General features: G+C 68.4%; 110 protein-coding genes (1 of these 110 only partly in view). 57 read left to right on the forward strand and 53 right to left on the reverse strand.

Annotated elements, in window-relative coordinates; all coding sequences use genetic code 11:
* The 4 genes from EV138_RS24745 to EV138_RS24760 form a co-directional block, all read left to right on the forward strand.
* Nucleotides 1–305 carry the 3' portion of an SDR family oxidoreductase gene (locus EV138_RS24745; RefSeq protein ID WP_133981163.1) on the forward strand. 454 nt of this gene lie to the left of the window's left edge, so the window shows 305 of its 759 coding nt (coding positions 455–759); its start codon lies beyond the left edge, outside the window; the stop codon is at nt 303–305.
* 204 nt (nt 306–509) lie between these two features.
* Entirely contained in the window at nt 510–1,457 is a 948-nt protein-coding gene (locus EV138_RS24750) for an ABC transporter ATP-binding protein (protein ID WP_133981164.1), read from the forward strand.
* The gene (locus EV138_RS24755) at nt 1,457–2,242 is read left to right on the forward strand and encodes an ABC transporter permease (RefSeq protein ID WP_133981165.1); all 786 of its coding nucleotides are present in this window, start codon (nt 1,457–1,459) and stop codon (nt 2,240–2,242) included. Before EV138_RS24750 ends, EV138_RS24755 begins: the two co-directional genes overlap by 1 nt.
* Entirely contained in the window at nt 2,242–3,045 is an 804-nt protein-coding gene (locus EV138_RS24760; protein WP_133981166.1) for an ABC transporter permease, read from the forward strand. The genes EV138_RS24755 and EV138_RS24760 overlap by 1 nt, the downstream gene beginning before the upstream one ends.
* On the opposite strand, the gene EV138_RS24765 is transcribed toward EV138_RS24760, so the two are convergent.
* Nucleotides 3,046–4,326, reverse strand: a complete 1,281-nt coding sequence (locus tag EV138_RS24765) for an aminoglycoside phosphotransferase family protein (RefSeq protein WP_133981167.1) — start codon at nt 4,324–4,326, stop codon at nt 3,046–3,048.
* A 231-nt stretch (nt 4,327–4,557) separates the two neighbouring features.
* Here EV138_RS24765 and EV138_RS24770 point away from each other — a divergent pair, with 231 nt between their 5' ends.
* Nucleotides 4,558–5,481: an RNA polymerase sigma-70 factor gene (locus EV138_RS24770; RefSeq protein WP_133981168.1), complete on the forward strand. Its 924-nt coding sequence runs from the start codon at nt 4,558–4,560 to the stop codon at nt 5,479–5,481.
* A 63-nt stretch (nt 5,482–5,544) separates the two neighbouring features.
* On the opposite strand, the gene EV138_RS24775 is transcribed toward EV138_RS24770, so the two are convergent.
* Nucleotides 5,545–6,288: an SDR family NAD(P)-dependent oxidoreductase gene (locus EV138_RS24775; RefSeq protein WP_133981169.1), complete on the reverse strand. Its 744-nt coding sequence runs from the start codon at nt 6,286–6,288 to the stop codon at nt 5,545–5,547.
* Nucleotides 6,289–6,338: 50 nt separating this feature from the next.
* Nucleotides 6,339–7,433: a hypothetical protein gene (locus EV138_RS24780; protein WP_133981170.1), complete on the reverse strand. Its 1,095-nt coding sequence runs from the start codon at nt 7,431–7,433 to the stop codon at nt 6,339–6,341.
* Between the two features lie 256 nt (nt 7,434–7,689).
* Between EV138_RS24780 and ilvA the strand changes: the two genes are divergently transcribed.
* Nucleotides 7,690–8,895: a threonine ammonia-lyase gene (ilvA, locus tag EV138_RS24785; protein WP_133981171.1), complete on the forward strand. Its 1,206-nt coding sequence runs from the start codon at nt 7,690–7,692 to the stop codon at nt 8,893–8,895.
* A 41-nt stretch (nt 8,896–8,936) separates the two neighbouring features.
* On the opposite strand, the gene EV138_RS24790 is transcribed toward ilvA, so the two are convergent.
* Complete coding sequence (locus EV138_RS24790) at nt 8,937–9,368, reverse strand: MarR family winged helix-turn-helix transcriptional regulator (protein WP_166678667.1); 432 nt, start codon at nt 9,366–9,368, stop codon at nt 8,937–8,939.
* Nucleotides 9,369–9,456: 88 nt separating this feature from the next.
* On the opposite strand from EV138_RS24790, the gene EV138_RS24795 reads away from it, so the two are divergent.
* From EV138_RS24795 to EV138_RS24805, 3 genes are all read left to right on the forward strand, one after another.
* Entirely contained in the window at nt 9,457–10,953 is a 1,497-nt protein-coding gene (locus EV138_RS24795) for an MFS transporter (protein WP_238158333.1), read from the forward strand.
* A 163-nt stretch (nt 10,954–11,116) separates the two neighbouring features.
* Entirely contained in the window at nt 11,117–13,330 is a 2,214-nt protein-coding gene (locus EV138_RS37370; RefSeq protein WP_166678668.1) for a serine/threonine-protein kinase, read from the forward strand.
* 117 nt (nt 13,331–13,447) lie between these two features.
* Entirely contained in the window at nt 13,448–14,530 is a 1,083-nt protein-coding gene (locus EV138_RS24805) for a hypothetical protein (protein ID WP_133981174.1), read from the forward strand.
* Between the two features lies 1 nt (nt 14,531).
* Here EV138_RS24805 and EV138_RS24810 read toward each other — a convergent pair whose 3' ends face one another.
* On the reverse strand, nt 14,532–15,776 hold the full coding sequence (locus EV138_RS24810) for an MFS transporter (RefSeq protein ID WP_133981175.1): 1,245 nt from the start codon (nt 15,774–15,776) through the stop codon (nt 14,532–14,534).
* 153 nt (nt 15,777–15,929) lie between these two features.
* On the opposite strand from EV138_RS24810, the gene EV138_RS24815 reads away from it, so the two are divergent.
* Both EV138_RS24815 and EV138_RS24820 read left to right on the forward strand, forming a co-directional pair.
* Complete coding sequence (locus EV138_RS24815) at nt 15,930–16,904, forward strand: ATP-binding cassette domain-containing protein (RefSeq protein ID WP_133981176.1); 975 nt, start codon at nt 15,930–15,932, stop codon at nt 16,902–16,904.
* Entirely contained in the window at nt 16,901–17,740 is an 840-nt protein-coding gene (locus EV138_RS24820) for an ABC transporter permease (RefSeq protein WP_133981177.1), read from the forward strand. Before EV138_RS24815 ends, EV138_RS24820 begins: the two co-directional genes overlap by 4 nt.
* Nucleotides 17,741–17,766: 26 nt before the next feature.
* Here EV138_RS24820 and EV138_RS24825 read toward each other — a convergent pair whose 3' ends face one another.
* From EV138_RS24825 to EV138_RS24835, 3 genes are all read right to left on the reverse strand, one after another.
* A complete protein-coding gene (locus tag EV138_RS24825; RefSeq protein WP_238158334.1) occupies nt 17,767–18,588 on the reverse strand; it encodes a DUF72 domain-containing protein in 822 nt (273 codons plus the stop codon).
* Between the two features lie 362 nt (nt 18,589–18,950).
* Entirely contained in the window at nt 18,951–19,463 is a 513-nt protein-coding gene (greA, locus tag EV138_RS24830; protein ID WP_112244399.1) for a transcription elongation factor GreA, read from the reverse strand.
* Nucleotides 19,464–19,750: 287 nt separating this feature from the next.
* Nucleotides 19,751–20,167 (reverse strand): DUF4307 domain-containing protein, encoded by a 417-nt coding sequence (locus tag EV138_RS24835; RefSeq protein WP_133981179.1) that lies wholly within the window; start codon nt 20,165–20,167, stop codon nt 19,751–19,753.
* Here EV138_RS24835 and mca point away from each other — a divergent pair.
* The 3 genes from mca to EV138_RS24850 all read left to right on the forward strand — a co-directional run bounded on the left by mca (nt 20,155) and on the right by EV138_RS24850 (nt 22,548).
* Nucleotides 20,155–21,066 carry a mycothiol conjugate amidase Mca gene (gene mca / locus EV138_RS24840; protein ID WP_202866813.1) on the forward strand — a complete coding sequence of 304 codons (912 nt, stop codon included), beginning with the start codon at nt 20,155–20,157 and terminating at the stop codon, nt 21,064–21,066. The two genes, EV138_RS24835 and mca, sit on opposite strands and share 13 nt — an antisense overlap.
* Nucleotides 21,067–21,106: 40 nt before the next feature.
* Nucleotides 21,107–21,427 (forward strand): hypothetical protein, encoded by a 321-nt coding sequence (locus EV138_RS24845; RefSeq protein ID WP_133981181.1) that lies wholly within the window; start codon nt 21,107–21,109, stop codon nt 21,425–21,427.
* A gap of 98 nt (nt 21,428–21,525) precedes the next feature.
* Nucleotides 21,526–22,548, forward strand: a complete 1,023-nt coding sequence (locus tag EV138_RS24850; RefSeq protein WP_133981182.1) for a CopD family protein — start codon at nt 21,526–21,528, stop codon at nt 22,546–22,548.
* Nucleotides 22,549–22,560: 12 nt separating this feature from the next.
* On the opposite strand, the gene EV138_RS24855 is transcribed toward EV138_RS24850, so the two are convergent.
* Nucleotides 22,561–23,127 (reverse strand): Uma2 family endonuclease, encoded by a 567-nt coding sequence (locus tag EV138_RS24855; protein ID WP_133981183.1) that lies wholly within the window; start codon nt 23,125–23,127, stop codon nt 22,561–22,563.
* Between the two features lie 130 nt (nt 23,128–23,257).
* Here EV138_RS24855 and EV138_RS24860 point away from each other — a divergent pair, with 130 nt between their 5' ends.
* From EV138_RS24860 to EV138_RS24875, 4 genes are all read left to right on the forward strand, one after another.
* Nucleotides 23,258–25,234, forward strand: a complete 1,977-nt coding sequence (locus EV138_RS24860; protein WP_133981184.1) for a thioredoxin domain-containing protein — start codon at nt 23,258–23,260, stop codon at nt 25,232–25,234.
* 257 nt (nt 25,235–25,491) lie between these two features.
* Nucleotides 25,492–27,567, forward strand: coding sequence for a M4 family metallopeptidase (locus EV138_RS24865; RefSeq protein WP_238158335.1), 2,076 nt, complete (start codon nt 25,492–25,494; stop codon nt 27,565–27,567).
* A 168-nt stretch (nt 27,568–27,735) separates the two neighbouring features.
* A complete protein-coding gene (locus EV138_RS24870) occupies nt 27,736–29,325 on the forward strand; it encodes a M4 family metallopeptidase (RefSeq protein ID WP_238158336.1) in 1,590 nt (529 codons plus the stop codon).
* Between the two features lie 76 nt (nt 29,326–29,401).
* Nucleotides 29,402–30,820, forward strand: coding sequence for a M28 family metallopeptidase (locus EV138_RS24875; protein WP_133981185.1), 1,419 nt, complete (start codon nt 29,402–29,404; stop codon nt 30,818–30,820).
* Here the strand turns inward: EV138_RS24875 and EV138_RS24880 are convergent.
* Together EV138_RS24880 and EV138_RS24885 are read right to left on the reverse strand one after the other, a co-directional pair.
* Nucleotides 30,817–31,341: a hypothetical protein gene (locus EV138_RS24880; protein WP_133981186.1), complete on the reverse strand. Its 525-nt coding sequence runs from the start codon at nt 31,339–31,341 to the stop codon at nt 30,817–30,819. The genes EV138_RS24875 and EV138_RS24880 overlap by 4 nt on opposite strands.
* Nucleotides 31,342–31,486: 145 nt before the next feature.
* On the reverse strand, nt 31,487–32,695 hold the full coding sequence (locus tag EV138_RS24885) for a phosphotransferase (RefSeq protein ID WP_238158337.1): 1,209 nt from the start codon (nt 32,693–32,695) through the stop codon (nt 31,487–31,489).
* A 98-nt stretch (nt 32,696–32,793) separates the two neighbouring features.
* On the opposite strand from EV138_RS24885, the gene EV138_RS24890 reads away from it, so the two are divergent.
* The gene (locus EV138_RS24890; protein ID WP_133981187.1) at nt 32,794–33,285 is read left to right on the forward strand and encodes a MarR family winged helix-turn-helix transcriptional regulator; all 492 of its coding nucleotides are present in this window, start codon (nt 32,794–32,796) and stop codon (nt 33,283–33,285) included.
* Nucleotide 33,286: 1 nt separating this feature from the next.
* Here EV138_RS24890 and trhA read toward each other — a convergent pair whose 3' ends face one another.
* On the reverse strand, nt 33,287–33,991 hold the full coding sequence (gene trhA / locus EV138_RS24895; protein ID WP_133981188.1) for a PAQR family membrane homeostasis protein TrhA: 705 nt from the start codon (nt 33,989–33,991) through the stop codon (nt 33,287–33,289).
* 228 nt (nt 33,992–34,219) lie between these two features.
* Between trhA and EV138_RS24900 the strand changes: the two genes are divergently transcribed.
* The 4 genes from EV138_RS24900 to EV138_RS24920 all read left to right on the forward strand — a co-directional run bounded on the left by EV138_RS24900 (nt 34,220) and on the right by EV138_RS24920 (nt 39,326).
* Complete coding sequence (locus EV138_RS24900; RefSeq protein WP_112244371.1) at nt 34,220–34,999, forward strand: isoprenyl transferase; 780 nt, start codon at nt 34,220–34,222, stop codon at nt 34,997–34,999.
* 1,442 nt (nt 35,000–36,441) lie between these two features.
* Nucleotides 36,442–37,779: an RNA 5'-3' helicase PhoH2 gene (gene phoH2 / locus EV138_RS24910; RefSeq protein ID WP_112244369.1), complete on the forward strand. Its 1,338-nt coding sequence runs from the start codon at nt 36,442–36,444 to the stop codon at nt 37,777–37,779.
* Nucleotides 37,780–37,941: 162 nt separating this feature from the next.
* Entirely contained in the window at nt 37,942–38,640 is a 699-nt protein-coding gene (locus EV138_RS24915; RefSeq protein ID WP_133981189.1) for an aggregation-promoting factor C-terminal-like domain-containing protein, read from the forward strand.
* A gap of 44 nt (nt 38,641–38,684) precedes the next feature.
* Entirely contained in the window at nt 38,685–39,326 is a 642-nt protein-coding gene (locus EV138_RS24920; RefSeq protein ID WP_133981190.1) for a spermidine synthase, read from the forward strand.
* Here EV138_RS24920 and EV138_RS24925 read toward each other — a convergent pair.
* A complete protein-coding gene (locus EV138_RS24925) occupies nt 39,311–39,688 on the reverse strand; it encodes a DUF3224 domain-containing protein (RefSeq protein WP_133981191.1) in 378 nt (125 codons plus the stop codon). The genes EV138_RS24920 and EV138_RS24925 overlap by 16 nt on opposite strands.
* Nucleotides 39,689–39,791: 103 nt before the next feature.
* Here EV138_RS24925 and EV138_RS24930 point away from each other — a divergent pair, with 103 nt between their 5' ends.
* The 3 genes from EV138_RS24930 (at nt 39,792) to EV138_RS37375 (ending at nt 42,105) form a co-directional block, all read left to right on the forward strand.
* Nucleotides 39,792–41,192 (forward strand): class II fumarate hydratase, encoded by a 1,401-nt coding sequence (locus EV138_RS24930; RefSeq protein ID WP_133981192.1) that lies wholly within the window; start codon nt 39,792–39,794, stop codon nt 41,190–41,192.
* Complete coding sequence (locus EV138_RS24935; protein ID WP_238158338.1) at nt 41,189–41,881, forward strand: ribonuclease FAU-1 family protein; 693 nt, start codon at nt 41,189–41,191, stop codon at nt 41,879–41,881. The genes EV138_RS24930 and EV138_RS24935 overlap by 4 nt, the downstream gene beginning before the upstream one ends.
* 62 nt (nt 41,882–41,943) lie before the next feature.
* Nucleotides 41,944–42,105 (forward strand): hypothetical protein, encoded by a 162-nt coding sequence (locus tag EV138_RS37375; protein WP_166678669.1) that lies wholly within the window; start codon nt 41,944–41,946, stop codon nt 42,103–42,105.
* Nucleotides 42,106–42,217: 112 nt separating this feature from the next.
* On the opposite strand, the gene EV138_RS24940 is transcribed toward EV138_RS37375, so the two are convergent.
* The gene (locus EV138_RS24940; RefSeq protein WP_133981193.1) at nt 42,218–43,882 is read right to left on the reverse strand and encodes a fumarate hydratase; all 1,665 of its coding nucleotides are present in this window, start codon (nt 43,880–43,882) and stop codon (nt 42,218–42,220) included.
* Between the two features lie 140 nt (nt 43,883–44,022).
* Here EV138_RS24940 and EV138_RS24945 point away from each other — a divergent pair, with 140 nt between their 5' ends.
* A complete protein-coding gene (locus EV138_RS24945; RefSeq protein WP_133981194.1) occupies nt 44,023–44,715 on the forward strand; it encodes a DUF1707 SHOCT-like domain-containing protein in 693 nt (230 codons plus the stop codon).
* A 61-nt stretch (nt 44,716–44,776) separates the two neighbouring features.
* Here EV138_RS24945 and EV138_RS24950 read toward each other — a convergent pair whose 3' ends face one another.
* The gene (locus EV138_RS24950) at nt 44,777–46,123 is read right to left on the reverse strand and encodes a 2-isopropylmalate synthase (protein ID WP_238158339.1); all 1,347 of its coding nucleotides are present in this window, start codon (nt 46,121–46,123) and stop codon (nt 44,777–44,779) included.
* A 240-nt stretch (nt 46,124–46,363) separates the two neighbouring features.
* Here EV138_RS24950 and EV138_RS24955 point away from each other — a divergent pair, with 240 nt between their 5' ends.
* Nucleotides 46,364–47,032 carry a FadR/GntR family transcriptional regulator gene (locus tag EV138_RS24955; RefSeq protein WP_238158340.1) on the forward strand — a complete coding sequence of 223 codons (669 nt, stop codon included), beginning with the start codon at nt 46,364–46,366 and terminating at the stop codon, nt 47,030–47,032.
* Here the strand turns inward: EV138_RS24955 and EV138_RS24960 are convergent.
* Genes EV138_RS24960 through glpX form a run of 3 tightly spaced genes read right to left on the reverse strand, consistent with a single transcriptional unit; the run spans nt 47,029 to nt 49,501 of the window.
* Nucleotides 47,029–47,511, reverse strand: coding sequence for a hypothetical protein (locus EV138_RS24960; RefSeq protein WP_133981196.1), 483 nt, complete (start codon nt 47,509–47,511; stop codon nt 47,029–47,031). The two genes, EV138_RS24955 and EV138_RS24960, sit on opposite strands and share 4 nt — an antisense overlap.
* Nucleotides 47,508–48,470 carry a carbohydrate kinase family protein gene (locus tag EV138_RS24965; protein ID WP_133981197.1) on the reverse strand — a complete coding sequence of 321 codons (963 nt, stop codon included), beginning with the start codon at nt 48,468–48,470 and terminating at the stop codon, nt 47,508–47,510. The genes EV138_RS24960 and EV138_RS24965 overlap by 4 nt, the downstream gene beginning before the upstream one ends.
* Nucleotides 48,467–49,501, reverse strand: a complete 1,035-nt coding sequence (gene glpX, locus EV138_RS24970; protein WP_133981198.1) for a class II fructose-bisphosphatase — start codon at nt 49,499–49,501, stop codon at nt 48,467–48,469. The genes EV138_RS24965 and glpX overlap by 4 nt, the downstream gene beginning before the upstream one ends.
* A gap of 68 nt (nt 49,502–49,569) precedes the next feature.
* Between glpX and EV138_RS24975 the strand changes: the two genes are divergently transcribed.
* Both EV138_RS24975 and EV138_RS24980 read left to right on the forward strand, forming a co-directional pair.
* The gene (locus tag EV138_RS24975) at nt 49,570–50,208 is read left to right on the forward strand and encodes a DUF4245 domain-containing protein (protein ID WP_133981199.1); all 639 of its coding nucleotides are present in this window, start codon (nt 49,570–49,572) and stop codon (nt 50,206–50,208) included.
* Nucleotides 50,209–50,328: 120 nt separating this feature from the next.
* Entirely contained in the window at nt 50,329–50,994 is a 666-nt protein-coding gene (locus EV138_RS24980) for a nucleotidyltransferase family protein (RefSeq protein WP_133981200.1), read from the forward strand.
* Between the two features lie 69 nt (nt 50,995–51,063).
* Here EV138_RS24980 and EV138_RS24985 read toward each other — a convergent pair whose 3' ends face one another.
* Nucleotides 51,064–51,384, reverse strand: a complete 321-nt coding sequence (locus tag EV138_RS24985; protein ID WP_133981201.1) for a DMT family transporter — start codon at nt 51,382–51,384, stop codon at nt 51,064–51,066.
* Nucleotides 51,384–51,983, reverse strand: a complete 600-nt coding sequence (locus EV138_RS24990; protein WP_133981202.1) for a flavodoxin family protein — start codon at nt 51,981–51,983, stop codon at nt 51,384–51,386. The genes EV138_RS24985 and EV138_RS24990 overlap by 1 nt, the downstream gene beginning before the upstream one ends.
* Before the next feature lie 41 nt (nt 51,984–52,024).
* Here EV138_RS24990 and EV138_RS24995 point away from each other — a divergent pair, with 41 nt between their 5' ends.
* The gene (locus EV138_RS24995) at nt 52,025–52,660 is read left to right on the forward strand and encodes a TetR/AcrR family transcriptional regulator (RefSeq protein ID WP_133981203.1); all 636 of its coding nucleotides are present in this window, start codon (nt 52,025–52,027) and stop codon (nt 52,658–52,660) included.
* Here the strand turns inward: EV138_RS24995 and EV138_RS25000 are convergent.
* Nucleotides 52,657–54,147, reverse strand: a complete 1,491-nt coding sequence (locus EV138_RS25000) for an FAD-dependent monooxygenase (RefSeq protein WP_133981204.1) — start codon at nt 54,145–54,147, stop codon at nt 52,657–52,659. The two genes, EV138_RS24995 and EV138_RS25000, sit on opposite strands and share 4 nt — an antisense overlap.
* A gap of 71 nt (nt 54,148–54,218) precedes the next feature.
* On the opposite strand from EV138_RS25000, the gene EV138_RS25005 reads away from it, so the two are divergent.
* Entirely contained in the window at nt 54,219–54,896 is a 678-nt protein-coding gene (locus EV138_RS25005; protein ID WP_202866814.1) for a TetR/AcrR family transcriptional regulator C-terminal domain-containing protein, read from the forward strand.
* On the opposite strand, the gene EV138_RS25010 is transcribed toward EV138_RS25005, so the two are convergent.
* Genes EV138_RS25010 through xseA form a run of 3 tightly spaced genes read right to left on the reverse strand, consistent with a single transcriptional unit; the run spans nt 54,882 to nt 56,854 of the window.
* Nucleotides 54,882–55,385, reverse strand: coding sequence for a GNAT family N-acetyltransferase (locus EV138_RS25010; protein WP_133981205.1), 504 nt, complete (start codon nt 55,383–55,385; stop codon nt 54,882–54,884). The genes EV138_RS25005 and EV138_RS25010 overlap by 15 nt on opposite strands.
* Nucleotides 55,386–55,395: 10 nt before the next feature.
* Entirely contained in the window at nt 55,396–55,647 is a 252-nt protein-coding gene (locus tag EV138_RS25015; protein ID WP_133981206.1) for an exodeoxyribonuclease VII small subunit, read from the reverse strand.
* Nucleotides 55,637–56,854 (reverse strand): exodeoxyribonuclease VII large subunit, encoded by a 1,218-nt coding sequence (xseA, locus tag EV138_RS25020; RefSeq protein WP_133981207.1) that lies wholly within the window; start codon nt 56,852–56,854, stop codon nt 55,637–55,639. Before xseA ends, EV138_RS25015 begins: the two co-directional genes overlap by 11 nt.
* A gap of 397 nt (nt 56,855–57,251) precedes the next feature.
* Here xseA and EV138_RS25025 point away from each other — a divergent pair, with 397 nt between their 5' ends.
* Genes EV138_RS25025 through EV138_RS25040 form a run of 4 tightly spaced genes read left to right on the forward strand, consistent with a single transcriptional unit; the run spans nt 57,252 to nt 60,688 of the window.
* Complete coding sequence (locus tag EV138_RS25025; RefSeq protein ID WP_133981208.1) at nt 57,252–57,668, forward strand: hypothetical protein; 417 nt, start codon at nt 57,252–57,254, stop codon at nt 57,666–57,668.
* A 36-nt stretch (nt 57,669–57,704) separates the two neighbouring features.
* Complete coding sequence (locus tag EV138_RS25030; protein ID WP_202866815.1) at nt 57,705–58,961, forward strand: sensor histidine kinase; 1,257 nt, start codon at nt 57,705–57,707, stop codon at nt 58,959–58,961.
* Nucleotides 58,958–59,608 (forward strand): response regulator, encoded by a 651-nt coding sequence (locus EV138_RS25035; RefSeq protein WP_133981209.1) that lies wholly within the window; start codon nt 58,958–58,960, stop codon nt 59,606–59,608. The genes EV138_RS25030 and EV138_RS25035 overlap by 4 nt, the downstream gene beginning before the upstream one ends.
* Before the next feature lie 48 nt (nt 59,609–59,656).
* Nucleotides 59,657–60,688: a 4-hydroxy-3-methylbut-2-enyl diphosphate reductase gene (locus EV138_RS25040; RefSeq protein ID WP_133981210.1), complete on the forward strand. Its 1,032-nt coding sequence runs from the start codon at nt 59,657–59,659 to the stop codon at nt 60,686–60,688.
* Nucleotides 60,689–60,706: 18 nt separating this feature from the next.
* Here EV138_RS25040 and EV138_RS25045 read toward each other — a convergent pair whose 3' ends face one another.
* From EV138_RS25045 to EV138_RS25075, 7 genes are all read right to left on the reverse strand, one after another.
* On the reverse strand, nt 60,707–61,522 hold the full coding sequence (locus EV138_RS25045) for a hypothetical protein (protein ID WP_133981211.1): 816 nt from the start codon (nt 61,520–61,522) through the stop codon (nt 60,707–60,709).
* Between the two features lie 3 nt (nt 61,523–61,525).
* A complete protein-coding gene (locus EV138_RS25050) occupies nt 61,526–62,053 on the reverse strand; it encodes a SigE family RNA polymerase sigma factor (protein WP_133981212.1) in 528 nt (175 codons plus the stop codon).
* An 85-nt stretch (nt 62,054–62,138) separates the two neighbouring features.
* A complete protein-coding gene (locus EV138_RS25055) occupies nt 62,139–63,254 on the reverse strand; it encodes an aromatic ring-hydroxylating oxygenase subunit alpha (RefSeq protein WP_133981213.1) in 1,116 nt (371 codons plus the stop codon).
* A gap of 7 nt (nt 63,255–63,261) precedes the next feature.
* The gene (locus tag EV138_RS25060; protein WP_238158341.1) at nt 63,262–63,639 is read right to left on the reverse strand and encodes an SRPBCC domain-containing protein; all 378 of its coding nucleotides are present in this window, start codon (nt 63,637–63,639) and stop codon (nt 63,262–63,264) included.
* Nucleotides 63,640–63,753: 114 nt separating this feature from the next.
* Nucleotides 63,754–64,944, reverse strand: coding sequence for a glycoside hydrolase family 64 protein (locus tag EV138_RS25065; RefSeq protein WP_133981214.1), 1,191 nt, complete (start codon nt 64,942–64,944; stop codon nt 63,754–63,756).
* Nucleotides 64,945–65,227: 283 nt separating this feature from the next.
* Complete coding sequence (locus tag EV138_RS25070) at nt 65,228–66,496, reverse strand: DNA recombination protein RmuC (RefSeq protein WP_238158342.1); 1,269 nt, start codon at nt 66,494–66,496, stop codon at nt 65,228–65,230.
* Between the two features lie 110 nt (nt 66,497–66,606).
* Nucleotides 66,607–67,398: a polysaccharide deacetylase family protein gene (locus EV138_RS25075; protein ID WP_133981215.1), complete on the reverse strand. Its 792-nt coding sequence runs from the start codon at nt 67,396–67,398 to the stop codon at nt 66,607–66,609.
* 246 nt (nt 67,399–67,644) lie between these two features.
* On the opposite strand from EV138_RS25075, the gene ychF reads away from it, so the two are divergent.
* From ychF to EV138_RS25090, 3 genes are all read left to right on the forward strand, one after another.
* Nucleotides 67,645–68,721: a redox-regulated ATPase YchF gene (gene ychF / locus EV138_RS25080; protein WP_133981216.1), complete on the forward strand. Its 1,077-nt coding sequence runs from the start codon at nt 67,645–67,647 to the stop codon at nt 68,719–68,721.
* Between the two features lie 82 nt (nt 68,722–68,803).
* Nucleotides 68,804–69,202: a VOC family protein gene (locus tag EV138_RS25085; protein WP_133981217.1), complete on the forward strand. Its 399-nt coding sequence runs from the start codon at nt 68,804–68,806 to the stop codon at nt 69,200–69,202.
* An 80-nt stretch (nt 69,203–69,282) separates the two neighbouring features.
* Nucleotides 69,283–70,053 carry a class I SAM-dependent methyltransferase gene (locus EV138_RS25090; protein ID WP_133981218.1) on the forward strand — a complete coding sequence of 257 codons (771 nt, stop codon included), beginning with the start codon at nt 69,283–69,285 and terminating at the stop codon, nt 70,051–70,053.
* 162 nt (nt 70,054–70,215) lie between these two features.
* Here the strand turns inward: EV138_RS25090 and EV138_RS25095 are convergent, their stop codons facing one another.
* Nucleotides 70,216–70,875 (reverse strand): LysE family translocator, encoded by a 660-nt coding sequence (locus tag EV138_RS25095; protein WP_238158343.1) that lies wholly within the window; start codon nt 70,873–70,875, stop codon nt 70,216–70,218.
* Between the two features lie 62 nt (nt 70,876–70,937).
* Complete coding sequence (locus EV138_RS25100; RefSeq protein WP_133981219.1) at nt 70,938–71,654, reverse strand: hypothetical protein; 717 nt, start codon at nt 71,652–71,654, stop codon at nt 70,938–70,940.
* Nucleotides 71,655–71,809: 155 nt separating this feature from the next.
* Here EV138_RS25100 and EV138_RS25105 point away from each other — a divergent pair, with 155 nt between their 5' ends.
* A complete protein-coding gene (locus EV138_RS25105; RefSeq protein ID WP_112244291.1) occupies nt 71,810–71,989 on the forward strand; it encodes a DUF5302 domain-containing protein in 180 nt (59 codons plus the stop codon).
* 96 nt (nt 71,990–72,085) lie between these two features.
* On the opposite strand, the gene EV138_RS25110 is transcribed toward EV138_RS25105, so the two are convergent.
* The 4 genes from EV138_RS25110 to EV138_RS25125 form a co-directional block, all read right to left on the reverse strand.
* Nucleotides 72,086–72,508, reverse strand: a complete 423-nt coding sequence (locus EV138_RS25110; RefSeq protein WP_133981220.1) for an SRPBCC family protein — start codon at nt 72,506–72,508, stop codon at nt 72,086–72,088.
* Nucleotides 72,498–72,815 carry an ArsR/SmtB family transcription factor gene (locus tag EV138_RS25115; RefSeq protein ID WP_133981221.1) on the reverse strand — a complete coding sequence of 106 codons (318 nt, stop codon included), beginning with the start codon at nt 72,813–72,815 and terminating at the stop codon, nt 72,498–72,500. The genes EV138_RS25110 and EV138_RS25115 overlap by 11 nt, the downstream gene beginning before the upstream one ends.
* A 106-nt stretch (nt 72,816–72,921) precedes the next feature.
* Entirely contained in the window at nt 72,922–75,039 is a 2,118-nt protein-coding gene (locus EV138_RS25120) for an alpha/beta fold hydrolase (protein ID WP_133981222.1), read from the reverse strand.
* 26 nt (nt 75,040–75,065) lie between these two features.
* Nucleotides 75,066–76,127, reverse strand: a complete 1,062-nt coding sequence (locus tag EV138_RS25125) for a class I SAM-dependent methyltransferase (protein ID WP_133981223.1) — start codon at nt 76,125–76,127, stop codon at nt 75,066–75,068.
* Between the two features lie 126 nt (nt 76,128–76,253).
* Here EV138_RS25125 and EV138_RS25130 point away from each other — a divergent pair, with 126 nt between their 5' ends.
* The 4 genes from EV138_RS25130 (at nt 76,254) to EV138_RS25145 (ending at nt 81,912) form a co-directional block, all read left to right on the forward strand.
* Nucleotides 76,254–78,956 carry a helix-turn-helix transcriptional regulator gene (locus tag EV138_RS25130; RefSeq protein WP_133981224.1) on the forward strand — a complete coding sequence of 901 codons (2,703 nt, stop codon included), beginning with the start codon at nt 76,254–76,256 and terminating at the stop codon, nt 78,954–78,956.
* Nucleotides 78,957–78,966: 10 nt separating this feature from the next.
* Nucleotides 78,967–79,968, forward strand: coding sequence for an aminoglycoside phosphotransferase family protein (locus EV138_RS25135; protein WP_133981225.1), 1,002 nt, complete (start codon nt 78,967–78,969; stop codon nt 79,966–79,968).
* A gap of 51 nt (nt 79,969–80,019) precedes the next feature.
* Nucleotides 80,020–80,649: a DedA family protein gene (locus tag EV138_RS25140; RefSeq protein WP_166678670.1), complete on the forward strand. Its 630-nt coding sequence runs from the start codon at nt 80,020–80,022 to the stop codon at nt 80,647–80,649.
* A gap of 78 nt (nt 80,650–80,727) precedes the next feature.
* Nucleotides 80,728–81,912: a polysaccharide deacetylase family protein gene (locus EV138_RS25145; RefSeq protein WP_133981226.1), complete on the forward strand. Its 1,185-nt coding sequence runs from the start codon at nt 80,728–80,730 to the stop codon at nt 81,910–81,912.
* 462 nt (nt 81,913–82,374) lie between these two features.
* On the opposite strand, the gene EV138_RS25150 is transcribed toward EV138_RS25145, so the two are convergent.
* Entirely contained in the window at nt 82,375–83,202 is an 828-nt protein-coding gene (locus EV138_RS25150; RefSeq protein ID WP_133981227.1) for an acyltransferase domain-containing protein, read from the reverse strand.
* 40 nt (nt 83,203–83,242) lie between these two features.
* Here EV138_RS25150 and EV138_RS25155 point away from each other — a divergent pair, with 40 nt between their 5' ends.
* Together EV138_RS25155 and EV138_RS25160 are read left to right on the forward strand one after the other, a co-directional pair.
* Nucleotides 83,243–84,091 (forward strand): helix-turn-helix domain-containing protein, encoded by an 849-nt coding sequence (locus EV138_RS25155; RefSeq protein WP_133981228.1) that lies wholly within the window; start codon nt 83,243–83,245, stop codon nt 84,089–84,091.
* Between the two features lie 25 nt (nt 84,092–84,116).
* Nucleotides 84,117–84,470 (forward strand): VOC family protein, encoded by a 354-nt coding sequence (locus tag EV138_RS25160; RefSeq protein WP_166678671.1) that lies wholly within the window; start codon nt 84,117–84,119, stop codon nt 84,468–84,470.
* A gap of 15 nt (nt 84,471–84,485) precedes the next feature.
* On the opposite strand, the gene EV138_RS25165 is transcribed toward EV138_RS25160, so the two are convergent.
* The 5 genes from EV138_RS25165 to EV138_RS25185 form a co-directional block, all read right to left on the reverse strand.
* Nucleotides 84,486–84,773, reverse strand: coding sequence for a 4a-hydroxytetrahydrobiopterin dehydratase (locus EV138_RS25165; protein WP_133981230.1), 288 nt, complete (start codon nt 84,771–84,773; stop codon nt 84,486–84,488).
* 81 nt (nt 84,774–84,854) lie between these two features.
* Nucleotides 84,855–86,243 carry an MFS transporter gene (locus tag EV138_RS25170; protein WP_133981231.1) on the reverse strand — a complete coding sequence of 463 codons (1,389 nt, stop codon included), beginning with the start codon at nt 86,241–86,243 and terminating at the stop codon, nt 84,855–84,857.
* Between the two features lie 34 nt (nt 86,244–86,277).
* The gene (locus EV138_RS25175) at nt 86,278–88,251 is read right to left on the reverse strand and encodes an ABC1 kinase family protein (protein WP_133981232.1); all 1,974 of its coding nucleotides are present in this window, start codon (nt 88,249–88,251) and stop codon (nt 86,278–86,280) included.
* Between the two features lie 71 nt (nt 88,252–88,322).
* Nucleotides 88,323–88,994 carry a response regulator gene (locus tag EV138_RS25180; protein WP_133981233.1) on the reverse strand — a complete coding sequence of 224 codons (672 nt, stop codon included), beginning with the start codon at nt 88,992–88,994 and terminating at the stop codon, nt 88,323–88,325.
* A complete protein-coding gene (locus tag EV138_RS25185) occupies nt 88,991–90,583 on the reverse strand; it encodes an ATP-binding protein (protein WP_202866816.1) in 1,593 nt (530 codons plus the stop codon). The genes EV138_RS25180 and EV138_RS25185 overlap by 4 nt, the downstream gene beginning before the upstream one ends.
* Before the next feature lie 186 nt (nt 90,584–90,769).
* Here EV138_RS25185 and EV138_RS25190 point away from each other — a divergent pair, with 186 nt between their 5' ends.
* The 3 genes from EV138_RS25190 to EV138_RS25200 are packed head-to-tail and all read left to right on the forward strand — an operon-like array spanning nt 90,770 to nt 93,471.
* Nucleotides 90,770–91,573, forward strand: a complete 804-nt coding sequence (locus tag EV138_RS25190; protein WP_133981234.1) for an ABC transporter ATP-binding protein — start codon at nt 90,770–90,772, stop codon at nt 91,571–91,573.
* On the forward strand, nt 91,563–92,405 hold the full coding sequence (locus EV138_RS25195; protein WP_202866817.1) for an ABC transporter permease: 843 nt from the start codon (nt 91,563–91,565) through the stop codon (nt 92,403–92,405). Before EV138_RS25190 ends, EV138_RS25195 begins: the two co-directional genes overlap by 11 nt.
* Nucleotides 92,406–92,424: 19 nt before the next feature.
* Nucleotides 92,425–93,471 (forward strand): ABC transporter substrate-binding protein, encoded by a 1,047-nt coding sequence (locus tag EV138_RS25200; protein ID WP_238158344.1) that lies wholly within the window; start codon nt 92,425–92,427, stop codon nt 93,469–93,471.
* Nucleotides 93,472–93,578: 107 nt separating this feature from the next.
* Here EV138_RS25200 and EV138_RS25205 read toward each other — a convergent pair whose 3' ends face one another.
* The 5 genes from EV138_RS25205 to EV138_RS25225 all read right to left on the reverse strand — a co-directional run bounded on the left by EV138_RS25205 (nt 93,579) and on the right by EV138_RS25225 (nt 98,066).
* Nucleotides 93,579–94,331, reverse strand: coding sequence for a succinate dehydrogenase/fumarate reductase iron-sulfur subunit (locus EV138_RS25205; RefSeq protein WP_133981235.1), 753 nt, complete (start codon nt 94,329–94,331; stop codon nt 93,579–93,581).
* A complete protein-coding gene (locus EV138_RS25210) occupies nt 94,328–96,220 on the reverse strand; it encodes a fumarate reductase/succinate dehydrogenase flavoprotein subunit (RefSeq protein ID WP_133981236.1) in 1,893 nt (630 codons plus the stop codon). Before EV138_RS25210 ends, EV138_RS25205 begins: the two co-directional genes overlap by 4 nt.
* A gap of 18 nt (nt 96,221–96,238) precedes the next feature.
* Nucleotides 96,239–97,039 (reverse strand): succinate dehydrogenase subunit SdhC, encoded by an 801-nt coding sequence (gene sdhC, locus EV138_RS25215; protein WP_133981237.1) that lies wholly within the window; start codon nt 97,037–97,039, stop codon nt 96,239–96,241.
* Entirely contained in the window at nt 97,039–97,332 is a 294-nt protein-coding gene (locus EV138_RS25220; protein ID WP_112244254.1) for an Rv0250c family protein, read from the reverse strand. Before EV138_RS25220 ends, sdhC begins: the two co-directional genes overlap by 1 nt.
* Nucleotides 97,333–97,424: 92 nt before the next feature.
* On the reverse strand, nt 97,425–98,066 hold the full coding sequence (locus EV138_RS25225) for a hypothetical protein (protein WP_133981238.1): 642 nt from the start codon (nt 98,064–98,066) through the stop codon (nt 97,425–97,427).
* A 50-nt stretch (nt 98,067–98,116) separates the two neighbouring features.
* On the opposite strand from EV138_RS25225, the gene EV138_RS25230 reads away from it, so the two are divergent.
* Complete coding sequence (locus EV138_RS25230; protein WP_133981239.1) at nt 98,117–98,503, forward strand: (deoxy)nucleoside triphosphate pyrophosphohydrolase; 387 nt, start codon at nt 98,117–98,119, stop codon at nt 98,501–98,503.
* On the opposite strand, the gene EV138_RS25235 is transcribed toward EV138_RS25230, so the two are convergent.
* A complete protein-coding gene (locus tag EV138_RS25235) occupies nt 98,495–100,864 on the reverse strand; it encodes an ATP-binding protein (RefSeq protein ID WP_133981240.1) in 2,370 nt (789 codons plus the stop codon). The two genes, EV138_RS25230 and EV138_RS25235, sit on opposite strands and share 9 nt — an antisense overlap.
* A 117-nt stretch (nt 100,865–100,981) precedes the next feature.
* Here EV138_RS25235 and EV138_RS25240 point away from each other — a divergent pair, with 117 nt between their 5' ends.
* From EV138_RS25240 to EV138_RS25260, 5 genes are all read left to right on the forward strand, one after another.
* Nucleotides 100,982–101,278: a response regulator transcription factor gene (locus EV138_RS25240; RefSeq protein ID WP_232828501.1), complete on the forward strand. Its 297-nt coding sequence runs from the start codon at nt 100,982–100,984 to the stop codon at nt 101,276–101,278.
* Nucleotides 101,279–101,345: 67 nt separating this feature from the next.
* Entirely contained in the window at nt 101,346–102,254 is a 909-nt protein-coding gene (gene mshB / locus EV138_RS25245; protein ID WP_133981241.1) for an N-acetyl-1-D-myo-inositol-2-amino-2-deoxy-alpha-D-glucopyranoside deacetylase, read from the forward strand.
* 20 nt (nt 102,255–102,274) lie between these two features.
* Complete coding sequence (locus tag EV138_RS25250) at nt 102,275–104,653, forward strand: ATP-binding protein (RefSeq protein ID WP_133981242.1); 2,379 nt, start codon at nt 102,275–102,277, stop codon at nt 104,651–104,653.
* 34 nt (nt 104,654–104,687) lie between these two features.
* Nucleotides 104,688–105,203, forward strand: a complete 516-nt coding sequence (locus tag EV138_RS25255; RefSeq protein ID WP_133981243.1) for a flavin reductase family protein — start codon at nt 104,688–104,690, stop codon at nt 105,201–105,203.
* Between the two features lie 87 nt (nt 105,204–105,290).
* Nucleotides 105,291–107,039 (forward strand): VanW family protein, encoded by a 1,749-nt coding sequence (locus tag EV138_RS25260; RefSeq protein WP_133981244.1) that lies wholly within the window; start codon nt 105,291–105,293, stop codon nt 107,037–107,039.
* 54 nt (nt 107,040–107,093) lie between these two features.
* On the opposite strand, the gene EV138_RS25265 is transcribed toward EV138_RS25260, so the two are convergent.
* Entirely contained in the window at nt 107,094–107,531 is a 438-nt protein-coding gene (locus EV138_RS25265) for a type II toxin-antitoxin system PemK/MazF family toxin (protein WP_133981245.1), read from the reverse strand.
* Nucleotides 107,532–107,584: 53 nt separating this feature from the next.
* Between EV138_RS25265 and EV138_RS25270 the strand changes: the two genes are divergently transcribed.
* The gene (locus EV138_RS25270) at nt 107,585–108,970 is read left to right on the forward strand and encodes an MFS transporter (protein WP_133981246.1); all 1,386 of its coding nucleotides are present in this window, start codon (nt 107,585–107,587) and stop codon (nt 108,968–108,970) included.
* Here the strand turns inward: EV138_RS25270 and EV138_RS25275 are convergent.
* Nucleotides 108,952–109,881 (reverse strand): GNAT family N-acetyltransferase, encoded by a 930-nt coding sequence (locus EV138_RS25275; protein ID WP_133981247.1) that lies wholly within the window; start codon nt 109,879–109,881, stop codon nt 108,952–108,954. The genes EV138_RS25270 and EV138_RS25275 overlap by 19 nt on opposite strands.
* A 116-nt stretch (nt 109,882–109,997) precedes the next feature.
* Here EV138_RS25275 and fdxA point away from each other — a divergent pair, with 116 nt between their 5' ends.
* Nucleotides 109,998–110,324, forward strand: coding sequence for a ferredoxin (fdxA, locus tag EV138_RS25280; protein WP_012923087.1), 327 nt, complete (start codon nt 109,998–110,000; stop codon nt 110,322–110,324).
* A gap of 731 nt (nt 110,325–111,055) precedes the next feature.
* On the opposite strand, the gene EV138_RS25285 is transcribed toward fdxA, so the two are convergent.
* Nucleotides 111,056–111,988, reverse strand: a complete 933-nt coding sequence (locus EV138_RS25285; RefSeq protein ID WP_369410817.1) for a VldE C-terminal domain-containing protein — start codon at nt 111,986–111,988, stop codon at nt 111,056–111,058.
* A 141-nt stretch (nt 111,989–112,129) separates the two neighbouring features.
* On the reverse strand, nt 112,130–113,068 hold the full coding sequence (gene dapD, locus EV138_RS25290; protein ID WP_133981249.1) for a 2,3,4,5-tetrahydropyridine-2,6-dicarboxylate N-succinyltransferase: 939 nt from the start codon (nt 113,066–113,068) through the stop codon (nt 112,130–112,132).
* Nucleotides 113,069–113,135: the final 67 nt, after the last annotated feature.

Genomic DNA, 113,135 nt, shown 5'->3' on the forward strand with positions numbered 1-113,135 from the left:
CGCAGGCGGTCGCCTACACCGCGAGCAAACACGCCATCTCAGGTCTCACCAAGGCCCTCGAACTGGAGGGCCGAACCCACGGCATCACGGCAACCCAGATCGACATCGGCAACGCAGCCACCGCGATGACCGAACGCATGGAACAAGGTGCCCTCCAACCGGACGGCTCGATCCGCGTCGAGCCGACCTTCGACCCACGCACGGTTGCGGCCTTCGTGGTCCAGATCGCCCAATTGCCTACGTCGGTGGCGGTCCCCACGCTGATGGTGATGGCAGCAGGCATGCCGTACGCCGGCCGCGGCTGAAGCTACGGCCAGGCCGGCGTCGTCGCCCTCGAGCCTTCCACTGAGTGGATACAAACCTGCAAATACGCACAACTTGTTACCACTCAACGAAAGGACCTCCGGAGTACCGCCAACTAGGTTCACCTCCGGAGTGCCCGCCAACGAGGTGCGGGCGCATTTCGTGGTACGAGCGAAGTGTCTGAGGTGGCGTCTAGGGTCGGGGGTGTGACGGGACAGGTGGAGGCGCTGGTTCGGGCGCGGGGGTTGCGGAAGTCCTATGGGGACTTCGAGGCCGTCGCGGGGATCGACCTGGATGTGTGGAAGGGCGAGGCGTTCGGGTTCCTCGGGCCGAACGGGGCCGGGAAGTCGTCGACGATGCGGATGATCGGGGCGGTGTCGCCGGTCAGTGGGGGCGAGTTGCGGATCCTGGGGATGGATCCGGCCACCGAGGGTCCCGCCATCCGGGCGCGACTCGGGGTCTGCCCGCAGGACGACACGTTGGACACCGAGCTGTCCGTCCGGGAGAACCTGACCGTCTACGGCCGGTACTTCGGGCTCAGCCGGGCCGAGTGCCGCGAGCGGGCCGACGAGTTGCTGGAGTTCGTCGCGTTGACGGAGAAGGCGAAGGTCAAGGTCGACGAACTGTCGGGCGGGATGAAGCGGCGGCTGACGATCGCGCGGTCGCTGGTGAGCAAGCCGGATCTGCTGTTGCTCGACGAGCCGACCACCGGGCTGGATCCGCAGGCGCGGCATCTGTTGTGGGACAAGCTGTTCCGGCTGAAGCAGGCGGGCGTGACGCTGATCATCACGACCCACTACATGGACGAGGCCGAGCAGTTGTGCGACCGCCTGGTGGTGATGGACGGCGGACTCATCGCGGCCGAGGGCTCCCCGGCGGAGTTGATCCGGGACTACTCGACGCGCGAGGTGACCGAGTTGCGGTTCGGGCCCGAGGTGATGTTCGCGGACCACGACGCGCTGGCCGGCAAGGTGGCCGACCTCGCGCAACGGATCGAAGTACTGCCTGATCGCCTCTTGCTGTACACCGACGACGGCGAGCGGGCAGTCGCGGCAGTGCACGAGCGCGGGTTGGAGCCGGCCGCGGTACTGGTACGCCGGTCGACGCTGGAGGACGTGTTCCTGCGGCTCACCGGCCGGACGTTGGTGGACTGATGACCGCTGTCGCGATCGAGAACGGGCAGAGACAGTTCGACTACTGGCTCACCGTCTACAAGCGGACGTGGAAGGGCAGCCTGGTCAGCAGTTTCCTGTTGCCACTGCTCTATCTGGCCGCGATGGGCATCGGCCTCGGCTCCTTCGTCGATGCCAACGGCACCGGCTCGCTCGGTGGGGTCAGCTATCTGCAGTTCATCGCGCCGGGCCTGCTCGCCTCGACGGCCCTGCAGATCGCGGTCGGCGAATCGACGTACCCGGTGATGAGTGGTCTCAAGTGGCAGAAGTTCTACTACTCGATGATCGCCACGCCGCTGCGTCCGGCGGACGTCATGTACGGGCAGCTGGCCTTCATCGCCTTCCGCGTCGCCAGCACTTGCGCGGTCTTCCTGGCGGTGATCGCCGCGTTCGGTGGGTTGAGATCGCCACTCGGACTGCTGGGGTTGCCGGTCGCGCTGCTGGTGGGGATGGCCGCGTCCGCGCCGGTCTGCGCGATCGCGACGACGCTCAAGAACGACTCCGGCTTCGCGATGATCTTCCGGTTCGGTGTGATACCGGCTTTCCTGTTCTCCGGTGCGTTCTTCCCGGTCTCGCAGTTGCCGGACTGGATCGAGTGGCTTGCCTACGTCAGCCCGCTGTGGCACGCGGTCGAGTTGTCGCGGGATCTGAGCCTGAACACGGTCGAGTTCTGGCCGGCGCTCGGCAGTCTCGCCTACCTCGCTGCCTGGTTCGTGGTCGGCACCTGGTTCGCCGTGCGCGGCCTGACGAAGAGGTTGATCAGCTGATGGCGACGCTTGCTGTCCGGGTGATCCCGGTACCGATCCGCGTCGGCAACGGCCGTCAGGTCGTCGAGCGCAACTTCCTGGTCTACCGCCGGTCCTGGGTGATGTTCGTGTCCGGCTTCTTCGAGCCGGTGTTCTACCTGTTGTCGATCGGCATCGGCGTCGCCAAGCTGGTCGGCGACTTCACCCTGGCCGACGGCACGGTGATCGGGTACGCCGCGTTCGTGGCACCCGCGATGCTCGCGAGCTCGGCGATGAACGGTGCCGTCTTCGACTCGACGTACAACATCTTCTTCCGGATGAAGTACGCGAAGCTCTACGACTCGATGCTGGCGACCCCGCTGCGGCCGTGGGACGTCGCGACCGGTGAGGTGACGTGGGCGTTGCTGCGGGGCGCCTGCTACTCGGCGATGTTCCTGCTGGTGATGCTCGTGATGGGATTGATCCAGTCCTGGTGGGCCCTGCTCGCCCTGCCGGCCTCGGTCCTGATCGGGTACGCGTTCGCCGGCGCCGGGATGGCGATGACCACGTTCATGCGGAGCTGGCAGGACTTCGAGTTCGTCCAGCTCACGACGATGCCGATGTTCTTGTTCTCGGCAACCTTCTACCCGGTCCAGACGTACCCGGGCGCGATCCGCTGGCTGGTCGAGATCACCCCGCTCTACCAGGGCGTCGCCCTCGAACGCGCCTTCACCACGGGAACCGTGAGCTGGACGCTGATCATCAACGCGCTCTACCTGATCGCGATGGGCACCCTCGGCATGTACGTCGCCTCCCGCCGCCTCGGCAAACTCCTGCTCAAGTAGCTATTGCTCGAGGAGCCGGCGGGCCCAGTAGAGGCCGCCGCGGAGCATCGACTCCTGGCTCGCTTCGCCGACGTAGTCGTGCAGATAGAGGGACGTCATCAACTGGTGCAACGCGCCCAACTGCTCTGCCAGCAGGAGCGCCTGGCGCAGGCTCTCCGGGGACGCGAACTCCGCCCACTCGGACAGGTAGGCGTCCACCACCCGCGGATCCCGGGAGAGATCGATCCGCTTGTCGAAGAACGTGACCAGATCCAGGAACGGGTGCGACAGCGCGGCATCGGTCCAGTCGAACGCCAGCACCTGCCCGTCCCGGACGGCGAGGTTGCCCGGATGCAGATCGCCGTGCAGCAACGTCTCCGGTACGCCGATGTCGGCCAGCTCGGTGATTGCCTCGCGCAACCGATCGGCCTGGGACAGCAGGTTGTCCCGCTCGGCCTGCTCCAGCTGGTCGCTGACGAGGTTCGGGCCGAAGAGCCGGTCGATCTCCTTGTCGAGGATCGTGAGCCGACGGTCGACGCAGCCGAACTCCAGCAGCCGATCCGGCGACGATGCATAGCTGCGTTGAAGCCGGGCATGCCCACGCATCGCGGCGATCCACACCTCGATGTCCGTCTCGGCGGCCAGCGGCGTACCGAGATCCGGCAGCAGCATCCAGACCCGGTCCTCGTCGATCGCCACCGGTGAGACCACCTCGCCGGGCCGCTCGTCCGAGAGATGCCGCAATAGCCGCGGCTCGTGCGCGAACAGCAAAGGCAGTGAATCCGGCCGAGCCGGCGTGATCGTGCTGGTGTGCGCAAGGGCCTTGAAATAAGCGGCTCCCGCGGCAGTCGGACACCGTAGGACGTTCGACAACCCCCACGACCGCACCTGAGTCGGTACGCCGGTCAGCGGCGACCCGGCGGCGGTCAGCCGATCGTCGATCCACGCGAGCGCCTCGTCGTACCAGCCCGGCTTGGTCCAAGCAGGCGTGACCGGATGGTCGGCGGGCAGGTCGAGGTGGAGCCGGGCTGCCTTGACCAGGGGATCGTCGACGTCAGTCACCCAATCGGCGCCGGCCGCGGAGCCGACGATCAGGTAGTCGACCCGCTGGGCTTCCCGATCGTCGTCGAGGCAGGCCAGAACGTAGCCGTCGACTCCCAGTTCGTCGTGAAGAGCACGCAACGGGGCTTCGACGTCCGGGAACCAGAAGTCGTCGGGCATCAGGACCCGACCGGACGGCGTCATCAGGATCGACTTGCCGTCCGGGTGGACCACGACTGCTCTAACCGTCGTACCTGACACATTCACACCGATCTGTGGGGGAGCCGCATCGTAGGTGACACGAGGCGCGTCCCACTACTGTGTAACGGTGAAGGCCGCCAGTACCGCGGACGCCGCCTGGTTCTGCCGGCATCCGTCGTTGCCGGCGCGGAAGGTGAAGAACCGGGTCACGGTTGGACGGCGTCGAGGTGGTCGAGGGGAATCGGCACAGCGAGCGCCGGCAGTCCGGTTCCTGACGGGGAGGTCGACGCGATGACCGTGGCAGAGGAGTTCGAGGAGCTGCGGGGGCTGCTTTTCTCGATCGCCTACCGGATCCTCGGCAGCGTCGCCGAGGCAGAGGACGCGGTCCAGGAGACCTGGCTGCGCTACGAGTCGTCCCCGACCACGCCCTCGTCGACCAAGGCGTTCCTGTCCGCCGTCGTCACCCGGGTGTCGATCGATGTGCTGCGTTCGGCGCGGGTCCGGCGGGAGCAGTACGTCGGGCAGTGGTTGCCCGAGCCGCTGCTCAACGATCCCTACGAGGATCCCGCCCGCTCGGCGGAACTGGCGGACTCGGTCTCAATGGCGGCCCTGCTGCTGCTCGAGCGGCTGTCTCCGCTGGAACGCGCGGTCTTCGTCCTGCGGGAGGTGTTCGGCTTCGGCTTCCCCGAGGTCGCGTCCGCCGTCGGGCGGTCGGAGGCAGCCTGCCGCCAGTTGGCGGTCCGGGCGCGTCGCCACATGGATGGGGGACGGCCCCGGTTCCCTGCGGATCCTCAGCAACGCGAGGAGCTGGCGGCACGGTTCTTCGACGCGCTCCGGGACGGCGATGTCGAGGGAGTGCGCGAGCTGCTCTCGGCTGACGCCGAGATGGTCGGGGACGGCGGCGGTAAGGCGCCCGCGCTGGCCAGGAGCGTGATCGGCGCAGACCATCTGGCCCGCCTGCTCGCGTCGATCTTCCCGGTGCTCGCCCGGATCGACGCGAGTGTGGAGGTGTGCGAGCTGAACGGGCAGCCCGGCGCGATCCTTCGCGACCGCGACGGCAAGGTGGTCAGCACTTTCGTGCTCGACATCCTCGACGGGCGGATCCAGACCATCCGCTCGGTGCTCAACCCCGACAAGCTCGGCCACCTGGGTCCGGTCGGCGACGCCTGGGCGATCACCCGCGAGCTGCAGCACAACCGCCGGCTTGCCGACTGACCTGGGCAGCGTGCCGGCAGCTCAGGGCGGATCCAGCCGATCCGCCCTGAGCAGGTCAGGCACTCACCACGCGACCGGACCCAGGCGGTCGACGAAGATCCCGGTCGGCCCGTCGGCGTCCAGCATCGCGAGCCTCAGGATCGAGTCGGTGCCCTCCGTGACCGTGAGCGCGCCGGTGTGGTTGTTCATGTCGGTGGCGGCGAACTTCTTGTTGGCGGTCTCGCCGGGGGTCGCGAGGTTGAACTTGATCTGCGGCAGCGCCTGGGCATACCGGACGGTGATCATGTTCAGCGCCGTCTTCGACGAGCTGTAGGCGAGTTCGTGGAACTTCGAGAAGGGCTGCTCCGGGTCGGTCACGACCGAGAACGAACTGCCGCCGCTGGACACCATCACCACACGAGGGTTCTCCGCCGCCTGCAGCAGGGGGAGGAAGGCGTGCGTCACCCTGACCGGCCCGTAAACGTTGGTGTCGTAGACGGAGTGGATCTCCTCGGCCGTCGCCTCCGCCGGCGCGATGCCCCGTCCCGGGGCGCCCGCGTTGTTGATCAGCACGTCGAGCCGGTCGGTGTGCTTCTCCACCAGCCGGACGGCCTCGGCCACCGACTCCTCCGAGGTCACGTCCAGCGGGATCAGCACCACGTTCACGCCGTCGGCGGCCAGCCTCTCGGCCGCTTCCTGTCCCCGGCCCTCGTCGCGCGAGCCGAGATAGACCGTCCAGCCCTGCTCTCCGAGCCTCCGGGCGGCTTCGTAGCCAAGTCCTTTGTTGCCTCCGGTGATCAGCACCGAGGTCCTTTGTGAGTTCGTCATGCCCCCGAGACGAGAGGCCGCGACCGGCTGTGACATCGGTGCCGCGTGGTCTACGTCACGACCGGCGGCCGTGACAGGGACCGGGCCGCCGGCTGTCGCAGGGACCCGCCGGGCAGCTGTTGGTCGACAGTGACACCGGCGCCTCGGTACAGGATCCCTCCGTTGCCCTCGCAGCCACCGCCCTGGCCCGCGTCCAACAGCACCTCGCTGCCTGACCGGGCTTGCGGCACAGACGGGACGCGAATTCCGCGGAGGACGATCGCACCCAGCAGGCCGGCCACCACCTGGGCGGCGATGACCAGGCCGAACCGCAGACCGCCGGCCGTGTCGAACGGTGTGCCGGGCGCGATCAGAAGGGTGAGTTGGTAGCCACCCGAGCAGAACATCGCGCCGGTACCGAGCCCAGCAGCCATCAGCGATCCCCCGGCCCGGATGGCTCGTGGCCGGTGCGAGACGAGGATGACCAGTCCCACCAGTCCCGCCAGCGCCAGACTCGCCGTCGAAATGTCCAGCGCCCGCTGGGCAACGCTCCGGCCGTTTCGCGCCTCGCTGGTCAACCCTGTTGATCCGCCGAACGCCCAGAACAGGCGGGCGGCGACAACAAGCGCGACCAACGCGCCGACAGCGGCGATCAGCCGGACCTGGATCGTGCTGGGGGAGCCCGCGGGGCCGAGACGGGCGCGGAGAACGTGCGCCCAGCGGGCACGGACATGCAGAACGAACGTCACCGCAAGTCCGGTGCCCTGCAGGATGAAGCCCGCGTAGACGACGCCGTACACCCACCCCTGCAGACCGTCGATGGGGTTGTCTGCCGCGGGCGTGGGCGTGTTCCCGGCGAGGAAGCCGAGTGGCGCCGCGAGCATCACCGGCGCCAGCAGACCTCCGGCCACCCACAACGGGAACAAGACCATCCAGGCCGGCAGCCGTCGCCCCCACGGGTGGACGAGGGCCAACGCCAGCGCGGCGCCGGTCAGCTCCATCGCGGCGGTGATCGAGTTGCCGACAACGAACGGCGCCGTGCGCATCAGCCCCGGTTGAACGACGCCGATGTCACTGCCGAGCAGCCAGGCGATCTTGATCGAGAGGTACGGCATCATGGCGGCGACGGTGACGCACCCCGCCACGTGCGGGGTCGAGATCTTCATGCCCTCAGTCTCATCACGCCGCCAGCCGCCGAGTTCCCTCCGGCGAACGAAGGTTCTCCCTCACGAAAGGGAATTCCAATCAGGCCGTCTCCAGCCGGCTATTACCGGAGTAGCCCGGAACCTCGCATCCAAACGCAGCTCTCCGCGGGAGACGCGCTCGCCGAGGCCATGGCGTACTACGCGCGGGTGCGGGGCGAGCGACACCCCGCCTGGCGCAAGCACCTGGACCGGCCGGTGCGCGTCGTAGTGTGAGCGGGTGACGATCAGTGCGGCCGAGATTGCCCGGGCAGCGGATCTGCTGCATGACGTGGTGGCACCTACGCCGCTGGAGTACTCGCGCTGGTTGAGCGACCTCGTCGGCGGTGACGTCTTCCTCAAGTGCGAGAACCTGCAGCGGACCGGATCGTTCAAGCTGCGCGGTGCATACGTGCGAATGGCGCGGTTGTCCAAGAAGGACCGGGCGAAGGGGGTCGTCGCCGCGAGCGCCGGAAATCACGCGCAGGGCGTCGCGCTGGCCGCCCAACTGCTCGGGATCAAGGCGACCGTGTTCATGCCGCACGGCGCGCCGATCCCGAAGGAGAAGGCGACCCGTGCGTACGGCGCCGAGATCAGGTTCGTCGGTACGTCGATCGACGACTGCCTGAAGGCGGCCCGCGCGTTCGAGGAGCAGACCGGCGCGATCCTGATCCACCCGTTCGACCACGTGGACATCGTGGCCGGCCAGGCGACCACCGGGCTGGAGATCGTCGAGCAATGCCCGCAGGTGCGGACGGTCGTCGTACCGACCGGTGGTGGCGGACTGATCGCCGGGATCGCGTCGGCGATGCAGCGCGACGGGATGCCGATCGAGGTCGTCGGGGTGCAGGCGAAGGGCGCCGCGGCGTATCCGCCCTCGCTGGCTGCCGGCGAGCCGGTGCAGCTGGAGAAGATGGCGACGATGGCCGACGGGATCGCGGTCGGGCTTCCCGGCACGGTTCCGTTCGCGGCGATCCAGCGGTACGTCGGCGAGGTGCTGACGGTCGGCGAGGATTCGTTGTCCAAGGCCCTCTTGCTGATCCTCGAACGGGCCAAGCTGGTGGTCGAGCCGGCCGGCGCCGCCGCTGTGGCCGCGCTGCTGGACAACCCGAAGCGGTTCAAGCCACCGGTCGTTGCGGTGCTGTCGGGCGGGAACATCGATCCGCTGTTGCTGATGCGCGTACTACGGCACGGCATGGCGGCGGCTGGACGCTACTTGTCCCTGCGAGTGCGGATCCCCGATACGCCTGGTGGGCTGGCGGCCTTGCTGACCCGGCTGGCCGAGGTGGAGGCCAACATCATCGAAGTACTGCATGAGCGCATCTCCGAGACGCTGCACCTGGACGAGGTCGAGGTCGCGCTGCAGCTGGAGATGCGTGGGGACGAGCACCGAGAACGCGTGCTCGCCAGTCTGCTCGCGAGCGGCTACACGTACACGCTCAACTAGCCGACTTCAGTCTGTCGGGTGGCAAGCGTCGGGCCGGGGCTTCAGTCTGTCGGGTCGCAGGACTTGATCAGCGGGGCGTGCAGGCGCTCGGCGAGGACACGGCGCTGGGTCGGCTGTGCTTCTCGCTGCCGGAGCAGGCCCTTCTCGGTCATGCAGACGCTGATCGCGCGGCGGTCCTCGGGGCACATGTTCCGCTCGACCAGACCGGCTGCTTCCAGTCGCCCGATCACCCGGGACAGTGCGCTCTGGCTCAGATGCACCGAGCCGGCGATCTGCTGGACCTTGGCGGACTGATCAGGGAGGTTGGCCAGCCGCTCGAGCACCTCGTACTCACTCATGCCCAGGCCGTGGCCGGACTGCAGCTCACGGTCGAGCGCGCAGGTGAGATCCGCATGGCGGGCCAGCAACTGGCGCCACTCGCGGACATCGGCGCTGGTCTCACCAGTCCCAGCGCTGACCTTCGTCTCGGTCATGTCCGCGACGTTATCATGCATCTGCATCCAATGCAACTGCAATTAATGACTAGACATTAGATGCACATGCATGCAAAGCTCTCTTCTCGTGACACAGACAACGCAAGTACCTCCGACCCGCCTGACCTGGGATGCACGCCTGTGGGGCGCGCTCCTGGTGGTCTGCGGCGTGATCTTCCTCGACGGCCTCGACGTGTCCATGGTCGGCATGTCGCTGCCCTCCATCGGCGCCGACCTCGGCGTCTCCCTGTCCTCCCTGCAATGGGTCGTGACCGGTTATGTGCTCGGCTACGGCGGCTTCCTGCTGCTGGGCGGCCGGACCGCCGACCTGCTCGGCCGCCGCCGCGTCTTCCTGATCGCGCTGGCCGTGTTCGCCGTGGTCTCGATGCTGAGCTCGCTGGCGACCAACCCCGAACTGCTCATCGCCGCGCGGTTCGTCAAGGGCATCGCCGCCGCGTTCACCGCGCCGGCCGCGCTCTCCATCCTCACCACGACTTTCCACGAGGGTCCGGACCGGAACCGGGCGCTCAGCATCTTCACCACCTGCGCCGCGAGCGGCTTCTCGCTCGGCCTGATCCTCGGCGGCCTGCTGACCGAGGTCGGCTGGCGCTGGACCTTCCTGATGCCTGGCCCGGTCGCCCTGCTCGTGCTGCTGTTCGCGGTCAAGCTGATCCCGAACAGCCCGCGCGACGAGGCGGTCGGCGGGTACGACGTACCGGGGGCCGTCACCGTCACCGCCGGGATGCTCAGCCTGGTCTTCGCCGTGGTCGGCGCTGAAGGAGCCGGCTGGGTCTCGGTCCGCACGATCGGGCTGTTCGTCCTGGCGGCCGCGTTGCTGGCAGCCTTCGTCTGGATCGAGACGCACACCAAGCACCCGCTGGTCCGCCTCGGCATCCTGCGCAAGACCAACCTGCGGCTGGCGAACCTCGCGATCATGACGGTGTTCGGCGCGTACGTCTCGTTCCAGTTCATCGGCACGCTCTACCTGCAGAACATGCTCGGCTGGTCGTCCCTGGAGACCGCGCTCGGCTTCCTGCCGGCCGGCCTGCTGGTCGCCTTCCTCTCGCCGAACGCGGGCAAGTTGGCGGACCGGATCGGTACGGAGCGGATGGTCGCGGCCGGCATGGTGCTGTTCGTCGCGGGCTACGCGCTCTTCCTGCGGATCGGTCAGACGTCGAACTACACCGCCACGGTGCTGCCGACGATCGTGCTGATCGGCCTGGGCTTCGCGATCACCTTCCCGGCCCTGAACATGCAGGCCACGAACGGGGTGGACGACAACGAGCAGGGGCTCGCGTCCGGTCTGTTCAACACCTCCAGCCAGGTGGGCGGCGCGATCGTGCTCGCCATCACCACGGCGGTCATCGGCAGCCAGTCGCACGGAGTCACCGCACCCAGCGGGATGCTGGCGGCGTACAAGCCGGCGCTGGTCGTGATCACCGGCATCACCGTGCTCGGCCTGCTGCTCGGCGCCTACGGCCTTCGCGGGCTCAAGGAACGTCGCGCCCTCGCCGCAGCCGAGGCGGCGGAACTCGAAGCAGTCCAGTCGGAACTCGCCGCGGAAGAGATGTCCCCGGCGGCCTGACAGAACCGGCTCCTTCGCCGGAGCCGTGCAGTACATAGAGAAGAAGCGGATCCGGGGTCGGAGCCGCGCAGTACACAGAAAGGCAGTGCGGGTCACGGGCTACTCCGCCGTGACCCGCACTGCTGTCTTTTAGGCGCGACGTGTGGTGGGCACTGGAGCGAGCATGTCCGGTCGTGCAATCAAGGGTCATCTGCTCGCAGGGCGCTACCGGCTGGCCGACACCCTCGGGCGCGGCGGCATGGGAGTCGTCTGGCGGGCACGGGACGAACTGCTCGGTCGCGAGGTCGCGGTCAAGGAGATCCTGCTCCCGCCGGAGCTGCCCGACCAAGAACGCGTCGTACTGCGCCGTCGGACGCTGCGGGAAGCGCGATCGGCCGCCCAGTTGAGCCACCCCAACGTCGTCGCCATGTACGACGTGGTCGAAGAAGCGGGCCGGCCGTGGATCGTGATGGAGCTGATCCGGTCGCACACCCTGGCGGAGCGGATCCGTGAGCAGGGTCCGCTGCCCTGGCGGGATGTCGCGATGATCGGGCTTCAGGTCCTCTCCGCGCTCGAGGCGGCGCACTCGGTCGGCGTACTGCATCGAGATGTGAAGCCGAGCAATGTGCTGCTTGCCGAAGACGGGCGGGTGGTGTTGACCGACTTCGGCATCGCGACGTTGGAGGGCGATCCGTCGCTGACGATCTCGGGTGCCATTGTCGGATCGCCGGCGTACATGGCTCCCGAACGCATCCAGGCGCGCGGGGCGGGTCCTGCGTCGGATCTGTGGTCTTTGGGTGCCACCCTCTACACCGCTGTGGAGGGCCGGCCGCCGTACGACCGAGGTGCCGCCCTCCCGACCTTGACCGCGGCGGTAACCGAACCGCCCGACCCGGTGCGTTTGGCCGGCCCGTTGACCCCCGTCCTCGAAGGTCTCCTACGCAAAGACCCGTCCGAGCGAACCGGCGTCGCCGAGGCCCGCCACCTACTCCAACAAGCAGCCCACACCCCAGCGCCAACCCCCACTCCCATCCCTGCACCCACCCCCAACACCCCCACCCCCGAAGCCGACCGCGGCCAGAAAACCCGAGTCCTCCCCCTCCCCCCAAACCTCCGCACCCCCACCCCCACCCCCACTCCGCACGCGGCCCCCATTCCCACCGAGCACCCCAACCCCACCGCCATCGACGCACGCGTTCCCACCGAGCACCCCAACCCCACCGCCACCGACCCACCCGACCCCACCGCCACCGACGCACGCGTTCCCACCGAGGCGTCCGATCCGACCGAGGCGCCCGATCCCACCGAGGCACCCGAGCCGACCGAGCAGCCGCATCGGCCCGAGGTGCCCGTGCCATCCACGCAGCCCGATTCCACCGAGCGATCCGATGTCGCCGAGCGGCGTGCTCCCGCCGTCAAGCGGCCCGACCTCGCCGGAGCGCGCGGATCCGCCACGGCGCGTACCGAGCCGGTCGAGGAGCGTGCTCCCGCATCTGGTCCGGCACCCGTCGCACGGTCCACACCCGTTCCGGGCTCCGACGCCGTCGACGGGCGGCCCGAGTGGGGCGCGGAGGGTGGTCCTGCTGCTGAGAGGTCCGTCCCGGTCGGGGGGCTCGCCGCCGAGCGGGTCGGCGCCCTCGGCGGTGCTGACCCTGTAGGCGAAGGGGGCGGTGCTCGTTCGTCGGTGCGTTCGGGGCGGGCGCGGGGGGTGGTGGTTGGGGTGGGGGTGGTGTTGGTTGCGTGTGTGTTGGTGGGGTGGGCGATTGTGCGGCTGAGTGGTGATGAGAAGCCGAGCGGGGCGCCGAGTACTGCGAGTACGCGAGCGCCTCGTAGTACGGCGCCTACGACGGCTCCCGCGAGTGGGGGTACTCGGAGCAGCGCCTCGCCTACCAAGCCCAGTTCGGCTGTCACCACGAGCAGGACGCCGTCGGTGCGGCCGTCCGGGCAGCCAACGCCGATCCAGCTGCCTGCTGGCTTCGTTCGGTACTCCGACTCGACCGGCTTCTCGCTCGCCGTACCCGCCGGGTGGACGCGGACGCGCGACGGTCAGCGGGTGTCCTTTCGCGAACCAGGTGGTTCACGCCTGCTGCTGATCGACCAGACCGACCAGCCGAAGGCCGACCCGGTCGCGGACTGGCGGCAGCAGGAGCAGGCGCGGCGCGACGGGTACGCCGACTACCGCCGGATCCGGATCGAGGCGGTCGACTACTTCGACAAGGCAGCCGACTGGGAGTTCACGTACTCCGGTCGTTCCGGGCGGCAGCACGTCGTGATCCGTGGCGTGGTGACCAGCCCCCACCAGGCGTACGGGCTGTACTGGTCGACGCCTGACAGTCAGTGGGACCCGAGCCACGCGACCTTCGAGGAAGTGACCCGTTCGTTCCGGCCGGCGTCCTGAACACGCGTACTGCGCGCCCGCTGGCAGCTGCGTGGAGCAGGTCTCCGGGCGGTGGCGGGGAAGGTCCGGGGGCATCCCTTATTGGTTTGGACCCGTCCGGGTGCTGGACTGGAGGACATGAGCAACCAGAGCGATTACGACCGCCGCGTGAAGGACATCCTCGACCGGGTCGCCAAAGGCCACCTGTCCAGCGACGAGGCGGCCACACTGATCGCCGCCGCAAGGCCGACCGCGGCTGAGGCGTCGACTGCGGCCGGGTCGACGGCCGGTGAGCCGACGCCGGCCGCCGCTGACGAGACGGCAGGCCCCGCGGCGGGTGACGACATCCCGTCGGCTTCCGTGTGGGCAGACGTTGTCGACTCCCCGGACGTCGCCGGCGCGCAGTCCAGTACGCCTGCGCCGAGCGCCTCGCAGGCCGGCGTCGTCGACGAGCCCGCAGTACAGGCCAGCGTCGTGGACGAGCACGCAGTACAGGACACCGCGGACGAACCCGCAGTACAGGACGCCGTGGTGGAAGAGGCTCCGGCCGATGGGGACGAGGAAGAGGCCGACCACAGCAACGTGCCGGTGCCGTCCGGCGTACGGCGGGTGACTGTGCGCGCCGTCGGCCGTCGGGTGCGGTTGATCGGGGAACCGGCGATCAACGGGGTCGCTGTCGACGGGCCGCACGTGATCAAGCGCGACGGGGACACGCTCGCGATCAGCAGTGAAGGCGACATGGGGGTGTCGATTGACGGGTTCAGCATGTTGCGCAACCCGACCGACCTCAAGTCCCACGTCAACGGTCTCGCCAAGGAGCTGTGGATCCGCGTCAACCCGATGCTGGAGGTGGAGATCGAGGTCACCGGCGGCAGCGTCGTCGGTGAGCGACTCCCCGGCCTCAGCCGAGTCCGCGTCACTGCCGGTACGGCGAAGGTGACCGACGTCGACGGGCCGATCGACGTCCTGGTCCAAGCCGGTACGGCGACGCTCGACGCGCAGATCACCAAGGGCCGTTCGCGGGTCCGCGTCGAGTCGGGCGCCGCGACCGTCAATCTCCGCCGCGGCTCGGACGTCCGCGTCCACACCGAGGCTCAGCTCGGTCGCGTCACCTGGACCGGCGCGGTCAACGGCCAGTCCAAGGACGTCGAGATCGGCCGCGGCCGCGCCGCCCTGGACGTCGAGGTCCTCGTCGGCTCAGCCCAGATCACCTCCGACTGATTCAACTCCCCGAAGCAGCTGCCGGTTCTGGGATCTGGTGGAGAGTGCGGAGGGGAGAGAAGACGACGAAGCCGGCGCCGAGGAGGGCGCCGGCGCCGCTGAGCCAGAGGGTGGTGCGGAGGCTGGTGGCGGTGGCGATCAGGCCGCCCAGCAGACTGCCGACCGGCGCGACACCCCAGGCGACGAAGCTCATCGTGGCGCTGACGCGACCCTGTAGCTCGGGCGGGCAGAGGCGCTGCCGGATGCTCGACTGCAGGATGTAGCAGACGATGATGCTGATCGCGGCGAGCAGCACCGACACGACGTACCAGGTCAGTCGCCAGCCCGGACCGGTCAGCGCCTGGAGGAGGAAGGCGACGCCGATCCCGACGCAGGCGAGCACCAGCGCGCGGGGCTCGCCCAGCCGCGTGCTGAGGCGCTCGGTGAACCAGGAGGCGGCCAGCGCGCCGAGTAGCCCGATCATGCTGAGCAAGCCGATCGTGCTGGGGGAGAGGTGGACCTCCCTGACCAGGAAGACGATCATCACCGCGCCGCTCGCAGACTGGAACAGGAACGTGCTGGTCGTGGTCAGCGCGATCGGCCGGAGCAGCGGATGCCGGAACACGTACCGCAAGCCGTCTCCGATCTCCCGCCGCAGGTTGGGGCGTTCGGCCGGCGCCGGCCGAGGCTCCGGCGTACGGATCGAGCGGAGCCACAGTGCGGACCAGACGAAGCTGAGCGCGTTCAGGCCGAGCGTGACGGCTGCAGTCAGCCACTGGACGAGGAACCCACCCGCCCCTGCACCGATCACCGCAGCGACCGAGTGATTGGCAGCCAGTCTGGCGTTGCCGGGCAGCAACTGGTCTGGCTCGAGCAGTCTCGGCGGGTACGAGCTGTGCGCTACGTCGAACAGGACGGTGAGCAGACCCGACAGGGCCAGTACGACGTAGAGCTGCGTCAGAGTCAGTACGCCGAACCAGGCGGCGACCGGGATCGATCCGTAGAGCACCGCGCGGCCCAGATCCGACCAGATGAGCACAGGGAGACAGCGGATCCGGTCAACCCAGGCTCCAGCGAACAGGCCGAGCACTAGCCAGGCTGCGGTCTCACAGGTTCGCAGTACCGAGACCTGCAGGGTGCTGGCGTTCAGTGTGATCACTGCGAGCAGCGGGGCCGCCGACATCGCCAGGCGGCTGCCGAGCTGACTGAGCAGGTCGGCGGTCCACAGGCGGCGGAAGTCGGGATGATTGAGGATTCCGGGCTTCATCCAGCGACCGTAAACCGCAAAGTTGAGCGATGTCGACTCAATGTCAACAAAGTTGAGCCGCTGCGACTCAAGTCTCCGGGTAGCGAAAAGACTTCGAGACTGTCGGCGGCATCCGCCAAGATGACCTGCATCACAGCGGAAGGGGTGGCTCGGATGGCCGCAATCGAGGCGACAGGCCTCGTGAAGACGTTCAGGTCCAGGAAGAACTCGGTCAAGGCGCTCGACGGAATCGATCTGGAGGTGCCGGAAGGCAGCGTGCTCGGCCTGCTCGGGCCCAACGGCGCGGGCAAGACCACGGCGGTCCGGGTGCTGACCACCCTGATGGCTCCGGACGCCGGGAGTGCCCGGGTGCTCGGCCACGACGTGGTGAAGGAGGCAGACACCGTCCGCGGGCTGGTCGGCCTCTCGGGGCAGTACGCCGCGGTCGACGAGCTGCTCACCGGCCGGGAGAACCTCTGGATGTTCGGCCGGCTCTACCGGCTGAGCAGTAGCCAGGCGAAGCAGCGGGCGGACGAACTGCTGGAGACCTTCGACCTGACCGACGCGGCCGACCGGATCCTGAAGACGTACTCCGGCGGTATGCGCCGCCGGCTCGACCTGGCCGGCTCGCTGATCGCGCATCCGAAGGTGCTGTTCCTGGACGAGCCGACCACCGGACTGGACCCGCGCAGCCGGCTGGACCTGTGGCAGATCATCCGCGACCGGGTGAGCGAGGGAGTCACGATCCTGCTCACCACGCAGTACCTGGAAGAGGCCGACGAACTGGCCGACAGCATCGTCGTGGTCGACCACGGATCGGTGATCGCCCGCGGTACGGCGGACGAGTTGAAGGCGAAGGTGGGCGGCGAGCGAATCGAGATCGTCGTGCACGACCCGGACGACACCGCTCGCGCGCTGGAGTTGCTGACGGCCGCGCTCGAGATCACCGATCCGGATGCGACGACGCTGGACCAGCACAACAAGCGGATCACGCTTCCGGCGCCAGGTGGCTCGACCGCGCTGGTGGCAGCGATCCGCACCCTCGACGGCGCCGGAGTCCGGATCGCCGACGTCGGCCTGCGGCGGCCCACGCTGGACGACGTGTTCCTGAGTCTGACCGGCCACGCCGCGGAAGAGGTGGAGTCATGAGCACAACCGGTACGCCGGCCAAGGTGAGCCCGTTCGGCCGGGCGGTGTCCGATGCGGGGGTGCTCGCCTGGCGCAGTCTCAAGCGCATCCCGCGGACGCCCGACATGCTGATCTACGCGACGATCCAGCCGATCATGTTCGTGTTGTTGTTCGCCTATGTCTTCGGCAACGCGATTCCGATCCCGGGCTTTCCTGGCGCTCGGGCCTATCGGGAGTTTCTGATGTCGGGGATCTTCGCCCAGACGATGGCGTTCGCGGTCGCCTCCGCCAGCGTCGGGCTGGCCGATGACATGTCGAAGGGTCTGATCGACCGGTTCCGGTCGTTGCCGATGGCAAGGTCCGGGGTGATCGCCGGGCGGGTGATCGGGGACGTGGTGTTCAACGCGTTCGTGATGCTGGTGATGGTGATCTGCGGGTTCATCGTCGGTTGGCGCTGGCACAACGGGATCGGGCAGGCGCTGGCGGCGTTCGCGATCTTGCTGCTGTTCGCGTTCGCGATGCTGTGGGTGGGTGCGCTGATCGGGTTGTCGGTGGGCGGTCCGGAGGTCGCGGCGTCCGCCGGGCTGATCTGGCTGTTCCCGTTGACGTTCCTGTCGAATGCGTTCGTGCCGACACCGAACCTGCCGGGTGCACTGCAACCGGTCGCGGAGTGGAACCCGATCTCCTCGATCGTCGCGGCCTGCCGGCACTTGTTCGGCAACCCGTCGCCGTTCGCGAGTCCGGACGGCTTCCCGGCACAGCATCCGGTCTGGCTGAGCCTGATCTGGTGCGCCGTGATCATCGCCGTCTTCGCCCCACTGGCGGTGAACAAGTACCGCCGAGCCACATCACGCTGACGGCCCTGGCGCGCCGAGCTGGTCCGTCAGGTGCTGGGGGAGATGTCCAGTAGGCGGAGCAAGGTGATGGCGTCTCTGGGCGCCATCACCTTCATGTCGTTGTCGAAGTACACGTAGACGTCGTGGTCGGTGGCCCAGCCGCGGATCCGCTTGGCCCATTGTTTCAAAGCCTTGTCGGTGTAGCCACTCGCGTAGAGCTCCTCGTCGCCGTGCAGACGGACATAGACGAAGTCGGCGGTCACCTGGTCGAACATCGGCCAGGTGCCGGCCGTGTCCGCGATGACGCACGCGACGCCGTGCTTGCACAGCAGTTCGGTGAAGGCGGGGTCCGCGAAACCAGGGTGGCGCACCTCCATGGCGTGCCGGAGCGGACGATCGGCGTCGGTCTCGGTCAACGCGCGACCGTCGAGCCGGTGGTCGTGCTTGGCGGCGAGCACGGCGGCTTCGCCCGTCGTACGGGGAAGTGCGGCCAGGAACGTGTCGAGGACCTCTGGGTCGAACGGCAGGTTGGCCGGGGTCTGCCAGAGGATCGGACCGAGGGTGGGTCCGAGGGCGAGCAGGCCGGAGGCGAAGAAGTTGGCGAGTACGGTGTCGGCGTCGCGCAGGCGTTTCATGTGCGTGATGAACCGGCCGCCCTTGACGGCGAAGACGAAATCCTCGGGAACGCTCGCCCGCCAGCGCTGGTAACTCTCCGGCCGCTGCAGCGAATAGAACGAGCCGTTGATCTCGACCGAATTCACCTGCCGCGACAAATACTCCAACTCCCGCCGCTGGGCGAGGCCCTTGGGATAGAACACCCCACGCCACGGCGGATAAAGCCACCCCGACGTCCCGATCCGAATCTCCACAGCCCCCCAGTGTCCCGACAACCACCCCCAGAAACCACCCGCCGAGGAAGGCGAGCGAGTGGAGGGCATATGCGGGATAGATAGGCACAGCAGAGCGCCCCGGGGAGGCGGCGGGGCGAGCGGCGTACCCGGGTGTGGGCACAGCAGAGCGCCCCCGGGGAGGCGGCGGGGCGAGCGGCGTACCCAGGTGTGGGCACAGCAGAGCGGCCCCGGGGAGGCGGCGGGGGCGGGCGGCGTACCCGGGTGTGGGCACAGCAGAGCGCCCGGGGAGGCGGAGTACGCCGGGCGAGAGGCGTGCCTGGAGGTGGGGACAGGAGAGCGCCCCGGTGGGTTTCACCGGGGCGCGCTGGGGTCTGGGTGGGTCAGCCGGTGAAGGGGACCGCGGCGACGATCTCCACGGTGACGTCCTTGCCGTTCGGGGCCGCGTAGGTTGCCTTGTCGCCCTTCTTCTTGCCCAGGATCGCTGAGCCGAGCGGGGACTGCGGCGAGTACACGTCGATGTCGACCGACGCGTCCAGCGCGAGCAACTCGCGGGAGCCGAGCAGGAACGTCTCCACATCGTCGTCGCCGGCGAACTTGATGGACACCTTCATGCCGGGCTCGACCTTGCCGCCCGCCTTCGGGGTCTCGCCGACGCGGGCCCGGCGCAGCATGTCCTCGAGCTGCCGGATCCGGGCCTCCATCTTGCCCTGCTCGTCCTTGGCGGCGTGGTAGCCGCCGTTCTCCTTGAGGTCGCCCTCGTCGCGGGCGTCGCTGATCCGCTGGGTGATCTCGGCACGGGCGGGGCCCTTGAGGTGCTCGAGCTCGGACTTCAGCTGGTCGTAACCATCCTGTGTCAGCCAGACAACGCTGTCCTCGTCAACCTTCTGCGTCACGGGCTGCTCCTTGTGTCGATGGGATGGGCAGAAAAGCCGTTGGCCGCCGTCGTCGACGGCGACCAATCCACTGAGCGTAGCAAGATCAGGCCCGGAACCCCACAGTTCCGCCTATTCACAAACAATACGCAAACGTTTGCGCGACCCTGAAGGCAATCGTTTACCCCTCCTGAACGCGCCCGGCGCCGGAAGATGCTGACAGAACAGGCCGGTGCGAGCGAAATCAACCAACAAGGTCAGCTGGGTGAGGCCGTCGGCCAACCAGCAAGGTCAGCTGGGTGAGGCCTTCAGCGGGGCCGGTGGGCGTTGGCGGTGGTGCAGCCGACCAGTACTACGGCGGTGGCGTCCCGCTGCGTTGTCAGAGTGGCGTCGAGGCTCTGGCGGCGGGGGGAATCGGCCGGCACCTTCAGCGTGACCTCGCCGACGATCGAGAAATCGGCTGCCTTCGCCTGGAGCCGGCAGCTCGCCTCGACGTTCTTCGAGCGATCGACCTGGATGGTCGCGGTCGCTGATATCGGCGACGTGATGGTGTATCCGAGCAACCGTGACGACACCGGCGGCGTGGACTGCACGAAGGCGGCCCACAGCAGCCAGACCAGCCCGGTCAGCGCCAGCACGCCGACGACCCCGAGGATCAGCGGCCGGCGGCCACGACGGGTCCGGCCGTAACGGGCGTCCAGGTCGGTTGCGGATGGGTCGGTCAACGGTTCTCCTCGGGCTTGGAGGACCATTGTGTCTTGTGACCGAAGATCTTCGTCTGCTGCATGTCCATGCCCACCCCGATGACGAGTCCAGCAAGGGTGCCGCCTCGACCGCCCGGTATGTCGCCGAAGGCGTCGACGTGATGGTGGCCACCTGTACCGGCGGTGAGCGTGGATCGATCCTGAATCCCAAGATGGACCGCCCCGAGGTACTGGCGAACATCAGCGAGATCCGCCGCCAGGAGATGGACGCGGCCCGCGAGATCCTGGGCATCCGGCAGGAATGGCTCGGCTGGGTCGACTCCGGCTTTCCCGAGGGCGATCCGCTGCCGCCGCTGCCGGAGGGCTGCTTCGCCTCGCTCAAGGTGGAGGACGCGGCCGCGCCGCTGGTGAAGCTGATCCGCGAGTTCCGCCCGCAGGTCGTCACGACGTACGACGAGAACGGCGGCTACCCGCACCCGGATCACGTGATGTGCCACCAGATCACCGTGGCCGCCTTCGAGGCAGCCGGTGACGAGGAGGCGTACCCGGACCTCGGCGAGCCGTGGCAGCCGCTGAAGCTGTACTACCACCACACCTTCCACCGCGAGCGGATGAAGGCGCTGCACGACGCGATGATTGCCCGCGGCCTCGAATCGCCGTACGCCGAGCGGCTGAAGGACTGGAAGCCGGACCCGGAGAACGAGCGCCGGATCACCACCCGGGTGGAGTGCGCGGAGTACTTCGGCGTACGGGACCGGGCGCTGCTCGCGCATGCGACCCAGATCGACCCGGACGGCGCGTGGTTCGCCGTACCGCTGGAGGTTCACCAGCAGGCGTGGCCCACCGAGGACTACGAACTGGCCCGCAGCGTGGTGGAGTCCGAACTGCCCGAGGACGACCTGTTCGCGGGGCTGCGCTGAGGGCCGGGCGCGACGGTGAGACACTGGCCAGGTGACCGCGATGACCCCACTTCTGACGACCGGGCGCCCGATGACCGAGATCGACCCGAACTCGGTCCGGCCCGGCTGGGTCGCGCTGCTGATCGTGCTCGCGCTCGGTGCCGCCACGGTGCTGCTGTGGCGCAACATGGGCAAACAGTTGAAGCGGATCGACTTCGATCCCACCGATGGGCAGCCGACGGCCGAGGACGCGACTGCGCCCGGCCGAGCACTGTCCGTAGACCAGCCGACCACGGACAGCTCAGTGGACCGGGATGGCGCTGCCGCGCCGCGGACGACTGACGCGGAAGCCTCCGAACCGGGCTCGAAACCAACTAGGTAAGGGGATTGTCACGAGATGGTGTCGTGACGTACCTCTTTTCGGCCGCGACCCTATAGTGAGCGCGTGTCGAACCAAGGTGCCGAGGGCGGGAACGCTCTGTGACCGCGACCCGCGCCGCCCGGCATCGCGTGCCCGGACGTCTGGTAGCGGGTGGTGCGAGTGCGGTGCTGGTCGCCTCCGTGGCGCTGGTCGTCGGGCTGTACGCCGCCGGCAGTGAGCCGCAGGACGTGGGGATCGGCGGCCCCGGCCTCTTCGTCGACTGGTTGCTGCCGTTCTTCCGGCTGATGTCCACGTTGGCCACCGTCGGCTGTGCGGGCGCGCTGCTCGCCGCTGTGGTGCTGTTGCGTACGGACGGTGGCCCGCTGGGTCTGCAGGGTCGGCGAGCGATTCGGGACGCCAGCAACTCGGCGATCATCTGGGCGGTGGCGGCGTTCGGCGGCGCGATCATCACAGCTGCCGTACTCACCGACACCCGAGTCGATCTGCTCCGGCTGAAGCTGGACGACGCGCTCGGTGTGCCGGAGGTGAAGGCGCTACTGATCACCGGCATCCTCGTCGTCGCGCTGGCGATCGGGATCCGCCGGGTCCAGACCTCGTCGGCCGCGGCACTCGGCGTACTGGTGGCGATCGCCGCACTGGTCCCACCCGCGCTCACGACGTACCCCCGCAACGAGTCGTACGTCGTACTCGCGGGCGCCGCCCTGGTCATCCACGTGATCGCCGCGACCACCTGGGTCGGGGGACTGGCAGGACTGGTCCGGTACGGACGGGCCAGCCGGCAAGGACTCCCGCTGGTGCTCGAGCGGTTCAGCCAGGTCGCGCTGGCCTCCTCGATCGCGGTCCTGGTGAGCGGCGTGATCAGCGCAGCCGGCCGGCTCGCGGCCAAGGGCGGCGGCTTCGACTCGGCCCTCGACGTCCTCACCTCCGACGCGTACGGCGGCCTGCTGCTGGCCAAGACGGTCGCCTTCGTCGTCCTGATCATCGCCGGCGCCTTCCACCGCCGCCGCGTGATCTCCAAGGTCAACGAATTCACCACCCCCTTCTGGCAGCTGGTAGGCGGCGAACTGGTCGTCATGGCGATCGCCATCGGCCTCTCAGTAGCCCTGGCCCAAACCGCCTGACGCGAAGCTGGATCAGACAGCGGCGAGGTCGATCTCTACGACGAAGGGAACAGTCGACTTCACGATGCCCGTGAAAACCTCGCCGTCGCGGTACGACCGGCTTGCTGGGTCCAGCACGTAGGTGTACACCAGTGGGACGCCGGTAGCTGCTTGCTCCACCCGCCAGTAGAAGGCGATTCCGGCCTGCGCGTACTGATCCGCCTTGACGACCCGGTCCGTGGTCTCCGAGCCGGGCGACACAACCTCGACGACCAGCAGCACGTACTCGGGTCGCATCGGCAAAGTGTCGATTCTGTCCGCTCGGTAGACCACGACGTCCGGTCGGCGATTGGTCAGCGGGACATCCTGCAGGCGGACGTCGAAGTCGGTATCCGCATTCCAGTCCGCACCCGCGGCGAGCTCCAGCCCGTTTGCCAGGAACCGCGCCAGTCGGTTGTGCCGAATAGAAGCGCTCGGGGTCACCACGACCATCCCGTCCACGATCTCGATTCCGGCACACTGCTCCGCAGACCAGGAGTCGTACTGCTCAGCCGTGATCTGGGAATGCATCCACGCCGGAGCAACCATGTCCGCGGTCACGGCGTACCTCCCCTGGGTCTGCGATAGGCCGGTGGTGCAAAACTCAGGATACTGGGTGAGGGCGTGAATTCCGGTCCACGGCAGGGTCGGTTCCATGGGGGTGGCGGCTCGGACTGCCTAGGGTGGGTTCATGAACGAACTCGGAACGTCGACGTCCCCGTACTTGCGGCAGCATGCGGGGAATCCGGTGGGGTGGCGGCAGTGGTCCGAGGCGGCGTTCGCGGAGGCGCGGGAGCGGGATGTGCCGGTGTTCTTGAGCATCGGGTACTCCGCCTGTCACTGGTGTCATGTGATGGCGCACGAGTCGTTCGAGGACGAGGCGACCGCGGCGTACCTGAACGAGCACTTCGTCAGTATCAAGGTGGATCGTGAGGAGCGTCCTGACGTGGACGCGATCTACATGGAGGCCACGGTCGCGATGACCGGGCAGGGTGGGTGGCCGATGTCGGTGTTCCTCACCCCGGCCGGCGAGCCGTTCTTCTGCGGCACGTATTTCCCGTCCGAGCCGCGGCACGGGATGGCGACGTTCCGTCAGGTGCTGGAGTCGCTGACCGACGCGTGGCAGACCAAGCGCGACCAGATCGACCAGATCGGGCGCGACGTGGTGGCGCAACTCGGTGCCCGCAGTCACCCGGCCGGTGGGGCGATCGACGCCCAGACCCTCGATCGCGCGGTCGACCTGCTGAGAGCCGACTTCGATCCTGTCGACGCGGGATTCGGCTCAGCGCCGAAGTTCCCGCCGTCGATGGTGCTGGACTTCCTGCTGCGCCACCATCGCCGGACCGGCTCGGTCGAGGCGCTGCGGATGGTCACGGAGACCTGCGAGCGGATGGCCCGGGGTGGCATGTACGACCAGCTCGCCGGCGGTTTCGCGCGGTACAGCGTGGACGGGCAGTGGGTGGTGCCGCACTTCGAGAAGATGCTGTACGACAACGCGCTCCTGCTCGACGTCTACACCCAGTTGTTCGCGCTGACAGGTGAGCCGCTGGCCGAGCGGATCGCGACCGAGACGGCCGACTTCCTCCTCGCCGAACTCCGCACGCCCGAAGGCGGTTTCGCCTCCGCCCTCGACGCCGACACAGAAGGTGTCGAGGGCAAGTACTACGTCTGGTCGCCCGACCAACTGCGCGAGGTGCTCGAGCCCGAGGATGCCGCCTGGGTGATCGACCTCTGCGACGTCACCGGCACCTTCGAGCACGGCTTGTCCGTTCTGCAGTTGCGCCAGGACCCGGACGATCCCGCCCGATGGAACAAGCTGCGCTCCGTACTACGGGACGCGCGGAACCGGCGTACCTACCCCGCCCGTGACGACAAGATCGTCGCGGCGTGGAACGGTCTCGCCATCACCGCGCTGGCCCGGGCGGGCGTAGTACTGGCCAAGCCCCAGTACGTCGAGGCGGCGGTCGGCGCGGCCGGATTGGTCCGGGACGTGCATCTCGACGAGTCCGGGCGGCTTCACCGGACCTCCCGCGACGGGAAGGTCGGTACTGCGCACGGAGTGCTCGAGGACTACGCCGCTTTCGCGCAGGCATGCCTCACGTTGCTCGGCGTGACCGGCGATGCGAGCTGGCTGACGACAGCAGAATCCCTGCTGACAAGGGTGATCGAGCACTTTGTTGCTGACGGCATCTTCTACGACACGGCCGCGGATGCCGAGGCGCTGGTCTGGCGGCCGAAGGATCCCACCGACAACGCGAGCCCGTCTGGCGTATCGCTCGCGGCGGAGGCCTTGACGACGCTCGCCTCGCTGACCGGATCGGCCCGCTACGAGACCGCCGCCGAACAGGCGCTGACGGCCTCGGCGGCGCTGGCCGCCCGGGCGCCCCGGTTCGCCGGGAGAGCTCTCGCTGTTGCCGAGACGCTCGCGGCCGGCCCGTTGGAGATCGCCATCGCCGGTGCCTCCGAGGAACTGCTGCGGGTCGCCATCACGGATTCGCCCTGGGGCACCGCGGTGGTGCAGGGCGAGCCCGGTCTCGACGTGCCGCTGATGGCCGGCCGGGAATTGCGGGACGGCCGCGCCGCGGCGTACGTGTGTCAGAAGTTCACCTGCCGGCTGCCCGTCGTGTTGCCGGAAGACCTTCGCCGTGAGTTGAACGCGGCCCGCTGACCCCTCGCGCAGTGCGGGTTTTCCCTGTCATTTCGCCGGAATCGCTTGACGGCACCTGCTGTGAAGGGCCAGAGTCCTCCTTCAGTCGGATGTAACAGAACTCGCACGACCTGACACACAGTGTCACAAGTAGGCAATGGCACTGCTGGGTCAGGATCGTCCGGCGGTCCCATGTGCAAGCGGTTGCTGCGCCCAAACAGTGACCACAAAGCGGTTGCTGCGCCCAAACAGCGACCACACCGTGAGGAGATGCTGTCTTGAAACGACTGACATCAGCAGGGGCGGTGGCCATCGTCGCAGCAGCGGGACTGGCTGCGACCTTCACCGGCTCGCCCGCCGGAGCCACCACCCGCACGGCGCCACTGCCGGCCACCGGCTTCAACCAGCCGGCCGCTGTCCAGGCCGAGCAGGCGCTCACCGCGCAGACGGCCGTAGCGCTCGGCCTCGCGAAAGGCGAGGTGCTCAAGGTCCGCGACGTCGTGAAAGATGCCGACGGCACCGAATATGTCCGCTACGACCGGACCTTCAACGGTCTCAAGGTCGTTGGCGGTGACCTGATCGTGAAGCGCAAGGGTGAGGCGATCAGCCACGTCACCTACAACCGCGGCGCCGGCAAGGTTGCCATCGCCTCCACCAAGCCGACGCTGTCCCAGTCGGCAGCTCTCGCCAAGGGCGCGAAGTCCGCGGACTTCAAGGCCACTGGCAACAAAGGCTCGCTCGTCGTCTACGTGACGCCCAGCAAGCCGGTCCTCGCCTACGAGGTCGTCACCACCGGCGTCAGGGCCGACCAGACGCCGTCGGTGCTGCACTCCTTCATCGACGCCAAGTCCGGTGCCGTGCTGGCCACTGACGACGAGATCAAGACCGGCACCGGCAACTCGATGTACTCCGGCACAGTCTCGATCGGTACGTCGGGCAGCTACTCGATGACCGACCCCAACCGTGGCGGCAACAACACCACGGACCTCAACGGCGCCACGTCCGGCAACGGAACGGTGTTCACCGACCCGGACGACACCTGGGGCGACGGAACCGCTTCGAACCGGCAGACTGCCGGTGTCGACGCGCACTACGGTGCTCAGCTGACCTGGGACTACTACAAGAACGTCCACGGCCGCAACGGCATCTTCAACAACGGCCAGGGCGCTCGCAGCAGGACCCACTACGGCAATGCCTATGTGAACGCGTTCTGGGACGGCACCCAGATGACGTACGGCGACGGCTCGGGCAACACCCACCCGCTGACCGCGATCGACGTCGCGGGTCACGAGATGAGCCACGGCGTCACCGAGGCCACCGCGAATCTGAACTACTCCGGTGACGCCGGCGGTCTGAACGAGGCCACCTCCGACATCTTCGGCACCATGGTCGAGTTCTACGCCAACAACTCGTCCGACCCGGGTGACTACCTGATCGGCGAGAAGATCAACATCAACGGCAACGGCACGCCGCTGCGCTACATGGACAAGCCGTCGAAAGACGGTGCCAGCAAGGACTGCTGGACCACCAGCACGGGCGGCCTGGATCCGCACTACTCCTCCGGCCCGCTGAACCACTGGTTCTACCTGGCCTCCGAGGGCACCGGCAGCAAGGTCATCGGTGGCGTCACGCACTCGAGCACCGCGTGCGACGGCGGCACGATCACCGGTGTCGGTCACGACGTGGCCGCCAAGGTCTGGTACCGCACGCTGAGCACCAAGCTGAGCTCGGGCAGCACCTACAAGGACGCCCGTGAAGGTGCCATCACCTCCGCCAAGGAGCTGTACGGCGCCGACTCCAACGAGTGCAAGGTCATCCAGGCCGCGTTCAACGGCATCTCGGTCCCGGCCGGCGCCGCCGCGTGCGGTGGCACCACCGAGCCGCCGCCCACCGGCGACAACAAGCTGCTCAACCCGGGCTTCGAGTCCGGTGCGGCGAACTGGACCGGTACGACGGGTGTGATCACCAACAGCACCTCGAAGCCGGCCCGCACCGGCAGCTACAAGGCGTGGCTGCAGGGCAACGGTCGCAGCAGCACCGAGAACATCGGCCAGTCCGTCGCGATCCCGGCGACGGCGACCGCCGCGAGCCTCTCGCTGTGGATCAAGATCGACACCGCTGAGACGACCACCTCCACGGCGTACGACACGGTCAAGGTGCAGATCGTTGACGGTTCGACGACCACCACGCTCGGCACGCTGTCCAACCTCGACAAGAACTCGGCGTACGCGCAGAAGACGTTCGACGTCACGGCGTACAAGGGCAAAACCGTCACGGTGAAGTTCCTGGGTGCCGAGGACTCCTCGTTGCAGACCAGCTTCGTCATCGACGACACCGCGCTGACCGTCAGCTGATCGGCGCACCGTAGTTCCGCAGGATCCGGGGGCGAGTCGCCGCCCTGATTCGCCCCCGGCCTGCCCTGGTTCCTCCCGCGGTGCGGGAGTTCCCCTGCCAACAAGCACGTGTCCCAACGAATCCGGTCGCTGCGCCCATTCAGCGACGACACCGTGAGGAGTGCTGTCTTGAAGAAACTGACATCAGTAGGGGCAATCGCCGTCGTAGCGGCGGCAGGCCTGGCCATCGTGCCGGCCGGAGCAGCCGTCGGCTCCGCTCCGTTGCCCGCTTCCGGCTTCGACCAGCCGGCCGCCGTCCAGTCCGAGCAGGTGCTGTCCGCGAAGACCGCGGCCGCGCTCGGGCTGGGCAGTGGTGAAGTTCTCAAGGTCAAGGATGTGGTGAAGGACGCCGACGGGACGGAGTACGTCCGCTACGACCGGACGTTCAACGGCCTGAAGGTCGCCGGTGGCGACCTGATCGTGAAGCGCACTGGTGACGGCGCGATCAGCGGGGTCACCTACAACCGGGGTGCGGCCAAGGTCGGCGTCGCGTCGACCAAGCCGACGCTGTCGCAGTCGGCGGCGCTCGCCAAGGGTGCGAAGTCGGCCGGCTTCAAAGCCACCGGAAACAAGGGCACCCTGGTCATCTACGTGACACCGTCCAAGCCGGTGCTCGCCTACGAGGTCGTCACGACCGGCGTCAAGGCCGACCAGACCCCGTCGGTGCTGCACTCCTTCATCGACGCCAACTCCGGTGCGGTGCTGGCCACTGACGACGAGATCAAGACCGGCACCGGCAACTCGATGTACGCCGGCACGGTGACGATCGGCACCACAGGCAGTTCCGGCAACTACTCGATGAAGGACCCGAGCCGGGGCAACAACTACACGACGGACCTGAACGGAAAGACGTCCGGCACCGGCACGACCTTCACCGACGCCGACAACGTCTGGGGCAACGGTGCCGCCTCGAATCGGCAGACGGCCGGTGTCGACGCGCACTACGGCGCTCAGCTGACCTGGGATTACTACAAGAACGTCCACGGCCGCAACGGCATCTTCAACAACGGCCAGGGCGCCCGCTCCCGCGTTCACTACGGCAGTTCGTATGTGAATGCGTTCTGGGACGGCACCCAGATGACGTACGGCGACGGCTCGGGCAACACCCACCCGCTGACCGCGATCGACGTGGCCGGCCACGAGATGAGCCACGGTGTCACGGAGGCCACCGCGAATCTGAACTACTCCGGTGACGCCGGCGGTCTGAACGAGGCCACCTCCGACATCTTCGGCACGATGGTCGAGTTCTACGCGAACAACGCCGCCGACAAGGGCGACTACCTGATCGGCGAGAAGATCAACATCAACGGCAACGGCACCCCGCTGCGCTACATGGACAAGCCGTCCAAGGACGGTGCCAGCAAGGACTGCTGGTCGACCAGCACCGGCGGTCTCGACCCGCACTACTCCTCCGGTCCGCTGAACCACTGGTTCTACCTGGCCTCGGAGGGCACCGGAAGTAAGACCATCAACGGTGTCACGTACAACAGCACCGCCTGCAACGGCACGACTTTCGCCGGTGTCGGCCGTGACGTGGCCGCCAAGGTCTGGTACCGCACGCTGAGCACCAAGCTCAGCTCGGGTTCGACGTACAAGGACGCCCGCAACGGCGCCATCACATCCGCGAAGGAGCTGTACGGAGCGGGCTCTGCCCAGTGCAAGGGCATCCAGGCTGCGTTCAGTGGCATCTCGGTTCCGGCAGGCTCAGCAGCCTGTTAACACCCGGGTCCGGTGTGCGGCCTCGCCCAGGCCGCACACCGGACCCTTCCTTTGTGAGGCAAAGGAGTATCCGCCCATGCTCAAGTCCCCTCTGTACGGCGTACTCGGCGTCGCCCTGATCGCCACGGCCGCCGTCGTCCCAGGCTCGGCCGCCAACGCCGTCGACTCACCCGACATCTCCGTCACCAACACCAAGGCGCACCTGGACCAGCTCCAGACCATCGCCACCAACAACGGCGGCAACCGCTACACCGGCCGGACCGGCTACCGCGCCTCCGCCGACTGGGTGAAGGCCAAGCTGGACGCAGCCGGCTTCACCACCACCCTGCAGTCGTTCTCGACCTCGGCCGGTACGTCGTACAACGTGATCGCGGAGTGGCCGCAAGGCGATCCGAACCACGTGGTGATGGCCGGTTCGCACCTGGACAGCGTCAGCGCCGGTCCGGGCATCAACGACAACGGCAGCGGTAGCGCGGGCGTCCTGGAGACCGCGCTGGAGTACGCCGCGAGTGGCCAGGTGCCCAAGAATCGTTTGCGTTTCGGCTTCTGGGGAGCCGAAGAGCTGGGCCTGCTCGGTTCGAAGTACTACGTGAACAACCTGCCTTCGGCCGAGCGTGCCAAGATCGAGTTGTACCTGAACTTCGACATGATCGCGTCGCCCAACCCGGGGTACTTCATCTACGACGACAACGCCGCCGGCAACGGCGCCCGGGACGACCTGAAGGCGTACTTCACCAGCAAGAGCATCCAGACCGAGTACGTCGACGTGCAAGGCCGCTCGGACCACGCGGCGTTCCGGTCGCTCGGGATCCCGACCGCCGGGACGTTCTCCGGCGCCGAGGAGATCAAGACCTCCGCCCAGGCGACGAAGTGGGGCGGTACGGCGAACCAGGCGTTCGACGCCTGCTACCACCGGTCCTGCGACACGATCAACAACCTGAACCTGACGTCGCTGGACCGTCAGATCGACGCGATCGGTCACATGATCTGGAACTACGCCCAGAAGGACTACGGGACCACGGTGCCGCCCACCGGGGACAACCTTCTGCTCAACCCGGGCTTCGAGTCCGGTGCCACGAACTGGACCGGTACGACGGGTGTGATCACCAACAGCACCTCCAAGCCGGCCCACTCCGGTAGCTACAAGGCGTGGCTGCAGGGCAACGGTCGCAGCAGCACCGAGAACATCGGCCAGTCCGTCGCGATACCTGCTGCCGCGACCGCTGCGAGTCTGTCGTTGTGGCTCCGGATCGACACCGCTGAGACGACCACCTCGACTGTCTACGACACGGTCAAGGTGCAGGTGGTCGACGGAGGTACGACGACCACGCTGGCGACGTACTCGAACCTGGACAAGAGCGCGTCGTACGTGCAGAAGACGCTCAACATCCTTGCCTACAAGGGCAAAACGGTCACAGTGAGGTTCCTCGGTGCCGAGGACTCCTCACTGCAGACCAGTTTCGTGATCGACGACGTGGCCCTGACCGCCGGCTAGACCGGCTTGCAGAGCTTCTGCGAGGTGGTCTCGGTCAGCAGTCTGCCGACCGGGGCCACCATCGGCTTGACCTTGGGGTCCTCCAGGCGGGCGAGTCCGCCACCGGCCGACACCGCGATGACCATGTCGTCGGGGTGCCTGACCGTCGGTTTCGTCGATCCGACCGCGGCCCAGTCGACCTGTCCGACGGCGGCGATGACGGTGTCGAACAGACCGGGCTCGACCTTGCAGCGGACCGGGTTCTGGCCGCGGCGGCTGACACTTGCGATGCCGTCCGCGCCGAGCACGACCCGGTCGTCGAAGCCGGCGAAACCACCGCTTCTGGTGACCGTGAGGGGCAGGGCGTCGGACGTGCGCGTACTACTCGGGGCGCTGGTGGGCGTACTGGGGGCGGGGGTGCTCGTCGCAGGCGTGCTGGCGGGCGGAGCGGTGGTACCGCTGCCGGACTTCGTCTCGTCACCACAGCCGGCCAGGATGAGGCCGGCAGCGGCTGCCAGTGCTGCGTACTGAAGGTTCTTCACAACTCATGGATACCCCCGCGGAGGCTGAGGAGATCCTTCGTGCAGGGGCTGGTACACGAATGTCATCCGGTCGTTAGGGCGCCACCCCCGTTCGCTACCGTCGGTCGCGCAAGCAGCCCGATCGATCGCTGACTGCGACCAAGACCTAGTCGATTTCCTTCACCAGGTCGATGATCGCGCGGGTCAACCGGACGCGTTCGTAGAACAGTCCCTCGGTGGCGGAGTCGTTCTTCCCGAACAAGTCCAATGGCAAGGCCGTGAAGGCCGCCCGGCACAGCATCGACCCGAGATAGCCGTAGCGCACCTGCTCCTCGGGCACCTGCATGCCATCGGCCGCCAGCCCTTCCATGAAGGCTCGCAGGATGACGCGGTGGATCATCGGCAACGCGTCCGCGGACAGTTCGCCGGCGTGCGCCAGCCCGATCAACAGCTGGCCGAGGTCGAATCCGACCGCCTGCGGGCAGTCGAAGCCCCAGTCGATCACGACGAACTCGTCCTCGTTGTCCTTCGGCACCAGCAGGTTCTGCGGGCTCGCATCGCCGTGCTGATAGGTCTGCGGCAAAGCATCCAGCGCATCCAGTACGGCGGGCAGCCGCTCACCGAGTTCGAGCAGATCGTCGCGCAGTCCGTGGTCGCCCGCGTTGCAGACCGCCGAAGCGAGCAGCGGATGCCGCCAGGTCTGCTCGTCGGCCAGGCCGGGCAAGGCAGTCATCAGCACCCGGCCGTTCGTGTAGTACCGCAGCCCGATGCCTGGCGTCTCCGTCCCCGTGCTCGGCAGGAACGGCTTCACCAGGTGGACCTGCCGCCGGGCGGACAACCGCCCCAGCAGGTACGCCGCCCGCTCGAACCGCTCCATCGGCCAGCACCCCGGCGCCTGGTCGACGTTCTCCATCCACAGCACGGCCCGGTCGTCCTCGTGCTCGTCGATCCGGTACGCCGTGGGTAGGCGCAGCCCGTCGGGCAAGATGGCGGCCAGATCGCTGCGATGCACCGCGATCTCGAGCCGCCAGGGCATGTTGTCGATGAAGTCCTGCCGGACCGGCTCGGGAACGAGGTGGATCATCGGCCAGTGCCGGACCGACTGGAGCTTCTTGACGAAGCACGACCAGGCGACCTGCTCTCCGCTGGGCAACTCCGCCGTACCGAACAGCCGGAGCAGCTGTTCGGTGCTCGGCGTGCCGATCAGGTAGTCGACCGGCACCACCTGGACGGCTGTGGGTCGCGCGCCGGGCTCGGCGGTGATCGCCTCGACCAGCTCGGTGAACTGCTGCTCGTCCAGTGCGTCGCGGCCGAGCGGCGCGAGCGCCGTCAGGTCTGCGGTGCCGTTCATGGTTCCCCCCGGTGGTGACGTCATGTCCCGATCCTGGCGCCGAACCCTTCAGCCAGCCTTCAGACGCCGGCCCCCAATGAAGAAGTAAAGCAGCCTTACCATCGAGATAGTAAAGTTGCCTTATGACTTCCGTCAACGCCCTCGCGGGCCGCCCACAGCCGCCCGTCGAGCGGGGCGTGCACATCGCCGGCCTGTTCGGTCTCGCGCTGAAACACCTCCGGGCGGAGATCCTGGCCGACTCCGAGCATGAGTTCCCCGGCCTGCGGGTGTCGCATTACCGCCTGCTGGAGCTGATCCCGGACTCGGGTGCGCGGATCACCGACCTGGCCGGCGTCGCGGGGATGACGAAGCAGGGGCTCGGGCAGCATGTCGACTACCTGCAGAAGCTGGGCTACACGGAGTCGGAGCGGCTCCCCGAAGATCGCCGGGTCCGGCTGGTTCGGCGTACAGGCAAGGGGGACGAGGCGGTCGCCTTCAGCCTTGCGGCGATCGGGCGCGTCGAGACGGCCTGGAAGAAGCAGTTGGGATCCGAGCGCTACGAAGTACTGCGGACCATCCTGCTCGAACTCTGTCAGCCGTTCGCCGACGAACTCGAATGGCTCGAGAAGGCCTAGCTCAGCCGGCCTTGTAGGTCGCGATGCTGACCGCGATGTAGTGGCAGATGAAGGCGGCCACCGTGCAGGCGTGGAAGATCTCGTGGAAGCCGAACCAGGTCGGCGACGGGTTCGGCCGCTTGGTGCCGTAGATGACCGCGCCGATCGAGTACAGCCCGCCGCCGATCGCGAGCAGGGTGACCACGGCCGCGCCACCGAGGTGGTAGAAGTCGTTCATCCAGAAGATCGCCACCCAGCCGAGCGCCAGGTAGATCGGGGTGTAGAGCCAGCGGGGCGCGCCGACCCAGAAGATCCGGAACAGGATGCCCAGCAGGGCGCCACCCCAGACCATGCTGAGCAGCAGCACCCGGTCGTTGCCGCGCAACAGGACCATCCCGAGCGGGGTGTAGGTGCCGGCGATCAGCAGGAAGATGTTGCTGTGGTCGAGCCGGCGCAGGATCGCCTCGCCGGTCGGGCCCCAGTAGAACCGGTGGTAGAGCGCCGAGATGCCGAACAGCAGCATCGCCCCCAGCGTGTAGACGGCGGCGGCCCAGCGCGCGCTGGTGGTCGGAGCGAGGCAGATCAGGACGATCCCGGCCGCGGTGGCGAGAGGGAAGGTGCCGGCGTGCAACCAGCCGCGGAGCTTCGGCTTCAGCGGCGCGAGAGCGCCGGACAACCGGTGACCGACTTCAGGGGAGGTGGTGTTGGTGGTCGTCCTGGCCGTCATCGCCATCCTCTCGAGCGCGGGCGGGTACCTACGCAACCGTAACCTACGGTCGCGTAAGTTCAATGGTTCGTAAGGATGAAATGTAGGCGATCTCACCGGTACGGCACGGCCGTACGGAGTGTCCGACGAACGAACGACGGCGAAAGTTCGATGACACTTCCGGCCACTCTCAAGCGGGCGTTTGTCGGTTAGCCTCGTAGACGAGCATCCCGAGGAGATCATCTGCCCATGCGGACACCTGGCAAGCAAAAGCTGCGCAGCGCGGTGTACGGCCTGTACGAGCGCCGGCTGGCGCGATCGCTGTCACCGGACCGGATGCCACGCCACATCGGCGTCATCATCGACGGCAACCGGCGCTGGGCCCGGGCGACCGGCGACCCGGTCTCGCGCGGTCACGAGGCCGGGGCGAACAAGATCACCGAGTTCCTCGGCTGGTGCGACGAGGTCGGGGTCAAGGTGGTCACCGTCTGGATGTTGTCCACCGACAACCTGAGCCGGCCGGCCGAGGAGCTGGAGCCGCTGCTGCGGATCATCGAGCAGACGGTCGAGGAGCTCACCTCGATCGGCCGCTGGCGGATCCACCCGGTCGGCGCGCTCGACCTGCTGCCCGGCGCGACCGCCGAAGTACTGAAAGGCGCGGAGGCAGCCACCCAGAACGTCGAGGGAATGCTGGTCAACGTCGCCGTCGGGTACGGCGGCCGCCGCGAGCTGGCCGATGCCGTTCGCTCGCTACTGCTGGAGGAGGCGGCCAAGGGCATCTCGATCGAGGAGCTGGCCGAGCGGGTCGACGTCGAGCACATCGCCGAGCACCTCTACACCAAAGGCCAGCCCGATCCGGACCTGGTCATCCGGACGTCGGGGGAGCAGCGGCTGGGCGGGTTCCTGCTGTGGCAGAGCGCGCTGAGCGAGTTCTACTTCTGCGAGGCGCTCTGGCCGGACTTCCGGCACGTGGACTTCCTCCGCGCGATCCGGAACTACGCGCAGCGCGAGCGTCGCTTCGGGACCTGAGTACTGCGGCCGCAGGCGACCCGCGGCCGCACCGGCGACACGTAGTACGGCGGCGCAGGTAGTAGGCGTAGGTGGCTGCTCCCAGGGCAGCGCCCCAGACGACCCAGAGCGTGCCGGGTAGGACCAGACCCCACTCGTCGTTGTTGTCTTCCAGCCGGATGTTCATCAGCCCGGCCGGGATCAGTACCGCGGCCGGCACGATTGCCAGGGCGGGTGGGATGCGCCGTCCCGCCTTGAACCAGATCCAGCGCGGGTAGACCTCGCCCCAGCGATGCACCAAACCGTGGGTGAGGACGCTGCCACCGAGGGCCAGCACTGCCAGCGCGAGTCCCATCTCGAGCATGTACGGCGTGTCCGCCATCATCCGGTGGAACTCGTCGCTGATGCCGAGTGGCCAGCCGAAGTACCAGGCGATGCGGGTGAACTCGTACGGGAGGTTCACGACCACCGCTAGCTGGACGGCACGGCGTCCCCAGCGCAGTGAGCCCTCAGGGGTTTGCCAAGCCTTCACAGGGCGGTCGCTGCGTCCACAGCTCAGGCAGAGGTCGCGTGTCCGGCGGTGGTACGCGAGCGCGGTGGCAGCCCACAGGAGGCCGCCGACGAACATCAGGATGAGGTTCACCCGGTGCCAGTACAGGATGTCGCCGAGGCCGTCCTGCTGACCGGGGACGCCGGTGAAGGCGAAAACGATCAGTGCGGGGGCCATGGCAACCATTGCCAACAGCGTGTAATCAGGGATCAGCAGCGCGAGGACTACCGCGAGTACTACGGCGAACGCCTCGAATGCCTTCGAACGCTTGAAGGTCATCACTACTGCGACCGCTGCTCCCGTGAAGCCGACTGCGGCCAGCACAGGCGCCACGACGTGCGCCGGTGTGCCTTCGAGCAGCGAGGCGGTCGAGTGGTCGTCGTCGACCTTGGCAAACGGGTAGCTCGCCCCGCCGGCCGTCCAGTACACGCCGAGTACGCCGTAAAGGAAAGTCCAGACGGCTGCCAGGTAGCCCGTCCAGACCGGCCAGCTGCGGAGCGTTGCTTTGAGCATGCGTTCAGCGTGGCGCGGCAGCGCGCAGTACTGGCTCACCCTGCTGAGCGAGCGTCGTCCCCCGGGTGGGGGAAAGGTGTAACACCGTGTTAACCCCCGCGGGCTGGCGTGTCGGGCTGCGGCTGTTGCCCGACCGACCTACTCTCAACAGTGACGGTCGGAGGGGAAGCCGGTCGTCCGGGAGGCCCGATCAGATGAGACATGACTGCTCACCGGTAGCCCCATGAGGGGCCGAACGGAGTGCCCGAGACCCTCGGTCTCAACCTCGCTGATTTCCGGTCGCGCGAGCGCTGCGTGGCGGAGGGGGCCTGCACCAGGCCCCCGGGCCCGGACCCGGTCCAACACCTAACCACTGGTGGACCGGGCGTGGTGCACGCTGCGGTCCGAGAGGACGTGCGACATGGCTGCCACCCACGCCAAGGCGTCAAACCCCTCATCCACGCCGGACCAGCGCACTTTCGTGCTGGACACCTCCGTGCTGCTGTCGGACCCGCATGCGATGACGCGGTTCGACGAGCACGAGGTGGTCATTCCGGTGGTCGTCGTCACCGAACTGGAGGCAAAACGGCATCATCCTGAGCTCGGCTACTTCGCTCGGACGGCCTTGCGGCTGATGGACGAGCTCCGGATCCAGCACGGACGGTTGGACGCGCCCCTGCCAGTGGGGGAGAAGGGTGGAACACTCCGGGTCGAGCTCAATCACACCGACCCGAACGGGCTCCCGGCCGGCTTCCGGCTCGGGGACAACGACAGCCGGATCCTCGCGGTCGCCTGCAACTTCAAGGCCGAGGGCCGCGACGTCACGCTGGTCTCCAAGGACCTGCCGATGCGGGTCAAGGCGTCGGCCTGCGGGCTGGTCGCCGAGGAGTACCGCGCGGAGCTCGCGCTGGAGTCGTCCGGCTGGACCGGGATGGCCGAGCTCGAGGTGCCGACCAGCGACGTCGACTCGCTGTACGAGGACGGCGTACTGGACATCCCCGAGGGCCGGGACTTCCCGACCCACACCGGGCTGGTGCTGCTGTCGGAGCGCGGCAGCGCGCTCGGCCGGGTGATGCCGGACAAGCGGATCCGGCTGGTCCGGGGCGACCGGGAGGCCTTCGGCATCCGCGGCCGGTCCGCGGAGCAGCGGGTCGCGCTGGACCTGCTGCTCGATCCCGACGTCGGGATCATCTCGCTCGGCGGCCGGGCCGGTACCGGTAAGTCGGCGCTGGCCTTGTGTGCCGGGCTGGAAGCGGTGATGGAGCGCCGGCAGCACAAGAAGGTCGTCGTCTTCCGGCCGTTGTTCGCGGTCGGCGGCCAGGAACTCGGCTACCTGCCCGGTTCGGAGTCCGAGAAGATGGCGCCCTGGGCGCAGGCCGTGCACGACACGCTGGGCGCGCTGACCAGCGGTGACGTGATCGACGAGGTGATGGACCGCGGCATGCTCGAAGTACTGCCGCTGACCCACATCCGCGGCCGGTCGCTGCACGACGCGTTCGTGATCGTGGACGAGGCGCAGTCGCTGGAGCGCAACGTCCTGCTGACCGTGCTGTCCCGGATCGGGGCCAACTCGCGGGTCGTGCTGACCCACGACGTCGCCCAGCGGGACAACCTGCGCGTCGGCCGGCACGACGGCGTGGTCGCGGTCGTGGAGAAGCTGAAGGGGCACCCGCTGTTCGCCCACGTCACGCTGACCCGGTCGGAGCGGTCGCCGATCGCGGCGCTGGTGACCGAGATGCTGGAGGACGTCCAGCTCTGAAAGGTCATTCTGTAAAGCCGAAGTAAGACTTTCGCGGTACCCGGTGCGGCCACAGGCCATGTGGCCGCACCGTTCATTGTGACGTGGTTGTGATCACGGTGTGTTTAGGCCAGAGTATGTTCCTGTTGCAGCCGACGGGGGTCGGGTATCTCGGAAGGACAGATGAAAGCGAAGCGCTCCGTCGCGATCCTCGCAGTGAGTGGGATCGTCGTCGTCTCGGTTGTCGCAGGACTCGACCTCTTCAGCTCCCCGGGGAGCAGCGCCGCCTCGGACCCGGTGTCCGGCCGCGCCGAACTCGCCGTGCTGAACAGTGAGAAGGCCAAGGCCGCGAAGTCGCCGTCGGCCAAGCCGCTCAGCATCGAGGAGCAGGCCCAGGAAGTCGCCCAGCTGCGCAACCAGATCGAGGCCGTCGAGGCCGCCCGGAAGGCGATGCAGGACCAGGCCGCGCTCCGGCGCAAGGCCAAGAACGCCGCGATCGCCCGCTACAAGGCCCTGCAGAAGACCGACGACAAGTCCCGCGACGAGCGCGCCAGCCGCGACGCGGAGCGCAAGAAGATCTCCGGTACGCCGAAGGAGATCGCGATGAACCTGCTCGCCGACCACGGCTGGAAGTCGAGCCAGTTCAGCTGCCTGGACAGCCTGTGGACCAAGGAGTCCCGCTGGAAGGTGAGCGCGGACAACCCGACCTCCAGCGCGTACGGCATCCCGCAGGCGCTCCCCGGCAACCGGATGGCGGCGTACGGCGCCGACTGGCGCACCAACCCCGTCGTCCAGATCAAGTGGGGCCTGGACTACATCGAGGACGCCTACGGCTCCCCCTGCAACGCCTGGTCGCACTCGAAGGCCAAGGGCTGGTACTAGTCCTTCTTGCCGGTCCTGGTCCTGCTTGCGGCAGGATTGCCCGGGTGAGCGAGGTTGCCAGAGCCCTGAGCGAGCGGGGTGAGTTGGTACTGCGGCGCCGCGCCGGCGACGGTGCGCTGGAGTTGCGGGTCAACGGTGTGTTCGTGATGGACGACCGGGAGACGTCCAGCGAGGAGCTGCTGGCCTTGGTTGCGCTACGCGGCTCGCCTTCGAGGTTGCTGGTCGGCGGGCTGGGGCTCGGGTACACCGTGCGGACGCTCCTGGCCGACGACGGCGTACGGGAGGTTGTCGTCGCCGAGATCGAGCCGGAGCTCGTGCAGTGGATGCGGGACGGGCTGGTGCCGTCGGTGCTGGACGACCCACGGGTGTCGGTCGTCGTCGGTGATGTCCGGGACGCTGTCGGGCTCGAGCAGCCTGGTTCGCTCGACGGGATTCTGCTCGATGTGGACAACGGGCCGGACTTCTTGGTGTACGACGAGAACGCGGCGATCTACGAGTCGTCGTTCCTTGCCCTGTGCAAGGAGAAGCTCCGGGCGGACGGCGTACTGACCGTGTGGTCGTCGTCGGAGTCATCGGCGCTGGAGACCGCAGTACGGGCTGTCTTCGGGCGTTGCGAGGTCAGGCCAGTCCCGGTGGAGCTGCAGGGGCGCGACGAGACGTACTACGTGTATCAGGCCAGCTCGTAGTCGAGGGTGAGCCGCGGGCCCTGGTCGTCGTGCTCGTAGACGACCGTGCCGGTCAGGCCTGCCAGCCCCCCGGTGGCGGCCACGATCTTGCCGTGGGACGCGTCCTCGTCGGAGCTGGCGCCGTGCACCATCACGAAGTCGCCCTCCTGACCGGCCAGCGTGCCGGTGAACCGCTCGACCGCCGTGTACGCCGCCGGGCCGGCCTCGGTGCCGACCATCAGGAGCTCGGCCGCGCTGGTGCCGATCAGCTCGCCGTCGCTGAAGTTCTTGCCGACCGACGCGCGGCCCAGGGTGAGGTCCCCGTCCTCGTCGTACGACGACTGGTCCCACTTGGTGATCTCGAAGGGCTGGGTGAACTTCATCGCTGCTCCTCGTGTTTCCTGCGGTGTCGGGTTTCCTTGTGGCGTTGTCCACAGAGGTTCTATCAGTCCCCGGGGACGGTGCCGATCGACGTACTCTGCAGGTATGGGTGACACAGCGGAATTCAGGATCGAGCACGACACGATGGGCGAGGTCAAGGTGCCTCGCGACGCGTTGTGGCGGGCGCAGACCCAGCGTGCGGTGGAGAACTTCCCGATCTCCGGCCGGCCGCTGGCGCCGGCGCTCGTGCACGCGCTCGCGCAGATCAAGGCGTCGGCGGCGGTGGTGAACGCGGAGCTCGGCGTGCTGTCGGCCGAGCAGGCCGAGGCGATCGTCGCGGCCGCGGACCGGGTGGCCGCGGGGGAGTTCGATGCCGAGTTCCCGATCGACGTGTTCCAGACCGGGTCCGGCACGTCGACGAACATGAACGCGAACGAGGTGCTGGCGACCCTGGCCGGCCGCTCGTCCGGCACCGAGATCCACCCGAACGACCAGGTGAACGCGAGCCAGTCGAGCAACGACACCTTCCCGTCGGCGATCCACGTCGCGGCCACGGCGGGTGTCGTCTCCGACCTGTTGCCGGCGCTGGAGCACCTGGCGGAATCCCTGTCCCGGAAGGGATCTGAGTTCGCCGAGGTGGTGAAGTCCGGCCGCACCCACCTGATGGATGCCACACCGGTGACGCTCGGCCAGGAGTTCAACGGCTACGCCACCCAGGTACGCCGCGGCGCCGAGCGGGTGCGGGCGACGCTGCCCCGGGTAGCCGAGCTGCCCTTGGGTGGGACGGCCGTCGGTACCGGGATCAACACGCCACCGGGCTTCGCCGCCAAGGTGATCGCCGAGCTGAACCGGCGGACCGGGCTGGAGCTGACCGAGGCCGAGGACCACTTCGAGGCGCAGGGCGCCCGGGACGGCCTGGTCGAGTTGTCGGGGCAACTGAAGACGATCGCGGTCAGCCTGACCAAGATCTGCAACGATCTGCGCTGGATGGGGTCGGGGCCGCGGGCCGGGCTCGGCGAGATCTCGCTGCCCGACCTGCAACCGGGGTCGAGCATCATGCCGGGCAAGGTGAATCCGGTGATCTGCGAGGCGACGCTGATGGTCGCGGCGCAGGTGATCGGCAACGACACCGCGATCACGGTGGCCGGTGCCGGCGGCAACTTCGAGCTGAACGTGATGCTGCCGGTCATCGCTCGGAACCTGCTCGAGTCGATCGAGCTGCTGACCAACTCGTCGCGGTTGCTGGCCGATCGCTGTGTCGACGGGATCACCGCGAACGTCGAGCACGCGCGGTCGCTGGCGGAGTCGTCGCCGTCGATCGTGACCCCGCTGAACCGCTACATCGGCTACGAGAACGCGGCCGCGGTGGCGAAGAGCGCGCTCAAGCAGGGCAAGACGATCCGCGAGGTCGTGATCGAGAACGGTCATGTGGACAAGGGCGATCTGACCGAGGAGCAGCTCGACGCCGCTCTCGACGTGCTCTCGATGACGAGGCCCGGCGCGTGACGGCGGCGGAGCCGCTGCCCGGCGTCGAGTACTACTGGGAGCCTGGTACGACGATCGAGTGGGTCTATGCGGGCGCCGGGCGGCACAGCGATCTGCCGAACGTGCGGCCGATGACAGTGGTTCAGGACGACGAGGACGGCCTGGTTGCCTGGCTCGCGCCGGGGACGCCGCTGATCAAGCCGGTGCTCGTCGACGGGCGGGAAGTGCGGCACGCCGGCCCGGTCGGGATGTTCGTCGAGGAGCGGGTGCTGAAGCTCGACGTCTGGCGCGGGACAGGGATCCTGAAGGTGTCGCCGACCGGCAAGCCGTGGTCAGTGTGGCATTTCTGGGCGGCCGACGAGACCTTCCTCGGCTGGTACGTGAACCTCGAGGCCGAGCACGAGCGCGACCTCGACGGTCGCCGGACCACCTCGGTCGACTACGTGCTCGACCTGTGGATCACGCCGGACCGGGTGATCGAGTGGAAGGACGAGGACGAGCTGGAGGGTGCAGTGGCCGGCGGGCGGTTCACCGAGGAGGAGGCGGCCCGGATCGTCGCCGACGCGCAGACCGCAGTACGGGACATCGAGGCTTGGACGTCACCGTTCGCGGACGGTTGGAAGGACTGGCGGCCCGATCCGCTGCTCCGGCTGCCGGAGGCGCCGACCGGGTTCGCCGTCACCCACATCGCGACGGAGCTGCTCGGGTGAGCCGCGGAAACGAGTAGGTCACGGGAGGATCTTTCCGCCGGTAACGGACTTACCGTGGATTTATGAACACGATCGAACTGAACGACGAGGAGCTGCGCATCGTGCGCGCAGCCCTCCGCTCGTACCTCCAAGCCTTCGGCCACAACGAGGCCGACCAACTCCGGGCCGCGAAAGACCTGATGCGCAAACTCCCGGACCCAGCCACAGCAGCAGCCACCGGCTGAGCCCACGCCCACCTCCACCTCCGCTGTACTAGGTGTGTTCACCTGCGGGGCGGACCGTGAGGGGGACGGGCTTGGCGGGGTCGCCGCACCGCGGCCGCCGTGGGCGGTTGGTTCAGGTGCGGGGGCGGACCGTGAGGGGGACTGGTTTTGCGGTGTCGGTGAAGAAGTCGTTGCCTTTGTCGTCTACTACGACGAAGGCGGGGAAGTCTTCGACCTCGATCTTCCAGACGGCTTCCATGCCGAGTTCGGCGTACTCGATCACGTCGACCGACTTGATGCAGTCCTGCGCGAGCCGGGCCGCGGGGCCGCCGATCGAGCCGAGGTAGAAGCCGCCGTGCTCCTTGCACGCCTGCGTCACCTTCGCCGAGCGGTTGCCCTTGGCAAGCATCACGAAAGACCCGCCGGCCGCCTGGAACTGGTCGACGTACGCGTCCATCCGCCCCGCCGTCGTCGGCCCGAAGGAACCGGACGCGTAACCCTCCGGCGTCTTGGCCGGCCCGGCGTAGTACACGGCGTGGTCCTTCAGGTACTGCGGCATCGGCTCGCCGGCGTCGAGGCGCTCCTTGATCTTGGCGTGCGCGATGTCGCGGGCGACGACCAGCGGTCCGTTCAGCGACAGCCGCGTCTTCACCGGCAGCTTCGACAGTTCGGCGCGGATCTCGCTCATCGGCCGGTTCAGATCGATCCGTACGACGTCGGCGTCGTCGGCCAGGTGCTCGTCGGTGGTGTCCGGCAGGAACCGCGCCGGGTCACGCTCGAGCTGCTCCAGGAACACCCCCTCGGCGGTGATCTTGGCCAGCGCCTGCCGGTCGGCCGAGCAGGAGACCGCGATCGCGACCGGGCAGGACGCGCCGTGCCGCGGCAGCCGGATCACCCGGACGTCATGGCAGAAGTACTTCCCACCGAACTGCGCCCCGATCCCGAACTGCTGGGTCAGCTCGAACACCTTCTCCTCGAGCTCGAGGTCCCGGAAACCGTGCCCCACCGGCGATCCCGAGCTCGGCAGCGCGTCCAGATAATGCGCCGACGCGTACTTCGCCGTCTTGAGCGCGAACTCGGCCGACGTCCCACCGACGACGATCGCCAAGTGGTACGGCGGGCAGGCCGCCGTACCGAGGGAGCGGATCTTCTCGTCCAGGAACTTCATCATTCCGTCCGGGTTGAGCACCGCCTTCGTCTCCTGGAAGAGGAACGACTTGTTCGCCGACCCACCACCCTTGGCCATGAACAGCAGCTTGTACGCCGGGTTGTCACTGCCCGGCGTCGAGTAGAGCTCGATCTGGGCGGGCAGGTTCGAGCCGGTGTTCTTCTCGTCCCACATGGTCAGCGGCGCCATCTGCGAGTAACGGAGGTTCAGCTTGGTGTACGCGTCGTACACACCCCGGCTGATCCACTCCTCGTCGACCGCGTTGGTGAGCACGCCCTCGGACTTCTTGCCCATCACGATCGCCGTACCGGTGTCCTGGCACATCGGCAGCACGCCGCCGGCCGAGATGTTCGCGTTCTTCAGCAGGTCGAGCGCGACGAACCGGTCGTTCCCGGACGCCTCCGGGTCGTCGATGATCCGGCGCAGCTGGGCCAGGTGGGCCGAGCGGAGGTAGTGCGAGATGTCGTGCATCGCCTCGGCGGTGAGCATCCGCAGTACGGCGGGGTCGACCTGCAGGAAGGTGCGGCCGCCGGCCGTGAAGGTGCTCACTCCCTCGGTGGTGAGGAGCCGGTACTCCGTGTCGTCGGCCCCGAGCGGGAGCAGGTCGGAGTAGGTGAAATCGGCAGACACCGGGCGTACCTCCAGGCAAGTGGTCTGAGCTGCACCAGCCTAAGCGAGCGCTCTGGAGTCCACAGCTCAGGGTTGCCTAGGGGACGAGCCGGGGGGAAAACCTCATCCGGGGTGACCGTGGTCGCGCGTACTGTTTTGCCGTGGCTCAGGACGAGGTTCCCCAGCAGAACGATTCACCGCGCCCGCAGGATGCGCCGCGCGCGCCGACCGGTGACGAGCTCGCCCTGCGTAGACGGGTCTCCGATCTCGAGCGCGAGGACGTCGCCGAGAAGCTCCGCGAGGCCGCCGGCGAGGGCCGGTTGAGCTACGGGGAGCTGGAAGAGCGCCTGGAGACGGTGTACGCCTCGAAGACGTACGGCGAACTGGTGCAGCTCACCGCCGACCTGCCGAACGGCCTCGCCGTACCGGCTGCCGCCACCGCGCCGACCACGCACTACGCGCCGAACGTTCCCGCGACGGCGCCGGTGATGACCGTCTTCCTGTCCGAGCAGAAGCGCCTCGGCGCCTGGCTCCCGGCCCAGCGCCAGGAGGTCAACGCCGTCCTGGGTGACGTGACGCTGGACTACACCGAGGCCCAACTCCCGTACGACGAGATCTTCATCGAGGTGAAGTCGATCCTCGCCGACGTGAAGATCCGCGTTCCGCAGAACGCGATCGTCCACCTGGACAGCAACCCCATCCTCGGCTCCGTCGCCGAACAGTCAGCCACCTTCGCCGGCGCCGATCCCACCCCCGGCCGGCCGAAGGTCTTCCACATCCACGGCACCGCCATCCTCGGGGAAATCAAGATCAAACGAGGCCCCCGCCTCAGCAAACGCCTCGGCCTGAACTGACCCAGCCGACCGGCGTCGCCCGGGGCGAGCAGCAGCTCGCTGTCCCGGGCGACGCCGGCTGTCAGTTGGAGTTCCCGAAAACCTCCTCGTACAGCTCCTTGAGTTCCTGAGCCGTCGCTTCCCGCCCGGTCGTGTCCGTGCGCACCTGTACGTGCCGCGCGAACTCGGCCTCCTCCGCCGACGACAGCCGTACGCCGTACGCCGTCTCCAGTACGTGCGCGATCCCGCCCTTGCCGGACTGGCTGTTCACCCGCACGACGGCCTCGTAGCCGCGACCCACGTCGGCTGGATCGATCGGCAGGTACGGCACTTCCCACGCGGCATCCGGGTCAGCCTCCCGGCGTACTGCGAACCCCTTCCGGATCGCGTCCTGATGGGTGCCCGAGAACGCGGTGTAGACGAGTTCGCCGACGTACGGGTGCCGCGGGTGAATCGGCATCCGGGTGCAGTACTCGACCGTCTCACGGATCCGGTCGATGTCGGAGAAGTCGATCATCGGGTCGACACCTTGTGCGTGCAGGTTCAGGGCGAGGGTGGCCAGGTCGACGTTCCCGGTGCGTTCGCCGTTGCCGAAGATGCACCCCTCGACCCGTTGCGCTCCGGCCAGGACGGCGAGCTCCGCGCACGCGATCCCGGTACCGCGGTCGTTGTGCGGGTGCACCGACAAGATGACCCCGTCACGACGCGGGATGAACTTGTGCATGTACTCGATCTGGTCGGCGTACACATTGGGAGTGGAGGCCTCGATCGTGGCCGGCAGGTTGAGGATCACCGGTCGCTCGGCCGTCGCGTCCCACACCTTGGTGACCTGGTCGGCCAGCTCGAGGATGAAGTCCGGCTCGGTCAGGTTGAACACCTCGGGCGAGAACTGGAACCGTACGGTGTCGCCGGCCAGCCGGTGGATCTGCTCGGCGCCCACTCTGATCAGCTCGGCCAGCTCGTCCCTGGTCCGGCGCAGCACGATGTCTCGCCAGACCGGTGCGGTGGCGGCGTACAGGTGGACGACGACCTGGCCGCGGAAGCCGGCGATCGATTCGAGGGTCCGCTCGATCAGGTCGGGCCGGGCCGGGGTGAAGACCACGATCGTGACGTCGGGTGGGACCAGGCCGGAGGTCGCCAGCAGCCGGACGAAGTCGAAGTCGGTCTGCGAGGCGGACGGGTAGCCGACCTCGATCTCTTTGTAGCCGATGGCAACCATCAGCTCGAAGAAGCGGCGTTTGCGGTCGGTGTCCATCGGCTCGGCCAGCGCCTGGTTGCCGTCGCGCAGGTCGACCGGGACCCACAGCGGCGCGGCGGTGATCCGGCGGTCGGGCCAGTCGCGGTCGATCGGAGGGATCGGCACCTTGGCGAAGATGTCGCGATAGCGGTGGCTGGGCATGGGGGAGTGCTGCTGGCGGTTCCAGTACATGGGTGGGTCCTTCGGCTCGAAGCACGGGGACCGGCAGACGACAGCGCTCCACGGAGGGGCGCCGGTCGAATCAGCTCCCGCCGTGGCGGCCAAGAAGGAGGCGACCCAGGAGCAGGCCGGCGCACGAGAGGCGGCCGGCCGGAAGCTGCGACTGGGAGAACATACGACCACCGTAACCCGAGATGAACTCCTCAGACAAGCTGATAACTCCTGCGACCAGCTGCCCGTAGACTGAGCCGCATGATCCGCCGTCATCCGCTGGCCGAGCAGGCCGCCGAGGAGTTGCTGCGCCGGATCGGCGACGGCGAATGGGCGCTGGGCCAGAAGTTGCCCGGCGAGACGACGCTCGCCGCGCAGTTGGGGGTCGGCCGGTCCACCATCCGCGAGGCCGTCCGGGAGCTGGCCGGCAGGCGCGTGCTGGAGAGCCGCCAGGGCGCCGGCGTGTTCGTGATCGCGCAGCAGGCCGCGGAGGAGTGGGACCAGGTACTACGACGCGCCGGCATCACCGACGTGCTCGAAGGCAGGCTGGCGATCGAGTCCGAGGCGGCTCGGCTGGCAGCATCCCGGCGTACGCCGGCCGACCTCAAGAACTTCCGGCGCACCTTGGCCGACCGGGAGAAGGCGTCCGCGAGCGAGCCCGACGACCGGTATGTCGAGGCGGATCTCGCATTCCATCGGGCGGTCGTCACGGCGGCGCACAACGCCGTACTGAGCGAGCTGTTCGACAGCTTCCAGCCGCGGGTCCGGCGCGCGATGATCGACATGCTGCGACTGGACGACGAGCACCGGCATCGCCATGACCAGACCGCCCACCAGGCGATCGCGGACGCCATTCGCGACCGTGATCCCGAGCTCGCCGCCGCGAAGACGCGCGATCATCTCAGCGCGGTCCGCAGCAGCGTGAACTAACTGGTGCGCTGCGCGTGCACAGTGCGAAGCCAGGTGGCCAGTTCGGAGAGATCGCGAGCGTTGTCCTGCGGGATGCCGAGGGCAGTGGAGCCGTCGATCGGATGGACCTGGATGGTGCGCAGGCCGGGGAGGCCGGATGGGTCGTCGATGTGGGCGATCTCGGGCCAGGGGAGGAAGCCCGCGGTCCTGCGGTCGACGTGGATGCCAGTGCGGTCGACGGTGATCGTGGGGCGCCGGGTGATGAGCTGGAACGTCGTGAGGGCGACGACCGCGAGGAAGCCGACGAGGGCGGTGATTCGCAGTACGCCGACAGCGCCGGACACGTCGCCGTGCAGGACGTGATCGACGTTGCTCCACACGGACATGGCCAGCAGGAGGACGAACACCGCGAGGCGGATCGCCAGGCGATCGCGGCGTTGCGGGAACACCACCCGCTCGGCCTTCTCGAACTCGGCCGACCAGGCGTCCGCCGTACTCATCCCCACGTCGCCTGGTGCTCAGCCGCGGTCGGCGGATCCGCGCCGTGCCGGGTGCACGTGATCGCGGCCGCCTTCACCGCGTAGTCGACGACGTCGTGCAAACTCTGCTCTGTAAGGCCTTTCAGCCGTACTTCGCCCAACAAGCCGCGCGATTGCAGGCCGGCGATCAGCGCGGACATGAACGAGTCGCCGGCCCCGACCGTGTCGACGACGTCGATCGCCGGTGCGGCGACCTCGACGCGCGCGGTACGGCTGACCCCGATCGCCCCCTCGCCGCCGCGAGTGATCACCACGCACTTGGTGCGGTCGACGCTCAACAGTTCGCCCGCGATCTCGTCGGGTGACAACCCAGGCTGCAAGAACTCGCAGTCCTCGTCGCTGAGCTTCACCAGATCCGCAGTCGCAGCCAACGCCCGTACTGCGGCCCAGGTGCTCACGGGATCGGGAGTGATCGTCGGCCGCGCGTTCGGATCGAGCGTCACCGTTACCGGCTCCGACTCCAGTGACGCCAGGAATCGGCGGATCTCCGCCGCACCCGGTTCGAGAACCGTCGCGATCGACCCGGTGTGCACCGCCGGGCAACCACGCGACAGCGAGAGCGCCGGCGGATCCCAGGTGATGTCGAACTCGTACGACGCGACGCCGGCCGCATCCAGCTTCGCGGTCGCGGTGCTGGTCCGGAAGCTCGGGTCCACCGAACCCGGCGCCAGCTGGACTCCGTTGCCGAACAGGTGCGCGCCGAGCTGATCGCCGTACTTGTCGGTGCCGAAGCGCGTCACCAGTTCGGTCGGCAGGCCGAGCCGGGCGAGGCCGACGGCGACGTTGGCCGGCGAGCCGCCCGGGGTCGCCTTGCTGCCGTTCTTCCCGTTGCGCCCGTTGGAGCCGTTGGATCCATTGCCGGGACCACCGCTGACGATGTCCACGAGAGCCTCGCCCACGACGAGGACAGGTGCCGTCATCGGGCGTGCTCGAAGTCGATCGCCGAGTACGCGCGCAGCTTGGAGAGCTGGTGTTCGCTCTCGATGCTGCGGATCGTGCCGCTGCGCGAGCGCATCACCAGCGAGTGGGTGCGCGCGATCGAGCGGCGGTAGCGGACACCGCGGAGCAGTTCGCCGTCGGTGATGCCGGTGGCGACGAAGAAGCAGTCGTCGCCGCTGACCAGGTCGTCCGTGCTCAGCACCCGGTCCAGGTCATGGCCGGCATCGATCGCCTTCTGCCGCTCGTCGTCGTCGCGGGGCCACAACCGCCCCTGGATCAGGCCGCCGAGGCACTTCATCGCGCAGGCGGCGATGATGCCCTCCGGCGTACCGCCGATGCCGATCAGCATGTCCAGCCCGGTGTCGGGCCGGGCCGCCTCCACCGCGCCCGCCACGTCGCCGTCGCTGATGAACTTGATCCGCGCCCCGGTCGCCCGGATCTGCGCGGCCAGGTCGTCGTGCCGCGGCCGATCCAGCAGTACGACGGTGACGTCGTCGACCGACGAGCCCTTGGCCTTCGCGACCCGGCGGATGTTCTCCGCGACGGGGAGCCGGATGTCGACCACGTCGGCCGCCTCCGGGCCGACCACCAGCTTCTCCATGTAGAAGACCGCGGACGGGTCGTACATGGAGTGGCGCGGTGCCACCGCCATCACCGCGATGCCGTTCGCCATTCCCTTCGCCACCAGGGTCGTCCCATCGACCGGGTCGACCGCGACGTCGCACTCGGGTCCGTCACCGGCGCCGACCTGCTCGCCGTTGTAGAGCATCGGGGCGTTGTCCTTCTCGCCCTCGCCGATCACCACCACGCCGTTCATGCCGACCGTGCCGATCAAGGTACGCATCGCGTTCACCGCAGCGCCGTCCGCACCGTTCTTGTCGCCACGACCGACCCAGCGGCCTGCCGCCATCGCGGCCGCCTCGGTCACCCGGACGAGTTCGAGGGCGAGGTTGCGGTCGGGGGCGTCCTTGTCGACCTCGAGATGGGCGGGGGGAGTGCTGGCGTCGCTCATGGCACGGATCGTAGCCAACGGCCGACCTGGTTGATCGGCCGAGTTCGGCGACAAGGGACACTGGGGACATGAGCCCGACCGATTCCGAGCCGACCCGAGCGCAGTCCCGCGTCGAGGAGAACGTTTCCCTGGAGTTGGCCGAGCGGGCCCGGGTTCGCGCCGAAGCCGCGGCGTACCGGGCGAAGGCCAACGCCGACCGGGCGAAGGCGCGGACGCTGACCAACATGTTCTGGGCGATGCTGGCCTGCCTGATCGTGGTCGCCTTCCTGGCGGTCGTCACCTGGCGGCCGAAGGCGGAGAAGGTGCGCGCGGTCGAGTACACAGCGCAACTGCAGGATGCCAAGAAGGTGGCGCCCTGGGTGCTCGGCCCGGCGCCGATGCCGGCCGGCTGGACCGCCACCAGTGTGGAATTCCGGGCCCCGGAGCAAAGCCCGATGACCTGGCACCTGGGCATTGTCACCAAGGACAAGAAATACGTCGGGCTGGAACAATCCAATGTCACCGGCAAGAATTTCCAGACCGACGAACTCGGCAAGACCGCCGACGACGGTACGTCGACCGTGGCGGGCGTGGTCTGGCAGCGGAAGACCTTGCTGGACAGGCGAGATGAACACGCGCTTGTTCTGATCGGCTCCGGGGTGACCACGATCGTGACCGGAAATGCCGGCTATCCGGCGCTCGAAACGTTCGCGGCCGCCTTGCGCTGATTCCCGCGCGTTATGCACCGTTGACATCACGGGTCCCGGCGTTGTTCGATCGATGGATCGAATCGACGAAGGAGCCCGCCATGCTCACCCCCTCTTCCCTGCTCGGGGACTGAGGCGGCCATGTTCGTCACCGGATTGCTGCTTGCTGCCGAGGGGTCGCCGACGCTGGGCGTCCCCAAGCAATTGCTGTCCTACCAGGGCGAGACGCTGCTGGACGCCGCGCTGGACACGGCGCGCAACTGCGGGTTCGACCAGTTGATCGTGACGCTGGGAGCGGCGTCCGAACAGGTCCGCGAACGCGTCGACCTGGACGGCGCGCGGGTGGTGGAGTCCCCGCACGCCGACACCGGTAGCTCGTCGATCGTGCCCGCGCTCGACGTGGTCGATCGGCGTACGGACGGTCTGGTGGTGATGCTCGGGGACCAGCCGGGGGTGACGTCGGCCGCCGTCTGGTCGCTGGTTGCCGAGGTGGCCACGCCCGTCGGGGTGAGCCGCTACGACAACGGCCGTGGCCACCCGTGCTTCTTCACCCGGGAGATGTTCGGCGAACTCCGCACGCTCCGGCGCGACCAGGACATCTGGAAGCTGATCGACGAGGGCCCGCGGCCGGTGACCGAAGTCGATGCCATCGGCAACGTTCCGCTCCGGGTGCAGAACTGGGACGACTACCAGAGCCTCGTCTCGCAGCACGAGCCCAGCGGCGTACCGCCCGCCATGCCCCCGATCCACGCCACCCGCAGCCGCCTCCACCGCCGCCGTCGCCGCCGCGAAGGCACCGGCCACTAGGGCACGTCTCCCAATCCCCTGCGTGCTGCGCGGCACCTGCTCGCGACTGCAGGGATTGGGAGACGTGCCCTAGGCGCTGCCGGTGATTCGCAGGCCGACCACGCCCGCGACGATCAAAGCGATACAGGCGATTCTCGCGGCTGTGAGTGGTTCGCCGAAGAGCAGCACGCCGAGCGTGACGACGCCGATCGAGCCGAGGCCGGTCCAGACCGCGTACGCCGTACCGACGGGCAGCCGGTCGAGGGTTCGGGACAGCAGGACGACCGAGATGACGCCGAAGACGAGGACACCGGCCGTCGGCCAGAAGCGGCTGAAGCCCTCGCTCGGTTTGAGGCTGAGCGCGAAGGCGATCTCGAAGACCGCCGCCGCGACCAGGACCAGCCACGCCATCAGGCGGCCAGCGAACCGCGCAGGTGCCGCAAGGTGACCTTGGCGACCCGCTCGCCCAGGTAGGCGGCCGTGCGCAGATCGGTCTCCGGCGGCGCCTTCTCGGCAGACACGTCGGCATCCGACTGCGCGGTCGCGCCGAGCCAGCTGCCGAGCCGGTTCAGGTCCTCGATGCTCGCGGTCGACTCGGCCCACCCGGGGTAGAGGTCGAGGCCGACCCAGATCATGCCGTGCTGGGCGGCGAAGACCGAGAAGTCGACCAGCGTGTTCAGCTTGTCGCCGGCCATCGCCTTCGAGTTGGTGAACCCGGCGGCGAGCTTGTCGCGCCAGCCGAGGTCGGCGGCCCAGACCTTGACGCTGGCCTCCGCGAACGCCTTGAAGACAGCGCTCGGGCTGCCCATGTAGGTCGGCGCGCCGAAGATGATCGCGTCCGCGGCATCCAGCCGGTCCCACAGCTCATCGGTCAGCTCGTCCAGCGCGACGAGGTCGGCGACAACGCCCGGTACGGCGGCTGCGCCCGCCGCGACGGCCTCGGCCTGCCTCGCGGTGTGCCCTCGGCCGGAGTGGTAGGCGATCGCGACGCGGGCGGTTTCGGTACTCATGGTGTTTCCTCCAGGGTCTATAGCGGACTACAGTCCGTCTCATGAAGGACAGTACCGGACCACGGTCCGTTTCTCAATCGGGTCTGCCGTTGCTTGATGAGCCACGCCCCGAGCGGGCTGACGCGCGCCGTAACCGGCTGAAGGTTCTGGAGGCCGCCGAGCGGCTTTTCGCGGAGCAGGGTGTGAAGAACGTGTCCCTGGACGCGATCGCTGCTGCCGCGGGTGTCGGCAAGGGGACGGTGTTCCGGCGCTTCGGCGATCGGGCCGGCCTGGCGGTGGCGCTGCTGGACGAGCGTGAGGTGGAGCTGCAGGCGAAGATCTTGTCCGGTCCGCCGCCGCTGGGGCCGGGCGCTCCGGCCGTCGAGCGCGTCACGGCCTTCCTCGACTCCTACCTCGAGCTACTCGACCGTCATGTCGAACTGTTCCTGGACAGCGAGAACGCCTCCGACGGCGCCCGCTACCGAATCGGCTCGTACCGCCTCTGGCATCGTCACCTGGCGATCCTGGTGGCGGAAGCGCGGCCGGAGTTGGATGCGGAGTACACGGCGCACTTCCTGCTGGCTCCGCTGGCCGCCGACCTGCACGACGCGCTTCGCTCCGAGGGCTTCGAGCTGGCGCGGATGCAGAGCGGCCTTCGCGCTTCGGTGGTCAGGTTGCTAGGTGGCCCGCCGGCCTAGGCAAGCGGATCGCTCGTGGCCGGGCCGAGCCAGGTGGTGAGGGCGTCGGTCAGTCCGGAATCCTCCTCGCCATCCTCACTGGCCCAGGCGACGTAGCCGTCGGGGCGGATGAGAACGGCAGCCGGTGTGGCGATGTCGCCGACACCTGGGACTGTCCACTGCCGGGTCTCGCACTCTGCGGCGACGCGGTCAAGCCGATCCGCCCATCCGGTGAGGGATGTTGCCGGGGCTCCGCCGAGTGTCAGGAGCAGCGGGCGTCCGGTCCGCAGGAGTTCGCACACTCGGGTGGCCTCACCGGCGACGAGGAGATCGGCGTCGGGGACGCGGCGGCCGGCGAGTGGGTGATCGCCCTTGACGTCGTACTGGATGTCGAGGGCGGTGATCATCAGCCCGAGCCGCCGGCGTACGTCGGCGATGTCGAACAGTCCTGCGAAGGTCTCGCGCAGCGCGTCGCTGTGCGGGCCGGGCCGGGAGAGCGCGGTCTGTGCCCGGGTGTTTTGCAGCACGCGAGCAGCGACCGGATGACGTTCGGCCGCATAGCTGTCGAGCAGATCGTCGGAGGCCTCCCCGCGCAGGACGGTCGCGAGCTTCCAGCCGAGATTGACGGCGTCCTGGACTCCGGTGTTCAGTCCCTGGCCACCGGCGGGGTAGTGGATATGGGCGGCATCGCCGGCCAGGAACACCCTGCCCTCGCGATAGCGGTCTGCCTGGCGGGCCGCGTCGCCGTACTGCGACACCCATCGCGGGCTGTGCATGCCGTAGTCGGTGCCGGCGACCTCGCGGAAGGACTCACGGAAAGCCTCGAAGTCCGGCTCGGTGGAGCGATCGAGGATCCGGTCGTGGCGCTGCACCAACAATCGGTACCAGCCGGGCTCGAAGGCCATCACCGAGAAGTCACCCGGCCCCCGGCGGCGGGAGAAGACCGTGCCCGCGGGCGGATCGGCGAGTTCGACGTCGGCCAGCAAGCCCGTCATGGTCGCCTCGGTGCCGCTGAAATCGATCCCGGCCAGCTTCCGCACCGCGCTGCGGCCGCCGTCGCAACCGACCAGATAGTCACACCGGATCCGGTCGCCGCCGCCGGTCTCGACCTCGACGCCGGTGGCGTCCTGGTGGAATCCGAGCACCGGTGATCCCCAGCGCACCGGCGCTCCGAGCTCAGTGACGTAGCCGTCGAGCTCGCGCTCGATCGCGGCCTGCACGATGCCGAGCGTGAACGGGTAGCGGGTGGGGAAGTCGCTGAAGTCCAGGCGAAGTCCTGCGAAGTGGCCCGCCTGGATCGGTCGCCCTTGTGGGAGCAGGCGCTCGAGCAGGCCGCGCTGGTCGAAGAGCTCCATGGTCCGGGCGTGGATGCCGCCCGCGCGTGATTCGCCGCTCCGGCCCGGCAGGGCATCGAGCACGACCACATCGATCCCGGCCAGGCGCAGCTCGCCGGCCAGCATCAGCCCGGTCGGTCCGGCGCCGGCGATGACCACCTGAGTTGTCTCCATGACGGCTCCTTAACGTTGTTAGATTCTCTTTAACGATGTTAAGGAGAGCAGAACGTTGTTAAGGTGTCAAGGTGAGACCAGGAACAGGCGCGAAGCTCGACGCCGGGATGATCGCCACCGCTGCGCTGGAGCTGCTCGACGAGTCCGGCGTCGACGGGCTGACGATGCGCAAGGTGGCCGCTGCGCTCGGCGTCCAGGCGCCGGCGCTCTATTGGCACGTCAAGAACAAGCGGGAGTTGCTCGACGCCATGGCTCGGGCGTTGTTCGTCTCCTCCGTCCACGGACTCGAGGCGCCGCGGCGCGAGACGGACTGGGAGGAGTGGCTGATGGAGTTGGCCGGCCGCCTGCGTTCCGCCCTGCTGCGCTACCGCGACGGCGCCCGGGTGATGGCCGGAACCGACATCAGCGACGAGTCCTTATGGCGGGTGACGGAACTGATCCTGCGCACGCTCGAGGATGCCGGTTTCTCGATCCACGAGGCCGCTCGGGTCTTCCCGATCCTGCTGCACTACACGATCGGTTTCGTCATCGAGGAGCAGGCTCGGGCCGGCCTCGAGTACCCCGACGGCAACCCGTACCGGCCCGACCGCCTGGCTCAGGTGGTCGACGGCGAGCGCTATCCGCTGACGGCGCAGATGGTGGGCGATCTCTTCACCACCGACCAGGACGCGGAGTTCGACCACGGCCTGCGCGTCATCTTGGCCGGCATCCGCGCCACGACCGGACAGAGACCTTCAGAAGGCGGCTAGGTCGAGAGTCAGGCGTAGCTCGGGAAGCTTGCCGAGACTGGAGCTAGCGCGCGCTGCTGTCTCGGCAAACCCGTAGCGCCGGTAGAACGCGCGGGCCCTGGCGTTGGCCTCGAGAACCCAGAGCCACACCTCGGTGCAACCTTCGCCGCGGAGATCGGTGATCGCCGCGTCGGTCAGCAAGCGACCGGCACCGGTGCCCCACCAATCGGGGTGAACGAAGAGGGCGTAGAGCTCGCCGGCGTCGGCTGGTCCCTCCCTGGCCGGTCCCATGCCTGAGTAGCCGACGATTCGGTCGCCCGCTGCCGCGACATACAGGCGGGAACGGCCCGCGGTGATGCTTTCCGCCCAACCAGCGGCGATCTTCGCCGGGTCCATCGCATCGAGAAAGTCCTGCGGCACCAGGCCGGTGAACGCTCCGCGCCAACTGGCGACCCGAGCCACGGCCGCGCCGTACAGGTCGTTGGGTTGGGCTGGGCGGACGGTCAGCATGGGGCCGGGGTCAGTCGGGCTTCTTCTCGGTGTGGGCGGCTTGGGCTTCGGCCAGGCGTTTGCGGGCGCCGTCGAGCCATTGCTGGCAGGTGGCGGCCAGTTCTTCGCCGCGTTCCCACAGGGCCAGGGATTCTTCCAGGGTGGTGCCGCCGGCTTCGAGTTTGCGGACCACCTCGACGAGCTCCTCGCGGGCCTGCTCGTAGGAAATCTCGGGTCGATCGGCGGTCACTTGCTCTCCTCGGGGCTTGCGGTCACTTGCCATCTTGCTGCACTTCCACGTCGAACCGGCCGTCGCTGACCCGCGCGTTCAACACATCACCAGGCGACACCTGCCCGACTTCCCGTACGGCGGTGCCGTCGGCCAGCTGGAGCACGGAGTACCCCCGCTCGAGGGTCGCCTTGGGAGACAGGGCCCGCACGCTCGCGAGCCGATGAGTCAGATCGTCTCCGGCCCGGTCGAGCCGATGCGTGAGGGTCCGGCGGCTGCGGTCGAGCAAGGCGGCAACCTCGTCCGAACGGCGTTGCAGATCGGTCGTCGGAGCAGCCAGCGACGGGCGGCTCCGGATCGCGGCGAGCGCGTGCGTCTCGCGATCGAGCCAGCCGGTGATCGCCCGGAGTCCACGCTCGCGAAGCAGCCGGACCCCGTCGAGCTCCTCGCGGACGTCGGGCACGATCCGCTTCGCCGCGTCGGTCGGGGTGGAGGCGCGAAGGTCGGCGACCAGGTCGAGCAACGGCGAATCCGGCTCGTGCCCGATCGCGCTGACCACCGGCGTACGGGCCTGGGACACCGCGCGGATGAGGCCCTCGTCCGAGAACGGCAGCAGGTCTTCGAGTGAGCCGCCGCCGCGGGCGATGACGATCACCTCGACCGCCTCGTCCGCGTCGAGCCGGCGCAGCGCGGTCATCACCTCGCCGGCCGCGGCCGGACCCTGGACCGACGCGTACTCGACGCGGAAGGCGACGGCAGGCCAGCGACGCTTGGCGTTCTCCAGGACGTCGCGCTCGGCCGCCGAGTCGCGGCCGCAGACCAGGCCGATCGTGTGCGGCAGGAACGGCAACGGCTTCTTGCGGTACGCCGCGAAGAGCCCTTCGGCGGCGAGCAGCTGTTTCAGGCGCTCGATCCGCGCCAGCAGCTCGCCGATGCCGACGTGGCGGATCTCGCTCACCGCCAGCGCCAGGGTGCCGCGGCGGGCGAAGAAGTTGGGCTTCGCGTTGACCACGACTCGCGAGCCGTCGGTGACGGGTGGGTCGACCGCTTCGAACACCCGCCGGTTGCAGGTGAAGCGCAGCGAGATGTCCGCATCGGTGTCGCGCAGCGTGCCGAACACGGTGGTCGTGCCGCGCCCGATCGACACGTCCGTCAGCTGCCCCTCGACCCACACGGCGCCGAGCTGGTTGATCCAACTGGCAATGCCGTTCGCAATCGTGCGAACGGCTGCCGGCGCATCCGGTGAAGTCTCCAAAGCCACCCCGCGACTCTACGGTGCCGCACCGACAGTCCAGGTCAGGCCTGTGGACAACGCGCCGCCGACCACCAAACCCCAGTACTTTCTCCGATGTGCAGCTGTGTCTGCCGGTTTCGAGGTCATTCGGAAGTTCGTTGTCGATGGTTCGGGGGAGCGATGCTTGAAAACCCTTTGCATGGAAGGCGTTCGGGACGCATTCTTGAAGTAGTGGAACACCTCCTGGGGGAGCCGCCCGGACAGGGCGGGCGGCTCCTTTTTTGCTTTAGGCAAGCTTTCCTTGTGGGCCCGGGGGGCGGAGGGGAACCAGCCGATCGGTTGGTTGACGGAACCGGCTGGTTGGTTGATGTGCGGGGGGCGCATGGTCCGCGAAGGTTGAGGTATTCAGCGAGGAAGGACTCAGGTGAATACCTCAACGGAGATCGACGGGCAGACGACGCGGGCTGCGTTTCGGACGGTCAGAGGCCTGATCGGCGGTTATCTGGCGCTCAGCGTGCTGACCCTGGTGGCAGTCGTGCTGCTGCGGAACCACCATTCGATGGTGACGACGCCGGTCTGGGTGCGGACCAGCATCGTGGTGGCGAGTTCGCTGCTGATGGCGGCGTTCGCGGCCCGGGCCGCGCGAGGATCGCGGCGGGCTTTCCTGCGGCTGCGGCTGGTGTCGGCGATCATGGTGGTGGCGATCGTGGTGATCATCGCGATCCCGGGCAGTTTTCCGGCCTGGTTGAAGGTCGAGCAGGGGGTCTGTGGTCTGCTGCTGATCGGCGTGGTGGTCGTTGTCAATGGCAAGCACCTGCGGTCGGTCTTCGCCGCCAGGTAATGTCGAACTGCCCGGCGCTGACCGAGGGAGGATGGCGTGACGTCACCAGAGTCCGCCCGCGTGACGGCTGTCAGGCCGCGGGCGTGGTCGCCGATGGTGACCGTGGTGCCGTACGTGTTGCTGGGCCTTCTCGCCGGATTCACCGTGTTCGTGCGGTCCGGGCACGATCTCCGGGTCGATCTCGGCCTCAGTGCGCTGGCTGCGCTGTGGCTGTTGGGGATGTTCAGCCTCCGCCCGGCCGCCCGGGCGCGAACGACGCCGATGGTGTTGTTCATCGCCGGACTGCTCGGGATCTGGGCGGTTCTGGTGGTGCGGGCACCCTGGTTCGGATGTTTCGCACCGGCGGCCTTCTTCCTCGTTTTCAGGGTGCTCCGCTGGCCCTGGTTGATTCCCGGGGTGGCGGGGGCCGCGGCCGTGGCGGGGACAGCCCAGGCGGCCTCGGTCGACAAGAGCACCACCTTCGGACTCCTCGGCTACTTCGCCGTCCTCGCCGCCAACATCCTCCCGATGTGCGGCTATGCCTGGTATGCCTGGCGTGGCGCCCGGCAGAACGACGTACGCGACCAGGCGCTGGCCGAGGTGAGTGAGGCGAACAGGCGGCTGGAGGCGACGTTGGCGGAGAACGCGGTACTGCACCAGCGCCTGCTCGACCAGGCCCGCGAGGCCGGCGTACTGGATGAGCGGCAGCGGATGGCGCGGGAGATTCACGACACGCTCGCACAGGGGCTGACCGGGATCATCACGCAGTTGCAGGCGGCTGACGATGCGGATCGGGTGAGTTGGCACAAGCATGTCGAGGCGGCGACCCAGTTGGCGCGGGACAGTCTGCGGGAGGCGCGCCGTTCGGTGCATGCGTTGCGGCCGGAGGCGTTGAATCAGGCGGGGCTCGAAGCGGAGCGGTTGAGCGAAGCTGTCGCCGGAGTGGCTGGGCGGTGGTCGAAGCTGCACGGGATCGAGGCCGAGATGACGACAACCGGTACTCCGCGGCCGCTGCCGGCCGATGCCGAGGTCGCCCTGCTTCGTACTGCGCAGGAGGCGCTGGCCAACGTCGCCAAGCATGCGAAGGCGAGCCGGGTCGGGGTGACACTGTCGTATCTCGAGGACGCGGTCGCGCTGGATGTTCGCGACGACGGTCAGGGGCTGGCGCAACCATCAACCAGCGAAGGCGGGTTCGGCCTGGTGGCGATGCGGGAACGGATCGAGGCGCTGTCGGGCGACCTGCAGATCGAGTCCGAGCCAGGAGCCGGTACGGCGATCTCCGCCCGCATCCCGGTCGCCGGAGCGGACAGATGAGCGAGCCGATCAAGTTGCTGGTGGTCGACGATCACCCGGTCGTGCGCGACGGGCTGAGTGGGATGTTCGAGCGCGATCCCGGGTTCGAGGTGCTGGGGGAGGCGGCGGACGGGGCCGAGGCGGTCGAGTTGGCGCTGGCCCTGCATCCCGAGGTGATTCTGATGGACCTGCGGATGCCGGGGATGGACGGGCTGGCCGCGATCAAGGAGTTGGCCGCGCGAGGCGTGACAGCCAGGGTCCTGGTGCTGACGACGTACGACACGGACAGTTATGTGGTCCCGGCGATCGAGGCGGGTGCCACCGGGTACCTGCTGAAGGACGCTCCACGCGCCGAGCTGTTGCGCGCCGTACGGGCTGCTGCCGAGGGGCAGTCGGTGCTGTCGCCGTCGGTGGCGACGCGGTTGATGACCCGCGTGAGGACGCCGGAAACAGGCCCGCTCAGCCAGCGCGAGCTCGAAGTACTCGAACTCGTCGCTGCCGGGAACACCAACCGTGAGATCGCCGCCAAGCTGTTCATCAGCGAGGCGACGGTCAAGAGCCACCTGCTCAACATCTACGCGAAACTCGGCGTGAGCGACCGGGCCGCGGCCGTCGCCGAGGCGTTCAACCGGCGGCTTCTGACGCCCGGAGGCGCTGACGCGGAGTAGCCGTGAGATGTGCCACGCCCGTCGGGTGACTCGGCCAGGGCCCGTACGATGGGGGTCGTGACTGCCCAATCTGAGACCACTGGTACGCCGACCGCGTTGAAGACGAAGCGGGTGCTGCTTGCGGCGCCGCGGGGGTACTGCGCGGGCGTGGACCGGGCCGTGGTGGCGGTCGAGAAGGCGCTCGATCTGTACGGGCCGCCGGTGTACGTGCGCAAGGAGATCGTGCACAACAAGCACGTCGTACAGACCCTGCAGGCGCGCGGCGCGATCTTCGTGGACGAGACCGACGAGGTGCCCGAGGGGCAGACGGTGATCTTCTCCGCCCACGGTGTCGCCCCGGTGGTCCACGAAGAGGCGGCCGCGCGGCAGCTCAAGACGATCGACGCGACCTGCCCGCTGGTCACCAAGGTGCACCACGAGGCGAAGCGGTTCGCCGCGGTCGACTACGACATCCTGCTGATCGGTCACGAGGGTCACGAAGAGGTGATCGGGACCAGCGGCGAGGCGCCGGAGCACATCCACCTCGTCGACGGGCCGGGCGACGTACCGAACGTCGTCGTCCGGGATCCGGAGAAGGTCGTCTGGCTGTCCCAGACCACGCTGTCGGTGGACGAGACGATGGAGACCGTACGCCGGTTGCGCGAGCGGTTCCCGAAGTTGCAGGACCCGCCGAGCGACGACATCTGCTACGCCACCCAGAACCGTCAGGCGGCGGTGAAGAAGCTCGCCCCCGAGGCGGACCTGATGATCGTGGTCGGCTCCCGCAACTCGTCGAACTCGGTCCGCCTGGTCGAGGTCGCCGTCGAGCACGGCGCCAAGGCCGGCTACCTGGTCGACTACGCGGCCGAGATCGACGAGGCCTGGCTCGAAGGGGTCGACTCGGTCGGTGTCACCAGTGGCGCGAGCGTGCCGGAGCTCCTGGTCCGCGACGTGCTCAGCTGGCTGGCCGAGCGCGGGTACGCCGACGTCCAGGAGGTCACCACCGCGGAGGAGAGCCTGGTCTTCTCCCTCCCCCGCGAACTCCGCACCGACCTCAAGGCCGCGGGCATGGCCACGACAGGAACGTCGGACCACGCCTGAGGAGTACTACGGCTTCTACTACGGCTTCGGCGAAGCCGGGTCGAAGACGGTGATGTCCCACGCCCGGGCGAACTTCACCGGCCCCGAAGGCGTGCAGTAGGTGACCCGGTAAGCGAACTGGTAGCTGCCGGCTTTGGCGTACTTGTGCGTCATCGGCCGGACCCCCTGGCCGGTGACCTTCTTCATCGTCTCGGGCTGATCCGGCTGCGGGCAGAACATCCCTCCGTACTTGTCCTCCACGACATGCGTGCCGTCGCCCCACCAGTACTCGGAGTACAGCAGGTTGTCGTGAAACTTGCTGCTGGTGACACTGCCGCCCTCCTCGAAGACCGGTGCCAGCACACTGCCGCTGGCATTGATGTTGATTTGCCCGGTCAGACCGTTGGTCGAGGTCGTGAAGGTGAAGATCAGCTTGTACGGGCCGGGCGGGGCGGCGATGCCGGTCTTGGCCGGGGACGACGGCTGCGTGGCCGGCGACGACGGGTCGCCGGAGGGCGTGTCTGCAGAGTTCTGGACCGGCGGCAACGTGTTGACCGAGCCGCCGATCGTCGTCCTGGTGATCGGGCTGCTCGGCTTGATCGTCGGCGGCCCGGTGACGATCGGCGTCGGGCCCGGGGTGTTGGTGGCCGGGGCGGGCGCGGAGTTGAGGCTGGTCAGGTTGCCCGCGGCGATCGCGGCGGCCACGACGGCGGCGGTGGCGAGGACGCCGGCGGTTGCCCTGCGGCGGCGCTTGACCACCCGGACGCGTTCGAAGACGGTCTCACTCGGTACGCCGGTAGGCGGCGGTGCATCCGCCACCAGTTGCTCGAACTTGTGCTTGAGCTCGTCGGTCATGGCTCAGCCCTCCTTTCGGGTGGACGCGGTCGACGGCAGGTCCGTCAGCAGGTGATGCTCCCGCAGCCGGGCCAGGCCGCGGGAGATGTGGCTCTTGACCGTGCTGCTGGAGCAGCCCATGATCTGCGCGACCTCCGCATCGGGCAGATCTTCGAAGTACCGCAGGACCAGCGCGGCCCGGGTCCGTTTCGGCAGCTCGGCCAGCGCCCGGAGCAGTTGGTCGCGGTCGTCGACCACGCCGTACTGCGAGGGAGCCGCCGGCGGCTCAGGCAGCACCTCGGTGGGCGCCTCACCCTTCCACTTGCGCCGCCACCACTGGATGTTGGTGTTCACCATCACCGTGCGCGTGTAGCTCTCGAGGGCTGCGGGGCTGCGCAGGGATTTGCGCTTGAACCACACCTTGGTGAGCGACGTCTGGACCAGGTCCTCGGCGAGATGCCATTCACCGGTGAGCAGATAGCCGAACCGCCGCAAAGCGGTGAACCTTCCGTCGACGAAGCTCGCAAACTCCTTGTCCAGCCCTGGATCCATTTGTCGTCCTGCCCCCAGTAGTCCTGCCGCGGTCACCTACTCCGATGAGCCGGTCCACCCGAAAGGTTGAGTCGCGGCCGGAGATTCATGGTGCCAGGCTCTTGCCCAGGTAACCGCGAGCGATCATGGTGACCCACTGGTAGACGGCGTCCTCGGCCGGGGCGAGCGGACCCGGCCGGAAGTGTGGGGACTCGGCGCCGCGCTGGACGGACTCGCAGGCGGCCCAGTCCTCGCGATTGGTGACGTCCCAGAACTCGACGGCGTACGACGGATCGGTCACCTCCGCCGGGAAGTACCAGGAGCACTCGATCCCGGTCAGCCCGGGTGCGCGCGGCTCCAGCCGGTGCGTCATCACGTAGTCGGGGTGCAGCGAGATGAGCAGGTTCGGGAAGAGGCCCAGGTAGTTGACCGTCCGTGGATCCACACCTGGCAGCGGGATCCCGAGCGATCGCCCGTCGAGCGACATCGTCTCGACCCCTGGCCTGAGGTCCATCAGCCCGCCGACCCAGGCGCCGGGGAGGTTCCAGTTGTCGCCGGAGTTCGGTGGCGAGACCTTGCACAGTTCGGGGTGGATCAACGGGCAGTGGTAGCACTCGTGGTAGTTCTCCACGATCGTCTTCCAGTTGGAGGCCACCTCGTAGCTGTGCCGAGCCTTCAAGGTCAGCTGTTCCGGCCGGTACGGCGCGACCAGGCTGGTGATTCCGCCGAGGTGCTCCGCGAACGCCGGCGCCGTACCGAGGGCGTTGACGAAGTACCAGCCTTGCCACACCTCACTCGGAAGCTCCACCAGGTTGTACGGCGTGGGGTCGAACGACTCGCCCATCCGCGGTGCCGCCTTGACCGCGCCACCCAGCTCGTACGACCAGCCGTGGTACGGGCAGACGACCGCCTGGTGACGACCGGATTCGCCTTGCTGCAGGAGTTCGTGGCCGCGATGGCGGCAGGTGTTCGCAAAGGCGCGCGGGCGGTCGCCGAAGGTGAGAAGCACCTGCACGTCGCCGACGACGGTCGCGCGATGCGTCGTACCGGCGGCCAGTTCGTCGACGCGACCTAGACAGGTCCAGTGCGCGGCGAAGAAGTTTCGCCGCTCCCAGGCCAGTACCGCGGGGTCCGTGTAGGCCGCCTGAGGGAGCATGACGGACTCGCCGTGAGGGCGGAGTGTTGCCGCCAGCGCGACGGGATCGACCGGTGCGTTCGCCATTCGCCCACTATCGGCTGTGCCTGACGTAGAAGTCGAGGACGTGATCCCAGGCGTCCCAGTCAGTGTGGGTGAGTTCCACCTCGGTGCCTGCGGCAACGGGGCGGAACCTGGCCGTGACCCGGCCGGCTCGTTTCGGGTCGCTGCCCGGGTGCCAGGTGAAGCTCACCGACAGGGGTGGATCCCAGTCGGACACGGTGCCCCAGTAGCCGACTGGACCCTGTACGCCGTACTCGACGATCCGGCCGCCGACCGCGCCCTCGAACCGTACGTCGGTTGCTTCGTGCTTGCCGACCGAGTGGGTCGAGAGCGGCCACCAGGTCGCCATGCCGGTGGTGAACAGCTCGAAGGCTTGCTCCGGTGGCAGAGGCACCACCACGGTCGTCACTCGCCCATCGTCCACCCTCGTGCGAGCGCGGACGTGGAGAACCCCGGGTCCCGGCCGGGCAGCGGGCGGGGACCCGGGGTGGCGCGCGGTGCCCAGGGCACCGGTGATGGTGCGTCAGTTGAACGGGTCGAGGGTGATGTACGCCGTTTGCGGGTTGCCGTCGTGGACGAGGGCCTCGTGGTTGCCGACGTCGTCGAAGGCGAACCCGTAAGCCTTGCCGTCGGCCATCTGGGCGTGGATCTTGCGGGAGTAGTGGTTGGTGACGTTGTCGAGGTAGAAGCCGGAGTCGTTCGCGTCGGGCTGGTTGGGGTTGGTCAGCAAGGTCGACCGGTTGTAGCCCGCGCACAGGGTGCGCGAGATCGGGCCGCGGACGAGATCGTTCGGCGCGTCGAGCAGGCCCGCGCAGCCGAAGATGCTGGCCGAGTTGGGCTTCTGGAACGAGGTGACGATCTGGCCGGCGCTGTTGGTGAAGTTCATGACGTTGCCCGACACGCGGCCGAAGTACTTGGTGTTCGGCTGGTCGCCGAACGGGGTGACGGTCAGCGTCTGCGAGCTGTACTTCGACCAGACCCGGTTGACGTAGTCGTCCATCACGGTGGAGGGCAACGCGCCGGTCTCCACGCCGTACGTCGGCGCGAGCGCGCGCAGTACTCGTCCGTCGGGTGCTGTCTGGATCAGGTTCGCCCAGCCGCCGGGCTGGCCGCGGAGGGCGTTGAAGAAGTTGTTGTACCCGCCGGGCTTCAGGTGACCCGTGCTGAGGGTGTTCCCGTTGCCCTGGAGGACGCCGACGGCGTACGGCACCGAGAACATGTCCACCTGGGTGCTGTTGATCCACAGGCCGGAGTCGTTCAGCGTGTACTCGGTCCAGCTGAAGAGGATGTTGCGGTTCGGGTCGCTCGGGTTCTGGACCGCGGGCTGCACCAGGCCGCCGGTGGTCAGCTTGAAGACGAGCTTCTGGCCGTAGGAGAAGTAGACCCGGCCGGAGAACTTCGGCATCTGGATCGTGATCGACCCGCCGTTGCCGGGGCCGGCGATCGAGGCGTCCGGCGCCGGGGTCGGCGGATTGCCGCCGGCCGGCCAGGCGTGGAAGGTACCGCCCGCGTCGGCCCAGCCCTGCTGGCCGGTCGTCAGGTTGGTGCCCAGGTTGTAGATGTAGACAGGATCACCGCGGCCGGAGCTGTTGGTGATCTTGAGCGGAATGGTCGGCGGCACGGCCTCGGCCGGGCCCGCCACGGTCGCGATGAGCCCGGCGGCGACGGTGGCCGCGGCGGCGAGGGCCGCCGTCAGCTTGCGATGGATACGCACAACTCCTCCTCAGGTTTGTCCCATGCGAGAGGAAGGCGGAGCACCGGCAAGCTCGCCGAACGACTGCGCTACCAGGCCGCAGCAGCTCCACGGGCAGACGGTCCGAACACTGCGTGGACCGCCCGGATCACCCGGTGCCCACTGCTCAGCCGGTGAGGGACGGTGGAACCACCGGTGAGTGAGAGCGCTCTCATCCTTGGGCGGGCGTGCTGGGGTTGTCAATGCCGCGCCGGTGGCGGATTCCCGACGCCTGACATACCAACCAGTCGACAGGAGGTCGTGCTCAGCCGGTTTGGTCGAAGCCGGGGAGGGGGATGGAGTCGCCGGTTCGGGGACTTCCTGGGTCGAGGGTCGGGGCGGGACGGGGGGTGCGGTCGATCAGTGGGCCCTGGACCCAGCGGCGGGTCTGGTCCTCGGCCTCGGCTTCTTCCAGCGCGAGCAACTCGGGCGCGGTGAGCGGCCGGACCGAAGCCTCGATCGCCTCCATCGCCACCAGCTCCGCCTCGGTGACGTGCAGATCGCGGAGTTTGCGGGCGGTGGTGAAGACGCGGCTCTCGAACGAGCCGACCGTGCGGTTGTACGCATCCACGGCCGAGGTCAGCGACCGGCCGACCCGGCCGAGATGGTCGCCCATCGTGCTGAGCCGCTCGTACAGCTCGCGGCCCAGCTCGAACACCTGCTGGGCAGACTCTGTCAGGGCGGACTGGTTCCACGCGTAGGCGGCCGCGCGCAAGGTCGCGATCAGAGTCGTCGGCGTCGCCAGGATCACGCGGCGCTCGGCGGCGTACTCCAGCAGGGACGGCTCGACGTCCAGCGCGGCGGACAGGAAAGACTCGCCGGGCACGAAGAGGATGACGAACTCGGGCGTCGAGGGCAGCCTCGACCAGTACGCCTTGGCCGACAGTTGGTCGACGTGGGTCCGCAGGTGCCGCGCGTGCGCCCGCAGCCGCTCCTCGCGGAAGTCGGCGTCCTCGCTCTCCGCGGCCTCCAGGAACGCGGCGAGCGGAACCTTGGAGTCGACGACAAGATTCTTGCCCTCGGCAAGCCTGACGACCATGTCCGGGCGGAGCAGTCCGTCGTCGGTCACCGTCGACGTCTGCTCGGTGAAGTCGCAGTGTGCGACCATGCCGGCCAACTCGACGGTCCGCTTCAGATGCAGCTCGCCCCAGCGTCCTCGCACCTGCGGTTTCCGCAGCGCTGTCGACAGTGACGCAGTCTCGCGGCGCAGCGCCTCGCCGCTCATCCGTACTTCGTTCACCTGCTGGTGGAGCTGGCTCTGCCAGGCCGCCCGGCCCTTCTCCAATTGGTTCAACTGCGCGTGCAGGCGGTCCAGTGACTCCTTCACGACGGCCTGTCCGGACATCTGCTGGCCGACCGAATGCCGCTCCTGGGTCAGCTCGACGACCCGGTCCTCGGCGGCGTCGCGCTCGGCGGTGATCCGGGCGAGCTCGGCGCCGTCGCGGCCACGGGACCAGAGCACCCCGAACACCGCGCCGAGCAGCAGCCCGACCACGAGGAAGAGGAGCACCATGAGCAACGTCGTACCGGTCATGTCACAGACAGTGGCAGACGCCGCCGACAGTTTCCGTGAGCAACAGTCGGCGGCGCCTGCTTTTCCGGATCAGCAGCCCAGGTTCTCCGATCCCAGGGTGCTCCGCCCGGTCAGCAGTCCATCGCGGCGAACGAGTAGCCCTGTGCCTTCAGCGTCTGCAGGGCCCTGTCGAGCGCGGCAACGGTCTGGCTGCGGTCGCCGCCACCGTCGTGCATCAAGACGATGTTGCGCCGGTGGGCGTTGTGCAGGATGTTGCTGACGATCGCGTTGACACCCGGCCGCGCCCAGTCCCGCGGGTCGATGTCCCAGAGCACCTGGGTCATCCCGGCGGCCTTGATGTCCGCCCGCACCTTCGGGTTCGACGCGCCGTACGGCGGCCGGAAGCACTTCGACTGCGGTCCGTCGAAGATCTCGTGGTGTCGCCTGGCCGCGCTGATCGCGGTCAGCTGCGGGTGCGTGATCGAGTGACTGCCGATGGTGTTGCCTGCGGCAAGTACTTGCTCGCGCAGGCCCGGGTGGGCGGCCTGCATGGCACCGAGTTCGAAGAAGGTCGCGTGCGCGTTGTACTTCTGCAGCACCGCAAGGATCTTCGGCGTCCAGTACGGATCCGGGCCGTCGTCGAAGCTGAAGAACAACACCTTCTTGTTGCCGGCGGCGGCGGCCGCTGTCGGGTCCGCGGCAGGGCTGCCGGCGTTGTTGTCCGGCGTCTTGCTCGGGGTGTTCGTCGGTTCGTCGGTCGGTTCGTTCGTGGGGGTGGTGGTGGGCGTCACACTCGAGGTGGTGCTGGTGGCCGACGTCGGCTTCGGCGGATTCTCGTGGACCAGCGCCATCGCGATCAGTGAACCGACGACCAGGGCGGCCGCTGCGGCGGTGGCGAAGACGGCAGCAAGCTTTCTGGACATGACGATGCTCCTTGTGGATCAGGCGGATGTTCCCCAGTGCTCCCCCTCAGGAGCTGTCATAGGAGGAGACGCCCGGGGTCCTGATCTGGTTGGCATCTCGATGTTGCGAGCAGATCTCGGCGGTCGCCGGGACCGCAGTACGGAGGTTTCGCGTACTGCGGGCGGCAGGCGGCGGGTGGTTCGCAGTACGGGCCTGTGGTCGGCGGATTGGGGTGCGGCGGTGTGGGCCGCGTAGTCTTGTCGCCCGTGGCACTCACCATCGGAATCGTCGGGCTCCCCAACGCGGGCAAGTCCACACTCTTCAACGCGCTGACCAAGAACAACGTGCTCGCGGCGAACTACCCGTTCGCCACGATCGAGCCCAACGTCGGTGTGGTCGGCGTGCCGGACGCGCGACTCGGCAAGCTCGCCGAGATCTTCGGCTCGGCCAAGATCCTGCCGGCCACGGTGCAGTTCGTCGACATCGCCGGCATCGTCCGTGGCGCGTCCGAGGGGGAGGGGCTGGGTAACAAGTTCCTCAGCCACATCCGCGAGTCCGACGCGATCTGCCAGGTCACCCGGGTGTTCCGCGACGACGACGTCACCCACGTCGACGGCAAGGTCTCGCCGGCCGACGACATCTCCACCATCCAGACCGAGCTGATCCTTGCCGACCTGCAGACCGTCGAGAAGGCGATCCCGCGGCTGGAGAAGGAAGCGCGGCTGAAGAAGGAGAGCGTCGCCGTACTGGAGGCGGTCCGGGAGGCGCAGAAGCACCTGGAGGCCGGTACGCCGATCAGCGCCACCAACGTCGATCGGGCGGCGATCCGCGAACTGATGCTGATGACGGCCAAGCCTTACCTGTTCGTCTTCAACTGCGACGCCGACGAACTCGCCGACGAGTCGTTGAAGCAGCAGATGCGCGACCTGGTGGCGCCGGCCGAGGCGATCTTCCTGGACGCCAAGTTCGAGGCCGAACTGGTCGAACTCGGCGACGAAGACGAGGCCCGCGAGATGCTCACCGAGATGGGCGTCGAGGAGCCCGGCCTGGACACCCTCGCCCGCGTCGGCTTCGAAACCCTCGGCTTGCAGACGTACCTGACCGCCGGCCCGAAGGAATCCCGCGCCTGGACCATCAAGAAGGGCGCCACCGCCCCCGAAGCCGCCGGTGTCATCCACACCGACTTCCAACGCGGCTTCATCAAAGCCGAAATCGTCTCCTTCGACGACCTGGTCGCCGCCGGCTCCATGACCGCCGCCAAGTCGGCCGGCAAGGTCCGCATCGAAGGCAAGGACTACATCATGTCCGACGGCGACGTCGTGGAGTTCCGCTTCAACGTCTGAAAAGAAGAGGGAGTCGGGGGACGCGACGGCGACGTCGTGGAGTTCCGCTTCAACGTGTGATCGTTCGGCATGGCAGGCTGTGATGGTGGTTGCTGTCGCTCAGCTCAACTTCATCGTCGCGGATCTCGAACGTAGTCGTGCGTTCTACGAGCGCCTCGGGGTGTCTTTTCGCGCCCGGAATCGGCACGGGCAGGGTGACGCTGAGGCCTGGGTGTCGACGAACACCGGTATCACCATCGTGTTGCATTCGACGGCGTTCGCTGCCTGGTGGGACGAAACCGCGCCGCAACCGTCCCCGGGTGGTTCGCAGGTGGACCTCGAACTCGAATCGGCGGAGCAACTCGACCACGTCATCGCCGAGCTGGTCGCCACCAACGCAACCCTCGTAAAGCCGCCGACCGACATGCCCTGGGGCCAGCGCTTCGCGATCGTCCTCGACCCCGACGACCACCGCATCGGCCTCAAGGCACCCGCCCGCTAAGCAACTTTGTTCAGGTTCGCGCATCGGTGGGGTGTGGAAAGTCGGTTGGTGGGGGTGGGTGGGCGGAATAGGTTCGGGGGATGGTTGATGCGTTGTTCGGGGATGGGCGGTTGGTGGGGGTTTATGACGCGTTGGATCCGGATCGGGGGGATCTGGAGGCGTATGTGGGGATGGTGGGGGAGTTCGGGGCGCGGTCGGTGCTGGATGTGGGGTGTGGGACGGGGGAGTTGGCGAGGCTGCTGGTAGAGGCTGGGGTTGAGGTGGTGGGGGTGGATCCGGCCTTGGCGTCGTTGGAGGTGGCGCGGGGGAAGGTGGGGGCGGAGAAGGTTCGGTGGATTCATGGGGATGCGACCGGGTTGCCGCCGTTGCAGGTGGAGTTGGCGGTGATGACTGGCAACGTGGCGCAGGTGTTTCTCAGCGATGAGGAGTGGATGGCGACGCTGTACGGCGTACGGGCGGCGCTGGTGCCAGGTGGGCGGTTCGTCTTTGAGACCAGGGATCCGGCGCGGCGGGCGTGGTTGGAGTGGAATCGCGAGGCGACGTACAAGCGCATCCACGTGCCCGGTGTCGGCGGGGTGGAGAACTGGACCGACTTGCTGGACGTGAAGGAGCCCTTCGTCACGTTCCGGTCGACGTACGTGTTCGAGTCGGACGGAGCGCGGATGACGTCGGAGTCGACGCTGCGGTTCCGGACTCGTGCCGAGGTCGAGGAGTCGCTGAGCGAAGCCGGGTTCGCGGTTGCCGACGTACGGGATGCACCCGATCGCCCGGGCAAGGAGTTCGTCTTTGTGGCTGAGGGTGGTGCGGCCAGGGTGCCGGGGCAGGGGAATGTGGCTCACCCGGCACCCTGACCTGTCAGGGGAGACCGCGACGGTGCGGTGTGGCGGCGCGGTCGAGTGCGGGTGGCAAGGAGTGGGCGACGGCGCTTGTGAGGTGGCTGTCGCGGTTGGTGCCGGTGGGCTCGGGGCCGTGGAATCTACTGTACGGCGCGGGACAAACGGCGGCGGTCCGGTTTACGGAGCTGCGACGGGTTGGGCACGGTCGGTGGCCAGTTTGATCGCGAAGGCGGCCAGGGCGGTGCCGGTGAGGTAGCGGTGGATGCGGGACCACAGCGGTTTGCGGGTGAAGAAGGTGGCGACGGAGCCGGCGGTGATGACGAAGACGGCGTTCATGACGACGCCGACGGCCAGTTGGGTGAGGCCGAGGAGCAGGCTCTGGGTGCCGATGTGGCCGCGGGACGGGTCGACGAACTGAGGCAGCAGTGAGATGTAGAGGATCGCGATCTTCGGGTTGAGCAGGCAGGTCAGCAGGCCCATGCCGAAGAGCTTGCGGGGGCGGTCCGGGGTGAGTGCCTCCGGGGTGAAGGCCGAGCTGCCGCCGGGGCGGAGGGCGTTCCAGGCGAGCCAGAGCAGGTAGGCGGCGCCGGCGAGCTTGAGCGTCAGGTAGATCTCGGGGACCAGGGCGAAGAGGGTCGCGAGGCCGGCGGTCGCGGCGAGGAGGTAGGCGAGGAAGCCGACGCCTACTCCGGCGAGCGACGTCAGTCCGGCGCGTCGTCCTTGCGTGACGGAGCGGGAGACGAGGTAGATCATGTTCGGTCCCGGCACGATCACGAGGCCGAGTTCCACCAGTGCGATTCCTGCCAGTGCCTCACTGCTGACCAGCATGTCGGTCATCCCTCCCCAACTGTCGGAGCCTCGAAGTTAACAGGCGCCCAGCCCGCACCGGAGGAGTTTTCCTACGGTGAGATGGCGATGGCGGGGGCGACGCGAGCCGAGCCGATACCGCGGTCGGGCTTGCCGAGGCGGAACCGCACACGTCCCTTGAGCACGGTGCCGGATTCGGCCAGGCCGTCGACCAGGGGCTCGCCTGGGAACAGCGTGAACGTCCAGCGCTCATTGAGTTCGCAGTCCGGCGGCGTTCGGCCGCACTGCAGCACCCGGGCTCCCCAGACCTGGCGCGTCATCAGTCGACGGGTGTCCTGGTCGAAAAGGGTGAAGTCCTCCGCTGGAGCGTCGGTCACCTGGTAATAGCTACCGAGTGCGGGGCCGTAGTTGCCCACGACTCCGGCCACCATCGTCCAGTCGTGCTCGGCGGTGGTGAGCAGAGTTCCGGCCGGCAACCGTTCGTCGTACACATCGCCGGATTCCGCGCCGGCCTGATCAGCTCGTACTGCGGCCGGCATCGCCCCGCGGGTGTCCAATGCCGAAGCTGCGGGCACCAGCACCACGCCGTACCGGACCTCGTCGGCGAATCGTGCCGAGCTGAACCGGTCGGTGAGTGCGCGAACGGCCTCCTCGGCGAACTGCCATTGGTCGGAGCCGACGGCATCGTTCAGGTATTCGCGGGTGATCGAGGGCAGGCCGCCGGCTCGGACGTGTCCGGCGATCCCTCCGCACGTGCTCCACCCGCTCGCCAGCAATCGCCGTACCTGGTCGTCCTGGAACGTCGTCATCAGGGCGCTCACAGTAGTGACGGGCGCCGACAGTTTCCGCTCGCCAATCCCCAGCCGGCATCGGCTGGGGAGGCCCCGCTGTAAATGGGTGGCGTCGGGGCGGTCACAATTGGTTGGCTAGAGCCTGTACGCCTGACGGTTTGTAAGGAGACGGTATGAGCGACAAGCCCAGCGAGCCGGCGCAGGACGATCTGCAGAAGAAGTTCCGCGAAGCACTTGCCAAGAAGAACGCCCACCACGAGGCGCACCCGGGAACCGGGCCGCGGCACGAGGGCGTCGGCGAGGCGCACAACGACAAGCAGAAGCGCCAGTTCCGGCGCAAGTCCGGCAGCTGATTTCGCCGCCCATCCATCCGTTCCGAGCCCCGGGTCACCGCCCGGGGCTCAACTTTTGCCCCCACCACGTCCGCGGGCTCGACTTGTCGACATTGCTCAGGTGAGGGCTTCGGCGGTCAGGAGGTCGGTGAGCCGGGTCAGCTGGAGTTCCCAGCCCTGCAGGTGACCGGCGGCGTCGTCGGCGCCGGCCAGCGCGGTGTGACTGAGCACGAGGTGGGTGCCGCCGTCGACCTCGGAGAGTTCGACGCGGACCTGGGAGACGTCGTCGCCGGCGTCGTCCCATTTCCAGGTGAAGGCGAGCAGGCGGGGCGGATCGACCTCGAGGTAGGTGCCCCGGACAACATACGGGCCCATGGTCACGACGTACTCGCCGCCGATGCGTACGTCGGCCTCGACCTGCAGCTCGTGGCTCGGGTTCGGGCAGTACCAGCGGGTCAGCAGTTCGGGGCGCGACCACGCGTCGTACACCCGGCCGATCGTTGCCGGAAGCACCCTTTCGATCCGGACGTCAGTGCTCATCATCGCTCCCTCGCAACAGGTCTTCCAGCCGGTCGATGGTCGTGTTCCAGTACGCCGTGAGGTCGCCCAGCCACGTCTGTACTTCGGCGAACGCCTCGGGGCGCAGCGCACAGACCACCGTCCGCCCGACTTTCCGGCGGCTCACCAGCCCGGCGTCCACCAGCACCCCGACGTGCTTCGTCATGGCAGGCAGGCTCACCTGATGAGGCGCGGCGAGTTCACCCATCGTCGCCTCGCCCCGGCTCAGCCGAGTCACCACGGCCAGCCGCGTGCCGTCCCCGAGAGCCGCAAACGTCGTCGCCAACACCAGGACACTTCACCATCTGGTGAAGTGTTCTGTCAATCGCCTGTGCCGAAGCCGGCCTACCGACGGGATGCTGGTGCCCCTTGTTGGTCGCGACGGTGGGGTGGTTTCAGAGCAGGTCGGTGAGGAGGGCGGCGGCGGTTTGGGTGGCGGTGGTGGGGACGGGGAGGTAGTCGACGTCGGTGATCAGGAGTTTCGCGAGGGTTTCGGCGAGGGTGGTGGGAGTGCAGGCCGAGTAGGGCAGGAGGTGGCCGGCGTTGTGGCGGTTCAGCCGGGCCGGGACGTGGAACGTCTGCTCGAAGTGGTGCTGGAGCGGGACATAAATGAAGGGGACCCGGGCGGCGGTGAGTTCCATGCAGGTGGTGAGGCCGCCCTGGGTGATCGCGACGTCCGCGGCGGCCAGGTGATGGTGAAGGTTCGGGAGATAGCCGTGGATGGTTGCCCCCGGCATCGAGGGCAGGGTCGACGGGGCGATGCGGGGTCCGGTGACGACGATGAACTGCAGGTCGGGGATGGTGTGGCGGGCGAGCGGGATGGCGTCGAGAACCCTTTGCAGCAAGGCGGTTCCGACGCCCGAGCCACCAACCGTCACCAGACAGAGCTTGGCGTCGGGCGGGTAGCCGAGACGGGCTCGGAGCGCCGGGCGATCGGCGGTCTCCGAAGGATCGAAGCCCGTGATGTAGCCGGTGAAGTCGAAGTTCTGCGACGTCCAGGACCGGATCGACGGCAGGCCCGGACCGAAGGTGTCCGCGACGATGTCGTCCGGGTCGCCGATGAAGATCGAGCGGTCGCGGAGCCGGCGGAAGCGGGCCCGTTGCTCGAGCATCTCCGCGTTGTAGTCCGCGGTCAGCGCCGCCTCCGCCGGTCCGCCGTCCGGGAGCGGGAGCCAGCCGACGAAGTCGGTCAGCCACGCATAGGCGTACTTCTTCAGCTCCGGGTTCTCGTGCAGGAAGTAGTCGACGTCCCAGGCCTCGTCGCCGATCACCAGGTCGTAGTGCCGGTCGTCGACCACGTCGGTGAAGGTGAGGAAGTTCGCGACCAGGATCTCGTCCATCCGCCGGATCGCCTGGAACGCGTGCAGGTCGTGCTCGTCGGCCTCGAACTCGATGTGGCTGGACTCGTTCAGCAGGTACGCCGACGCGGGGTGCACCGTCTCGCCCGCATCCGCCAGGACTCGCGTGACCGGGTGCTGGGCGAGCCAGTCGATCTCGAGTCCGGGATTCCGCACCCGCAGTTCGCGGGCGATCGCGAGATCCCGGCGGGCATGGCCGAGGCCGATCGGGGAGGACAGGTAGAGCACCCGCTTCGGGCGATTCAAGGCCCGCACCCAGGTACGCCGTACCGGTTGCGGTGGTGTGACGCCGGAGACGAAGTCCTTGAGCAGGCGGTTCACCAGGACGGGGTCGCGCGCGTTCGGGGCGTGTCCGCCGCCTTCGACGGTGACCAGCGAACCATTCGTCTGATCGGCCAGCGCGATTCCTTCGGCCAAGGGGCGGATCTTGTCGTCCGAGCCGTGCACCACCAGGACCGGACAGGACAAGGACGGTACGCCGGGGACGCGGTCCTGGCGGGCGGCCTCGGTGTCGACCAGCCGCTCGGGGCTGATCTCGTGCCCCCAGCCGACGGCGTCCTCGAGCTGCTTGCTGGAGTGAGGTTCCGGGAACATCTGCGCGAAGAAGAAGCGCAGGAAGTCGTCGTACCCGCCCTCTGTCCAGTAGTGCTTGTTGTACTTCGCCCACCCGTCGGTCGTGTCGTGCCGTTCGTTCCACGACCAGCGGATGCGTTCCTCCTGCGCCGGCACCAGCCCGGCGGCCGACCCGATGCACACGACCCCGAGCACCTGATCGGGCAGCTCGTGGGCGACCTGCAACGCCCAGGGCACGCCGCGGGACAACGACACCAGAACGCAGGTGCCGGTTCCCGTGGCGGCCAGTACGGCGAGGGTGTCCGCGACGAACTCGCTGTCCGCGTACGCCGATGCGCCTGCAGGTGCGCTCGACCGGCCAGAGCCGCGGCCGTCGAACGTGACCACCCGGAAATGCTTGGCCAGGTAGGGCACCTGCGCCTTCCAGATCCGCGACGGCACGATCGACCAGGTCGGCAGGAACATCACCGTCGGTCCAACGGCCGTGGAGTTGTACACCCGGTAGGCGATCGTCACCCCGTCGCGCTCGACCGACCCCACCTGGTCGGCCGGGCGCGCTGGGCGTTGCGGTTTCGAAGTCATCTGCGAGCCCCCTCGCGAGCACTGTCTCAGGGGCGGACTTCGTACACCAGGTTGAACGGCGTCTCCGCGGCGACCCGGAACCGGGTGAAACCGGCGGCCGTGATGACGTCGCGGATCCTGGCCGGCCCGGCCTGAGTACCGAGTGCCAGGCCGACGTCCTGCGACAGCGAAGCCGGCGTACAGAGCAGTGTGGAGAAGCCGTAGTACGCGCGTCCGACCGGGTTCAGGTTGTCCTCGACGCGGTCGCCGGCCATCGGTTCGACGACCATCCAGGTGCCGTCCTCGGTGAGCGACTCACGGACCCGGCGAGCGGCGCCGACCGGGTCACCCATGTCGTGCAGGGCGTCGAACGTCGTCACCAGGTCGTACCCCGCTCCGCTGAACGCCGTCGCGGGCGCCACCTCGAACGTGATGTCGGCACCGGCTTCGGCGGCGCGCTGCCGGGCGACCTCGATCGATCCCGAGTGGTAGTCGGCCCCGACGAACGTCGACCGGGGAAACGCCTTCGCCATCAGGATCGTCGAGGCACCGTGGCCGCAGCCGATGTCTGCCACCTTGGCGCCGCGCTCCAGTTTGCCGACCACGTCGGTGAGGGCCGGTAGCCAGCCGGTCAGCAGGTTCGCGTTGTAACCGGGCCGGAAGAAGCGCTCGCAGCCGTTGTGGACATCGGTGTCGTGCTCGTGCCAGCCGATGCCGGCACCGCTGCGGGCGGCCTCGATCGTCTGCGTGGTGTTGTGGACGGTGCCGAGCGCGATCTGGAAGAAGCCGGGCAGGAACGCCGGGCTGCTCTCGTCGGTGAGTGCGATCGCATGTTCGGCCGGCAGGACGTACCGGCCGTCGTCGTACTCGACGAAGCCGCCCGCGGCCTGCGCGTTCAGCCACTCGCGGGTGTAGTGCTCGCTGGTCCGGGTGCGCTCGGCGAGCTCCGCCGGCGTCAGTGGGCCGGCGCCGGCGAGTGCGCGGTAGTAACCGAGCTTGTCGCCCATCACCACCAGGCCCGCGTTCAGCGTCGCCCCCACCTCGTCCACCGCGCGGAACACGAACGCCATCAGCTTGTCGCCGTCGATCTGCTGTTCGACCGTGGTCATTGTCGATTCCCCTCCCTGGGTCTCTGTGCGCTCGACCGTAGAAGCGCCCGGCCCCCGGTCGCATCAGGTGCCCCACCTAGTCGTCCCGGCCTGGTGCGACGCCCGTGGGGCGGGCAGACTGCGGGGATGCTGATCGGGCGGGAGACCGAACGGCGGGTGATCGAGCGGTTGGTCGCGGGGGCGCGGGTCGGCACCAGTGGAGTGCTGCTGATCACCGGGGAGCCGGGGATCGGGAAGTCGGCGTTGATGGCCGAGGCGGTGACGCTCGCCGACGGGCTGCGCGTGCTCCGGGCCCGGGGAACCGAGGCCGAACGCGAGATCCCGTTCGGCGGCCTGCTGCAGTTGCTCCGCCCGGCGCTCGGCGAACTCGAGCAGATCCCCGCACCGCAACGGGAAGCGCTGGCCGCCGCCCTCGCACTCAGTCCCGGCGCCGCGGCCGACCGGTTCGCGGTCGGCGCCGCCACCTTGAGCCTGATCTGCCGGTACGCCGAAGCCGCGCCGGTCGCGATCCTCGTCGACGACGCGCACCTGCTCGACCGGCCGTCCGCCGAGGCGCTCCTGTTCGCCGCCCGCCGGTTGCTCGCGGACCCGATCGTCCTGCTCGTCGCCGCGCGAGCCGGCGAACCTCATCCGCTGGCCGACGCGGACCTGCCCAGGTTGGAACTCACCGGCATCGATCTCCCAGCCGCTCAGCGGATCGTTGCGGGACTGCCGGTCGATCTCGTGGCCCAGTTGCATCGTCGCGTCGCCGGCAACCCCCTGGCGTTGCTGGAACTGGCGAACGATCCGGAACAGTTGCATCGGCTGCCACCCGGCCGGCCGATTCCGGTCCCGGCCTTGCTGGCGGACGCCTTTGCTGCAAGGGCATCCCGGCTCGGTCCCGCTGCCCGTACGGCGTTGCTCGTGGCCTCCGTGGAGGACGGCGACCTGGGCGTGATCGCGAGGGCCTGTGGCGAGCTCGGTGTCGACGTGGCCGCATTGGGGGAGGCGGAGCAGGCAGCTCTCGTGGTGATCGGAGACGGCCGGGTGGAGTTCCGGCATCCCCTGGTCAGGTCGGCGATCTATGCGAGCGCGGAGCCGGCGCAACGGCGTACGGTGCATCAGGCGGTGGCCGCGATCTTGGGGCCGGCCGAAGCCGATCGGCGCGCCTGGCATCTCTCGGAGACCGTGCTCGGCGAGAGCGACGAGGTCGCCGCGGCACTCCACCTCGCGGGCGATCATGCAACCGAGCGCGGTGCCCACGCGGTCGCCGCGACCGCCTTCGAACGCGCGGCCAGACTGACCGAACATTCCCAGGAGCGCGCGGCCAGACTGGTCGCTGCCGGTCAGGCGGCCTGGTTCGCGGGGATGCCGGACCGCGGTGACAGCCTGCTCGGTGAGGCACTGGCCTTCGAGCCGCCGCCAGCGGTCACGACCTGGGCGCACGAGTTGCGCGCCGACATCGCGGTGAAGTGCGGATCGCCTGCCCGGGCGCGCGACATCCTGCTGGCGGCGGCGAGCGAGACGAACGATCCGGACACCGCCGTGGGCCTGCTCAGCGATGCGGTCAACGCCTGCTTCCGGCTGGGCGACGCGGCCGGCGCGTTGCGGGCCGCCGAAGAACTCGATCGGTTGCTGGAGGCAACCGATCGGCCCGGAGTGCGGATCCTTGGTCTGCTGGCCAGCGGCAGCGCCAAGATCCTGGCCGGCCGGCCCGGGACCGAGCAGATCCGGGAAGCCATCCGGCTGGAACCGTCCGCCGAGCTGGATCGTGACCGGCGCCGGCAGATCTGGATGACGCTCGCGCCGCTGTTTCTTCGCGAAGCGGGCACGGGCCGGGCGCTGCTCGAGGAGGCGATGCGCGAGCGGCGGGACCAGGTCGCGGTCGGGACGCTGCCCGCCCTGCTGATGCACCTCGCCCGCGACGAGGCGACGACCGACCGCTGGGCGGACGCGGCCGCGGCGTACGACGAGGGGATCCGGCTGTCCCGCGAGACCGGGCAGACCACCGAGTTGGCGATCTGCCTGGCCGGGCAGGCGTGGCTGGCCGCGCACCGGGGCCAGGCCGAGGACTGCCGCGCACTGGCGACCGAGGCGATCGGGATCTGCACCGAACGGCAGATCCACATCGGCCGGGCCTGGGCGTTGTTCGCGCTGGGGGACCTCGAGCTCGGCCAGGGGAATCCGGCCGGCGCGCTCCCGTCGTACGAGCGACTGGCGGAAGTCCTAGATTCGCTGGGGTTGCTGGATCCCGACCTGTCGCCCGCGCCGGAGCTCGTCGAGGTCTATCTGCGGCTCGGCCGGACGGAGGATGCGGTCGCCACCGCGCGCGAGTTCGCCGTACGGGCTGAGGGCAAGGGGCAGCCGTGGGCGCTGGGCCGGTCGGCGCGGGCTCGTGGTCTGATCGAGGAGGACGAGCGGTTCTTCGAAGAGGCGCTCGGCTGGCATCAGCGGACGCTCGACGTGTTCGAGACGGCGCGGACCAGACTCGCGTACGGCGGTTGGCTCCGGCGGGCCCGGCGGCGAGTGGATGCACGGACCCAACTCCGGCTGGCGGTCAGCGACTTCGACCGACTGGGCGCGCCGGGCTGGGCCGATCTGGCCGCGGCCGAACTGAAGGCGACCGGCGAGACCGCCCGGCGCCGCGAGCCGTCGACCGCGGATCAGCTCACCCCGCAGGAACGCCAGATCGCGATGCTGCTGGTGGACGGCGAGAGCATCCGGTCCGCGGCGGCGCGGCTGTTCCTCAGCCCGAAGACGGTCGAGTACCACCTGCGCAAGGTCTACGCGAAACTCGGCATCCACTCGCGCACGGAATTGGCCAGGCAGCTCGGCCCCGAGAATCCGTAGGCTGGCCGGCATGACTTCGCCGACCAGCGAAACCAGTGAGACGACCTCCCTCTGGAGCTCCGCCGAATGGCTCTCCGACGCCGCGAACTGGCTCGACGAACAGCTGACAGCCGCGGGGATCAAGCGGGTCGGTGAAGTGACCCAGCCGCGGCTGAAGCCGTGGGGGACCGTACTGCGGGCCGATACCGAGCGCGGAGCCGTCTGGCTGAAGGCGCCGGCTCCCGAGACGGTCTTCGAAGTACCGCTGTATCGGTTGCTGGCCTCCGTGGTGCCGCAGTGGGTGCTCGACCCGATCGGTGTGGACGTCGATCGCGGCTGGGTGCTGCTGCCCGATGGCGGTCCGACCTTGCGGGAGCGACTCGGTGAGCCGGCCGGGTGGTCCGAGGCGTTGGTGAGCGTGCTTCCGCAGTACGGGCAGTTGCAGCTCGACCTCATGCCGCATGCCGGGGATCTGCTCGCGGCCGGGGTCACCGATATGCGTGCGGCGGTGATGCCGGCGCGGCTGGACGAAGCGCTGGAGCTGACCGGCCGGTACGCCGCCGGGTCGGGAAGCGAGATCGCCAAGGAGCACCATGCGTGGGTATCCGGGCAGCGGGCCGAGTTCGCCGCGCGCTGCGCCGACCTGCCTGACCGGGCCAGCCTGGATCACAACGATCTGCACACGAACAACGTGCTCGGCGACCCGGCCGGCACGGTCAAGTTCTACGACTGGGGCGACAGCGTGCTCGCGCACCCGTTCTCCAGCATGCTGGTCGCGCTCGGCTCGCTGGCGCGCTGGCTCGAGGTCGACCCCGACGACGACCTCGTACGCCGTCCGCGCGACGCCTATCTCGAGGTGTTCGGCAACCCGGCCGACCTGCTCGCCGAACTCGACCTCGCCTGCTGGATCGGCAAGGTCGCCCGTGCACTGGTGTGGGATCGGGCACTGCGTCGCGAGCCAGGGGAGTTCGCCGGGGCCCCACTGGAAACTCTGGCCTCCCTGCGGATGAATTCCTGGCTCGGTGCCGCCTGAGCGCCACTCGCCGATTGGGTTCGTGTTGACACCGGATGAGAGGCTCGGTGCGTGACACAGTTGATGGAGGTCGTTCGACACCTGTTGAGTGTGGCGATGGCCTCGCACTGGCTGCTGCTCATTCTCTTCGTGGCCGCCGCGGTCGACGCGGTGTTCCCGATCGTGCCCAGTGAGGGCATGGTCGTCACCGCCGGGATGGCGGCCGCCGCGGGCCACCAGAACCTGCTGCTGGTGATCGTGGTCGCGATGGTCGGCTCGGTGATCGGCGAATCGGTCTGCTACCTGCTCGGTCGTGGTTCCGGTCCGGCGCTGCGGCGCTGGATGCGGCGGCAGGACGCGCGGCAGGCGATGTACGAGAAGGTCTCGCACGCGCTGCACACGCGCGGTGGGCTGGTGCTGATGACGGTCCGGTACATCCCGGGTGCGCGGATGGTGGCGACGCTGACCGCCGGCGCCACGGCGTACTCGTTCCGCAAGTTCATCGTCTTCACCATCGCGGGCGTGACGATTGCCTACACGTACGTCGCGTTGCTCGGCTACATCGGCGGTGACGCGTTCGCGCACGACTCGCTGAAGGCGCTCGCGTTCAGCCTCGGCCTGGCGTTCCTGATCGGTCTGGTGCTGGAGACCTCGCGCCGCATCGCCGGTCGCCGCAAAGCCGCCAAGGTCACAGCCGGGTAACGATCGAACGTTCGCTTTTCGCGCAGCGGTGTGTCCCGGGCCAACCAGGTCGCCGGAGCGTGCGTCAGTAGAGGCGTGGTGAGGCGAAGGTTCGGCGTACTGATCGGCGCGGCGGTGATTGCCGCGGCGCTGGTGTCCGGCTGCGGCGACGTTCCGTTGGAGGGATCCCAGCCCAGTACTGCGGCGACGCCTTCGGCGAGGCCCTCCAAGTCTCCGCGCACGTCGTCGACGCCGTCCTCGACACCTACGCCGACAGCTACGCCTCCGCAGACACCGAGCACGCCGACGCCTTCGCCGGTGAAGGGCGCGAATGCGGCTCGGGTGACGCGAACGTTTCCGGCGAAGCTGGCGAACGGCAAACCACCGCTGTTCGTGGTCGTGTCCTTCGACGGTGCCGGCGATCTGACGCTGTGGTCGCACTGGCGACAACTCGCCAAGCAGGTCAACGCGCGGATGACGTTCTTCCTGTCCGGGCCGTATCTCTACCCGGGTTCGCACCGGGCCGATTACAAGCCGCCGGGCAAGAAGCCTGGCGCGTCCGAGATCGGGTGGGGTGATCCGGACAAAGTGGTGCGGCGGACCGCCGTACTGCGGCAGGCGATCGCCGAGGGGCACGAGATCGGCACGCACGCGAACGGGCACTTCTGTGGCAGGAGTGGGATCGGCAGCTGGAACGCTGCGCAATGGAGCGACGAGCTCAAGGCCTTCGATCTGATGGTGGCGAACGGGCCGACGCTGGCCGCGGGCAAGCCACTGGCTGCTCCCTTCGACCCGGCCACGGTCAAGGGGATGCGGACGCCTTGCTTGGAGGGGAACCGTTCGGCGTACCGGCAGGTCATGCGACAGCGCGGGATGCTGTACGACGCGTCCGAGCCCGGCTACATCGCCTGGCCGAAGAAGACCGACGGGATCTGGAACTTCCCCTTGCAGTCGATCGAGCTGGCCGGGACGCACAAGAGCACGCTGACGATGGACTACAACCTCTGGTACGCCCAGACGGGAGCACGCCAGGCGCCGGCATCACAGGCGCCTGCTCTGAAGGCGCAGGTCCTCGCCACGTACCGGCTCGCGCTCCGTCGCTCCCGAGCCCACGGCAACCCGCCGCTGTTCCTCGGCAACCACTTCAACCACTGGAACAACAGCGTGTACTCCGACGTCCTCACCAGCTTCGTCCAGGACACCTGCACTCAGCCAGACGTCCGCTGCGTCAGCAACGTCGAACTGCTGACGTGGCTGGAGAAGAACGGCGTACCGCGAGGTTAATCCCCCACACGGCTCCTCCGTCGCCGCTCCCGCCCACCCCGACCCGGTGCTCCTACGTCGCACCTCGCGCCAGAGTGCTGGTCGCTTGGGGCTGCTGTTGCCGACACCAAGGTTCGGCGCTGCGGCACCACCCTGGGCTGAGCCTCGGTTGCTTGCCAACCCCGGGCAGCTCCCGTCCGACGCGACCCGACGCGCCTCCCGCCACGCTTACGCGTGGCGGGAGGCGATGTGCCCGGCGACTTCGCCCGGCAGCCCGCTTGGACTGGGGTGCCCGAGGTGCTGGATTGCATCGTTGGCGGCTGAGGTCCCGGGCCCTCAGCCGTCAGCGAACTGGCTGGGACGGTCGAGCGCTTGAGCGCCCGCCACAGATGGCCCACACGGTGGAGCGAGCCGCGACGGAGGAGCGGCGGCTCGGGGTGGGCGGGAGCGCCGACGCAGGAGGGGCGTGGGGCGTTGTACGAGTCAGAGCCGCAAGTACCCAAAGGCGTTCTGCCAGGTGCCGCCGGACTTGATGCGGTTGACCACCAGGCGCTGGAGAGTCGTGTCCTGGGGGTATTTGTCGAGGTTCTCCAGGTCGTGGCTGCGGAAGGTGAAGAAGATGGCGCTGTCCTGGGCGTCGCGGGGTTCGCCGTACGGGGTGAAGCGGCGGCCGAAGCGGACCATGTTCGAGTCCTGGGGCAGGTTGTCGAGCAGGTAGGGGTCGATCAGCCACGAGCCGAGGGTCGCGGTCTTCACCGGGTAATCCGGGAAGTGGCGCGGGAAGAACTCGCGTGCCTGGGCGAAGCTGTCGTCGACCGCCTCGGGGGTGAGGGGGCCGGTCTCGGGGATGTGGACGCCGATCACCCATTCGCCGGGCTCGACGCCGGGGACCGGGTTCTTGTCCGGTACCTGGTGGAGCAGGAACTGCAGCCGGCCGAGTGCGTAGATCGCGCCGGTCCAGTGGATCGTCATCCACCAGTGCGTCTCGAGCCCGTACTCGCCGTTGGTCCGGCGGCTGACGTCGAGTTGCTGACCGAGATCCGCGAGGGTGGCCCAGCTGACCTCGTCGCTGATCCCGCGCTCGGCGTGGTACCGGCGGATGTCCGGCAGCGTCTCGAGGAACGCGGCGACCGAGTCCCGGGTGTCGTCCGGCATGGTCGGCCCGGAACCCTCACCGCGGAAGCCGCCGATCTCGCGGCGGAGTTCCGAGGCGAGCTTGGCCACGGCCACGGGATCGGCCTCGTACTTCTCGGCGGCCTCCCGATCGGCGTCGGTGAACCCCAGCAGGCGGTACTCGTCAGCAGTCGTCACGACCCAACCGTAACCGTCAAATAGTTACTACCGTTGCCGCATGCCCGAATATCGTCGTTTTCCACCGCCCACGGCCCAGCGGTACGCCGTCGAGCACTACTGGATGGTCGAGGCACCGGGAGACGAAACCGAGGTCAAGCGAGCGGTCCTGATCCCGAACGGACGGCCCGGCCTCGCGATCGCGCTCGGTCAGCCGGGCTTGCGGCAGGACCCGCTGACGGGCACGTCCTGGACGAACGACGGCGCGCTGTTCGGGATCATGACACGGCCTCATCTGCTGACCCAGTCCGGTCCGTCGAGCTACGTCGGCGCCGAACTCACACCATGGGGCGCAGCAGCACTCGGCCTCCAAGACCGTTTGGTCGACGGCGTCCTCCCGATCGCCGACTGGACGGACGCCGGTACTGCGGGTCGCCTGGCCGCTGACCTCCGGCAACTCGACTTCGGGCAACCCCGGGCGGACAAACTGGCCGACTTCCTCGCGACCCGGCTACATCCGGTCCGCAACGTCGAGCTGGTGGAGCGAGCGGTCCGGATCATCGAGGACAGCGGTGGGTCGGTGAGCGTGGCCGAAGTGGCGGCGCGGACGAGTACGTCGTACAGCAGTCTTTATCGGGCGTTCTCGGGGGCGACCGGGATCGGTCCCAAGCAGTTCGGCGAGATCATCCGCTACTTCGGCTTCGTCGGCGGGCTGATCGCCGGACCGGCGGACGCGGCGACGACGCTCGCTGCTCTGCACGGGTACTACGACCAGGCGCACGCGGCCAGGGACTTCAAGCGGTACACGGGGGTCAGCGCGTCGTCGTTCCGCGCGGTTCAGGACGGGATCGCAGTCTTGATGCATGAAAGATCTGTCCAAGACGAGAGTGCGGATCCGGCCGGAGACTGACCTGGTCAACCTCTGGAGGAGAACCGTGGGACGCATCATTCATGTCGAACTCACCGCTGCCGGGCTCGACGCCGCTGCGGAGTTCTACACCAAGGCGTTCGGCTGGCAGCTCACGCCGTCGGGCTTCGTCGACGGCTACCTGGTGGCGGAGACGGGAGCGGGGGACGGGATCGACGCCGCGATCATGAAGCGGGAGTACCAGCAGCAACCCGCGATCGTGTGGCTCGAAGTGGACGACCTCGACGCCACCTGCGCCGCGGTGGTCGCAGCCGGTGGGACCGCCGACCACGAGGCGCAGGAGATCCCGGGCGTCGGCCGGCTCAGCTACGTCCGCGATCCGGAAGGTGTCGTCCTGGGCATCCGGCAACCAGCCGGCTGATCGGCGGTTGAGGGGTCAGCCGGCGGCGGTGTCGATGTGGCGGGCGAGGACGAGGTCGTCGTCGGTGATGCCGCCGGCGTCGTGGCTGCTGACCCGGAAGGTGATCGTGGTGTAGCGGATGTCGATGTCCGGGTGGTGGTTCATCGACTCGGCCAGTTGGGCGACGGTCGCGACCAGCCGGATGCCGTCCAGGAAGCTGTCTTTCTTGACGCTGCGGACCAGCGCGTTCTCGTCGACCTTCCACTCCGGGAGGTGGTCGCGGATCGCGGCATCGATCTGGTCGTCCGTCAGCAGCTCAGCCATGCGCACACTCTAGTGCCAGTACGCCGTCAGCCGGCGCCAGTGCTGGTACGCCGTCACCCGGCGGCGGGAGGCAGCCGCCCGTCAGCTGGTGATCGGACGGACCCGGTGCGAGGTGAGGAGCGCGGCGAAAGCAAGGGCCGCGCTGGCGACGATGATCGTGCCGAAGACCCAGGGGCCGGGATCCGAGGCGTTCAAGGCCAGCAGCGTGCCGCTGACCGCGAGCGCGGTTGCGATGCTCATCGTTCCTGCCATCTGACCGGCGCTGGTGTTGCGACCGGAGTTGCCCGCGTCGGAGAGGTCGAGAGTGAGGACCGACAGGCTCGACGAGCTCAGGCCCATACCGACGCCGGCGAACGACCAGCCGATCAACCCGGCCCAGCCGCCGTCGCTCCAGGCGAGCAACGAGGTGACGGCGAGCCCGAGTGTCATCAGGACCAGGCCGATCCGTAGTACGGACACTCGCTGCAGCCCGTGGTCGCGGCCCTGTAGCCAGGATCCGAACGCCCAGCTCACTCCGGTGATCGACAGCGTGATCCCTGCCTTCGACGGGCTGAAGTCGTGCCGCAAGGTCAACAGCAGCGGAAGATAAGCGCCCGTCCCCGCGAACGCGGCGCCACCAAGCCCCCGTACTGCGACCACGGCAGGGAACCCGCGACGTGCGACGAACGTGCCTTGCGGCATCACCCGTACGGCGGCCAGCGCGAGCACCACGACGCTGAGAGCGATCGCCGTACCGCCCGCGATGTGGTGAGCCTGCAGGTGATCCCCGGCGAGCGTCATCGCGAACAAGGCCACCGACGCGGCGAACGCCCAAGGCAATGCGGATCGCCACGCTTCCAGTTCGGCCGTCTCCTTCGGGCTGCGTTCGGGCGCGACGCTGCGCGCGGACAACTGCATCGCGGGCTGCAGCAGTAACCAACTCGGGATCAACAGGGCGACCGCGCCGATGAACACCCACCGCCAGCCGAGGTGCTCGGTCACCAGTCCCGTCACGAACGGGCCGAGGACCGACGGCAGGATCCACATCGCCGCGAACAACGAGAACATCCGCGGCCGCAGTACGGCGGGCAGTGCGCGCGCGACCAGCACCATCAGGGCTACGTCCAGCAGGCCCTCGGCCAGACCGCTCAGCAGTCGACCGGCGACCACCATCGGCATCCCTTGCGCAGTGCCGACCAGTAGCTGAGCGAGCGCGAAGGTGATCGCACCGGCCCGGAGGGTGGGGATCGGGCCGCGTCGATCGGCCCAGAGCCCGGCGATGGCCAGCGACACCAGGTAGCTCGCGTTGGGCGCGGCATTGGCCAGCCCGAAGCTGCCGATCGCGTCGAACTCGCGGACCATCGTCGGCAACGCCGTACCGACCGCCCGGTTCTCGAACGCGCCCAGAGTGACCAGCGCGATCACCCCGAGCACCAGGGGCAAGTGCGGTCCGCTGAACAGCTTGGGCTTGTGCGCTTCGGTCAAGGACATGCCCGCCATCCTGAGAGTTCAAGCTAACTTGAAGTCAACTGCGGCTCTCGGGCAACCGGAAGACCAGGACGAGCACCCGGAGGACGAGCACCGCGCAGATCACCAGCAGGTTGTAGGCGAAGAGCTGGAACAAGCTCAGCGAACTGGTGACCTGCGGGCCTCCCGGCGTACCGAGGAGCAGGACTGCCATCAGGCCGGCGGTGGCACCGAGGATCGCGAGCAACGCCTGGTGGAGCAAGCCGGTCAGGTGCCGCCGGTCGCGTTCGTCGGCGAGCAGGCGTACGTTGACGCTCAGCCGGCCCGACTCGGCCGCGGCCGCGATCCGGTCGATCCGTCGCGGCAACCGGCGCAGCATCGGCAACAAGGTGGCCAGCTCCTCGGTCGCCGTACGGCGTAACGCGTCGGGCGCGAGCCGGTCGGTGACATGGGCGGCCGCGAACTGGCGGGACGCGGCGACCAGGTCGAAGCCGGGGGAGATCCGCGAGATCGTGCCCTCGATGGTGGCCAGTGCGCGAAACACCGCGGCCACCTCGGGCGGAACGCCGAGTCCGTGCGCGGTGATGATCTTGAACAGGTCGTTGAACATCGCCGGCCCGAGGGCGGCGCCGGCGCCGAGATGACGGGCCATGAACTGGCCGACCGCGCGTTCGAGCGACTGCTCGTCGACCGTGTCCGGGCGATAAACGATCTCCAGCAGGGCGTCGGTCGCGGCCGTCGGGTCGCCGTGGTCGACCGCGAGCAGGAACCGCTGCAGGGCTTCGCGCGTGGACGGATCCAGCCGCCCGACCGAGCCGAGGTCGAGCATCCCGATCCGGCCGTCGGTGAGCAGCAGGAAGTTGCCGGGATGGGGATCGGCATGGAACACGCCGTCGATGGCGACCTGGCCGAGAAGGCACTCGAACAAGGCCTTGGCCAGCCGGGCGGCGTCCAGGCCGCGCTCGGCGATCGAGCGGGCCGCCGCGCCCAGCTGGATCCCGTCCAGCCGCTGCATCGTGAGCACTCGCCGGCTGCACAGCCGCGGATGCAACTCCGGTACGACGATGTCGTTGCTCGCAGCAATCGTTCGGCCGGCCGCGACGCTGGTCATGTTGCTTGCCTCGACGGTGAAGTCGAGTTCCTCCCGCATCGCGTCGGCGAACCCGGCGGCGAGTGCGCGGACGCCCATCGAGCGGCCCCAGTCCGTGTTGCGTTCGAGCGTCCTGGCCAGCCGCTGGACGATGTCGAGATCGCGCTCGACCACCGAGGCGATACCGGGCCGCTGGACCTTCACGACGACTTGTTCGCCGTCGCTCAGGCGGGCCGGGTAGACCTGGGCCACCGAGGCGGCGGCGAGCGGTTCGGGGCCGAACTCGGCGAAGACCTGCAGAGGCGGCGCGCCCAGCTCCTGGGTGAGCACTTCTTCGATCTGCGGCCACGGAGCAGGGGAGACCTGGTCCTGCAGCCGGCTCAGCTCCAGCGCGACGGAGGCCGGAATGACGTCGCTGCGGGTGGAGAGGACCTGGCCGAGCTTGACGAAGGTGACGCCGGCTTCGTCGAGGGCGAGCCTCAGTGAGCGGGCGAGATCCGCTTGCCCGGCGGCGTTTTCCCGGCCCGGCCGGCGGCGCCCGCGCAGGTACGGGCCGAGGCCGTGCCGGATCGCGATCCGGAGGATCTGCAGGTAGCGCTTCGTCCGGGCGATCCGGCCGGTCAGGTCGCGCCGCAGATCGCGGGCCCTCGGCAACGAACCGGTCGGTACCACGGCCTCGGCCAGCACCAGGAAGATCAGCCCGGTCAGCATCGAGCAGAGCGCGTCCAGCGCCAGCAGGGCGATCGCCGCTCCGGTCGACCCGGTCCAGGGCAACGGCCCGGCGAGCGCGTTCATCAGCGGCGCGAACATCGCCAGCGTCAGTCCGGCCCCGATCGCCAGCCGCCCGAGCCCGAACCGTACGCCGAGCAGCCGCTGCGAGACCGGCACGAAGATGACCATGAACACACCGACATTGATCAGCCCGACCAGCACCACATCCATGATCGCGACCCTAGGGCAGCAGCGGCCCTTGCCGCGTCACCCCGGCAGGGGAGCCGCCCCCGGATCGGTGTTCACCCGCGAGAGTGAGATGCCCAGCGGTACTGGTGTTCCGGGCGTCCGGTCGAGCCGTATCGCAGGCTCAGTACTGCGCGCCCGTCGTCGGCCAGCGCGGCCAGGTACCGCTGGGCGGTCGCCCGGGAGATGCCCAGCTGGGCAGCCAGATCGGCTGCGGTCCGCGGTCCACCGGCCTGCCGTAAGGCGGTCGTCACCAGCCGTGCCGTCACCGGCGACTGGCCCTTCGGCGTCGGCGGCCGATCGGCTTCGTGCAGTGCGTCGACGGCCCGGTCGATCGCTTGCTGGGTCAGCTCGTCCGACTGGTCGCCCAGCAGCGTCCGGTAGCGCACGTACGCACGGAGCCGGGACGTGAGTTGCTCGGAGCCGAAGGGCTTGATCAGGTAGTTCAGCGCACCCGCTGCGAACGCCGCACGGACCGAGGCCGCCGATGAATCCGCGGTGACCATGAAGATGTCGGCGCGCAGTTCAGCGGCGATCTCGATCCCCGGCCGGTCGGGTAGATAACTGTCCAGCAGTACGAGATCCGGCCCGAGGTCGGCGGCCAGCCGCAGCGCATCGGCTGCGGTATGCGCCACTCCGACGACTTCCAGACCGATGACCTGGGCAACGAGCAGCGCGTGCACCTGGGCGACCCGGAAGTCGTCCTCCACCACCAGGACGCCGATCATGTGCCCGCCTCCTCCAGGACGTCGGGCAACTGCGCCACGAACACCGTCTCCGTACCGTCGCAGCCCAGGTTCGTCAGAGCGATGTCGCCACCGAGCCGCCGGGCGGTCTGGCGGGCGATCGCCAGCCCGAGCCCCCGGTCGGTACCGCGGCTGGAGATGCCCTCGACGAAGATCGCCTCGGTCTGCTCGGGCGATATCCCGTCGCCGGTGTTCGCCACCGAGATCACCAGCCGCGTGCCCTCCGACAGCAGGTCGACCTCGACCCCACCCGGACGACGCGTCGACGCGTGAGCCGCGTCCAGGGCGTTGTCGACCAGGTTGCCCAGAACCGTCACCACCTCGACCGGCGCGACCAGCCGCTGCTGGACCCAGCTGGCCTCGGACAGCGTCAGCGTCACCCCGAGCTCGGCCGCCCGGGCGGTCTTGGCCGCCATGAACGACCGGATGGTGGCGGATCGAACGGCCGGCGAGTCGCTGATCGAGTCGGCGTCCTGGAACTGGGTGACGGCTCGCAGGTACTCCAGTGCGTCGTCCTGCGCGTCAGCCTGCAACAGCCCGAGAACCGTATGCATCCGATTCGCGAACTCGTGCCGCTGCGCGCGAAGGGCCCCGGTCATACTCCGTACTGCGTCCAGCTCGCTGGTCAGCTGCTCCAGGTCGGTGCGATCCCGCAGCGTCAGCACACTGCCCAGATCCCGGCCGTCACGATGGACCGGACGATGGTTGGCCACCAGCACCCGATCACCCGCCACGGTGAGGATGTTGTCCGCCCGGTCGCCGTCGAGGACGGATCTCAACCGGGGCGGAAGATCCAGCTCGCTCAGCGAGATCCCCGGTTCCACCGGCCGGCCGAGCAGCCGGACCGCCTCGTCGTTGCACATCGTCACCCGGCGGTCGGTGTCGACCGCCAGGACGCCTTCGCCGATCCCGTGCAGCACCGCCTCGCGCTCGCGGACCAGATCGGCCAGGTCAGCCGGTTCCAGCCCGAACGTGCCGCGCTTCAGCACCCGGGACAGCCAGGTCGAACCGGCGACGCCGAGCAGCAGGGCTCCGACGGCGAACGGGGCGGTGGCGCCGATCAGATCCTCCAGCGCGTGCCGGATCTCGGCCGCGTCGAAGCCGACACTCACCTCACCGACGATCGCACCGGCCGAGTCACGGACCGGGACCTTGCCGCGCGCGGACAGCCCGAGCGTGCCGCGCTCGATGTTCACCACTTCGCGGCCGGACAGCGCTTCGGACGGGTCCGTGCTGACGGGTTTGCCGATCTGGTCCGGGGTCGGGTGGGCGAGCCGGATGCCGCGCGCATCGGTCACCACGACGAACAGTGCCCCGGTCGCCCGGGAGGCGTTGAGGGCGATCTGCTGGACCGCGGGCTGATCCCCGGCCCGGACGAGATCACCCAGGTGCTGCTCGGCCGCGACGGTGCGCGCGACGTTGAGTGCGCGTTGCTCGTACTGATGTTCCAGGCTCTGGTCGAGCAGCCAGGCGACCAGCCCGAAACCGATGCCGACGACCAGCGCGACCAGGCCGATCTGCAGCAGCAGGAGCTGCCGCGTGAAGCGCATGCCGCGCAATCGAGCCACCATCTGCCCACCGTAAACCCCGCTCTGAGCGAAATGCGCAGAACGCGGGCTATGGGGAATGGGCGGGTAACGACGGCAAGGGATCCCGTGGCCGCGAATCCTCCCTACCTTTTCGAAGCAACAGAGCTGTCATCCGCCGGCAAGGCGCCCGTAACCGGGCCGGCGGGTTCGAGGAGAGGTGGGCGAGCGATGAGCTATCTGGTCGACATCGACCATGCGACCAAGCGGTTCCTGACCAGCGCGGGCACCGCCCACACCGCAGTACAGGACATCACCCTGCAGGTGACGGCCGGTGAGTTCGTGGCCGTGGTCGGGCCGACCGGGTGCGGCAAGTCCACGACTTTGTCGCTCGTCTCGGGGCTCGAGCCGCCGTCCGAGGGCAGTGTGCGCGTCAACGGTCAACCGGTGCGGGGGATTCCGTCCGGCGTCGGGTACATGTTCCAGGCCGACGCCATGCTGCCGTGGCGGACCGTCCTGGCAAATGTTGCCTCCGGCCCCCTTTGGCAGGGCAAGCCGAAGGAGCAGGCCGACGCGCTGGCCCGGGACTGGGTCGCCCGGGTCGGCCTGGCCGGGTTCGAGGACTACTACATGCACCAGTTGTCCGGCGGCATGCGCAAACGGGTGGCGCTGGCGCAGACGCTGGTCAACGAGCCGTCGATCCTGCTGATGGACGAACCGTTCTCGGCCCTGGACGTCCAGACCCGGGCCCTGATGCAGAACGAACTGCTCGACCTGTGGTCCGGCACGAGCGCCGCGGTCATCTTCGTCACGCATGACCTGGAGGAGGCGATCACGCTCGCCGACCGGGTCGTGGTGATGACCGCCAGCCCGGCCCGGATCAAGGACACCTTCGAAGTCCACCTGGAGCGGCCCCGCAACGTCGAGGAGATCCGGATGACGCCCGAGTTCATCGCCATCTATCGCGAAGTGTGGAGTTCGCTGTCCGACGAGGTCGCGATCGCCCGGAAGACAGGAGCCTCTCGTGTTGCGTGATTCCCGCCGCACCGGCCGATCGGCCGTCGCCGTACGGCGACGGCACAAGACGCTCGTCTATGCGCTCCGCTTGCTGCTGCTGGTGCTGATCCTCGGTGGCTGGGAGCTGTCCGTCAGCTTGTGGCTCGACCCGTTCTTCTACTCCAAGCCCAGCCTGATCTGGGACAAGCTGGTCATCTGGTTCACCGACGGCACCGCGCAGGGCTCGATCTGGGCCCAGATCGGCGTGACGCTGCAGGAGGCCGCTCTCGGCTTCGTCCTCGGCTCGCTGGTCGGCGTCATCCTCGGCATCCTGCTCGGCCGCGCCCGGCTGCTTGCCGAGGTCGTCTCGCCGTACATCCAGGCCCTCAACGCCGTACCGCGGATCGTGCTGGCGGCGTTGTTCGTGATCTGGTTCGGGCTCGGGATGGAGTCCAAGATCGCCACCGCGTTCGTGCTGGTCTTCTTCCCGGTCTTCTTCAACGCCTTCCAGGGTGCCCGCGAGGTCGACCGCAACCTGGTCAACAACGCTCGCATCCTGGGCGCCGGCCGGGGCCAGGTGCTCTGGTCGATCGTGGTCCCGAGTTCGACGTCGTGGATCCTGGCGTCCCTGCACACCGCCTTCGGGTTCGCCCTGATCGGCGCCATCGTCGGTGAGTACACCGGCGCCACCCGGGGTCTGGGCCTGCTGATCAGCACCGCCCAAGGCTCCTTCGACGCAGCCGGCATCTACGCCGGAATGCTGATCACCACCGTGCTCGCACTGCTGGCCGAGGTCGTGCTCGGCCTGGCCGAACGGCGGTTGCTGCGCTGGCGTCCACCGGCCCAGGCATCCTTCGTCGCCGCCATCTGACTTCCCCTAGGAGACAACCGTGACAATCCGTCCTGCTGCAATCGGCGTCCCCGTGCTGGCCGCCGCCCTCGTCCTCACCGGCTGCCAGACCCAGAACAAGTCCGGTACGTCGTCCGGCTCGTCGTCCTCGGACAAGGTCACCATCATGGTCGGCGGTGCGGCCAAGGTGATCTACATGCCGGCCAAACTGACCGAACAACTCGGCTACTTCAAGGACCAGGGGCTGAACGTCGAACTCGTCGACACCCCCGCCGGCGTCACCGCCGAGACCGCGCTGCTGGCCAACCAGGCCCAAGGGGTCGTCGGCTTCTACGACCACACCATCGACATGCAGGCCAAGGGCAAGTGCCTGCAGAGCGTCGTCCAGTTCGCGAACGTGCCGGGCGAGGTCGAGATGGTGTCCAAGGCCCAGGCCGGCACGATCAAGAGCCCGGCGGACTTCAAGGGCCGCAAGCTCGGCGTCACGAGTGCCGGGTCGTCGACCGACTTCCTGACCCAGTACCTAGCCGGCAACGCCGGGGTCGGGACGGCCGACTACACGACCGTCAAGGCCGGCGCGGACTCGACATTCATCGCCGCGATGAACTCCGGCGGCATCGACGCCGGGATGACGACCGACCCGACCGTCGCACGGCTGACGAAGACGGGCGACGGCAAGATCCTGCTGGACCTGCGGACCGAGGAGGGCACGAAGAAGGCGCTCGGAGGGTTGTACCCGGCGAGCTCGCTCTACATGGCGTGCGACTACGTTGCCGCGCACAAGGACGTCGTACAGAAGCTGGCGAACGCTTTCGTGAAGACGCTCGGGTTCATCACGAGCAACGACGCGGCGACCATCGCCGCCAAGATGCCGGCCGACTACGCGGGCACCGACAAGCAGCTCTACATCAAGTCGATCACCGACTCCAAGGGCATGTTCAACGCCACCGGGGTGATGGACCCCGACGGCGCCAAGAACGCGCTCGCGGTCCTCGGCAAGTTCTCCCCGGCGGTCAAGCCGAAGAAGGACACCATCGACATCGCCAAGACCTACACCACAGAATTCGCGAAAGCCGCCAAGAGCTGAAAACCCGAAAATAGAACAGCAACAACTACCAAAGAAGAATTGATAGTTGTGCTTTGGAACGCGGAAGGCCGCCCGTAGCTCGTAGCTGCGGGCGGCCTTCCGGGGTGTTACGGGGTGCGGCGGCGGATCTTGTTGCCGAGCCAGACGATCGGGTCGTACTTGCGATCGGCGACGCGTTCCTTCATCGGGATGAGGGCGTTGTCGGTGATCTTGATGTGCTCGGGGCAGACCTCGGTGCAGCACTTGGTGATGTTGCAGAAGCCGAGGCCGTGCTCCTCCTGGGCCGCGTTCTTGCGGTCGGCGGCGTCCAGCGGGTGCATGTCCAGTTCGGCGATGCGCATCAGGAAGCGCGGACCGGAGAAGGACTCCTTGTTCTCCTCGTGGTCACGGATCACGTGGCAGGTGTCCTGGCACAGGAAGCACTCGATGCACTTGCGGAACTCCTGCGAGCGCTCCACGTCGACCTGCTGCATCCGGTACTCGCCCGGCTTCAGGTCGGCCGGCGGCGTGAACGCGGGGATCTCGCGGGCCTTCTGGTAGTTGAAGGAGACGTCGGTGACCAGGTCACGGATCACCGGGAAGGTGCGCATCGGCGTGACCGTGACGACCTCGTCCTCTTCGAACGTGTTCATCCGGCACATGCACATCAGTTTCGGCTTGCCGTTGATCTCGGCGCTGCAGGAGCCGCACTTGCCGGCCTTGCAGTTCCACCGAACCGCCAGGTCCGGCGCCTGGGTGCCCTGCAGCCGGTGGATGACGTCGAGGACGACCTCGCCCTCGTTCACCTCGACCTCGTAGTCCTTGAGGTCACCGCCCTCGGCATCCCCACGCCAGACCCGGAACTTGCCCTTGTAACTCATGCCGGCAGTTCCTCCTCGGTCAGGTACTTCTTCAGCTCGTCCAGCTCGAACAGTTCCAGCAGGTCCTCGCGCATCGGGATCTGGTCCTTCTTGACCACGTCGACCCCGCCGTCGGCCTGCAGCGAGCAGACCAGCAGCAGCTTGCGCCAGTCGGCGTTCATGCCCGGGAAGTCGTCGCGGGTGTGACCGCCGCGGGACTCCTCGCGCAGCAGGGCCGCCTTCGCGACGCACTCCGACACGGTCAGCATGTTGCGCAGGTCCAGCGCGAGGTGCCAGCCCGGGTTGAACTGCCGGTGCCCCTCGACCGTCATCTTCGCGATCCGGCCACGGAACTCGGCCAGCTTCGCCAGCGCCTGCTCCATCTCCTCGGCCTTGCGGATGATGCCGACCAGGTCGTTCATCGACTGCTGCAGTTCCTGGTGGATCGTGTACGGGTTCTCGCCGCCCTCGAGTTCGAAGGGCGCGAGCGCCTCGGCCGCTGCCGCGTCGATGTCGGCCTCGGCGATCTTCGGCCGGTTCTGGCCGAGCGACTCGACGTACATCGCCGCGCCGGCACCGGCCCGGCGGCCGAACACGAGCAGGTCGGACAGCGAGTTGCCGCCCAGCCGGTTCGACCCGTGCATGCCGCCGGCGACCTCACCGGCCGCGAACAGACCCGGTACGACGGACGACGCGGTGTCCGGGTCGACCTCGACGCCACCCATCACGTAGTGACAGGTCGGCCCGACCTCCATCGGCTCGGCCGTGATGTCGACGTCCGCCAGTTCCTTGAACTGGTGGTGCATCGACGGCAGTCGGCGCTTGATCTCCTCGGCCGGGAGCCGCGACGACACATCCAGGAAGACACCGCCGTGCGGCGTACCGCGGCCGGCCTTCACCTCGGAGTTGATCGCCCGGGCGACCTCGTCACGCGGCAGCAGTTCCGGTGGCCGCCGGTTGTTGTCGGCGTCCTTGTACCAGCGGTCGGCCTCTTCCTCGGTCTCCGCGTACTGCGCGCGGAACACGTCCGGCACGTAGTCGAACATGAACCGCTTGCCCTCGGAGTTCTTCAGCACGCCGCCGTCACCGCGGACCGACTCGGTGACCAGGATGCCCTTCACCGACGGCGGCCAGACCATGCCGGTCGGGTGGAACTGGATGAACTCCATGTTGATCAGCGTCGCGCCGGCCCGCATCGCCAGGGCGTGCCCGTCACCCGTGTACTCCCACGAGTTCGAGGTGACCTTGAACGACTTGCCGACACCGCCGGTGGCCAGGATGACCGCGGGCGCGTCGAACAGGATGAAGCGGCCCGACTCACGCCAGTAGCCGAAGGCACCTGATATAGCTGCGGTGTCGCCGGCTGTGTTGTCAAGAAGCAACTCGGTGATCGTGCACTCGGCGTACACCTTGAGGTTGGCCTCGTAGTCGCCGGTGGCCGCGAAGTCCTCCTGCTGCAGCGAGACGATCTTCTGCTGCAGGGTGCGGATGAGTTCGAGCCCGGTCCGGTCGCCGACGTGGGCGAGCCGCGGGTAGGTGTGACCGCCGAAGTTGCGCTGGCTGATCTTGCCGTCCGGGGTGCGGTCGAACAGGGCGCCGTACGTCTCCAGTTCCCAGACCCGGTCGGGGGCTTCCTGCGCGTGCAGTTCCGCCATCCGCCAGTTGTTCAGGAACTTTCCGCCGCGCATCGTGTCGCGGTAGTGGGTCTGCCAGTTGTCGTTGGAGTTCGCGTTGCCCATCGCCGCCGCGCAGCCGCCCTCGGCCATCACGGTGTGCGCCTTGCCGAACAGCGACTTGCAGACGATCGCGGTGCGCTTGCCCTGTTCGCGGGCCTCGATCGCGGCCCGCAGACCGGCGCCGCCGGCGCCGATCACGATCACGTCGTATTGGTGTCGTTCCAGCTCAGTCATAAGTGTGATGCGTCCGAATCAGTTGATGAAGCGCAGGTCGGAGAACCAGCCGGCCGAGACCGACATGATGTACGCGTCGGTGATGATCACGGTGAAGAGCGAGATCATCGCGTACGTGCCGTGCTTGGGATTCAGCTTCGACACGAAGGTCCAGTACCGGTAGCGCAACGGGTGCTTGGAGAAGTTCTTCAGCCGGCCGCCGACGATGTGCCGGCAGGCGTGGCAGGACAGCGTGTACATCCACAGCATCACCAGGTTGATCCAGATGATCAGCGTGCCCAGGCCGATGCCGAAGCCGCCGTCCTTGCCGTGGAAGGCCTGCGTGCCGTCGTAGACGTTGAGCAGACCGAAGACCAGCGCGCCGTAGAAGAAGTAGCGGTGCAGGTTCAGCGCGACCAGCGGGAACTTCCGCTCACCCGTGTACTTCTTGTGCGGCTCCGGGACGGCACAGGCCGACGGGGCGAAGAAGAGCGAGCGGTAGCCGGCCTTGCGGTAGTAGTAGCAGGTGCCGCGGAAGCCGGCCAGCACCACGAACGTGATGATGCTGAACGGGATGACCCGGGGGAAGTCCCCGAACCAGGTGCCCAGGTGACTCGAGCCCTCGACACAGGAGGACGTCACGCACGGCGAGTACAGCGGGGTCAGGTAGTGGTACGCGTCGACCCAGTAGTACTTGTTCATGAAGATCCGGACCGTCGCGTAGACGACGAAGAAGGCCAGGATCACACCGATCCGCAAGGGCGCCAGCCACCAGCGATCGGTCCGGAGCGTCTTCTGCTTGATCTGCGCGCGCCCGGGGGCGCTGACTCCCGTGGCCATCAGGGAGCGTGCCGGTCAGGTGCGCCGAAGCCTTCGTGCTCCGCGTCGGTCCACATGGACGCGTCGTATTCCACGTCGGGGATCTCCTCGAGTTCCTCCGGAACAGGTCCGGGTCTGTGATGCGGGTCGGGAGGGCCGAGCTCTACCAGGTCGTCACTCAGCCTGGCCACGTCGGACACCAACCGGCGGACGCCGAGGGTGTCACCGTACTCCTGGCTGAGCTTGCCCACTGTGGTGTGCAACACCTCGAGAGCACGCTGCACTGCTGCCACAGTGCTGTTGCCGTCGCCCATACCGACTCCAGTGATGGTTTTGTCGCTGTAAGTATGGGCACACTTTGCCCTCGCTCGGCGCACAACGGAAGACCTGTCGGTACGGCGTGTTTCTACTTAGGTTCCCCTGAGTTGCCGATGGCCGACAGGTGGAGTAATGGAGTGAATCCGCCCTGCAGGACAACGAGATTCGCCGGTGGCGTCAGTACTTCGACCTCCCGGTGGCCGGGCACTTCCACGGCTGCGGCATAGCCCCTCCACGACCACGGCAGCACCGACCCGTCGAGCACGAGCGCGGGCGATCCGTCGTACCGGATCATCGCGCCGGTGGGGAGATCGGCCAGTGCGGCGATGGTCGTGCGTTGCCGGCGGGTGCGTGGTTCGACACGTTCCAGATGGAGTTGGGCGTCCATCTCGGCGGCGCGAGGGCGGGTGGGCAGACCGTGCCCGGCGGCCCAGGCGCCGGCGTACAGGAGGAAGTCGCGGCGTCGGCAGTAGGCGCACGGACGGTGGCCGGCGGCAAGTGCTACGGCTTCGTCGAAGAAGAACAGCGCGGTCCAGCGTCCTGGTGGCATCGGGTCACGCTGCACGCCCTTCCAGTCGAGCACGCAGCAGATCCAGGCCTTCGACCGCCACCGGGTCGTCCCCAGCCGCCGGTCGACACCGTGCAGGGATCCGCGATTGCCCATCAGCAGACCGCGGCCCGGCTCGGCCACGATCTCCTGGGTGGGCAACACCCTGTTCTGCAACGGCATGTCCGCATCCTGCCCCAGTGCGCCGACAGTTTCTGGCACAGTGCTCACCCATGGGTGACAGGCAGGTCGTGATCGGCGTCGCGGTGCTCCGGGCCGGGCAGGTGCTCGTGGCGCGCCGTGGTGGAGCTGATGGCGGCTGGGAGTTTCCCGGCGGGAAGGTCGAGCCGGGCGAGACCGACGAGGCCGCGGGGGAGCGGGAACTCGTCGAGGAGCTCGGTGTGCACGTGTCAGTGGGGAAGTCGTTCGGCCTGGAGGAGCCGATCGGCGACCGGTACCTGCTGCGCGTGTACTTCGCTGAGCTGGTCGCGGGCGAGCCGGTTCTGCATGAGCACGCCGAGATCCGCTGGGTCGGCCCGGCCGAGTTGGACGAGCTCGACTGGCTTGCTCCTGACCGCCCGTTCCTTCCTGTTCTCCGCGAGCAGTTGACGTCAGGCTGAGTTGAGCAGTGCACGCAGTGGGCCCGCTGCGTGGGTGTTGTGCTGCTCGTGGATGGACAGAGCGATGCGCCACTCCCTGCGGGCCTCGGCGAGCAGGCCCTGGGCGCGGCGTACCTCACCGAGGCTCTGGCGGATGTCTGCCTCGCACAACCAGTCGCCGTACTGGCCGGCGATCGCGAGGCCCTCGCTCTGGTACTCGACTGCCTCTTCGTAGCGACCTTGCGCGAGGCAGAGCCGGCCCAGCTCATTGAGTGCCTCTGCCTGCGAGATCGCGGCACCTGCTGCGCGGTACAGCTCGAGGCTCTCCCGGAGCGCTTCGGCGGCGACGTCGTACTGGCCGGCCTCGCGGTAGGCGACACCGATGTTCTGCGCGACCATGCCGCGGAACCGCTCCTGGCCGGGGTCGACCAGGAGTTCCAGCGCTTCGTTGAACAGTCGCCGGGCGTCCTCGGCGGCGTCGGTCTTCAGGTAGAGCATGCCGAGTGCCAGACAGGCCCAGGCGGCCCGCGGCGGAATCCCCAGTCGCAGGCCGATCTCGCGCGCGCGTTCGGCGTACGGGATGCCGGCGGCGATCCGGCCGGTGCGTTCGAGGACGTGACTGAGACTGCTCAGGCAGAGGGCCTGCAGGTTGCCGTCGCCGGATGCCTCCGCCGCGACGATGGCGCGGCGCAAGGGGTCAACGGCTTGTTCGTAGTTGCCCAGCTCGGCGTGGGCGGCGCCGAGGTCGTGCAGCACGAGTCCCTCGGCGATTCGGTCGTCGCCTTCGGTGGCGAGTCGTAGTACCGCCTCGTTGGCTTGGAGCCATTCGAGCCAGGCGCGGCGAAGGGCGTAGTACGCGTTCAGGCCCACAGCGAGCTGTACTGCGTGCTCCGGGTGGTCGACGACGGCCTGCTGCAAGGTCGGCGTGAGGTTGGACCGCTGTACGTCGAGCCAGAGCAGCACGTCGTCCTGGCTGGTCAGATCGTCGGCACCTTCGAGCCACTCAGGCTGGAGCCAGCCTTCGCGAGTGACGCCGTGCCCGATGTACTCGCTGGCCTTCCAGACCACAGCGGAGAGCCGCTTGATCCACCGGGTCTTCGCCTCGGCTCTGTCCTCCTCGGTCAGCATCTGCTCGGCCAGCTCGCGAGCAGCTACTCGGACCAGGTCGTGCAGTCGGTAGCGCCCGGGACCTGGCGTGTTCAGCAGGTGCACGTCGACAAGCCGCTCCAGTACGACGACAGCCTCTGGCTCGGGGCTATTGGAAAGTGCGGCTGCCAGTGCCGAGGTCAGGTCCACACAGTCGGACAGACCGAGCAGCGCGAACATCGTCACCGCTTGTACGTCGACAGGATCGTCGCTGCCGGCCAACTGCTCGATGGACAGCACCAGAGTGGCCCGTACGCCGGAGTCGTCGAGCTGCAACTCGTCCAGCCTGCGACGCCCGTCCGCGAGTCGCTCGGCCAGATGGGCGACCGGCCAGTTCGGGCGGGAGGCCAGCCGGGCACCGGCCATCCGGATCGCCAGCGGAAGGCCGCCACACTGCCGCACCACCTCGGCGCACTCCGCCTCCGGTGCGTCCGGGCGCTCCGAGATGCGCCGGAGCATCGCCACCGCCTCGTCCAGCGGTGGCTCGCCCAGGTGGAACTGGCGGCCGCCGAGTCCGGCCAGGCTGCGCCGGCTCGTCACGATCACGGCGCAACCACCCATACCCGGCAGCAGGTGGCGGACCTGCTCCTGGTCGGAGGCGTTGTCGAGCAGCAGGACCAGCCGGCGCCCCGCGAGCGCAGTACGGAGTCTTCCCGTCGCGACGGTGAGGTCTGCGCTCGGTGTCTCGCCGAGGTCCTCCAGCAGGTAGGTCAGGGCGTCCAGTGGGTCCAGTGGCGGCCCGATGCCGAAGCCACGGAGGTCCAGATACAGCTGGCCGTCCTTGTAATGGTCGGCGAGCTGGTGAGCGGCATGGATGGCCAGCGAGGTCTTGCCGATGCCGCCCATGCCGGTGATGGCGACCACGTGCACACCGCTGCCGCTGGTCAGGTACTCCGCCAGGGCGGAGAGCTCCTGGACCCGGCCGGTGAAGTCACCGCTGACGAAGGGCAGTTGCCGGGGAGAGGCGGCCGCAGGGGGAGTGGACTGGTTGCTGTGCGCGGCGGCGGTCTTGCCCCGGCGGGAGGCCGCGGAGATCAGTGCGGCGCGCTGGTCGGGGTCGAGGCCGAGCGCGTCGGCCAGGGCGTCGACGGTGGCCGGCTGGGGATAGCGCCGCGTGCCGCGCTCGAGGGTACTGATCGCCTGGACGCTGAGCTTGGCCGCGGCCGCGAGCTCGTCCTGTGTGAAACCAGCCGCCGTGCGATGCCGACGGAGCAGGGCAGCGAACTGGGATTCCACCCGTACATCCCCTCGGTCGGCGCTTTTGTATGGGTGAACTGTATGGGTTGTACCTGGTGAGCCGGTCTGGACCAATCGAGAATTGAGCCTGCTGGACAAACTGGGGAGGAGATGGGGATGTCGGTTTACCAGGCTGTTCCTGCGGTGCGGATCGAGGACTTCGCACCGGAGGTCGTCTGCGAGGTCTATGAGCTGGGGTCGCGCCGCCGGTCCGCGGCTGCCGCGAGCGAACTGTCCAACCGTCAGGTGCTGATCGGCCGGCTGATGGCCACCGGCGCCAAGGACGCCGCGATCGCGCGGCAACTGGGGCTTTCCCTGCGCACCGTGCGGTCGGAGATCAGTGCGCTGATCGCCGGGCTCGGCGCCCGGTCGAGGTTCCAGGCAGGCTGTCTGCTGGTCCGCCGCTTCGGCTGAGATCCAGCAGCCGGCGGGGTCGCCGCGGTCGCCGGGAACTGTCTGCGCAGCGACGTAGGCTGGCGGCATGAGCGAGCTTCCAGACCGCCGGCTGCTGCTGGTGCATGCCCATCCCGACGACGAGACGATCAACAACGGCGTCACCATGGCCCGGTATGTGGCCGAAGGCGCCCACGTCACTCTGGTCACCTGCACTCTCGGCGAGGAAGGCGAGGTGCTGGTTCCCGAGCTCGAGCACCTGGCCGCCGACCGGACCGACCAACTCGGCCGGCACCGGATCGGTGAGCTGGCCGCCGCGATGGACGAGCTCGGCGTGACCGACCACCGGTTCCTCGGCGGCCCGGGGAAGTACCGCGACACCGGGATGATCTACGACGACGAGGGCAACGCGGCCGTCCCGCCGCAGACCCGGCCGGAGAGCTTCTGGCAGGCCGACCTGGTCGCGGCGGCGAACGACCTGGTCCCGATCATCCGCGAGATCCGTCCGCAGGTCCTGGTCACCTACGACGAGTTCGGCAACTACGGGCACCCCGACCACATCAAGGCCCACCGCGTCGCCACCTATGCGGCCGCGCTCGCCGCCGCCCGGTCGTACCGCGAAGACCTGGGCGAGCCCTGGGACGTCGCGAAGATCTACTGGATGGCGATGTCCGAGAACAGCTTCCGCGACAGCCTGCGCAGACTCCGCGACGCCGGTGACACCACCACGTTCGAGGGCATGGACCCCGACGCGGAGTACAAGATGATCACCCCCGACCGGTTGATCGACTGTGTGATCGAGGGCGAGGCGTACGTCGATCGCAAGATGAACGCGATGAAGGCGCACGCCACCCAGATCACCGTCGACGGCCCGTTCTTCGCCCTGTCCAACAACAACGGCCACCAGATCTGGGCCAGCGAGCACTACCGCCTCGTCAAGGGCACAGCGGCACCAGGCCCGGACGGCCAGGAACACGACCTGTTCGCCGGCCTCTGAACGACCTCGCGGCCGCGACGATGCCGACCGTTGCCGAGCTGCTGCGCCACTGGCGGACCGAGGCCGGACTGACCCAGGAGGCACTGGCCGACCGGTCCGGTCTCAGCGTCGAGGGCATCCGTGCGCTCGAGGGCGGCCGGCGGCTGCGCCCGAGGCCGACGACGATCGAGCAGTTGTCGGCCGCGCTGGAGCTGCCCGAGCACGACGTTCTGCGACTCGAAGAGCTCGCCGGGCGGCCGGCGACGGCACCGGTGGATCACCTGCCGGCCGGCATCGGCGACTTCACCGGCCGCTCGGAGGAGATCGGTGACCTGCTGCGGATCTTGTCCGGTACGGCGGGCCCGTCGGCGGGCGTGGTCCTGGTCTCGGTGGCCGGCATGGGCGGCGTCGGCAAGACCGCCCTCGCCGTACACACCGCCCGCCGGCTCGCCGCCGAGTTCCCGGACGGACAGTTGTATGTCGGCATGGGCGGCCACGCCGGTGGTGAGCCGCTCGATCCGCTCGTAGCGCTCGGCCGGCTGCTGCGTGATCTCGGCATCCCCGACGAGGAGATCCCGGACAACGTCGACATCGCGGCCGCTCGCTATCGCTCGGCGCTCGCGGGCCGGCGGGTGCTGGTGCTGATCGACGACGCGGTGAGCAGCAGCCAGGTCCGGCCGCTGATTCCCGGGACGGCCGGCTCGGCGGTCCTGATCACCACCCGGCGCCAGCTGATCGACCTCGCCGGCATCCGGCAGCTGAAGCTCGACGTGCTGACCTCTGAGGACGCGGTCCGGTTGCTCGCCGCCGTGGTCGGTGACGGCCGCGTCGAGCAGGAGCCACAAGCCGCTCGTGCCGTCACCGAGCTGTGTGGCCGGCTGCCGCTCGCCCTGCGGATCGCGGGCAGCTATCTGGCCGGGCGTCCGGGCCGGCGAGTCGAGGAGCTGGCGCGGGAGCTCGATGACGAAGAGGCCCGGCTGGCCGTGCTGTCCACCGATGACAAGGGTGTCCGGGCCAGCCTCAAACTCTCGATCGACGCCCTGGCAGCAGATCACCGGTCGATGGCTCAGACGGCGGCGCGGGCATTGCCGGTGATTTCAATCCTCCCCGGCACCGAGTTCTCGCTGCGGTTCGCGGCCGCCGCGCTGGGCATCGGAATGCGTGCGGCGGAGGACGCGATCGAGCACTTGGTCGATGTCCACCTGCTGGAGACGCCTGCGCTGCACCGCTACCGGCTGCACGATCTGGTCAGGTCCGTCGGCCGGGAGCTGGCCGACGCCGAGCTGGGCGAGTCCGGCGTACAGGCTGTTCAGGAGCGGGTGCTCGCGGAGTATCTCGCGCTGCTCTGGCGGATCGACGAGCTGTCCGAGCCGGGCGAGCTGACCCAGAACTGGCGTGCACCGGAGTGGTCGGAGCAGGCCAAGGATATCGCCGAGGCGGAACAGGCGATCGAGCTGGTCGATGCCGACCGGGCGACCCTGGTGAGCGCGGTCCGGGTCGCCGAGAGCGGCCCGCCGGCCGAGCGGCTGGCGGTGGTGCGGATCGCGGCGGGGATGAATGCGTTCGGGTTGGTGCGGCGGCGCTGGGTCGAGTGGCGCGACATCGGCGAGGCAGCGATCCGGGTGCTCGCCGGGGTGGACGACGACGTGGCCGCCGCGATGATCCATTTCGACCTGGGCCTCGTCTACGGCGAACTCCAGGAGCATGCCGCCGCCGCGGAGCACCTCGGCCGGGCAGCGCCGATGGCGGCCGCGCTCGGCGACCGCGACTTCGAACGGTCCTGCCTGCTGAATCTCGCCCATGCGCTGGAGCGCGCCGGCGAGCTGTCCGAGGCCAAGGCGGTCATCGCGCGGCTGATCTCCACCCGGCCCGAGCCGCGCGCGGAGTCGTGGGCCGAGCTCGTGCTCGGGATGATCGCCGGCAAGGAGCACGACCACGCCGCGCAGATGGCCGCCTTCGAGCGATCGGTCGCACTGTTCCGGCAGGACGATCCGCCGGCGCGTCAGCTGGCCATGCGATACCGCGTGATCGGTGAATCACTCGAGGAGACCGGCCGGTACGCCGAGGCCGAGACCTTGTACCGGGATTCTCTCGCCGCTTACCGCGAGGAGAAGCTGGAGCTGATGCTCGCGGAGATCCTCGGCCATCTCGGCCGGCTGCTGGTCACGGTCGAGCGGTTCGACGAAGCCGCCGAGCTGTACGCGGAGTCGCTCCAGCTCGCGATCACGCACGAGTTGTGGGACTCCGAAGCCGCCGCCCGGGTCGGTCTCGGCCGCTGGCACCAGGCGGCGGGCAGACCAGGCCAGGCGGTGGCCGAGTGGCAGCAGGCGCTGGCGATCTACCGCCGCTACGGGTCGGCCCGAGCAGACGAAGTACAGGCCCTGCTGGAGGACAGTGACAGGTCACACACGCCGCGTTGAGCCGTCAACCAATCGCGCGGCTTAGGCTGCTGTGGTGACTTCGGATCCCAGTGGCAGCATCGCGCCTGGGGACTTCCGTACGGCGTTGGGCCGGTTCGCCTCGGGCATCACGATCATGAGCACCCTGCAGGGTGGGGTCGCGCACGCGATGACCGCGAACGCCTTCACCTCGGTGTCGCTCGATCCGCCGCTGGTGCTGGTCTGCGTCGACAAGGGTGTCCGGATGCACGACGCAGTACTGGAGTGCGGTTTCTGGGCCGTCTCGGTGCTCGGCTCCAGTCAGGAGGCGATCGCGGAGCGGTTCGCCAAGTCGGGGCGGGATCTGCTCACTCAGTTCGACGGCATCGGTACGGCGCCCGGACCGAAGACGGGATGCCCGGTGATCGGGGGAGCGCTCTCCTGGCTGGAGTGCCGGACCTGGGCGACCTACGACGGCGGCGACCACACGATCGTGGTCGGCGAGGTGCTGAGCCTCGGGGCGGAGGGGGTCGTTGACCCTGCGGCACTGATCTACTACGCGGGGCACTACCGGGAACTACGGGGCAACTGAGGCTGCCCTGATCCCGTAGAATGCCGGTTCTGCCATTCGACAGGTAGTGGCGTCTGTCTGGTTGTTCGAGCAGGAGGACTCTGTCCGGTGGGGAGAAAACAGCTCGCGGGGATCATCGCCGCGGCCGGATTCGGGGTGCTCGCGATCGCCTACGGCGCCGCGTACGCATTCACCGGTGACAAGACTCCCGGGGACACGACCGTCCTCGGCATCCCGCTCGGCGGCCTGTCCGAGGCGGCGGCCAAGGCGAAGCTGGAAGCCGGGATCAAGGACCGGCTGAGCGTGCCGATCAAGGTCAAGGCCGGCGACTCGACGTACCAGGTCAAGCCGGCCGACGCCGGGCTCACCTTCGACGTGGACGCGACCGTCGAAGCGGCCGGGGCCGGCCGCAGCCTCAACCCGGCGCGGATGTGGCAGGTGCTGACCGGTGGCGACGCGGTCGCGCCGGTGATCGATCGCGACGAGGCCAAGCTCAAGGCCGCGGTCGACAAGCTGGCCCAGCAGGTGAACCGGCCGGCCACCGAAGGCACCATCACCTTCACCGACGCCAAGCCGGTGCAGCACGCGCCCGCCGACGGCCTGCAGCTGGACAACGACAAGGCGGCCGGCACCCTGGTGTCGGGTTTCCCGTCCGACGGCAATCCGCGCGACCTGCCGGTCGACGTGAGCAAGCCCTCGGCCGGCACGGACGCGATCGACAAGGCCATGAAGGAGTACGCCGAGCCCGCGATGTCCGGGCCGATCCGGCTCACCGTCGGGGACAAGGGCGTCGACCTCAAGCCGAGCGAGTTCGCTCCCGCGCTGAAGCTGGTCGCCAAGGACGGCGACTTCACCCCGAGCCTGGACGCGGCCAAGCTGGAGCCGTTGTTCAAGGAGCGGTTCAAGCAGCTCGAGTCGCTGCCGAAGGACGCCCGGGTGGAGATCGTGGGCGGCAAGCCGCAGGTGATCCCGGCTGTCGACGGCATGGTGGTCGCCCGCGACAAGGTGGTGCCCGCGATCCTGTCGATCCTGCCCAAGACCGGCAGCGAGCGGAAGGCGTCGGTGGGGCTGGCCAAGTCCAAGGCGAAGATCACCACCGAGGCGGCGCAGGCACTCGGGATCAAGGAAGTGATGGGTCAGTTCACCACCCACTTCCCGCACGCCACCTACCGCAACGTGAACATCGGTACGGCGGCCCGCCGGATCAACGGCACGCTGCTGAAGCCGAACGAGATGTTCAGCCTGAACAAGATCGTCGGCGAGCGCACCAAGGAGAACGGCTTCACCGAGGGCAACATCATCAACGGCGGCAAGTTCGTCCTCGACCTCGGCGGTGGCGTCTCGCAGTCGGCCACCACCACCTTCAACGCGGCCTTCTTCGCCGGCCTGAAGGATGTCGAGCACAAGGCGCACAGCGTCTACATCAGCCGCTACCCGGTCGGCCGCGAGGCCACCGTCGCCTGGGGTTCGGTCGATCTGAAGTTCCTGAACGACTCCGGTCACGGCATCCTGGTGCAGACCATCTTCACGCCGTCCACGCCCGGCAACCAGGGCACGCTGACGGTGAAGATCTGGGGCACCAAGGTCTGGGACATCACCGCGGGCGCCTCGGCGAAGTCGAACTTCCGCTCGCCCTCGGTGGTCTACAACACCGCGCCCGACTGCCGGACGCAGGCGCCGACCGGCGGCTTCGACATCACCATCTACCGGTACTTCGCGAAGAACGGCCAGCGGGTCAAGACGGAGTCCTTCACCACGAAGTACAACGCCGCCGACGACATCCGCTGCGGCGCGAAGCCGGGCACCACCCCGCCGTCGACCCCGGGCAAACCAGGTACACCCCGCCCGCCGACCTGACCTTCCGCCGACCTGACGCCGCCGCGGGCCTGGCTTGCAGGCCCGTCGTCCGGCTCAGGAGCGGTGGAGTTGGTGCAGGTGGTCGGCGACGTCGTTGAAGAGGTCCTCGCCGATCGCGGCGCCCTCCCGGCGGACCTGGCCGGGATCGATCCGTAGTACCCGATCCAGCCGTACTTCGGACCGCCGGCCCTCCTTGTCCCAGGGGCCGCTGCCGATGTCGAGCCAGACGCGGCCCCAGCGTGCCTCGTCGGCGGCATCGCGGTCGTGGTCCTTGCTGGTCAGGATCAGCGCGAGCAGCCAGGGATCGTCCGATCCGACCACCAGCACCGGCCGGTCCTTGCCCCGGTGGTGGTCCTCCTCGAACGGCACCCAGGTCCAGACGATCTCGCCCGGATCGGCCACGCCGTCGTCCGGATGCGGGGTGTACTCCACCCTCACGGTGCCCTCGTAATCGCCCACGTACTCCGGACGCTCCGCCGTCTGGTCTGCCATGGGCCGACCCTACTGCGCCCTCACACCTTCGATCCGTACGCCGTTCCATCCACATGCCGCTACTCACCCGAACTTCTCGCCGGTCCGCTCTGCTGGCCGTTCTGCTCACCGGGCAGTTCATGGCGAACGTGGACACGGCCGTCGCGAACATCGCGGCCCCGTCGATCGGCCTCGATCTGGGCGCGTCGGAAGGGCAGGTCGCACTGGTGGTCTCGGGGTACGTGGTCGCGTTCGCCGTACTGCTCATCACCGGCGCGCGGCTGGGGTCGTCGTTCGGCTACAAGCGCGTCTTCGTCCTCGGGCTGTCCGTCTTCACCGCGGCCTCGCTGGTGTGCGGGGTGGCGCCGGAGATCTACTCGCTGACGGTGGCGCGGTTCGTTCAGGGCGCAGGTGCCGCGCTGATGGTTCCGCAGGTGCTGAGCGGTATCCAGCTGCATTTCGCCGGCCGGGATCGGCTGCGGGCGCTCGGGTACTTCTCGATCGCGTTGTCGGGAGGAGCCGTGGCCGGCCAGGTCCTGGGCGGCCTGCTGATCGCGGCGAATCTGTTCGGCACCAGTTGGCGGCCGATCTTCTTGATCAATGTGCCGATCGGTGTCGTCCTGCTGCTGGTCGCTCGCCGTGCCCTACCGGCTGACGAGGTCCACGGTGAGCCGCAGCCGCTCGACCTGCGCGGCGTGCTCACTTTGTCCGCTACGGTCCTGTTGGTCATCGTGCCGCTGCTGCTCGGATCGGAACGCGGCTGGCCGGCTTGGTCCTGGATCTGCCTGGCCCTGAGCGCTCCGATGCTCGCCCTCTTCGAGCACGGCGAACGCCGAGCCGTCGCCCGCGGCGACCGTCCCCTGATCGCCCGTCCGGTACTGCGAAACGCCTCCGTCCGCGCCGGCCTGCTCGCTCACGCGTTCACGACCGGCACGTACTTCGCGCTGCTCTTCGTCCTCGCGTTGTATCTGCAGCAGGGACTCGGCAAGAGCCCGGCGTACGCGGGATTCGCGATGGTGGCATGGGTAGCCGCGTTCGGCGTGGCTGGGCCGGTGCTGCCTCGGCTGCGGCGCAGTTACAAGGGCATGCCGGTGATCGGCTGTTTGCTGCTGGCAACGGGCTACCTGGCGGTGTTGATCTACCTGATGCTCGGTGGGCTGTCCGGGCCCCTGCTGTTCGGTCTGCTCGCCATCGGTGGGCTGGGGCTGGGGATCAGCGCCAACACCTTGATCGGCGCGGTGACGTCGAGCATGCCGACGCAGTACGCGTCAGATCTGTCCGGTGTCGTCGCTACCAACGCCCAGCTCTCGGGGGCTCTCGGAGTTGCTGTGTCGGGCTCTGTGTACGCCTGGCTCACCTCGGGGCACACGTCGCCCGCCGACGCGCTGAGCGTCGTACTGGGTGGGTTTGTCGTGCTGGCGGTGCTTGGGGCAGCGTCTGCTCACCGGTTGGTGAGGTAGCGGTAGCGGTAGGCCTCTGCGTAGCCGAGGCTCAGGTAGGTACTGACTGCGGCCGTGTTGCCTTCCAGCACTTCCAGGTAGGTGCGGCGGCCGCCCTGCGCTCCGGACCAGCGTGCGAGACCCTGGAGGACGGCGGTGGCCAGCCCTCTCCGCCTGTACTCCGGGGCGACGCGCACCCCGTCGATGCCGAGCCAGTGGCCTGTCATCGACCCGCGGCCGACGGCGACGACCTTGCCGTCCAGGCGGATCGAGGCGAAGACCGCCTTGGGAGCGCCCTCCATGACCGCGGGCGCCGGGGCGGGCACCTCGCCGTCGAAGGCAGTCCCGTACCACTCGTCATCAGGCTTGCCGTGCACCTCGACCTCGTACGCCGGTACGCCGTTCACCAGGTCCAGCGACGTGTGCAGGACGAGCGCGTCCGATTCGCCCGGCCTCGACTCGACCCAGCCCCGCTGCCGGAACTCGGCTTCGAGCGGTGTGCCCAGCCTGACCAGGGCCAGCGGACGCAGGCCTCGCTCCTCGTAGAAGGCCACTGTGTACTTCAGGGCGTCGCTCAGCGGCATCCCGGGGTCACCGGCGGGCAGGAGCGAGTTGGCCCGGCCGGTCCAGCCCTGGGAGGCCCGGAGCAGCCACTGCCCGAGCTGCACGGTCTCGACAGCGGGGCGGCCGAGCGCTGTGGTGAGGAACAGTTGCTCCACATCCACCGGTCGGAGCGGAAGCGGGGGGATCGGCTTGGCCGCGCTGATATCGGCCAGCTTGACCGCGTACGGCGTACTGTCGGCATGACGCACCACGAGCGAGTCGGCGTCCAGGGACTGGAGCACGCCGAGCACATCGGTCAGCTGACCGCCGGGGAGCCGATGGCGAACCACGACACGGTGGCCGATATCACGGGCGCTGAGGCCTGACACGATGCGGACTCCTGGCAGAGTGGGCGTAGTACTAGCCTGATACTAGAGACTGCATCGAGCACCACCGCACCGCAGCACCCTGACCGCTGCGCTTGCTGGCTATAGGAGGAGTACCAGTGACCTACGTCATCGCGCAGCCGTGTGTTGACCTCAAGGACCTCGCCTGCGTCGAGGAATGCCCCGTCGACTGCATCTACGAGGGCAACCGGATGCTTTACATCCACCCCGACGAGTGCGTCGACTGCGGAGCATGCGAGCCGGTCTGCCCGGTCGAGGCGATCTACTACGAAGACGACACCCCGGAGCAGTGGAAGGACTACTACACCGCGAACGTCGACTTCTTCAACGACCTCGGTTCCCCCGGCGGCGCCTCCAAGCTCGGCAAGATCGACAAGGACCACCCGTTCATCGCCGCCCTGCCCCCGCAGGAACACGACGAGTAACCGTTCGCGCTCCCCTCACGGCTCTCCCGGCTTCGGCGGGGAGAGCCGTGAGTACTTCCATCCCACGCCGCTCCTCCGTCGCGGCTCCCGCCCACCCGAGGACGCCGCTCCTCCGTCGCGGCTCCCGCCCACCCGAGGACGCCGCTCCTACGTCGCGGCTAGATGAGAGCCTTCGCCACGGGGCTCCGGGTGCGGAGCAGTCCCACGCGCCTCCTGCGTCGTCGCTCCCGCCCACCCGGAGGCGCCGCTCCTACGTCGCGGGCTAGATGAGAGCCTTCGCCACGGGGGCTCCGGGTGCCGGACAATTCCCACGCGCCTCGTACGTCGTCGTTTCCTCCCACCCCGGTGCGCCGCTCTGGGCTTGCCCGGGCCATCAGGTCGGCCTGGCCGAGGACATCTGGCGATTGAGGAGCAGCGCAGTAGCGACCCCAGCTCTAGGCAGCAATCAGGCGCCCCGAAGGCCTCTACCAGCCGCGATGTAGGAGCGGCGCCCGGGTTGGACGGGTCGAGCGGCCGACGTGGGGCTACTCGGCAGACGGGCTCCAACGGCGACGGCTCTCATCTAGCCGCGACGGAGGAGCGGCGTTCGGGGGCGGGCGGGAGCGCCGACGCAGGAGGCGCGTGGGACTGCTCGGCACCCGGAGCCCCGTGGCGAAGGCTCTCATCTAGCTGCGACGGAGGAGCAGCGTCTCCGGGTGGGCGGGAGCACCGACGCAGGAGGCGCGTGGGGGTCAGCTCTCGATGACGTCGACGTGGACGTGGTCGAGGTGGCGGAGGGTGTCTTTGTTGCCCGGGCGGTCGGGCGGTGTGTACGTACGCCACCCGTTGTCGGACTTCGAACCGGCCGTCCAGATGCGGTCGGAGAAGATCACCGTGCGGATCTTCAAGTGGTCGGCGCGCGCCACCAGGTATTGCGCAAGAGCCCAACCCCTGACCGTGTTGGCGGTCGAGATCGGTTTGACGAAGATGTCGATCGCGCGGCCGTCGTAGTGGGCGGAGCCTTCCATGTGGCCGGTTTTGGTGCCGCCGGGTTCGTAGCCGCCCATCGAGAGCTTCCCGAAGGTCTTCAGCAGATCTTGCCGGACCGCCTCGGCGCGCGGAGTCAGGCCGTTGGTGCCCATCGCCTCCGGCTCCGTCGACGAGGTGTTGACGGTGCAGCTCAGCGCCTGCTTGGTGTTGCCCGTCAAGGCGGACGCCAGGACGCGCGCATCGGCCTCGTGGCCGGCGTACGCGTTGGGGAACGCGCTGCGCTGTACCTTGTCGGCCGCGACCGTCACCGCGAGTTGCTGGTAGTTCCGCACCTTCACCAGGGCGTCGTAGAACTTCCAGGACGCATAGTGCGGGTCCCGCACCTGCGCGGCCGTTCCCCAGCCCTGCGACGGCCGTTGCTGGAACAGACCGAGTGAATCGCGGTCGCCGTGGTTGACGTTGCGCAGGTTGGATTCCTGGTACGCCGTGGCCAAGGCGATCGTGGCGGCCTTGGCCGGCAGACCGCGTCGGACGGCGACTCCGACGATGATCGCGGCCGACTCCGCCTGGTCCAGGTCGAGCACGACCGTGTTGCCGCCCGCTGTCGCTTCGCACTGCTCACGGGGCGGCAGCAGTGGTCCGACACCCTTGCCGCTGATCGCGGAGATACCTGCGGCGACAGCGAGGGCCAGCACACCCACTGCTGCTACAGCGACTATCGGACCGCGCTTCACCGGCATACGTGTCTCAACGTCCGGCGGGAGGGCCCTGGTTCCGTTGGATGAGTCACAGTCGGTACGACGTACTGTGGCGCGCGTTGGTTGGCATCCACCGGCCTACGCGTTGGCGTGTAGCGCTTCGTTGAGAGTGATGCCCTCGCCCTTGCGGGGGCGCGCCTCGACAGCACCGGTGACCGAGTTCCGCAGGTAGAGCAGCCCCGGCTGACCGGACAGCTCGCGCGCTTTGACTACGGTGCCGTCCGGCAGGGTGACCTTCGTACCGGCGGTGACGTAGAGCCCCGCCTCGACTACGCAGTCGTCGCCGAGTGAGATGCCGATGCCGCCGTTCGCGCCCAGCAGGCACCGCTTGCCGATCGAGATGACCTGCTTGCCGCCGCCCGAGAGAGTGCCCATGATCGACGAACCCGCACCGATGTCGCTGCCGTCGTCGACCACGACGCCGGCCACGATGCGCCCCTCGACCATCGAGGTACCGAGCGTGCCGGCGTTGAAGTTGACGAAGCCCTCGTGCATGACGGTGGTTCCGGCGGCGAGGTGCGCGCCCAGCCGGACCCGGTCGGCGTCGGCGATCCGGACACCGCTCGGTACGACGTAGTCCGTCATTCGCGGGAACTTGTCGACGCTCGTCACGGCCAGGTGCAGGCCGGCGGCGCGGGCCCGCAGCCGGACCTGCTCGACCTGCTCGACCGGGACCGGACCGTGCGAGGTCCACGCGTTGTTCGGCAGCGCGGCGAAGATGCCGTCCAGGTTCACGCCGTGCGGGCGGACCAACCGGTGCGACAGCAGGTGCAGCCGCAGGTACGCGTCGGCAGTGTCGGCCGGCGCCTGGTCGAGGGTGATCTCGGACTTGACCACGACCCGGCGGACCCGGCGGAGATCGTCGTTGCCCTCGGCAGCGATCAGCTCGGCCGGCGCCTTGCTCTCCGCGGGCGCGGCGCCCAGTTCGGGGGCCGGATACCAGACGTCCAGGGTGCTGCCCTGTTCGGTGACGGTGGCAAGGCCGTAGCCCCAGGCGTGAGTGGCGTTGTCAGTCATACCGCAAAGCCTGCCAGACGCTTGGTCGGCCGGACCGAATACCCTCGGGGCCGGAGCATTTCGCGAG

This window comes from Kribbella voronezhensis, assembly GCF_004365175.1.
Taxonomy (GTDB): domain Bacteria; phylum Actinomycetota; class Actinomycetes; order Propionibacteriales; family Kribbellaceae; genus Kribbella; species Kribbella voronezhensis.

Bases quoted from the DNA above. Each gene is read 5' to 3' on its own strand.
- EV138_RS24755 (WP_133981165.1), top strand. From the start codon at position 1,457: ATGACCGCTGTCGCGATCGAGAACGGGCAGAGACAGTTCGACTACTGG.
- EV138_RS24760 (WP_133981166.1), top strand. From the start codon at position 2,242: ATGGCGACGCTTGCTGTCCGGGTGATCCCGGTACCGATCCGCGTCGGC.
- EV138_RS24770 (WP_133981168.1), top strand. From the start codon at position 4,558: ATGACCGTGGCAGAGGAGTTCGAGGAGCTGCGGGGGCTGCTTTTCTCG.
- EV138_RS24775 (WP_133981169.1), bottom strand. From the start codon at position 6,288: ATGACGAACTCACAAAGGACCTCGGTGCTGATCACCGGAGGCAACAAA.
- EV138_RS24780 (WP_133981170.1), bottom strand. From the start codon at position 7,433: ATGAAGATCTCGACCCCGCACGTGGCGGGGTGCGTCACCGTCGCCGCC.
- EV138_RS24790 (WP_166678667.1), bottom strand. From the start codon at position 9,368: ATGACCGAGACGAAGGTCAGCGCTGGGACTGGTGAGACCAGCGCCGAT.
- EV138_RS37370 (WP_166678668.1), top strand. From the start codon at position 11,117: ATGTCCGGTCGTGCAATCAAGGGTCATCTGCTCGCAGGGCGCTACCGG.
- EV138_RS24805 (WP_133981174.1), top strand. From the start codon at position 13,448: ATGAGCAACCAGAGCGATTACGACCGCCGCGTGAAGGACATCCTCGAC.
- EV138_RS24810 (WP_133981175.1), bottom strand. From the start codon at position 15,776: ATGAAGCCCGGAATCCTCAATCATCCCGACTTCCGCCGCCTGTGGACC.
- EV138_RS24815 (WP_133981176.1), top strand. From the start codon at position 15,930: ATGGCCGCAATCGAGGCGACAGGCCTCGTGAAGACGTTCAGGTCCAGG.
- EV138_RS24820 (WP_133981177.1), top strand. From the start codon at position 16,901: ATGAGCACAACCGGTACGCCGGCCAAGGTGAGCCCGTTCGGCCGGGCG.
- mca (WP_202866813.1), top strand. From the start codon at position 20,155: ATGGGTCGGTCAACGGTTCTCCTCGGGCTTGGAGGACCATTGTGTCTT.
- EV138_RS24845 (WP_133981181.1), top strand. From the start codon at position 21,107: ATGACCCCACTTCTGACGACCGGGCGCCCGATGACCGAGATCGACCCG.
- EV138_RS24860 (WP_133981184.1), top strand. From the start codon at position 23,258: ATGAACGAACTCGGAACGTCGACGTCCCCGTACTTGCGGCAGCATGCG.
- EV138_RS24875 (WP_133981185.1), top strand. From the start codon at position 29,402: ATGCTCAAGTCCCCTCTGTACGGCGTACTCGGCGTCGCCCTGATCGCC.
- EV138_RS24885 (WP_238158337.1), bottom strand. From the start codon at position 32,695: ATGACGTCACCACCGGGGGGAACCATGAACGGCACCGCAGACCTGACG.
- EV138_RS24890 (WP_133981187.1), top strand. From the start codon at position 32,794: ATGACTTCCGTCAACGCCCTCGCGGGCCGCCCACAGCCGCCCGTCGAG.
- trhA (WP_133981188.1), bottom strand. From the start codon at position 33,991: ATGACGGCCAGGACGACCACCAACACCACCTCCCCTGAAGTCGGTCAC.
- EV138_RS24900 (WP_112244371.1), top strand. From the start codon at position 34,220: ATGCGGACACCTGGCAAGCAAAAGCTGCGCAGCGCGGTGTACGGCCTG.
- phoH2 (WP_112244369.1), top strand. From the start codon at position 36,442: ATGGCTGCCACCCACGCCAAGGCGTCAAACCCCTCATCCACGCCGGAC.
- EV138_RS24915 (WP_133981189.1), top strand. From the start codon at position 37,942: ATGAAAGCGAAGCGCTCCGTCGCGATCCTCGCAGTGAGTGGGATCGTC.
- EV138_RS24925 (WP_133981191.1), bottom strand. From the start codon at position 39,688: ATGAAGTTCACCCAGCCCTTCGAGATCACCAAGTGGGACCAGTCGTCG.
- EV138_RS24930 (WP_133981192.1), top strand. From the start codon at position 39,792: ATGGGTGACACAGCGGAATTCAGGATCGAGCACGACACGATGGGCGAG.
- EV138_RS37375 (WP_166678669.1), top strand. From the start codon at position 41,944: ATGAACACGATCGAACTGAACGACGAGGAGCTGCGCATCGTGCGCGCA.
- EV138_RS24950 (WP_238158339.1), bottom strand. From the start codon at position 46,123: ATGTACTGGAACCGCCAGCAGCACTCCCCCATGCCCAGCCACCGCTAT.
- EV138_RS24955 (WP_238158340.1), top strand. From the start codon at position 46,364: ATGATCCGCCGTCATCCGCTGGCCGAGCAGGCCGCCGAGGAGTTGCTG.
- EV138_RS24960 (WP_133981196.1), bottom strand. From the start codon at position 47,511: ATGAGTACGGCGGACGCCTGGTCGGCCGAGTTCGAGAAGGCCGAGCGG.
- EV138_RS24965 (WP_133981197.1), bottom strand. From the start codon at position 48,470: ATGACGGCACCTGTCCTCGTCGTGGGCGAGGCTCTCGTGGACATCGTC.
- glpX (WP_133981198.1), bottom strand. From the start codon at position 49,501: ATGAGCGACGCCAGCACTCCCCCCGCCCATCTCGAGGTCGACAAGGAC.
- EV138_RS24975 (WP_133981199.1), top strand. From the start codon at position 49,570: ATGAGCCCGACCGATTCCGAGCCGACCCGAGCGCAGTCCCGCGTCGAG.
- EV138_RS24980 (WP_133981200.1), top strand. From the start codon at position 50,329: ATGTTCGTCACCGGATTGCTGCTTGCTGCCGAGGGGTCGCCGACGCTG.
- EV138_RS24985 (WP_133981201.1), bottom strand. From the start codon at position 51,384: ATGGCGTGGCTGGTCCTGGTCGCGGCGGCGGTCTTCGAGATCGCCTTC.
- EV138_RS24990 (WP_133981202.1), bottom strand. From the start codon at position 51,983: ATGAGTACCGAAACCGCCCGCGTCGCGATCGCCTACCACTCCGGCCGA.
- EV138_RS24995 (WP_133981203.1), top strand. From the start codon at position 52,025: ATGAAGGACAGTACCGGACCACGGTCCGTTTCTCAATCGGGTCTGCCG.
- EV138_RS25000 (WP_133981204.1), bottom strand. From the start codon at position 54,147: ATGGAGACAACTCAGGTGGTCATCGCCGGCGCCGGACCGACCGGGCTG.
- EV138_RS25010 (WP_133981205.1), bottom strand. From the start codon at position 55,385: ATGCTGACCGTCCGCCCAGCCCAACCCAACGACCTGTACGGCGCGGCC.
- EV138_RS25015 (WP_133981206.1), bottom strand. From the start codon at position 55,647: ATGGCAAGTGACCGCAAGCCCCGAGGAGAGCAAGTGACCGCCGATCGA.
- EV138_RS25035 (WP_133981209.1), top strand. From the start codon at position 58,958: ATGAGCGAGCCGATCAAGTTGCTGGTGGTCGACGATCACCCGGTCGTG.
- EV138_RS25040 (WP_133981210.1), top strand. From the start codon at position 59,657: ATGGGGGTCGTGACTGCCCAATCTGAGACCACTGGTACGCCGACCGCG.
- EV138_RS25045 (WP_133981211.1), bottom strand. From the start codon at position 61,522: ATGACCGACGAGCTCAAGCACAAGTTCGAGCAACTGGTGGCGGATGCA.
- EV138_RS25050 (WP_133981212.1), bottom strand. From the start codon at position 62,053: ATGGATCCAGGGCTGGACAAGGAGTTTGCGAGCTTCGTCGACGGAAGG.
- EV138_RS25055 (WP_133981213.1), bottom strand. From the start codon at position 63,254: ATGGCGAACGCACCGGTCGATCCCGTCGCGCTGGCGGCAACACTCCGC.
- EV138_RS25070 (WP_238158342.1), bottom strand. From the start codon at position 66,496: ATGACCGGTACGACGTTGCTCATGGTGCTCCTCTTCCTCGTGGTCGGG.
- EV138_RS25075 (WP_133981215.1), bottom strand. From the start codon at position 67,398: ATGTCCAGAAAGCTTGCTGCCGTCTTCGCCACCGCCGCAGCGGCCGCC.
- EV138_RS25085 (WP_133981217.1), top strand. From the start codon at position 68,804: ATGGTGGTTGCTGTCGCTCAGCTCAACTTCATCGTCGCGGATCTCGAA.
- EV138_RS25090 (WP_133981218.1), top strand. From the start codon at position 69,283: ATGGTTGATGCGTTGTTCGGGGATGGGCGGTTGGTGGGGGTTTATGAC.
- EV138_RS25095 (WP_238158343.1), bottom strand. From the start codon at position 70,875: ATGACCGACATGCTGGTCAGCAGTGAGGCACTGGCAGGAATCGCACTG.
- EV138_RS25100 (WP_133981219.1), bottom strand. From the start codon at position 71,654: ATGACGACGTTCCAGGACGACCAGGTACGGCGATTGCTGGCGAGCGGG.
- EV138_RS25105 (WP_112244291.1), top strand. From the start codon at position 71,810: ATGAGCGACAAGCCCAGCGAGCCGGCGCAGGACGATCTGCAGAAGAAG.
- EV138_RS25110 (WP_133981220.1), bottom strand. From the start codon at position 72,508: ATGAGCACTGACGTCCGGATCGAAAGGGTGCTTCCGGCAACGATCGGC.
- EV138_RS25120 (WP_133981222.1), bottom strand. From the start codon at position 75,039: ATGACTTCGAAACCGCAACGCCCAGCGCGCCCGGCCGACCAGGTGGGG.
- EV138_RS25125 (WP_133981223.1), bottom strand. From the start codon at position 76,127: ATGACCACGGTCGAACAGCAGATCGACGGCGACAAGCTGATGGCGTTC.
- EV138_RS25130 (WP_133981224.1), top strand. From the start codon at position 76,254: ATGCTGATCGGGCGGGAGACCGAACGGCGGGTGATCGAGCGGTTGGTC.
- EV138_RS25135 (WP_133981225.1), top strand. From the start codon at position 78,967: ATGACTTCGCCGACCAGCGAAACCAGTGAGACGACCTCCCTCTGGAGC.
- EV138_RS25155 (WP_133981228.1), top strand. From the start codon at position 83,243: ATGCCCGAATATCGTCGTTTTCCACCGCCCACGGCCCAGCGGTACGCC.
- EV138_RS25165 (WP_133981230.1), bottom strand. From the start codon at position 84,773: ATGGCTGAGCTGCTGACGGACGACCAGATCGATGCCGCGATCCGCGAC.
- EV138_RS25170 (WP_133981231.1), bottom strand. From the start codon at position 86,243: ATGTCCTTGACCGAAGCGCACAAGCCCAAGCTGTTCAGCGGACCGCAC.
- EV138_RS25175 (WP_133981232.1), bottom strand. From the start codon at position 88,251: ATGGATGTGGTGCTGGTCGGGCTGATCAATGTCGGTGTGTTCATGGTC.
- EV138_RS25180 (WP_133981233.1), bottom strand. From the start codon at position 88,994: ATGATCGGCGTCCTGGTGGTGGAGGACGACTTCCGGGTCGCCCAGGTG.
- EV138_RS25185 (WP_202866816.1), bottom strand. From the start codon at position 90,583: ATGGTGGCTCGATTGCGCGGCATGCGCTTCACGCGGCAGCTCCTGCTG.
- EV138_RS25190 (WP_133981234.1), top strand. From the start codon at position 90,770: ATGAGCTATCTGGTCGACATCGACCATGCGACCAAGCGGTTCCTGACC.
- EV138_RS25205 (WP_133981235.1), bottom strand. From the start codon at position 94,331: ATGAGTTACAAGGGCAAGTTCCGGGTCTGGCGTGGGGATGCCGAGGGC.
- EV138_RS25210 (WP_133981236.1), bottom strand. From the start codon at position 96,220: ATGACTGAGCTGGAACGACACCAATACGACGTGATCGTGATCGGCGCC.
- sdhC (WP_133981237.1), bottom strand. From the start codon at position 97,039: ATGGCCACGGGAGTCAGCGCCCCCGGGCGCGCGCAGATCAAGCAGAAG.
- EV138_RS25220 (WP_112244254.1), bottom strand. From the start codon at position 97,332: ATGGGCGACGGCAACAGCACTGTGGCAGCAGTGCAGCGTGCTCTCGAG.
- EV138_RS25225 (WP_133981238.1), bottom strand. From the start codon at position 98,066: ATGCCGTTGCAGAACAGGGTGTTGCCCACCCAGGAGATCGTGGCCGAG.
- EV138_RS25230 (WP_133981239.1), top strand. From the start codon at position 98,117: ATGGGTGACAGGCAGGTCGTGATCGGCGTCGCGGTGCTCCGGGCCGGG.
- EV138_RS25240 (WP_232828501.1), top strand. From the start codon at position 100,982: ATGTCGGTTTACCAGGCTGTTCCTGCGGTGCGGATCGAGGACTTCGCA.
- mshB (WP_133981241.1), top strand. From the start codon at position 101,346: ATGAGCGAGCTTCCAGACCGCCGGCTGCTGCTGGTGCATGCCCATCCC.
- EV138_RS25250 (WP_133981242.1), top strand. From the start codon at position 102,275: ATGCCGACCGTTGCCGAGCTGCTGCGCCACTGGCGGACCGAGGCCGGA.
- EV138_RS25265 (WP_133981245.1), bottom strand. From the start codon at position 107,531: ATGGCAGACCAGACGGCGGAGCGTCCGGAGTACGTGGGCGATTACGAG.
- EV138_RS25270 (WP_133981246.1), top strand. From the start codon at position 107,585: ATGCCGCTACTCACCCGAACTTCTCGCCGGTCCGCTCTGCTGGCCGTT.
- dapD (WP_133981249.1), bottom strand. From the start codon at position 113,068: ATGACTGACAACGCCACTCACGCCTGGGGCTACGGCCTTGCCACCGTC.